The organism is Caballeronia sp. A2-2 (assembly GCF_057612605.2).
This window is the reverse complement of record NZ_JBVFIR010000005.1, coordinates 57,672-172,361: the sequence shown is the minus strand read 5'-3', so window position 1 is coordinate 172,361 and position 114,690 is coordinate 57,672. Positions and strand designations below refer to the sequence as shown.

The window sequence follows — 114,690 nt, the reverse complement described above, 5'->3', positions numbered from 1 at the left end:
TATCGATCGATACAGTTTTCGTAGTTTGATTTTCTTGCAGGTCGCGAAGAAGGGCAGATTGCGCAAGCGTGATAGGACCGGTCTACACGCGGCGAGATCCGCCAAAAGCGTGGCAGCTCAAAGTCTTTCGCGTCACGCGTCGCAACGTCGTGATTGCGCCGACGCGAACATCAAGCGTTGGCCTCCAGCGCCAGCAACTTGAGCACGACCAATATCACCGCATGATTCTCGGGCACGATTTCAATGCCGAGCGCCTCTCTCATCCATTCGCCGAGCCGAGTCCGCGCGAAATCCGCCGGACTCGCTGATTTCTTGAGCCGCACGCCGAGCTTGCGGGCGTGATACTGATAAGACGCCAGCCGATGCCGGTCCGCCAGCGCCTTCAGTCCACCTTCGTCGTCGGCGCGCGCGCCAATGCAGCCCGCGAGAATCAGCCGCTCCGCGTCCGATAGCGCATCCACGAAAACACGCGCTTTCTGCCGCACACGCCGCTCGTTCAGCCCATATTCGACGAGCACCGATTCCACCGGATCATCGAGCGAGCTCGCGTGCGATTCGAGTTCGGTTGAAACGCCGTCCATCTCGATCGACACATTGCGCCGATGCGCCGCGCTGCGCAGGCAGTCGATCAGGTAATGCCGGAAGTACGCGCAGATCGCATAGGCATTCGACGGTGCGGTGTCCGCGCGACCGGCATCGGATGCGCATTCGCGGTCGAGTCGCAGCACGCGCAAATAAATGAACTGCGCGATCAATTCCTCCTTGTCCTCCGCCAACGCGCGCAATTCGGACGGAAAGTTGCCCCGCAGCGCACGCCGCACATGCGCATAGACGCTGCCGATTTCGGCATCCGCGAGATGGGCGCGCCGTCGCCACAGATCGACGAACGCGACGGTTTCATCGGCATCGTTACGAGCGGCGCTCAGCACTTCGGACATGACGTCCTCCGGCGAAATTAAATATCGATCGGGACGCATGCAGGGTAGGGGCGCGCAAGCGCCGCCAATCGGCCAGACGGCCTACATCGAAAGTCGTAGAGATCGGCCGATGCCGTTCGTCAACATCAACGAACAAGGACCGCGCAAATTCAAAATGTCGCGTCGATCCGCGTATTCCAGTCATGTCCCCACCGACGCGAGGAGTTCATCATGCCAACACAAACGCCGCAGGAAGATGCATGGAACTACGCCGGCGCCAACGTTCCGAAACTGATCGAACAATGCGAAAGATTGCTCGATTACGCGTCGAACAAAGGCATCGGCTTCGACAGGAACATCGCGCGGGAAATTGCCGACGCGCGCGCGGCATTCGCACGCGGCCGATGGACGCCGGAGTTCGAAGCCAGCCTGTACGCCGCCAAGGCATCGCTGACCCACGCGATCAGCCCGGTGACGCTCCACACGCTGTGCGACAGCACGATTCAGGAAGCCAGAAAGATCACGCGCTTTTATTTCCGGCTGACGCTCGCGCTCGTCGTGTTGATCGTTCCCGTGTCGATGATCGTCTTCACGGATTCCTCACTATCGGCGAAGGGCAAGGAGCTCATCAAGGAAAACGACCGTCTCTCGCTGAGCCTGCACAACGAATTGCAGGACTATCTCATCGCGATTCAGACGCAGACGCCAGCCTCGCGCAAGACCGACGTGACCCTTCACCCCATCTCCATGCAACCCGCATCGGATCCCACGCTCAGGCTTTCCGTGACGCCGTCCGCGATGGAACTCAAGCAGCAGTTGCAGGACTTCGCGCGCAACAATCGCCAGCTTTACGCGGAAACGAAGTGGCTCATCGACCTGACGCTGCACGCGAACGACAACATCTACGAATCGCCGTGGATGCTGAGCGGCCCGACCTTGCGCCGCAATCTCGAACTCGATCTGCCGATTCTCGCGGAACCGCCAAGCGACAGCACCACGAACGTATCCGCGCCTAAACCCGCGGAAGCAATCGACGACGGCATGCGCAAGCTCGCCGTCTATCAGGACATTCGCGCGATGGCGCAGAACGCGCAGCGCACGAGCGATATTTTCTGGGGCGCGGTGACGACCTATCTGCTGCCGGTGCTGTATGCGGTGCTGGGCGCGCTTGCGTTCATCCTGCGGGAACTGACGGAGCAGAATTCGCGCAAGACGTTCTATCCCGCGTATGCCCGGCTCGCCAATCGCATGCGACTGTTGACGGCGATCATCGTCGGCACGGTGATCGGACTATTCGACAACGTGTTCAAGTCGCCGGGCAGCGTCGCGTCGGCTTCGCCGCTGGCGATTGCGTTTCTCGCGGGTTATGCGTCCGATGCATTTTTCGCTTTCCTGAACAAATCCGGTTTGCAGACGCGTGGCAAGCAAGCGTGATGTCCGATTTACACTAGATTAAGGAGTTGCAGAACGCTGCCCGCGCTTTCTAGCATGATTGCATTGAAAGGTCATCGCGGCGCGGGGCGACATGGATATCCTTTTGACGGGGCCGTCCGGGCTGTTCCGCGAAGGGATCGCGGCGCTGTTGCGCGGCTTCGCGCAGGACGCGCGCGTGCGCACGAGCGACGTGGCTTCTTTCGACGCGACGCGACCCGATTGCATCGTGATCGACGGCGACGCATTAAACCTTTCCGGCGATGCGGAAGCAACGCTGCGCGCCCACGCGCAAGTCATGCCCGTGATCGTGCTGCTGAGCGTGGCCGATCGCGATGTCGTGGCGCGGCTGATCGCGGCGGGCGTGTCGGGTTGCGTGGCGAAGTCGGCATCGTGCGAATTGCTGTTCAGCGCGATGCGTCTGGCTTTCGCGGGCGGCGTTTATTATCCGCGCGCGCAGTGGACGGACGACCGCGCGATCCCTGCCGCCGACGCCAGCGATCTCTGCCTCACGCCCCGGCAAATCGAAGTGCTCGCGCTCCTCGCGCGCGGCCTGTCGAACAAAGCGATCGCACGCCGGCTCGATGTCACCGAGGCCACGGTGAAGACTCATCTCACGACCATCTTCAGGACGCTCAACGTGTCGAGCCGAGGAGAGGCGAGCGCGCTCGCCTCGCGCATGGAGAAGATTCGCGAAGCGCAGGCGCGGCGCGCCATCGACGGACATGCGGTGCTCGGCAAGTTGCTCGCCCACATGCACAGCCGGCATTTTCGCGCGGGCGATGTGCTGTTCCGCCAGGGCGACCCCGGCGGCGAACTGTTCTACGTCGAACGCGGAGCGGTGCGTCTGAAAGAATTGAACGTCGATCTCGGCCCGGGCACGGTGTTCGGCGAGATCGGTCTGTTCTCGCCGGAGCGCCGCCGGACTTCGACGGCCGTATGCGGCACCGATTGCGATCTGCGCACCGTGTCCGCCGCCGACGCCATCCGTCTCTACTATCAGGAGCCGGAGTTCGCGCTCTATCTCATTCAACTCGTTGCGGGACGGCTTCAGGCCGATATGTCGCGGCGTGTCTGAGCATCGTTCTATTTTGTAGCCGAAGAATCGTTCTTCCAATCAGCACGGGCCATCTTAACCGACTCGCGCGACAAGTCCGCGTTACCAGACGCGCATTCTTGAACCTGGGGGACGATGTCATGAACAGTCCAGTCGAAGTAACGTCGAACAACAGTTTCGACGATGCCTTCCGCGCGTTGATCGGCAGCGAAGGAGGGTATTCGTTCAATCCGGCCGATCCGGGCGGCGAGACCATGTGGGGCGTGACGGCCCGCGTCGCGCGCGCCTACGGCTATGCCGGTTCCATGCGCGATTTGCCGCTCGCGCTTGCCAAGAAGATCGCGAAGACGAAGTACTGGGACCCGCTGGAACTCGACACATTCGATCCGCGCGTCGCCTTCCAGATCTTCGATGCCAACTACAACGGCGGCCTGATCGTCGTCTGGATGCAGAAAGCCGCCGGCGTCGATCCCGACGGCAAGTTCGGCCCGGCGACCGTCGCCGCCGTGCAGGCCGCCAATCCCATGCAGTTCATCATGCGCTTCGCCGCGTACCGGCTGCGCTATCTCAAGGGATTGCATACATGGCCGACCTTCAGCCGGGGCTGGACCGACCGCCTCGCCAAGAACCTTCTGATGGGAGCAGCATGATGGACTGGAACAAAGTGGCATCGACGATCGGTTCCACGGCGCCGCTGCTGGCGGCCCTCGTGGGCGGACCCATCGGACTGGGCGTGACGGCGGCATCGACGATACTCTCGCATGTGCTTGGCACGGCGAACGATCCGCAGTCGGTTTCGGCGGCGCTGGAAGACCCTGCCGCGCTCGAAAAGGTCAAACAGGCGGAGAACGCCAACTCCATTCAGCTTCAGCAGCTTTCCGTCACGGCGGCGCAGGCGCAACTCACCCAGAGCCTGGAGATGGCGCGCGTGCAGGCGGGCGATCGCGCCAACGCGCGCTCGATGGGCACCTCGACGCGCGATTGGGTGCCCAAGGTGCTCGCCATGGCGGTCACGGCGGGATTCTTCGGAATCCTGTTGTTGATGACCCTGAGAGAACTGCCGGAAGACAACCGCGATCTCGTCAACGTGATTTTGGGTTCGCTCGGCACGGCGTGGATCAGCATCATCGGCTATTACTTCGGGACGTCGGCGGGCTCGGCGCGCAAGACCGAATTGCTGTCCAAGCCGAGCGTGCCGATTCTTCCCGATTCCTCGCTCACGTTGCGCGAGTCTTCGGCCGGGACGTCGGCGGCGAGACAGGCGGATGCATCGGCGGATCTCTCTCATCACGCGAGTTCGGACATGCCCTTGCCCGGCGCGCAGGGCGGCAGTTATTCGGCGGTCGGAGCGGGCTGACCTGGAGACAAGAGTCGTCGTGCATCGACGAGCAGCGGGCAGTCCTGTCCTTCGTCAAATGGCGCGATGACCGGTTCGAGCAACGCACGCGCTTCGTCATGGCGGCCTTCGTCATGCAATATGTCCGCTAACTCCATGCACGCGCGCAGTTCGAGCAATCGCAGATTCTGCGCGCGAGCCTGAGCAGCGGCCGCGCGCAGCCGCTTCATCGCGATGCGCCGCGAACCGTGCGGGTCCAGCCGTTCCACCACGCCCGCCGCATACGCGAGATCGACCAGACCGATCCGCTGACCGGTATGCAGACAATCCGCACGCGCGGCGGCAATACTGCGCCGCGCCAGTTCGACATGACCGAGACGCGCAAGCGCCTGCGCGCGCCACGAGTGCAGATAGCCCAAATCGTTGCGCCCGCCGTTGTTCTCCAGATGCGCGATGGCATCGTCGAAACGTGCGAGCGCGTGCTCGTATCGCGTTTCGCGCATCCACGCAACGCCTTCGTAGATCATCGCCCAACCTTTCCAGAAGGGCAGATGCTGCGTGTCGCACAGTTCCGTGCAACGGCGGCACAGTTCGCGCCCGGCGACGAGATCGCCCACTTCCACGAAAGGCCGCGCCGCGAGACTCAACGCGCCCGAGAGCACGAACGGCTGCGCGAGGGAATCGGCGTGTTCGATCGCCATGCGCGACAACCGGCGCGCCTGATCGAAGTGCCCGTTCGCCAGATGGCAATAGCTCAGCCAGCAGCAGGCCGTCACCCTCGCGTCGTTGAGCCGGCCATAGCCGGTGTAACGCGCCACATCGTACGTGTCGATGATGAATTCGAGCAGCGCCACGCAACGCGCGAAGTCCGCGCGCTGGTAGAGCACCGGCCCGACCGATGCATACGCGACGATCTTGCTATCAATGTCCTGCGTGTGCGCGGCGAGTTCGATAAGCCGCTCGGTCGTCGCGAACGACTTGCGCGAGTCCGCCGACGCATACGCGCACACATTGATGCCGACCAGCGCCAGCACCAGCAAGCGCTCGTGCGTCACGCCGTCGAGCAGCGTTTCGGCGCGCGCCCAAAGCGTTTCGACTTCCGGGCACGCATAACCCCGGAGCGCCCAGTGACAGGCCGCGCCTGTCACCAGCAGCGCGACTTCGAGTTCGGCGCGTTGCGCGGGCGCGGCCTGCTCGATGAACGCGAGCCCGGATTCCACATGCATCAATCCTTCGAGATGACGGTTGCGCGCAATCGCCGCGCGCGCAGCCGTGGCCCACTGACGCAGCGCGGCATCGATCATTCCGGCCCGGGCCAGATGTTGCGCGAGCAATTCCGGATTGGCCCGCGCGCGCTCGCCGAACGCATCGCCCAGCGCCTTCGCGATGCGCGCATGGATGCGCACGCGCTGGCTTCTGAGCAGGCTGTCGTACGCGACGTCGCCCACCAGCGCATGCTTGAAACGGTACACGGCGTCATCGCCCGAACCGACACGGAACACGAGACCGCTCGCTTCGAGCGCATCGAGCGCGTGGGCAAGCTGCGGCACATCGATGTCCGCGATCGCGGCGAGCAGCGCATGATCGAATTCCCGCCCGATGCACGCGCCGATCTGCGCCACCGCCTTGACCGGCGCGAGGTGGTCGAGCCGCGCCATCAGCGAATCGTGCAGCGTGGAGGGAATGGCGAGCGGCGCGAGCGGGCCGTTGGTTTCCCAGTGATCGCCTGCATCGCGGAGAAAGCCGGATTCGAGCACGGTCTGCGTCAATTCTTCGACGAACAGCGGCACGCCGTCCGCGCGTTCGAGAATCTGCTCCAGCACGTCGGGCGGCAGCGGCTTGACGGCGGTCAGCCGCTCCGCGATCTGCGCGCCATGCCGCCGCGCCAGCCGGTTCAGATACAGCAGCGTGACATTGCCATGCGCGGTCCACTCCGGCGTGAACTCCGGGCGGCACGTCACGAGCAGCAGAATCGGCCAGTGCCGGATACGTTCGATGAAGCGCGCGATGGTGTCGAGCGTGTCGGCATCGGCCCATTGCGCATCTTCGAAAATCATCAGCAGCGGATGCCCGCGCGAGAGGCGCAACGGCTGTTCGACCAGCGCGTCGATGGTGGCTTCGCGCAGCCGTTGCGGCGAATCCATGCGCGGCGAATAGCGCTCGGTCGGCAGCGAGAGCAGGGCGGCGAACAGGGGCGCCACGTCTTCGCGTTCTTCCGGATCGAGATGCAGTGCGGCTTCGAGTTTGTCGAGACGCGTGTGCGCCGTGTCGTGACGGCTGAAGCCGCTCGTCTCCGACAGATGCGCGATCACCGGATGAAACGGCGAATGCGTTTGAAACGGCGAGCACTGATAGAGCAATGTGAGATGTTGTTCCCCGTCTGCGCTCAACCGGTCGCGCAGCACATGGGCAATACGACTTTTGCCGATGCCCGGTTCTCCCGCCAGCACCACCGCCTGCCCCTCGCCGTCCCTCGCCGTCCCTCGCGATACGCCAGCGCGACAGCAGCAGATCCACTTCGTGTTCGCGACCGATGAACGGCGTGCTGCGGTCGGGCCGGTTCGCGCTGAAGCGGCTCTCGCGATGCGCGATGCCCGTGACGCGCGTCAGCCGCAACGGCCCGCCGATGCCCTTGAGCACGTGCTCGCCGAGATCGTCGAACTCGAACGTGCCGCCGAGCAGCCGCCGCGTGGCCGGGGCGATCACGATCTGGTCGGCGCCCGCGAATGCGCACAGACGCGCGGCGAGATTAGGTGTCGCGCCCACGGCGGTTTCGAAGGAGGTTGATTCGCCAACCACCACCGGCCCGGTCGCCACGCCGATATGCACGCGCAGCGGCACGGCGAAGACGACCGTGCCGACCTCCGCGACAATGTCGAGCGCGGCGCGCACGGCACGTTCGGCGGCATCTTCACGCGCCTGCGGATAACCGAAATAGACGACGAGGCCATCGCCGAGATACTGCGCGACGTGACCATCGTAGCGGGCTACGACGCGTCCGCACGCATCCTGATACGCGCGCATGACATCGCGCAGATCTTCGGCGTCCATCGACTGGGCGAGTTCGGTGGACCCGGCGAGATCGCAGAACACCACGGTGAGATGGCGGCGCTCGCCGTGCACGGTGCGCGGTTGTACCGCTGTTTTCACTTTGCCCTTTGACAGCGCATCGAGCAGACGCCGGCGATGCCCGAGCAACACGCCAAGTTCGATGAAGTCGCTATCGGTCAGAAGCGCGAGCGAATCGAGATCGACGCCATTGGCCTGAAACACGGCTGCATAGCGTTCGAGGCCGAGTTCGGCGAGCCAGGACGAAAGCGAGTCCATCGCACGGTTCCTTCTTGCATGGAGGGCGTTTCACGGATGGATTGTGCGCTTCGGGAACTTATCATGCATCTCCGGTGCGCACGGTCGTTTGCTTTTATAAAATAAAAGGAATCCGAATCTAATAAGCGTTCAAAGTGTAGGTGAGACCGTTCCTGCAACGTTTGATGGAGACGAAGATGCCCGGCATTTCCTATGATCCGAGTCGCGACGCCTTGGAAACGCCGCAAATGCGCGCGACCGTGTTTGCAGCAGGCACCGTCTACGACGACCTCGCGCTGGCCGTGGAATGCGCGCGGCTCGCCTATGTGCATTATGAGGCGGGTGGCGCGGAACTCGACCGTCTGAAGGAAGCAGTGGGCCGCGTGGGTCTCGGCGATATCGCCGTGTTCGAAGATGCTCGCACCGGCACGCAGGGCTATGGCGCATCGCGACCCGCGGACGGCCTTTGCGTGCTCGCGTTTCGCGGCACGGAGCCGAACCGGCTGACCGATCTGGGCGTCGATCTGCAAGTCAGCCTGACAGAGTGGAGCGAGAAAGCGGGCCGCGTGCATGAAGGATTCGCGCGCGCGGCGCGCAGTATTCGCGGACCGGTCGACCAGTGGCTGCAAGACACGCGGACCACGAGGAGCCGGATTATCGTGACCGGTCATAGTCTGGGCGCGGCCATCGCCACGCTGTATGCCAGCCTGATCGTGCCGGATAAGCTCATCACCATCGGCTCGCCGCGTGTGGGCGATGCGGCATTCGTCGCCACGCTCGCGGGCATCGACATGACGCGTCTGGTCGATTGCTGCGATGTCGTGACCGAGCTTCCGCCCGCCGTGGGCGGTTACGTGCACGCGTGCGACGCTGCCTATCTGAATCGCGATGGCGTGCTCGATACAACAGCCGCGCCCGACTTCGTGCGCGACGACCGACTCGCCGCGCGCGTGGACTATCTGCGCGACTACGCGTGGAAGACCGGCAATGTCGTGCTGCGCGATCTCGCCGATCATGCGCCCATCAATTATGTGCGGTGCTTTATCGCATGAAGCCGATGTAAGCGTGCCCGACATAAACGTTAGACATGCGAACCGGTCATGGAGCATCGTTGTCGATACGTGGGTTAGCGTACATTGGCGTGGGGGATAACGAGGGAGATTAAGCGGCAATCCGAATGCTGTCCCGGGAGACGTCATGGCCGAAATCAAACATGTGTTCGTGCTCGCGATGGAAAACCGGTCCTTCGATCATGTATTCGGATTGTCCGGTTTAAACGGCGTGCAACCGCCCGACCCGTCGTGGAAATTTCTCGATGGCGCACCGGATCGCATGACCAGCGATCCTCCGCACGAGTTCGAGGACGTTCGTCAACAAATCCTGCCCGCGCCGGGCGACGACCGGCCCATGAGCGGTTTCACGAGCAATCCATCCGCGATGCAAGGCTTCGGGCCCGGCACATTGAGCGTGCTGTCGCAACTGGCGCAAGAGTTCGTTCTCTTCGACAACTGGTATTCGTCCGTGCCCGGCCCGACCTGGCCGAACCGATTCTTCATCCACGCGGCGTCATCCGGTGGGCTCGACAACAGTCCGAGCGGCATCACCAGCGTGGCATCCGAAACGATCGACAGCCTCGGCTTCTCTTTCGAGCACGGCACGCTGTTCGACTCTCTGGAAAAGGTTGGCACGAAATGGCGTGTGTATCACGCCGATGCCTTCCCTCAGGTGCTGGCGATCAAAGGGCTCGTCGAACGCTTCTTTCACGACGAGCGCTTCAGGCGTCTGAAGCCTGACGATCCCGGCGACAGCTTCGCCAGCGATCTGCAGGATGGTTACGACATCGGCTATACGTTCATCGAACCGGATTATGGTCTGCTGAGCGGAAATTTTTCGAAGGGCAACTCGCATCACCCGATAGGCTCCATGTCGGCCGGTGAATCGCTGATCCGATACGTGTACGAAATCATTCGGAGTTCGCCGGTGTGGGCAGAGTCGCTCTTGCTCATCACCTGGGACGAACACGGCGGCTTCTTCGATCATGAAAAGCCACCCGCCGCCGTGCCGCCCGGCGATACCGATTTGAATGGGTCGCGCGCTGCGCACCCGCAAAAGTTTGAATTCGACAGCCTGGGTGTTCGCGTGCCTGCATTGCTCATATCGCCTTACGCGACGCGTGGCGGACTGGGCAGCAGCGTATGTGCCGGAAAGACCTTCGATCATGCATCCATCGTGCGTGCGGTGCGCGAAACCTTCCACATCGAAACGCCGCTGACCGCACGCGATGCCGCATCGCCTTCCTGGGCGGGCGCGCTTCTGGATACTCCCAGAAGCGCAGGCAACGATGGCCCGGCGAAGCTCAATGCGCCTGCCGCGCCACTCGCCGCCGAGATGCAAGGCACACCCGCGGTTGCCGACCCGACGAGCAGTCAATACAACGGCTTCGCGGATATCGCGAAAGCGCTCGATCTGAAAATGGCGGCCGAGAACGCGACGCAGCCGGCCGCTCACGACCCGGCGTTGTTCGGCGCGCGAATCGGCCCGCAGCGCGCATTGCAGACTCCGGGTGGAACGGCCGCCGTGCCCGCGCCGAACGCTCAGACCCTGGCCGAGTATGTGGCTTACGTGGCGCATCAATCGCTTATGCATGAACGGCAGTAGCCGCGCTCTACCCTTCTTGAAGGAGTTGTCGATCATGCATACCTTTCCGATGCGGATGCGCTCAGCACGCGCGACCCTTGCGCTTTTCGTGGCGTTGGCGAGCGCGGCTTGCACGATGCCTTTCCGAAATCCTGTCTATGCCGATCGCACGAACAGAGCATCGGATGACATCAGCTTCACGGGTGTCGTCGGCGAGATCGACAGGCAATATGGCCTCGACGTGATTCTGGTTCACGGCATGTGCACGCATGACGGCGCATGGGCGAACGAGGCGATCGCTTCCATGACCACCAAACTGCACGGAACGTTGCCGACAACGGCGATCTTGCCCCACTCGGTTCCGGATACGGATATGCAGTTATACCAACGAACGATCGACACGAAAAAAGGTCCGGTGCGCGTCAATGCGATTGTCTGGTCACGAGTCACGACGCAGCTGAAACGACAGCTTTGCTATGACCAGACCAAGAAAATTCAAAGCAGCGCCGGTACGAATGCGTACTGCGAAAGGCCCAATGAAGTCGCGACATATCCATATGAGCGCGCCGGAACGCTCAATGTGCTGTTGAAGGATTCCATTCTCGACGATTGCCTCGCGGATGCCGTCATCTACGAGGGCCAGTCCAGAGACGAGATCAATGTACAGATGCAGAAAGCCATCATTCAGGCTTTGGGCACGTCGGGCAGCGACAGCGATGTTTCGACACTCGCTTCCGACCCGCAACAAATGCTGAAGGCAGTCGAAAACAGAAAGGAACCGCGTCTGATCGTGATAACCGACAGCCTGGGCAGCAAGATCGCTTTCGACGCCCTTTTCAAGCTCAAATACAATCCGGCGACGAAAACAGCGGCTCAGGTCACCCTCGATCGCACGGCGTACGTGTTCATGCGTGCCAATCAGTTGCCGATTCTCGGGCTCGGGGACCAGAAGGTGGCTTTGAAACAAACGGGCAAAGACAGCGTGAAAAACATCTTCAATCAGGGTGTGTCGAACGTGCCGCCGCAGGAGTATCCAAGGGATCCGCTGGCCGAGCTGTTCAAGTCGAAATCGACGTTTTCGGAGGGAACAACGATCAAGGGCATCGTCGCGTTCACGGATCCCGACGATCTTCTCTCGTATATTCTCGTGCCCAGCGACGATCCGGCATTGCAAGGGGTTCCGGTCATCGACGGAATCGTGTCGACGGAGCCGACTTATCTGGGTCTCGTTGAACGGCCGGATAGGGCACACCTGCGTTATCCCACCAATCCGCACGTCACGGAGGCGATCGTGTGTGGCAAGCCGAAAAGCGGGGACTGCGATTAGACAAGCCGGATGCAACGCGGCAGGATAAACCGGCTCGTCCGTTTTGCGTAGTAGTCTTATCGAGCGAAATCACTGTATGACGTTCGATGGCGCGCCCGTCTGAAACCACGTCTGCACCAGCTTTCCAATGCCATAACCCGGCGTATAGCCTTTCGGATTGCCATTCCAGCGGCACGCCAACCGGTTGCCCTGAGGATCGACGAACGTGGACACCCGGTCATTCGGGAAGTTATAAATGGCGCTGCCAAAGCCCGCGGAGGCCCAGTCCCAGCTCCCGGCTTCGAGCCCGATATGGCGCTCGTCGAGATACTTGATGAAATCCACCGTCGCTTCGGGCGTGCCCGGATCGCAGTGATAGCCGATCCCCCATTCGCTGATGAGCACGGGCCGCGTCTTCGCGACATCGCCGAACTTCACGTCCCACACCGCGCGGGACTGGTCCTTATGGTTGAGCGAATACGGATGCGCCGCATAGACGACCTGATGCAGCGGATCGTCCAGTTCCGGTGCGCCGCCGAGCTGCTGTGCGTACTGAAGGCCATCCGCGACGATCACGTTGTGCGCGCCGCTCGCGCGGATCGTCGCGATCAGGCGGTTCATCGTGCGTGACCAGCGTGGCCAGTCCGCAGGCGGGAACGGCACGACAGCCTGCCACCCGATATGCGGCTCGTTGAACAGCTCGAACATCACGCCGCGATCGTCGCGGAATGCCGGTGCGAGGACTTGCCAGACACGCTGCGTGGCATCGCCCGGCAGCGCGACGGGGCGCTTGGGGTCGCCGGTCTGCGGCTCATCCTGAACGCTCACGATCACGACGAGACCCGCCGCGCGCGCCGCGCGAATCGCGCCGATGGCCTTCGCGCGGAAGTCGGGCGTGGAGCGCGGGTCCTGCGGGTCCATGCCGGGCTGTGCAAGCTGAATGCGCACGGAGTCTGCGCCGAATTGGCGCATCTGCGTGTATTCGGCGGGACTGTAGTCTTGCGCGGCCGTCGTCCAGAACGGCTGTTGCTTCGGCAGTTCGGATGGCGGCACTTCGAATGCAATCTGATAGAACCCGTGCGGCGTCCACGGCGTGCCGCCGCGCAGGATGCGATTGCCGCTCACGGTGACTGCATCGGGGCGTGGCGTCGCGGTGTCGGGCGCAGATGGAACGCCGCCATGGGCCGTCGCGATCGATATCAAGGAAGCCGCGAGCGCAAAAGAGATTTTATTGAGTTTGCAAGGCATATCGATTGATCCGTTGTAAGTCCGGGGCTGAGTCTCTTGTCGATTGAGCGTCTTTCTAAACGAAACACCTCGCGATGGGCTTTATTCCGCGCAGTCGCGAACGTGCTCGCGTTTTTAATTCGCGATATTCGCAAAAACGATGGAATAGTCCGCGGCGATAGGGTGTTCTGAAAGAGCGACAGGTGTCGCATCCATCCAGCGAATCGACAAGAACAAGGAGCATCGCCATGCCGGGCTTGACTGTGAATACATTCAGGAAGTGCTTTTGGATGGGCGCGGGTGTGTGGCTGGCAGTCAGCGCGGGAATGGCACGCGCGGCGGATTCGATCGACCCGCCCGATGCGCATGCGCATTTCAGCGCACGGGCCACCGGCGTGCAGATCTACGCCTGCGAATACGACGCGAATCACACGCTCGGCTGGGTATTCAGGCAGCCGCGCGCGACCTTGTTCGATGAACATGGCGTCGCCATCATCGAGCATGCGGCGGGGCCGTCGTGGGAAGCGCGCGATGGCAGCCGCATTGAAGGACGCATGATCGCGCAACGCGCAAGCGATGCGTCCGACAGCGTGCCGCAACTTCTGCTGCGCGCGAAATCGACGGCGGCGGAAGGACTGCTTTCGCCGGTGCGATATGTTCAGCGCATCGATACGGTGGGCGGTGTCAAGCCAGCCGCGCCCTGCACGGTGGAGCATGCGGCGGGCAGTTCGCCGTACATCGCTACTTATGTGTTTTATCAGTAAGTGCCGGAGGTCGGCGGGATTATTCCGTCATCCTATGCGATTTGAGCATGGGCGGTCGGCGCGGCATCCGGCCGTGTTTCGCGCATGATGCACCGCGCGATCGGATCGCCGCGTTCGATAACGCGCCGCAAATCAGCATGCCCGCGCAGAACGCCGCCGCGAGCCACCCGGGCGCGATCTTGTTGAGCGCTCGCCGTTTGATAGCCAGCGACGAAGCCCGCGCGATGCCTTCGACCATGCGTTCGAGCGACGTTGGCACCGGCGGCAATCGCTGATGCGCGAAAGCTTGCGCATAGGGCAAACGCGACGCCCCGAGTCTCTCGACGCGCGATGCCGCGTCCGCCGACCGGGCGAGCCTGCGCTCGACCGCCTCGCGTTCACGGGTGGACAGCAAGCCGTCCACATAGGCCAGCAGTTCGATATCGTCCGAAGTCATGAGTCCGTCCGGCGCTGTTGGCGGTGCCAGCGGTTGCGCGATGCATGGCATGTCAGGCCGCTCATGTGACCGTTCAACTGTCCCGATCCGGCGTCACAAACGATACGCCGCCGAACAGTTGCGCCATGTCCGATTCCACGATCTTCTTGCCCAGCGCGCCGAGATCCACGCCCGGCGCGTCGCCGATCAGCGCATAGCTCATTTCGGCTTGCCGCCACGTGGCGACGTTCATCGCATCGACCTGGCGAGAGGAAACCGGTTCGTCCGGGCGCGCGTCCTTCATCACGCACAGCGCGATGGGCGGTCCGTTTTGCGGCAGATAGACGATCTGCACGAGCGGCTTGCCTTGAAAGCGAAGACGCTGCACCGAGCGAAAACTCAGGCCTGCGCTGCTCAGGTCCGGCACGCGCAGCGCGATACGGTCATCGGCGCGAATATCGCTGACCACTTTCGCGGCGAGGGCGGCATCGTCCTGACGGTAGCCGACCGTCTCGCGCGTGTAGAGCCTTTGATAACCGACGGCCGCGGCGACCCACGGCGAGACATCGGCGCTTGCCGTTTGCGCGCTGCCCGCGCCCGGATGCGGCGTGCCGGACAGCGTGCCCACCTTCACGAACTGACCGGCGATGAACGCGCCCACCACGCAGGCCGCCGCGAGCCACACGGGCACGCGCGAGCGCGCCGGTTTGACGTTGGCGGTTTCCGGCACCGCTGCATCGTTCGCGCCCGCGCGATGCGCGCGCACCACCTCGTCGATATTCAGCCGCAGCGTCTCCGGTACATCGGGAAGCGGTTGCTGCGCGAACGCATCCGCGAAATCGACGTTCGACGCACGCAGAAGTGAAAGCTTCTTGCGCGCTTCGGCGGATTCGCGCAATTGCGCTTCGATCGCTTCGCGCTCCTCGGGCGACAGACCGCCGTCGACGTAAGCGAGTAGTTGAGCGTCGTCGGCCATCATGCGAACGAATCCTTGTGGGTCGGAGCGGGACGGGACTTCGGCGCGTCCTCGCTGAACATCGCGCCGATGCATTGTCTTGCACGCGAGAGCCGGCTCATGACCGTGCCTGCGGGAATGTCGAGCACCTCGGCGGTTTGCTGGTACGTCAGCCCTTCGACCGCGACCAGCAGCATGACGACGCGTTGCGCTTCCGGCAAGCGCTCGATGGCATCGACGATCTGGCCGTGCATGACCAGCGTTTCCGGGCTCTTATCGACCGGATCGGGCAGATTTTCGAGGAAGTCGTCGTCCCATTCGAAGCTCGCGCGCTTGCGCACGCTGCGGGCGCGCAACTCGTTGATCCAGGTCGAATGGACGATGGCGTACATCCAGCTGAGCGGCGCGGTGTCGGGCTGAAGCTGATGCGCGCGTTCGAGCCCGCGCAGGCATGCGCGCTGCACGAGGTCTTCGGCATCGTGCTGATCGCCCGAAAGCCGAAGCGCGAAGGCCCATAGTCGCGGCAGCATGTCAGGAAGCATGCCGGGCAGGTCTGCACCGCTCATTTGAACGTATGTCTCCTCGATTACCGTGCGGACTCATGCCGCGCGCTGTGCCGTGGTGCGTCGTGGTGCGTCGTGATGTGCGGCCGTGGTCGATCAAGTCTAGCTCGGGATTCAACACCTTGCCCGGACGCTTTATTCCATGCCGTCCGAGCTTTTTCAACGACCGCTAGCATGAGCCTGTTCGTTCGTACGCCGTGCGAACGATTCGGAATAGGCGGCGGACCGCGCCGCGAGCAGCGGGTCGCCGGATGGCGCGATGCCTGCGGGCAGCACCAGCGGATCGAAGTTGATGTCGCGGCATGCGCCATCGATCTGCGTGTGCGCGTGCGTGATGACGATACGCCCCGCATCCACGCGATGCCGTTCGCGTTCTGCAGGCCATGCGCGCGTGGCGTCGTCGACGGGGTCGTTTTCGGCGGCGGGTGTCAGCATCAGATGCCAGCTTACCGGTGCGCTCTGCAATCGGGCTCTCAAACCGTGGGCCAATAAATCAGGGTCGTGAGGCGCATTTTCCTGCGCGGTCGCTGGCGTGTAAGGTGTGTCGGGCACCACGCTCCATCGCACAAAACGCGCGGCACCCTGCGCATCGGTGAAGCGAAAGGCATTGATGCTGTAATACGTCGCGTCGTAAAACTGCGAGGAAGGCGGGTGACTTGCAAGCCAGTCCCGCAGCGCGTTGGTTTCGGGATGATGCTCGAAGAAAGCATCGAGCTTTGCGGCATCGGGCTGGCCTGTTTCAGGATCGGGCCGCGATGCTTCGAGTTGTTCGAACAGCGCCTGTGGCGTGCGCACCGCGAACACGGGCGCGGAATTCATGCCGGTGCGCCATTGCTCGCCATCGTGCGTCTCGACGCTCAGCGCGAAGCTGCGCACGGCGGTGAGGGCGTCGTCCTCGGCGGGATTGCCGCCGGGCGCGGAGAAACGTCCGATCAGCGTCGCGCGTCCGCGCTGAAAAACGCGTGCGCGCGAAAGCGCCAGACCGTTGCCGTTGCTCTCGAAATATCCGCTCACGCAGATGCCCTTCGCATGATTGCGACGAAAGCCGGGGTGCCTGCCGCCCGCGCTTTCGAATGCGTCGATCAGACGTGCGGCCGACAGCGCGCCGGGACGCGCCCACCATCCCGCGGCCCATGCGAAGGACGCGACGAAGACCGCGAGCACGAGAGCGATCGAAGCATAACGGACAAGAAGTTGCGATCGCCTGAGTGCGGACATGAAGCGCGCATCACCTTTTGTGTCGATCTGAAAAGCAGTGGAGTATAGGATAGCGCTCCTGAACATGCACGACTGCCATTCGTGCCAAAAGGCTCATTGCAGTTGAGCCGGCACCGCCGCGCCGCGATACCAGTTCTGGATCAGCGTGCCGGGCCCCCAGTTATTGCCGCCGCGCACGACGCCGTTCACAAAAGTGGTCGGCGTGCCGTTGTAGTCGCTCACGATACCGCCATACTTCGGCAAGCCGAAATCGTAGGTCACGGCCACGAGTCCGATATTGCGCGCCTGCATGTATTGCAGCAATTGCAGCACGGCGGCGGGGGTGTCGTCGTCGGTATAGTACGTGGTCGCGGAGGTCCATTCGCCGACGATCACCGGCACGGATGCCGCCGCATTGCCGAACTTCGTCGCCCAGGCGTCGGGACGCTGATCGGCCTTGCTGTGAAAGTACGGATGCGTCGAATAGAACACGCGGTTGAGCGGATCGGCGAGCGGGATCATGCCGTCGAGCGTTTCCGCGTAGGCGAGGCCATCGGCGAGCAGCGTGTTGGTGGCGCCGGTCGCGCGGATGGTCGCGATGGTCGTGTTCATCGCCCCTTCCCATTGCTGCCAGTTCGCCGGGTTCGGCGCCGGCTCCGGCTCGTTGTACATTTCGTAGACGATGCCGTCGTCGCCGTTGAGCATCGGCGCGAGGCTTTGCCAGACGCGGTTGGTGGCGTCGTTGGGCAGCGTGGCGGTCGGCAACGTTTCGCCGCTTTGCGGCTCGTCCTGAATCGAAACGATCACGTTCAGGCCGATCGATCGCGCCGTTCGCACCGCGCCGATGTATTGCTGCACGAACGCGGGATCGTAGAGCGGATTGAGCGGATCGGCGGCGGGCTGCGAAAGCTGGAGGCGCACGCTGTCCGCGCCCCACGCCTTGACCGCGGACATCTCGGCGGGGCTGTAATGCGCGTAGGCGGCGGCGAATGCGCCTTGCTGCGCGACAGGCGGAGCGACGAACGCCACGAGTTGCACGGCGTGCGGCACCCACGGCGCGCCATCGCGCAGGATTTGATTGCCCTGAACGCGGACCACGCCTTGTGTACCTTGCGATGATCCGCCGCTGCCGCATGCCGTGAGTGCAACCACGCATGCAAGCGCGGCGATGAGAGGGTGAGTTCTTTTGATTGACATGCTGTCTCCTTTGTTCGAACGATGTGAATCGGCAATAGCGTTGAACAGGCGAGCACGCGGAAGTATTCCATCGGGTCGGGTGGAATAGTTAGTTGGGGTGGCGTGTTCTTTTCGTGGGGATGCTTACGTAGGGCGAGATGTGGAGTCGTCCGAGTGAAGTGGTTTTCTGCGATCTTTTGACTTGCGACCGATATGCGCATGTATAACGATCCTACCGCGCAGGAAAGCACGCTGTTCCCAAAGTAGCATTTCAACTTAAGCGGGACGGCGAAGCCATGGAACGCGGCTAGCCAATGCCGAATACCAATGCGATTGGCGGCCTTCGGTACTGTTACAACGTACCGCTCGAGACGATGATTTTCGATGAGTGGGGAGAAGAGAAAAGTGATACACGGGGTTTGAGTTTTATGTTTGAAGCAGCGCTCAAGCTAGCATTGCTGATGGTCGACAAATCCGGCTGGGCTCCCATCAGCGGAGAATCGAAATGAACGGAAGGACGTCAAAGATCGCGGGTATCATTCCGTTCCAACCGTGTAGCAATTAAGGCGCGCTGCTCCGCTTCGAACCGGGCGGACATTTCAGTTGGTGGGGATATTGGTAACATGCAAAAGCCTTCTTCCAAAACTGCCCCTCATCGTGGCAAGCTCACCGATCAGGCTGCGGAGATTGATGTAAAGAGCTATACCGCCTTCGTGAGCGAGTTAACGCGGAGGATCATCGAGGCGCGTCACAGTGCCAGCCTGGCGGTCAACCGTGAACTGATCCTGCTTTATTGGAGTATCGGTCGAGATATTTTGGCTCGCCAGCAGAGCGAAGGGTGGGGAGCCAAGGTCATCGACCGGCTAGCGAATGATCTACGCCGGGACTTTCCGGAGATGACCGGGCTTTCGGCCCGAAACCTGAAATATATGCGGGCTTTTGCCGCCGCCTGGATCGACGCCGAATTTGTGCAACGGTCGTTGCACAATTGCCTTGGGGGCATAACGTAAGCCTTCTCGACACCGTCAAGGACGCCGAGGAACGAGCGTGGTACGCCGGGCAGGCCATAGAACATGGTTGGAGTCGTGCCGTCCTCGTCCACCAAATCGAGAGCAACTTATTCGGCCGCCAAGGCAGCGCTCTGACGAATTTTTCACGAACGTTACCTGCCGGCCAGTCCGAGCTCGCGCAGCAACTCCTCAAGGACCCCTATACCTTCGACTTCCTGACTCTTGGCCCGGATATGCTGGAGCGCGATCTTGAACGCGGTTTGATCGATCATCTGCGCTCACTGATCCTCGAACTCGGTAAAGGGTTTGCGTTCGTCGGTAGTCAGTACCATCTTGAGGTCGGCGGCCAAGACTATTACATAGATCTGTTGTTCTACCATCTGCGACTACGGTGCTTTGTCGTGATCGAACTGAAGATTGAGGAATTCAAGCCCGAATTCGCCGGCAAGATGAACTTCTACCTTTCCGCCGTTGACGATAAGCTCAAACACGAGGACGATCAGTCGACTATTGGAATCATTCTCTGCAAAGGCCGTAATGAGGTCATCGTCGAATACGCCTTGCGCGATTCCAGTAAGCCGATGGGCGTCGCTCAGTATCAACTCTCACCCGCGCTTCCGACACAGTATCAAACGTCATTGCCGACCGTCGAGGAGCTGGCGCGCGAATTTCCCCTGATCTCTGTTATCAAATTGCGAATCGAGATCGAAAGAGCCTTGCGAGACTTTATGTCCGGGCACGGCCTTTCTACAGAAACACCTATCGGCATTGACGGCATGCTACGCGTGCTCGACGAACATGGTTTAGCACCGGCCAATACAGAACGCCTTCCTGGATTGCTTCGAATCATGAACGAGGCCGCGCATGGCAAGGATGTAGACCCGGAAAGCGCGCGAAAGGCCGTCGAGCTTGGGTCCACGTTTTTAGCTGACTTACTCGATCGTGGCAAGACTGTCTGATGTGCGCCTCGCATCGGCCGGCTCGCCCGTTCGACCGCTTCTAAGTCCGTTGCTAGTAGGCTCGTCGATGACGACAAGCATGGCTAATGCGCACGGGAAGCAGAAGCCCAAACCATGAGCGAGCAGTCGAATGGCGAGCTTCAATCCCGCGCATGTCCCAAAACCTTGCACATCCGACCTTCGAAAGCTCCCGCATCGGATGAAAATGCAGCTTTCAAGGAGTGTGAAACCATGCCCTACCTGCAACTGGACCTATGCGGCCACTATCCGGTGGAAGACAAGCAGCGTCTGGCGCTGAAGATGAGCGAAACCTACGCGCAAATGATGTCGGTGGACATCAGGCGGATCAGCGTCGCGATTCGGGAGTTGGGGGAAGGCGGCGTCTGGCGGATTCCCGAAGCGGGCGAGCAGCCCGTGCCCGTGGCGGTCATGATGCTGGACATCAGAAAAGGCCGGCCGCCCGAGTTGCGCATGGACGTGGCCCGGGCGCTGTGCGCGCATTGCATCGACATTCTCGGCCTTCGTGAAGATCGGCTCAACGTCGAATTCACGCAGCATTCCGGGGACGAGATGTATCACCCGGCGCTGGGTGGCTACAGCCCGGAATGGACGCCCGACGAGCAATAGCGAACAGCAGTCCGCAGATCAATGAGCAAGCGGTGTCACCCCCGACGCCCGCTGAATGGTTTGGGGCGGCTGACCAAACGCGCGCAGGAACGCCTGACGCATGCGCTCCCGGTCACCGAAGCCCGTCTCTCTCGCGACGATTTCGATCGGATGCCGGGTCGTTTCCATCATCAGCCGCGCGGCTTCCACGCGCAGCCGTTCGACAGCCTTGGCGGGCGATTGCCCCGTTTCCTCACGAAACACCCGGCTGAACTGGCGCGGGCTTAGCCGCGCCGCTTCGGCCAGCCGCTCGACCGACAGATCGCTCGCCAGGTTTTCGCTCGCGAAGGTGAGCGCCATCTGCACGCGATCCGAACGCGCCCCCATCTCCAGCAGCGCCGAAAACTGCGACTGGCCGCCGCCACGTCGCTGATAGAGCACGAGCTTGCGCGCGACCATGCGCGCCGTGTCCAGCCCGAAGTCGTTCTCGACGATCGCAAGCGCCAGGTCCACGCCCGCGCTCATTCCGGCCGATGTCCACATCTGCCCGTCCACCACGTAAATGCGGTCTTCTTCGAGTTGTATGTTCGGATACTGCGTCTGGAAAGCACGCGCGTGGAACCAGTGCGTCGTCGCCCGCTTTCCTTCCAGCAAACCCGCCGCAGCGAGAACGAATGCGCCCGTGCAGATCGACGCAATGCGCCGTGAATGGCGCGGTGCTTCGCGAAGGTATTCCACGAGCGCCGCCGAAGGAAGGCGACATTCGTTGTCGCCCGCCACGATGAGCGTGTCGTAGCCCGCTTCGTCGAGCGCTTCGCTGTGAACCGAAAACCCCTGCGACGAAGCAATCGGCCCGCCGTGCTCGGACACGATTTTGAAGTCATACGACGCTTCGCCGCGCAGCAGGTTGGCGTACTCGAAGACGCTCGCCACGGCGAGCGCAAGCGACTGAAAGTTTGGATAAACAAGAAGTCCGACGGTATGCATGATGCCTCGCGTTTCATGGCTCGATTCGTTGAAGGTAGCACAAAGCAGACGTTTAAGCTGGGTTGCATCGATGGCATAAAACATTGCATCTACGACATTGAGGCCAAACGCAGTCACGATCAGAATTCGTTTCATGAACTGACAACCAGTCGGTTCAAACCACTCCAAGGAACGATCATGACTGCTTCTACGAAAGGTTTTGCGCTGATCACGGGTGCATCGGCCGGCATTGGCGCCATCTACGCGGACCGTCTCGCCCGGCGCGGCTTCGACCTCATTCTGGTGGCGCGCAATCAGTCCCGGCTGACCGAACTGGCCGACCGCCTCGCCAAAGAGACGGGCCGCACGGTCGAAACCGTGGCCGCCGATCTCAACGACCGTGCCGCGCTCGCCAAGGTCGAAACCCTGCTTCGCGAAGACTCGCGCATCACGATGCTGGTGAACAACGCGGGCGTCGGCTCGGTGGCGTCCGTGCTGGACGGCAATGTCGATGCGATGGAATCGATGATCGACCTGAACATCACCGCACTGACGCGCCTGACCTATGCAGCCGCACCCGCGTTCGCCGCCAGGGGCGCGGGCACGATCGTCAACATCAGTTCGGTGGTGGGCATCGCGGTCGAATTGCTTAATGGCGTCTATAGCGCCTCGAAGTCCTACGTGCTGAGCTTCGGCCACGCGCTGCAGCGCGATCTCGCCGGCAAGGGCGTGCGTGTGCAGACCGTGCTGCCCGCAGCGACGGCAACCGAGTTCTGGGACGTCGCGGGCTACGCAAAGCAAAAGGAAGCGGCAAGCACCATGACCGCAGCCGATCTGGTCGATGCCGCGCTCGCCGGTCTCGATCAGGGCGAACTCGTGACCATTCCGACGCTGCACGATGGCGACAACTGGACGAAGTGGGAAGCGGACCGTCGCGCGCTGACTCCCCAGTTCGCGAATGCCAAGCCCGCGCCGCGCTACGAAAGCGCCCGTTGATCCGGCCCATCCTTTTACGAAAGAGAACGATCATGAACATCCTTAAATTCGGCGCGGCCGCGCTTGCAATGGCCACTGCCTTCGCCTTGCCGACCGGCGCGTCGGCGCAATCACGCGGCAAAGTGCTCGTCGTCATGTCGAGCGCGCATGAACTCGATCTGCGCGATGGCAAACGCTATGAAACCGGCTACTACCTGAACGAGTTCGTCGTGCCGTACCGGAAGCTCGTCGAAGCGGGCTACGAGCCGGTGATTGCGAACCCGAAGGGCGACATGCCGGTGATGGACGCCAATTCGAACAACAAAATGTTCTTCGGCGGCGATGACGCCGCGCGTGCCGACGCACTCAAGTACGCACAAGGCATCGCTCAGTTGAAGCATCCGAAGACGCTTGCCTCGGTGGTCGCCGAGGGAACGGGCGGCTATGCCGGATTGTTCATTCCCGGCGGCCACGCGCCGATGGTGGACCTGCTGAAGGACCGCGATCTCGGCAAGATTCTGGTGAGCTTCCATGAGAGCGGCCGTCCTACCGGAATCATCTGTCATGGGCCGATCGTGCTGCTGTCCGCGTTGCACGATCCGGACGCCTTCATCGCCTCGATGATCGCCAACGATGGCAAGGCGAACTCGCTGGCGGCGGGCTGGCCATACGCGGGTTATCGGCTGACCGTGTTTTCCACGGGTGAGGAGCAGCAACTCGAAGGTCCGAACGGACTCGGCGGCCATGTTCAGTTCTATCCGGTGAATGCGCTCGCGGAAGCGGGCGCGCATGTCGATACGGTTGCGAACTGGCATAGCAATGTGGTTGTCGATCGCGAACTCATCACGGGTCAGCAGCCGATGTCGGCCCCGGAATTCGGTGACGTTCTGGTGGCGAAACTGAATGCGCACGCGCACTGATATCTGACCTTGCGTTGGCATGTGAAAGGACTGGATGCGTCGTATCCAGTCCTTTTTCATTGATCTTCCGATGACCGAAAAACCCTGTGTATTCGACATGGTTCGGGGCGTCGGCGTCATCTAACGTAACGCCAACGGTCGGAGAGGGATGCAATGTCGAAAGATCAGGATACGTCGCCGAGAAAAAGACCCCGCGTGGCGCGCGTGCTCGCGTTGTTGGCGGCCGTGTTTGTCGTGGGCGTCTGCGGATTCGCGGCCTTCGCCTGGAGACCTGCCATGTCGGAAGTCTCCACGCCCGACGCTTCGAGCTTTTCGCCGGCATTGGTCCAACAAGGCGCGCGGCTTGCCGCCGCGGGTTTCTGTGCGAGCTGTCACACGATCGCGGGCGGAAAGCCCTTCGCGGGCGGCTATGCAATGAAGACAGGCTTCGGCACCATCTACTCCACCAATATCTCACCCGATCGCGAGACGGGAATCGGTTCGTGGTCCGAAGAAGCGTTTTTCCGCGCCATGCGTGAAGGTGTGGCGCGTGACGGAGCGCATCTTTTTCCCGCCTTTCCCTACGACCATTTCGCGCGCCTGTCGGACGAGGACATCCACGCGCTGTATGCGTTCGTCATGACGCGCCCCGCCGTGCGCGCGGAGAACCATCCGAACGAGATGCCGTTTCCGCTCGGAATCCGGTCGCTTCAGGCCGGATGGAAGCTGTTGTTTTTCCATCCCCGGCGATTCGAGCCTCGCACCGATCGCTCGGTCGAATGGAATCGCGGCGCGTATCTCGCCGAAGGGCTGAGTCACTGTTCCGCCTGCCACACGCCGCGCGGACCGCTCGGGGAAGAACTCACGAACCGGCTGTATCAGGGTGCATCGGTCGATGGCTGGTTCGCGCCTGCCTTGACGGCAGCCAATCCCGCGCCCATGCCGTGGACATCGGCGGAACTCCGCGACTATCTGACGACCGGCGCGAGCCGCTATCACGGTACAGCGGCCGGTCCGATGGCGTCCGTCACGCAGGAACTCGGCGTTCTCAGTTCCGAAGATCAGCGGGCGCTGGTGACTTACGTCGAATCGCTCGGCAATGGCGATGCGAGGGCAGCCAGTTCGACTTCGGCCATATCGTCCGCGCTTGCCGTCGATGCGCAGGATCACAGCCGCATGGACGTTGCGGGCGGGCGTCTGTTTGTCGCCGCGTGTGCATCGTGCCATTACAACCGCGCGCCCGATGTCAATCCGAACCGGCCGGAGTTGGGCTTGAACAGCGCGTTGTTTCTGGATGATCCATCCAATCTCATTCGCGTGATCCTCTACGGCATCGACGCGAAGGACGGCGCGCCCGGCATCGTGATGCCCGGCTTCGCACACGGCCTGAGCAACGACGATGTGGTGAGCATTGCCAACTATCTGCGCAGTACCCGAACGGCCAAGGCCGCGTGGCCGGATCTCGGTAAACAGGTGGCAACGATCCGCGCCGCAGGACCAGGAGAAAGTCGATGACAACATTCCGCATCAACGGTCGTCCCGCCACGACAGACACGGACCCGCAGACACCGCTGCTATGGGTGATTCGTGACGAGATCGGGCTGAAGGGCACCAAATTCGGCTGCGGGATCGGCATGTGCGGTGCGTGCACGGTCCATGTCGGCGGTCGACCGACGCGTTCATGCATCACGAGACTCGGCGCGGTGGAGGGCGCCGATATCACGACGATCGAAGGACTCGATGCGCAGGGACAGCATCCCGTTCAGCGCGCGTGGCGAGCGCTTCAGGTTCCGCAGTGCGGCTATTGCCAGTCCGGCCAGATCATGCAGGCCGCCGCGATGCTCAAGGATTTTCCCGAGCCGACCGACGCGGATATCGACGCCGTGATGACCGGCAACCTCTGCCGCTGCATGACGTATTCGCGCATTCGCGAAGCCATCCGGCAGGCGGCGCGGGACATGGCGAAGGGTGAGGCATGAGCCGGGCACAGCACGGCGGCGCGGATTCGGCCATCAATCTGTCGCGCCGCTCCTTTCTGGTGGCGACGGTCGCGACGGGTGCGTTCTTCGGGTTTTCGCAGGCCGCGTTCGCGCTCAATGCGTTTGGAGGGGCGTCGCCGGATCGCGCGTCGGCGTCGTCGTTCGGGCCGAGTGTGTGGTTCGACATCGATCACGAAGGCATCGTGTCCGTGAATGTGCCGAAGGCCGAGATGGGGCAGCATATCGGCACGGCCATCGCCCGGATTCTGGCCGACGAACTGGAAGCGGACTGGAGCATGGTTCGGATCGTGGGCGTCGATAGCGATCCTAAATGGGGATTCATGGTCACCGGGGGAAGTACCTCGGTGTGGGCGACGTTTCCGGTTTTCAGCCGGGCGGGCGCGGCTGGCCGGATTGCGTTGATCGAAGCGGGCGCGAAACTTCTGGGCGTGCCCGCCGCGGGCTGCGTTGCACGCGGCAGTGCCGTTCATGCTGATGATCGCGCGATCGGCTACGGCGAAATCGTGCGCCGTGGAAACCTCGCGCGACGCTTTTCCGCCGACGAGTTAAAGGCGCTGCCGATCAAGAGCGCAGCCAGCCGCACCCTGATCGGCAAGCCGACCCGGGCGCTCGATGTCCCCGGCAAGACCACCGGCGCGGCGGTGTACGGCATCGATGTCGATATTCCCGGCATGGTCCATGGCCGGCCGAAGCTGCCGCCCACGCGCTATGGATCGAAGGTGCTCGCCATCGACGACAGCGCGGCGCGAGGCATCAAAGGCTATCTGCGCAGCGTGGCGCTGGACGATCCGTCGGGCACGGTGCCGGGCTGGGTGATGGTGATCGCGGACACGTTCCATGCGGCGTTGCGCGCGGTCGATCTCGTGAAGGTTCAGTGGCAAGCCGGCGACACGGCGACGGTATCCGAAAAGGATCTGTTCGATCATGCCGCCGCGCTCGCGGCGGACCAGAAGCAAGGCGCGCTGCTCGATACAGGCGAAGGCGACGTGGACGGCGGTCTTGCACAAGCCGCCAGGACGCTCGAAGGCACTTACACCACAGCAGGCGTACTTCATTTCCAGCTCGAACCGGTCAACGCCGTCGCGTTCGAGAAAGATGGGGTATTCGAAATTCACACGGGCAATCAGGCGCAGGGCTTCATTCTTCCTGTCCTTGCGAAAGCGCTTCAGGTTCCGGTGGAACGCATCGTCATGCGGACGTACCTGATAGGCGGCGGCTTCGGCAGACGCCTGAATGGCGACTACGCGGTGCCCGCCGCGCTCACCGCGAAATTGCTCGGACAGCCGTTCAAGATGGTGCTGACGCGCGAAGACGACACGCGGCTCGACTCATTGCGCTCCCCCACGCTGCAACGGCTCAAGCTCGGATGGAACGATGCCGGAAGAATCGGGGCGATGGAACACGTCGCCGTTGCAGGATGGCCGAGCCTGACGGTCTTCCCCGGCAACTTGCAGAAGGGCACCAATGGCGCGTTGTACGATCCGTTCTCGATCTCAGGCGCGGACCACTGGTATGACGTCGGCGCATTGCGGGTTCGCGCGGTCAACAACGATCTCGCGCAAAAGAGCTTTCGTCCGGGCTGGTTGCGAGCGGTCGCGCCGGGCTGGACGAACTGGGCGCTGGAGTCGTTCATGGACGAGGTCGCGCATGCACAGAAGACCGATCCCGTGGCGCTGCGCCTCGCTCATTTGACAGGCGCGGGACGGAACGTTGGCGCGGCGCCAAGTTCGACCGGCGGCGCGCTGCGGCAAGCCAACGTCATCCGCCGTGTGGCGGCGCGTGCGGGCTGGGGACGCGCAATGCCGCCGGACACCGGTCTCGGCCTTGCCAGCTCATTCGGGCAGGAGCGCGCGATGCCGACATGGTGCGCATGCGTGGCGCAGATCGAGGTCGACCGGCAGACCGGACGCGTCACGGTGCAAAAGCTATGGATGGAGATCGACGCGGGTTCGATCATCGATCCGGACGGCGCCATGGCGCAGGCGCAGGGCGCCACCTTGTGGGGCTTGAGCATGGCGCTCCACGAAGGCACCGGATTCGAAAACGGATACGTGAAGGACCTGAATCTGGATACCTACACGCCGCTGCGCATGGCCGACGTGCCGGAGATGGACATCGCGTTCGTGGACAGCGCGGAGGCGCCCGTGGGACTCGGCGAACCGCCGACCACCGTGGTCGCACCGGCGATCGGCAACGCGATCTTTGCCGCTGTAGGCGTGCGGATGCGGCATCTGCCTGTGCGCGCGGCCGACATCAGGCGGGCACTGGATCAGGCGCGACTCAAGACCAACGGCTAACGCGCGTCGAATGGCCCCGTCGTATCGCGCTGAACGAGCTGGATGGGCAGCACATCGTGAACGGGCGCGCCCATTCCCCCGGCTCGAATGCGCTCGACGAGCCTGCGAGCCGCCGTGCGCGCCATGGCTTCGACGGGCTGTCGAATCGAGGTCAGGCCGACGAGCGGCGACCCGGCGAGCGGCATGTCGTCGAAGCCGATGACCGAAAGCTGTTTGGGCACCGCGATGCCCTGCCGTTTGGCCGCTTCCAGCACGCCCAGCGCGATCGTGTCGTTTCCGGCGACGATGCCGGTAACCCGCTCCGCGTCGCTCAACATGGCGATGGCGCTGGAATAGCCCGCCTCGCTGGTGTAGTCGCAATGAATCAGCGGCACCGTGGCCGCCGCGATGCCCGCCGCCTCCAGCCATTGCAGGGCCCCTTTCACGCGGTCCCTGCTCGTCGATGTGTTCTGCGAACCCATGACCAGCCCGATTCTTCGATGACCCAATCGATAGAGATGCTCGACTGCCAGCGCGCCCGCATGAACGTTGTCGATTTCTACCGTGTCGACCCTGACATCGTCCACGGAGCGCACGACGAGCACGAGCGGCATGCCCCGCCGTTGCATCTCCGCCACCACGGGCGAGTCGAGCGTCGCGGTGGCGAAGATCATCCCGTCGAGATAGCCGTCGATCAAAGGGCGAAACGCGAGCAGGTTGTTCGCGTCGTTCATGGAGTCGATCATCAGCGTGATCTGATAATCGAACTCCTGCAACGCGTCATGAAGATGCGTGAGCAGCAAGGTCATGAACCGATTGTGCAGCGCGCCCACCACCACTCCGATCAGCTTCGTCGCCGACTTGCGCGCAGGCCGGCCCTGCGACGGAATGCGATACCCCATTTCGGCCGCGATCGCCTGCACGGCGCTGCGGGTTTCGTCGCTGATGGCGGGGTGTCCCGCGAGCGACCGGGACACGGTGGACACCGCTATGCCGAGACGCTTGGCAACATCTTCGAGCCGGACTTTCGGCGCCTTGGTGCGCAAACTCGAACGCGTTTTCGTTTGCATAAATTTGCATGGGTGATTGAAAAACCGAGCCTTTTTTCTAGGTCTCTAGGGAAAGTATCGAGCATTTGCGCAAAATTTGCAGAAAAAATTGCGCTACATTTGCATCAACGCAGCACGCCGTCCGACACCCGGCAAACGCTGCTTCCCGTTCACTCCCGCAAAAAGGAAATGCAAATGGCAATCCAATATCTGAAGCATGGCCGCAGCGCCGAAGCATCCTCGCAGGACGCCGCCAATGTTCGCGATGTGGTCACGAGCATCCTCGCCGATGTCGCATCGCGCGGCGACAAAGCCGTCGCCGAACTCTCGGCGAAGTTCGACGACTGGTCGCCCGAGCGCTTTCGTTTGTCGGACGACGAGATCGCGAGTTGTATCCGCACGCTGTCGCAAGGCCAGCTCGATGACATCAAGTTCGCGCAGGCTCAGGTGCGCAACTTCGCGCAGGCGCAACGCGAGTCCATCCGCGATGTCGAAATCGAGACCTTGCCGGGCGTGGTGCTGGGCCACAAGAACATGCCGGTCGATAGCGTCGCGTGTTACGTGCCGGGCGGGAAGTTTCCGCTGGTGGCGTCGGCGCACATGGGCGTGGTGACGGCCAAGGTGGCGGGCGTGCCGCGCATCATCACCGCGTCGCCGCCGGTCGGTGGCCGGCCGAATCCGGCAGTGGTCGCCGCCATGCACCTCGGCGGCGCGGACGAAATCTATACGTTCGGCGGCGTTCAGGCCATTGCCGCGATGGCGCTCGGCACGCAGACGATCGATCCGGTTGCGATGGTGGTCGGGCCGGGCAACGCGTATGTCGCGGAAGCGAAGCGTCAGTTGTTCGGGCGCATCGGCATCGATCTGATTGCAGGGCCTTCGGAGACACTGGTGATCGCCGACGACAGCGTCGATGCCGAACTGTGCGCGACCGACCTGCTGGGTCAGGCGGAACACGGCTTCAATACGCCCGCCGTTCTCCTCACGAATTCGATGCAGTTGGCCCGCGACACGCTCTCCGAGATCGCACGCTTGCTCGAGATTCTGCCGACGGCCAACACGGCTGGCGTCTCATGGCGCGATTACGGCGAAGTGATCGTGGCGGACACGGTGGACGAGATGGTGTCGGTGGCCGATCGCATTGCATCCGAGCACGTCCAGGTGATGACGCGCGACCCGGATCATTTCCTGAAGAACATGAAGAACTACGGGGCGCTTTTTCTTGGCGCGCGCACCAACGTGGCCTTCGGCGACAAGGTCATCGGCACGAATCACACGTTGCCCACGGGCAAGGCCGCGCGCTATACCGGCGGTCTTTGGGTCGGCAAGTTCATCAAGACCTGCACGTATCAGAAGGTGCTGACGGATGAAGCCAGTGCGTTGATCGGCTCGTATTGCTCGCGGCTGTGCGCCATCGAAGGGATGATCGCGCACGGCGAGCAAGCCAATATTCGCGTGCGTCGCTTCGGCAATCGCGATGTGCCGTATGGCACGGCCGTGCCCGCGTAATCGTTGGGGAGAAGCGCTCATGACACGCACCAGACCACGGCCTCGAAGCGATTTCCACTGGTTTTGCCGGGTCAATACCCAGTGGAAAGACATCGACATCTATGGGCACGTGAACAACGCCGTTCATTACACGTGGTTCGATACCGCGGTCAATGGATGGCTCATGGAGCGGGGCCTTCTGGACCCGCGTCGCGGTGAGGCGGTGGGTCTGGTCGTGCGCACGAGTTGCGAATACTTCGACGAGGTGGTCTTTCCTGATCTCGTCACGTGTGGGATATGCGTGAGCAGAGTGGGCGCGACCAGCGTCACGTACGAGATCAGCTTGTTCAGAAACGACAGCGAACAGTCGTTCGCGCATGGCACGTTCGTTCATGCTTATGTCGATCGCATCACGCGACGGCCGGTCGCGCTATCCATTGACCTGCGGAACGCGATACAGCAGATCGAGGCGACTCGTTGAAATGGGCCTCATCGATCTCATTGCTCTTATTGAATTTATTGAGCGCCCACGTTTTGCAGCGTCTCCAAGGCTTCCAGAAGCACGTTCTTCGCAGGTCCTTTCAGGAATTTTTTAAGTTCCTTCTCGACCTGAGTCTGCGCTTTGCGCCAGTGCGGCTCGGCTTCCTTCAACACGCGGGCGCCGGCAGGGCTGAGGGTCGCCAGCTTGTAGCGCGCATCGTCATCGCTGGAGACTTCGACCCAGCCTGCGTCGATCAGCAGCTTGATATTGCGCGAAATCGTGGTCTTGTCGAGCGACAGCTCGGCTGCGATCTCGTTATAGGTCGCCGAACCGAGGCGATCGAGGCCGCGCAACAGCGTGAGTTGCGTGATCTTGAGGCCCACCGGACGCAAAGCCTCGTCATAAATGCTTGTCAGCGCGTTCGCCGAGCGGCGGAATTGGGTGCAATAACATTCGGTGAACATCGGCGATCCCTCTCGAAGGATTGATCAGTGTATATGCAACTATCGTAGCACTTCCGCACGAGACACGTCGAGTCGATGAACTGTTCGGGCTTGGAAATGCAGTAGTCAGTACGGGTTCTTACCAGTTGAAGAGGCTTCGAATCGCACTAGACTGTTGCATATACATCGGTTGTAGATGCATCTGAATTCGAATGATTGCATACGTATGCATTTATGTTTCAACCCGTCTAAAAGGAGTAACCGAAAATGCCCATCATCGTTTGTAACACTCGCGCTGGACTGGATGTCGATATCAAGCGGAAGATCGCCAAGGCAATCACGCTTGCCGTGAACGAGACCATCAAGTCGCCGCTCAACATCATCAGCGTGGTCTTCAATGATCTTTCCTCCGAAAGCAGCTACGTGGGCGGCGAACCGGGCGGCGATACGCTCATCATGTGCAATATCCGTGCAGGTCGATCGAACGACGCGAAGCTCACGCTGGTCAAGAAAGTGAGCGCCATTTTCAGCGACTATGCGGGTATTTCCGAAGACCGTATCGAAACCGGTCTGCTCGAATACGATCCGAAATTCATCATTCGCGGCGGCGTGCAGTTGCCCGATCCGCCGTACGCATGATCGGCGCTCGAAGGTCAACGAAAAGCTCGGCATAACTATGTATCAGGAGGCGGGATTGGAAACCAAGCGCTCGGCTGTAGTGGGGCATTCGTCACCGAAGATGGTGACGATTGCTATCGCTAGTTTCATTGGAAGTGCCATCGAGTGGTTCGATTTCTTTCTTTACGGAATCACCTCGGCACTTGTTTTCGGCAAACTGTATTTTCCCAGCGGCGATGCATTGACGGGGACGCTTCTCGCGTTCGGAACGTTCGCGGTGGGTTTCGTCGCGCGTCCATTCGGCGGCATTGTGGCGGGCCATCTGGGCGACCGTGTCGGGCGCAAGTTCGTGCTGGTCAGCACGCTGCTGGCAATGGGATTGTCGACCACGCTGATCGGTCTCGTGCCGTCGTACGGCAGCATCGGGCTTGCTGCGCCGATCTTGTTGATTCTGCTGCGAATCGTGCAGGGTCTAGCGGTCGGAGGCGAGTGGGGCGGCGCGGCGCTGATCGCCGTCGAACATGCTGCCCCGAACCGGCGCGGCCTGTACGGCAGCTTTCCTCAAATGGGTCTTCCTGCTGGTCTGTGCATGGCGGTGGGTGGAATGGAACTGGCCAGCCGCCTGCCTGAAACGGAATTTCTCGCGTGGGGTTGGCGCATTCCCTTTCTGTTCAGCGCGGTACTCGTCGCAGTCGGTCTCGTGATCCGGCTTCGCATTGAAGAACCGCCCGAATTCAAGAAAGTGCTCGATGCCGATACGACCGTGAAGTTGCCGATCGTCGAAGCGGTGCGCCGATTTCCGCGAGCGATTCTGATGTCCGCCGGACTCCGTTTTGCGGACAACATTCTGTACTACGTATTTACGACTTTCGGCCTCACCTATATGACGAGCCATCTCGGCGTGCCACGAAAAACCGTGCTGGTCGCCATCCTGATCGCTGCCGCGCTCGAACTGCTGACGAATCCCTTTTTCGGCGCGTTATCGGACAGGTTCGGTCGAAAGCAGGTGGTGATCTTCGGCGCACTGGTTGCGGTGGTGGCGCCATTCCCGTTCTTCCACATGGTAGGAACCGGCAATCCGACGATGATCCTGCTCGCCGAAATCATCGTGCTCACGATTGCTCACGCGGCGGTGTTCTCGCCGATGGCCGCATGGTTCGCCGAGATGTTCAGCCCCGAGGTTCGGTATAGCGGCGTGACGATCGGGTTTCAATTGGGCGCGCTGCTGGCGGGTGCGCCGACACCGCTGATCGCCACGGCGTTGCTCGCGAAATACGGTGACTACACCCCCGTCGCCGTCTTCGCGATGATCGCCGCAGGCATCACGCTCGTGTGTGCGCTGTTGGCGAGGGTCGCTCACGATCGGAGAGCCCCTTCAGCGGCGACGTTGATACCGGAGAGCCGTTAAAGCCGAGCAAGCGTTTGCACACAGTCTGCAATCAACCGAAATTGAAATTCCAGAGGAACCCATGTCCAGCGAACTTTTGAGTCTTGAAGGCAAGCGCGCCGTGGTGACTGGCGCGGGCCGCGGCCTTGGCGCCGACATCGCCGCCTTGCTCGCACAATCCGGCGCACACGTCTATCTCTTTAGCAAGGATGCGGGGGAGCTCGAAGAAGTTGCCGCTCGCATTCATCGAAATGGGGGTGCCTGCACGCCCGTTGTATGCGACCTTCTGAACGATGCTCAACTTGAGCGGGCTTTCCTTGAACTTCCGGGGCTGGATATCCTCGTCAACAATGCAGGCACCAACATCCCTTCGAGGCTTGCCGATGTCGAAACTTCGGATCTGGACTTCGTGATCGGCCTGAATGTCCGAGCGACGTTTCTGGCGACGCGAGCAGCCGTTCGCAAGATGCTAGAAGGCGGGGCCCGTGATGACCGCGCCATTATCAATATCTCGTCGCAGATGGGTCACGTAGGCGCGCCCGATCGTTCGGTGTACTGCATGACGAAGCACGCGATGGAGGGGTTGACGAAAGCCGCCGCCGTTGAACTTGCGCCTGGCATACGCGTGAATTCGGTGGCGCCGACGTTTGTCGATACACCCATGACGCAGCCGTTCTTCGAGGACAAGGAATTCAAGCGCTGGGTTTTCGATCGTATTCCGATGGGGCGTCTTCTCCAGAGCGACCAGGTTGCCGCGGCGGTGCTGTATCTGGCGTCTCCCGCTGCCGCGATGATTACCGGCACGAGCCTGCGTATCGACGGGGGATGGACGGCGCAGTAGCGCTTGCCGCGCGCGCCGGCCGCCGTCGCTCAGGCATCGTGAAAATAAGCGGCATGGCGATGCGCGATCGTATCGAGTTCGCCCGCGTCGGCAAGTTTGCGCCTTGCATAAGCGCGCGTCGTATCGAGCAGGCGGTAACGTACCGTGTCGCCGCAGACATTTGCGCAGAGCATCGACTTCGCCACCAGACTGGCGAGCGCGTCGATCACGCCGGACGGCGCGAGTGCGTCGTCGGCGAGCACGGCGGCAGCGGCGCTCAACGCAAATGCACCGGGAAAAATCGCGAGCCGTCGCAGCACGACGCGTTCTACTTCGGGCAGCAACGCATGGCTCCAGTCGAGCGTCGCCTGAAAGGTCCTTTGCCGGTCGGGCGCCGTGCGGCGACCCTGTGCGAGCGTGAAAAAGCGATCGTCGAGAAGGTCGAGCAGCTTGTGGACGCCGAAGGCATTGAGGCACGCCGCAGCCAGTTCGATGGCCAGCGCAATGCCATCCAGCCGCCGGCAGATACGCGCGACGACCGGCGCGTCTTCGTCGGACAGGCCGAAGTCACCGCGTGCGGCCATCGCGCGTTCCATGAACAGTTCGACGGCAGGATAGCGGAGCGCTTCGTTCATGGTCAGGGTAGTGTCATCAGCGGGACATTCGAATGGCTCGAGCCGATGAATGTGCTCGCCAATGGCCTGCAAGGGCTCGCGGCTGGTCGCGAGAACATGCATTTGCGGCGCGGTGGATGTCATATGTTCCGCGATCACGGCAGCCGTTTCGATCACATGCTCGCAGCCATCCAGCACCAGGAGTTGTGGGCGGCCGCACTGGCGCACATGGCGCGTGAGCGCCGGGAGGGCGTCGTCCGGGCAGGCGGGCAAGCCCATTGCGTTCGCGACCGCGCGAGGCACGCGGCTTGCATCGGTCAGCGCGGACAGATCCACGAACGTGATCTCGTGCGCGCGGGCCTCGGCCATGGCATGCGCGACGGCGAGCGCGACCGTGGTCTTGCCCACGCCACCCGTTCCCGCGATGGTCAGAAGCCGGATGCGCGCGAGCCGCCCGATCACTTCCCGAACTACCTCCGCGCGCCCGATGGGCTTCACCAGCGCTGCCGGAATAGTGTGCGATGACCGTGCGCGCATGGGCGCCACGGAAATCTGCGCGGGCAGCATCTCGCGCGTGACGGATGCCACGAAACGATACCCGCGGCCGACCACGGTCGTCACGAAGCGCTGGTCCTGCGGGCCTTCGCCCAGCGCCTTGCGCAAAGCCGCGATATGCACCTTGAGATTGCCTTCCTCGACCACGGTTTGCGGCCACGCACGCCCGATGAGTTCGTTTTTGGTGACGAGTTCTCCGCGTCGTTCGACGAGCGCCGTCAGCAGGTCGAGCGCGCGGCTGCCGACGGGCACGCGCGATTCGCCATCGAGCAAGATTTGCTGCGACGGAATGAGCCGAAACGAACCAAAGAGGTAAGCCACCCCTGCGGCATCGATCGGATTCGACACAGCGGCTACGCTATAGAAGTTTGACGAGTTGAGCATGATTCGATGTACTGCCTGGCCTCCGGTCGTTGACATTGCCGGTGCGATGCACGGGCGTTCATTTCATCCATCGCAACTTAGAGTGGACGCGTGGACCCTCTCAGAATCACTTCGCAACGCAGGCTCGTCGTGCCGAACGGCGTTTCGCGCGCCGTGCACAGCCTTCTTTCGAGCACGTCCGCGATCGTCTGCGCCACGCCGTCGATCGGCTGAGCGACCACCGTGATGCCGGGCTCGTAGAGCCCGAACAACGGCGGATCGTCGAAGGACACGAGCGAGACGTTTTCCGGCACGCGCGTCTTCGTGTCCTTGAAACAGCGCAACGCGCCGAGCGCCATGATGTAGTTCGCGCAAAAAACGGCGGTCGGCGGCTTGGGAAGCGCCATCAGACGGTGCGTGGCGTCCATGCCGCCGAGCGTGGTCCAGTGACCGTTCTGCACGTATTGCGCATCGAGTGCGAGGCCGCGTTCGGCGAGCGCATCGCAATAGCCGAGATAGCGTTCGTTCGCGGCCGTATCGACGAGTTCGCCGTTGACGATTCCCACTCGTCGATGGCCGATATCCAGCAGATGCCGCACGGCGTTCGTCGCCGCTTCGCGATTGTTCACGAACACGCGGTCGGCCTTCAGGCCCGCCAGATCGTTGTCGTAGAGCACGAGCGGCACGCCGCTGTCGATCAGCTCATCGAGGCGCTCGAATAGCGGCTCCGCGCCCGCCATCACCAGCGCATCGATACGTTGCGTCGAAAAATAATCGAGTCCGTCTTTCATCAACCGCGCGTCGCTTCCGTGGCAATAGATCAGCAGCGCGCGTCCGTCGCGGCGCAGCGCGCGCGACAAATGTTCGAGCATGACGCCGTGGAACTCGTCGAAGGAAGGCGCAAGCAGGCCGATGACATGCGAGACATCGGTCTTCATTGCGACGGCTGCCGCGTTGCGCTTGAAATGCAGCGCGCGAATGGCTTCTTCGATTGCGTCGCGATTCGCGCGCCGGATCGGGAAGCCGTTCAGATAGCGCGAAACCGTTCCCACCGCCACGTTGGCTCGCCGCGCGACATCGACGATGGTCGCGGCGCGTGGCTTGCCGTTGTCGTTCGAGAAGTCGTCGGTCATGATACGGTGTCCAGATGAATCGTCCGGAAGCGAATGGGCGTCATGATCTTCACTCTGCGCTGCCACGGACCAGCGCGCCGCGCGCGAACTGCCGCTGAAAGACGACAAACACCGCGAGCGGCACGACCGCCGTGATGATCGCCGCCGCCGCTCGCATATTCCAATTCCCGTCGAAGCTGCCGGCGATGCGGGCGAACAGCACCGGCAACGGAACTTGAGTGCGCAAATAAAGCAGCGGAAACAACAGCGCGTTCCACGTCCACAGGAATTGCAGAATGCCCACCGCGCAGACCGGCGCAAGCGTGTTGGGCAGCACGATGTGACGGAACACGGCGAGCGGCCCGCATCCGTCGATGCGCGCGGCCTCGATCAGATCACGCGGAAAGCCTTCGAGATAGTTCTTCAGCACGACGACAGACCAGGCAAACGAGAGGCCGACATACGGGACGAGCACGGCGAGCGCGTTGTCGATCAAGCCCCAGTCGCGCCAGAGCCGAAACAGCGGGATGATGACGATTTGCTGAGGCAGCACGAACGCGTTGACGATCAGCAGCAGCCAAGTTCTGCGCAACGGGAAGCGTAAAAAGTGGAACGCGTAGGCGGCGGCGGGCGTGAGCACCATCGTCGCGATGCTCGCGATGCCGGCGAGTTCGAGCGTCACCCAGAACGCGTTGCCAAGCGGATAGCGGATCCATACCGAGCGCCAGGCATCGAAGGTCAGCGTGAATGGATGAAGCGTCCACCAGCCGAGTATCGCTTCGCCGGCCGGCCGCAGCGACATGATGACGATGCCCGCGATCGGCACGAACCAGATCAGCGAGATCACGCTGACGAGCACGGCCGCGCGGCGGGAGGAAGTGTGTTTCATCGCGCCTCCTTGCTGCGCGCGAGCATGAGCGGAATCGACACGACGAGCACCGCCGCGAGCAGCACGAGCGTGGCGGCCGCGCCATAGCCGAGCTTGAATTGCGTCATCGACTCGCGATACATGAAGAAGCCGAGCGTTTCCGTCGAACGAACCGGGCCGCCGTTTGTCATCACGAAGATCGTGTCGAACGCGCGCAGACTGCCGAGCAGGTTGATGAAGATGGAAACCTTTAGTCCCCCTGATGACAGCGGCATGACGATATGGCGCAGGATCGACAGCCCGTGCGCGCCGTCGAGTGTCGCGGCTTCGAAAATCGAGGCTGGAATGGCTTGCGTGGCCGCGAAACACAGCATCAGCGGCAAGCCGGTTTGCGCCCATGAATACGCCACGACGACCGCGCCCAGCGCGGTGGATTCGTCGCCCAGCCAGGCATGCGCGAACTGCCCGAGCCCGATGGCGGCAAGCCCCGCATTGAGCAGACCGCCCGAGTCCGGCCGCAAGATGCCGAGCCAGATAAAGCCCGTGACCGTTTCGGAGATGGCGTAGGCGCTGAAGATCAGCGCGCGGGGAATCAGCGTCGCGCGCGGCGCAAGCGAGCAGGCCAGCGCGATCATCCAGCCCGCGCCCACGGACAGGACCGTGGTCGAGACGGTCCAGACCAACGTGGTCCATAACGCGCGACGAAAATTGTCGTCGTGAAAGAGCGCGACGTAATTGCCGATGCCGACATAACGCGCCGCCCCCAGTCCGTGGATGTCGAAAAAGCTCAGGCGGACGGTATCGATCAGCGGAAATACGACCGCCAGGCCGAACAAAATGAGCACGGGCGCAATCAATAGATAAGCCGCGCGCGTTTCTCTCGGACGTTGTACGCGCGAACCCGTGCGCGCGCACATGCGTCGTCCTGCACGCTCGTCGATTCTCCATTCACAACGTGCGGGCGAGGTCATTTGTACGACACCCGGGCTTTTGCCTCGATTGCGGCGAGCACCCGGTCGATGTTCGCCTCGCTCGGGTCCTGAAGAAAACGCTGCAATTGAACGCGGTATTCATCCACGAGATCGCCAGGCAGCAGATCGCCAAGCACGAATTGCGTTTGCGACGACTTCACGGCCTTCGACGAAGCGGTCGCCACTGGACTCAACAGCGACGCATCGGTCTTGTTGGACGGCGACACCAGACCGTTTCTCGCCTCGATATCGGCGGCCTGCGCGCCGGTCATCCATGTCAGGAAGACGTTCGCGGCCTGCGCATTGGAGCCGGATTTGAGCGCGAGGAACTCTTTTGTGTCGACGCTTACGGTGTCGTCATGGCCGAGTCCCATCGACGGAAATTGCAAAAGCGCATAGTCGCGTCCTTCGCTCATGCCGTAATCGTTTCTCGCGCGATTATTCACCCACATGCCGATGAGGTCGTAGCCATGCGTGCCGGTCTTGAGCACTTCGTCGGCGGCGTTGTCCCAATCGGTCGCGAGCATGCGCTCGGGCGGATCGCAGCATCCTGCATGGAGCATCTCGGCATATTTTTGCAGCGCTGTCCTGACGATCGGATCGGTCCACGCAATCCGGTGCTCGGCGAGCTTCGACGCCGCATCCGTTCCGCCCACGCGCAGCAACAAGTTTTCGAACCAGTCCGCGTGCGCCCACGTCTTGCCCGGCATGGAAACAGGCGTGACGTTGACCGCGCGCAGCGTGCCGAAGCCTTCGAGGAATTCACGCCATGTACGCGGCGGGGTAGTCATGCCGGCCTTCTTCATGAGATCCGCGCGATAGAACATGCCGCTGCGATCGCCGAAGGTGTAGGTCACGCCGTAAGTGACGTCCTTGTACTGGCCGAGGCGTTTCCATTGATCGTCGAGATTGTCGCTCCAGCGATTCGCGGCCCACGCGGCATCGAGCGGACGGAGCAGACCCGCATCGGCGAGTTCGGCGCGAAAGGCAGGCCACGTATTGACCAGGAGATCGGCTTTCTCGCCGCCGAGAAGCATGGTGCGGATGGCGCCGCGCGCATCGCCCTGAACGGTCAGATTGATCTCACGGATACGAATGCCAGGATGACTTTGCTCGAAGGCCGCCTCGACGGCATGCATGGTGTCGGCTTCCGAGCCGGATAACCAGTCGACGATGACGACTTCACCGCCCGCGCCGAACGCCGTGGAGGGGGATGCGACAGCGAATATCGCCGCTGAAGCGATGCAGCGCTGCAAGGCGGGCGATATCGAACGGACGCATCTCATTGCCCATCTCCGGATTCCGAGAATTGGGACTGACGGGTGGTTGGCGCTTCAACTTAATTGAAACGTTATCAACTAAGTTGGTACGCTTCAAGCGCGGGTTAACCCGAGTTTTTCAACAACGCACGGTTTTTGTGCGGGCACGGTCGGGCGCGCGTGTACTTCGTTCTCCGTATCGTGTCCAGATCGATGCTTACCTCAAAGGACCGCCATGCCACGAACATACGAAACCCTCACGCTGGACGATGCGAAGCGCATGCTTGCCGCAGGGGAAGCACGCGCGAGCGGTATCGGCATTGCCTACAACATTGCCGTTGTGGATGCCGGCGGACATCTGATTGCCTTCGTGCGTCAGGATGGTGCGTTGATCGGAAGTATCGATCTCGCCATCGACAAGGCGGTCACCGCGCGTATTTTCGACAAGACCACGTCGGACCTCGCGGCGCTTTCACAGTCAGGCAGGCCGCTATTTGGCATTCAGGAAAGCAATGCCGGAAAAGTCGTGATTTTCGGCGGCGGTATCCCGGTGATGTCCGCAGGCAAGATCATCGGCGCGGTGGGCGCGAGCGCGGGCAGCGTGGAGCAGGACATCGAAGTAGCGGAAGCGGCAATCGCCGCGCTTGCGCGGTGATGCGACGCCGAATCGCCTTATACGTTTCAGTGCTGCTGACCGTCGCCGCGCACGCGCAGACCCCCGATCAGCCGATGACCCATGCGCAGGCCATGAAAGAACTCGAAGAACTCGAAAGCGTGGGCTATTACCCGACGCGCGCGTCGAGCCTGCGCTTTCCCTACGATATCGAAGATGCACAGGCACGCCTTGCCGCGAAGCATCGCGAACAGTCGCAGATTCAGATCTCACGCGCGCCGGACTCACGATGAAGGCCGCAACCCGTCAGGCATAAAAGGAGAGTCGCATGAAACTCAGCAAACTATCGGTCATCGCGATGTGCGTGGCCATGGCCGCACCGATCGACGTCATGGCCGCACACGTGACCATGGCATCCGCGCTGGAAGCAGCCAGCGCTCGCACGCCCGATCAGAAAAGCGCTGACCGTGCGCTCATGAAAGCGGTACGGCGCGCGCTGGCGAAGACTCAGGGCTTCGATACGTCGGGCGTTTTCGTGCGCGCGCGTGGAGGCGCGGTGACGCTGTCCGGCACGGTCAGAAGCGGAGATCAGATACAGGTAGCCGAGGACGTGGCGCGCGGCGTGCAAGGCGTGACGTCGGTCACGAACAAGCTGGCGCTCTTTCACGGCGGCAATGGTTGATCGTGAGATCGCCTGCGCGGGGAGTCCTCGACTCCCCTTTAGAAACGCAATCAAACATGAATTTTCGGCGACGCGTCCGGATACTTAGGATACCATCCGTTCTTCACGCCGAGCGTACGTACGTCGAATTCAACATCGCCTTCATAAGGCGGCGCGTACTTGCCGAACGCGGCCTCGATTTCGCCCCAGCGCGCTTTGATACGCACCAGATTGAAAGCGTGCGACACGATATAAAACTGGCCCGCCTTGATCTGCTCCATGACGATTCCCGCATATTTGTCGGTATCCATGCCGACCTGCGTTTCCTTCGCCAGTTCGGAGCGCACGAGACCCGGGCAAATGAGCGCCACTTCGATATGCGCGGGCACTTCCTCGCGTAATGCCACGGTCATCGCAAGCACGGCATGCTTGCTTGCGACATAGCCCGCGCCTTCGGGAATCGCGTTGAAAAAGGCGTTCTCCGAGCCGACGTTATAAATCGCGCAAGGCGTTGCCTGTTGGATGAAACGTCGCCCGAATACGGACACGCCGTTCCACACGCCAAATAGATTCACCGCCAGCACACTGTGCACGTCTTCCGGTTTTGCATCGATCACGCTCGACGGCACCGGCCCGACGCCCGCATTGTTGACGATCACATCGACGCGGTCGAACCTCCGCCACGCGAAATCCGCAAGCGCTTCCACCTGCGCGCGCTGCGTGACATCGCATTCGAATATTTCCACGCGCGCGGTTAGTTCGGACAACTGCTTTGCGGCGCGCTGAAGCCGCTCCATGTTCATTCCCGCGATGACCAAAAGCGCGCCGTTCTGCGCAAATTGTTTGGCCAGCGCGAAGCCGATGCCGGTCGCGCCACCCGTGACGACCACGACTTTTCCCTTGAAATCCTGCATGACGTTGACGCTCCTTTGAAGTGAATGGGATCGTGCAGAGCCGACGTTATTCGAATGCAAGGATTCGCGCGGCGTTCAAGGGGCATCCGCAAACCGTGCGATGACGCAAAGCGGTGCAACGGCTTTTTGCCGGATCGCACGGGAGCGCGCGTATTGCGCCGCCTTCATCTAGAGTCGTGCGCACCATGACCCGAACGGTACGCACCCGATGAACGGCGACAACGATTCCGAGAGCCGCATGCCGCGTGCGGAGACGACGCTCGCGTGGGATCTGGCCAGTCAAGCCGAGCCGGATGGCACGACAAGCACGCAGGCAGCCGCGCAGGCCGAAGCCGATGGCACGTTCTCACCGCTTTCCAGCCGCGTCGAACAAATGTTTCCGGTGCTCCCGGAACGCGAGATCGAACGCGTGCGCGGGTTTGGAAAAGTCGTCACATGGCGCAGGGGCGAAACCATGTTCACGATGGGCCGCCCGAGCCCTGGTCTTGTCATCATGCTCAAGGGGCTGGTTCGCGTGATCCGGCGGGATGCAGTCGGGCGCGTGCATCGTATCTTCGAATATCGAACAGGGCAGTTTCTCGGCGAAATCGCGCAGTTGTTCGGTCATCCGGCGCTGGGTGATGGCGTGATCGTGGAGGATACCGAAGCAATCGTCGTGGAGAGCGCGGACTTGCGCCGCCTCCTTGTGATGGAAGCGGAAGTCGGCGAGAAGGTCATGCGCGCGCTGATCTTGCGCCGCGCGGGGTTGATCGAGCGCGGCAGCGGTCCCGTGCTGATCGGCGATTCCGCGGACCCGCGGCTGATGTCGCTGCAGGATTTGCTCAGGCGCAATTCGTACCCGTATTCACTGATCGACGCGAAGGAAGATCCCGACACTCTCGCGCTGCTCGAACGCATATCCGCGACGCGCGCGGATTTTCCCATCATGATTTGTCCGGACGGCACCGTGCTGCGCGCGCCGGACGAAAATCAGGTCGCCTCGCAGCTTGGCTGGCTGCCGAATTTCGACCCGGAACATACCTATGACATGGCCATCGTCGGCGCGGGTCCGGCGGGGCTCGCGGCGGCGGTTTATGCGGCATCGGAAGGCTTGTCGGTGGTCATCTTCGATAGCTGGGGACCGGGCGGTCAAGCCGGCACGAGCGCGCGCATCGAAAATTATCTGGGCTTTCCAGCGGGCATCTCGGGTCAGGCGCTGACCGGAAGGGCATACGTGCAGGCGCAGAAATTCGGCGTGCATATTTCGATACCGACGCGCATCGGCCTGTTGCGTTGCGAGTGCTCGCCGCTGGAAGTCGAACTCGATGACGGCCGCAGCGTGGCCGCGCATACGGTGGTCATTGCGTCCGGTGCGGCCTATCTGAAGCCGCAGATCGAAGGACTCGAACGTTTGACGGGACGGGGCGTGTTCTTCGGCACGTCGCCCGTCGAGGCGAAGTTGTGTCGCGGGCTGGAAGTCGCCGTGGTCGGTGGCGGCAATTCGGCGGGGCAGGGCGTCGTGTATCTGGCATCGCGTGCCCAGCGTGTGCATATGCTGATTCGCGGAAGCAGCCTGCACGCTCATATGTCGCAGTATCTGATCGATCGGATCGCGCGATTGCCCAACGTGATACTTCATACGGAAACCGAAGTAATGTCGCTGGATGACGATGCAGCAGGGCTGACCGGTGTCAATTGCGCCGGTCCAGAAGGACCAGTATCGTTCGATGTAAAACACCTCTTTCTATTTACCGGCGCGGAGCCGAACACGCGCTGGCTGCGAAACTGCAGCGTGCAGACCGATGCGCGCGGCTTCGTCCTGAGCGGGGCGGCGGCGCGCGCGAATTTCGATGAAAAAGGCCGCCCCTTCGAAACCAGCGTGAACGGTGTATTCGCAATCGGTGACGTGCGAAAAGGCTCGATCAAGCGCGTATCGGCAGCGGTGGGCGAGGGCGCGGCGGTTGTCGCGCAGATTCACGAGTTCCTCGGCGAACAACAGATACAGACTTAGTTCCGCGTCAATAAGGAGAGCGAGATGAGTTCGAATATCAAGGTCGTCGCCATTCTTCATGCAAAGGCCGGACGCGCTGACGAACTCGGTGCGTTGCTGCGCGGCATGGCGGCGCCATCGCGTGCCGAGGCCGGCAATCTTCGCTATGACTTATGGCAGGACGTGGACGACCCGAGCCGCTTCGTGCTGGACGAACTTTATCGAAGCCAGGACGCGATCGCCTCGCATCGCGCCACGCCGCATTTTCAGAACTACTTGTCGCGCATTGGCGAGCTGGCTGAACGCACGGCGGTGGTCGTGCAAGCGTTCGATGTTGTCTGAGCGCGAGCATACTTAACGCTGCTGCATGGCCGCGAGCATGCTGTCCACGTCGTGGTTTCCCTCGTACAGATAGCCGTTGATGAACATCGTCGGCGTTCCGTGCACACCGCTGCGCACGCCGCCTTCGAAGTCGCGTTCGATCCGACCATCCTGTGCGCCTTCGAATGCGGCAGCCAGCGTCCGCGTGGGCAGATCGATCCATTGCGCATACCGTTCGAGCGCCACATTGCTCAGGTCTTCCTGATTCTCGAACAAGACATCGTGGGCTTCCCAGAACTTCCCGGCAGTTGCCGCACCTTCCGAAAATTGCGCTGCTCGTAATGCGTGCGCATGCAGTTCGGTGAGCGGAAACTGACGAAACACGAAGCGCAGGCGCGAGCCCATCGTACGCTGCGCTTCCCTGATGATCTTGTGAATCGCGCCGCAATAAGGACACTGGAAGTCGCCGTACTCGACAAGCGTCACGGGTGCATCGCTCGTGCCCTGGACATGATCGTGCTGATCGACAGGAACGGATAGCTGGCTCATGATGTTCTCGCGTGTGAAGATGAAGGTGGTCACTTCGAAGAGGATCGCGCGGCCTGTCGCTCTTTCATGACCAAGCGAAACCAGCGCGGATGGTGCTTGCGCGCCCAGCCCGGCGTTACATAACCGTGCAGCATGGCGCCGAGCGTGCCCTGAATCCAGATGCCCGCGTAGATATGCACGAGAATCGCGGCGATCAGAACGAACGCGGCAGCCGAGTGCGCGAGCGCCGCCAGCCGGATGGTGTCGATGGCAAAGTAAGGCGAGAAATAACGCCGCCAGATGACGAAGCCCGAGCCCAGCAGCACCAGCATGCACGGCAGCAGCGTCCAAAAAAGCATCTTCTGCCCCGCGTTGTAGCGGCTGACTTCCGGAACGCCTTCTTCGCGATTGTTCAGGATATCGAATATATGCAGAAGCCAGAAGATATCGTCGCGCTCGATCAGATTGTGATGCCAGTATCGCAGCGCCAGACACGAAAACGCCGAGAACATCACCAGCCCGATGAACGGATGCAGAATGCGCATCCATTGGCCGCCGCCGAACAACTCGGACAGCCAGAACATGGCAGGATGAAACAGCGCGAGACCGGACAGCGCCAGCAACACGAAACTGATCGCGGTGATCCAGTGCATCGAGCGTTCGTTCGGGTTATAGCGTTCGATAGGGTCGTCGAGCTTCGGTTCATTGGCGCTCATCGCTTTTCTCCATGATCTTCTCGATTTCGGCGCGCGCGGCTGCCTCGTCCTGTGCATGCACTTTGTTCGGGCCGATCCTGATGTAATGGAAAAACGTCCCAATGATGGTCAATAAAAGAATCGCCAATCCAATCGGTTTGGCGAAGCCTTTCCATATGCGCACCATCGGATTGATTTGCGGCCGGTCCGGCAGTCCCTGATAAAGCGACGGCTGATCCGCGTGATGCAGCACATACATCACGTGCGTGCCGCCCACGCCGGCCGGGTCATACAAGCCCGCGTGCTCGAAGCCGCGCTGCTTCAGGTCGACGATTCGCCCCGCTGCCTGCGCCTTCATGTCTTCCTTCGTGCCGAACATGATCGCGCCGGTCGGGCAGGTTTTCGAGCAAGCGGGCTCCTGCCCAACAGACACGCGGTCCGAACACAGCGTGCACTTGTACATCCGATGATCTTCCTTCGACAAACGCGGAATATTGAATGGACAGCCCGCGATGCAATACCCGCATCCGATGCAGTTTTCCTCGTGAAAATCGACGATTCCGTTGGTGTACTGCACGATCGCACCCGGCGACGGACACGCTTTGAGGCAACCCGGATCGGCGCAATGCATGCAGCCATCCTTACGAATCAGCCATTCCAGATCGCCCTTAGGATTGACGTATTCGGTAAAGCGCATGACGGTCCACGAATGCTCGGACAGATCGCGCGGATTGTCATATACGCCGATGTTGTCGCCGATCTCATCGCGCAAGTCGTTCCATTCCATGCAGGCCGTCTGACACGCCTTGCAGCCGATGCACTTCGATACATCGATCAGTTTCGCCACGGTGCCGGTGACCGGCGTGCGGTCGCCGGGCGGCGGTACCGTCGTGGCCGAAAGCCGCTTGATGTCCAGTGATTGAAGCGACATGGCCGTGCCTCACACCTTTTCGACTTTGACGAGAAACGACTTGAATTCCGGCGTCTGCGTGTTGGCATCGCCAACCGAAGGCGTCAGCGTATTGGCGAGATAACCGGGCTTGGCAAGACCCTTGTAGCCCCAATGCAGCGGCACGCCCACGGTCTCGACGCGTTTGCCATCCACCTTGAGCGGCCTGATGCGCTTGGTCACCACGGCAATCGCCTCGATATGACCGCGTTTGGACGACACCTTCACGCGATCGCCTGCGACCACGCCGATGTCAGCGGCAAGTTGCTCGCTGATCTCCACGAACTGCTGCGGCTGGACGATGGCGTTGAGCCGTGAATGCTTGGTCCAGAAGTGGAAGTGTTCGGTGAGACGATAGGTCGTCGCCGTATGCGGGAACTCCGCCGCGCGCCCGAAATTGCGACGATCGGCGGCGAACACACGCGCCGCCGGGTTGCTCGTCACTTCCGGATGATCGGGATGCAGCGGGTTATAGCCGAGCGGCGTTTCGAACGGTTCGTAATGCTCGGGGAACGGGCCTTCGTTCATCTGCGTGCGCGCGAAGAAGCGCGCCACGCCTTCCGGGTTCATGATGAACGGACCCATGCCGAGCGAGGGCGATTCGTCATCCTTATAGTCTGGAACATCTGCGCCGGTCCAGGCATGCCCGTTCCAGTGGATGATCTGACGCGTGGCGTCGAAGGGCTGGCCGTTGATATCGCACGATGCACGGTTGTACAGAATGCGCCTGTTCTCCGGCCACGCCCACGCCCAGCCGAGCGATTGTCCGATGCCGGCCGGGTCGCTGTTGTCGCGGCGCGCCATCTGATTGCCGTCTTCGGTCCACGCGCCGCAAAAGATCCAGCATCCGCTCGCGGTGCTGCCGTCGTCGCGAAGCTGGGAAAAGCTCGACAATTGCTGACCCGCCTTGAGCATCGGGCTTTCGGGTCGTTTGGGATGGGCAAGGTCGGCGAGCGCCGTGCCGTTATATTCCTTCGCCAGTTCTTCGGGCGTCGGACTCTCAGGGTTCACATAAGGCCAACTCAGGTTCAGGATCGGATCGGCGTACGCGCCGCCTTCCTTGCGGTACATCTCCCGCATGCGCAGGAAAAGAGCCGACATGATCTCGGCGTCGGCGAGGGCTTCGCCGGGTGCGTCCGCGCCTTTCCAGTGCCACTGAAGCACGCGTGAGGAACTCACCACGGAACCGTTTTCTTCCGCGAAACAGGTGGTGGGAAGACGGAACACTTCGGTTTGAATCTGCTTCGGATCGGCGTCGTTATGGTCTCCGTAGTTTTTCCAGAACTCCGAAGTCTCAGTGGCCAGCGGGTCCATGATGACGAGCCACTTCAGCTTGCACAGCCCGTCGAAAACTTTCGCCTTGTCGGGCGCAGACGCGATGATATTGAAGCCCTGACACACGTAGCCCGTCATCTTGCCCTGCGTCATCAACTCGACGTTCTGTATCACGTCGTAGGTCTTGTCGGGCTTGGGCAGATAGTCGTACGCCCAGTTGTTCTCCTTCGTCGCGGAATCGCCCCACCACGATTTCATCATGCTGACAAAGAAGGCCGGGTAGTTCTGATAGAAACTCAACTGGTCCGGGCGCAGCGGCTCCAGCGTGTGTTTCGTGATGTAGCTTTGGTAATCCTGATCGGCTTCCGTGGGAAGCGTCATATAGCCGGGAAGCATTTCGCTCAGCAGGCCGAGATCGGTCAGGCCTTGAATATTCGAATGCCCGCGCAAGGCGTTCACACCGCCGCCCGATATACCGATATTGCCGAGCAGGAGCTGCACCATCGCGCCGGCGCGGATGATCTGCGCGCCGATCGAGTGATGCGTCCATCCCAGCGCATACAGCAGTGTGCCGGCACGGCCCGGCACCGCCGTGCTCGCGAGCAGGTCGCATACTTCCAGAAACGTTTCCTTCGGGGTGCCACAGATTTTCTCGACCATCTCGGGCGTATAGCGCGAGAAATGGGTTTTCATCAGCCGATACACGCAGCGCGGATGCGTGAGGCTCGGATCGCTTTTCACGTAGCCGTCCTCGCCGCGCTCGTATTCCCATGTGGTTTTATCGTAGGAACGCGACTGCGCGTCGTAGCCTGAATAAAGGCCGTCGCTGAACGCGAAGTCCTCGCGCACGATAAAGCCGAAGTCCGTGTAATGACGCACGTACTCATGTTGTATCCGGTCCGTGCTGAGCAAATTATTGATGACGCCCCCCAAAAACGCGATGTCCGTGCCGGTGCGGATCGGCGCGTAATAGTCCGCGACCGACGCCGTCCGTGTGTAGCGCGGATCGACCACGATGAGCCGCGCACCGCGATGCGCCTTCGCCTCGGTCACCCATTTGAAGCCGCACGGATGCGCTTCGGCCGCGTTGCCGCCCATGACGAGGATCACATCCGCGTTGCGGATATCGACCCAGTGGTTTGTCATCGAACCGCGGCCGAACGTCGGGGCAAGACCTGCCACCGTCGGGCCGTGTCAGACGCGCGCCTGATTGTCGAACGCGAGCATGCCCAGACTGCGGGCTACCTTGTGCGTGAGATAACCCGCTTCGTTGCTCGCCGCGGATGCTGCGAGAAAGCCGGTCGTCGTCCAGCGGTTGACGGTCTTTCCTTCAGGTGTCCGATGAATGAAGTTGGCATCGCGGTCCGCTTTCATCAGGCGCGCGATGCGCTCGAATGCGTCGTTCCACGAAATCGGCGTCCATTCGTTCGAACCCGGCCCGCGATACTCCGGCACCTGCAAACGCGCTTCGCTGTGGATGATGTCCAGCAGGCTCGCGCCCTTGGGGCAAAGCGTGCCGCGATTGACCGGATGATCCGGATCGCCCTCGATATGGATGATGCTGCCTTTCGCATTCTTGGCGTTGTCGCCGAGCGCATACATGAGAATGCCGCAGCCCACCGAGCAATACGTGCAGGTGTTGCGCACTTCCGTGGTGCGGCCGAGCTTGTATTGCCGCACTTCCGCAAGCGCCGCGTTCGGCGAGAACCCAAGCAGGGTGATGCTCGAACTCGCGAGCGTGGCCGCCGAGAGCTTGAGGAACTGGCGGCGAGTCAGACTATCCATGAAGGCTCCCTTTGGCGGGTATTCCACATGGTCGTTCAAGACAGCGCTCGTGTATTTCGAAAACGCACGGCTGACGCGCGAACCTATACGTTCGTTTAGGGTGTTGATCCTCCCGCTGGGCCGCCCCATACCGCCGTAGACTACCGCGCGCATGGCCAAGAGACTAACGTGATGCGAAGCCATTCCCGGCACGAAGTCATGATGTCCGAGGTCATTACCATGGTCGAATCAGTTTGCATCGAGCGTGCATCGGAAACCGCGGCGTCATTGCACGACGACGGCTTCACGATGTCGCGCTGGACCAGCGACGGTCCGCGCGAGTGGAACACGCAGACTGGCCCGCAGCAGATCCTCACGACCTTGTGCCTGAGGCAGACGCTTGCCACCATCGAAGCGAACGGTGCTGCGTTTCACGAGGGTGTCATCGACCGTGGCGCGGTCATGGTGGTGCCGCCGGGGTTCGCTGTGCGCGCCACGTTCCATGCCGCGAGCGACTTCATGCATATCCTCGTGCCGTGTCACGCGCTGGCTCAATGGCTCGATACAGGCGGTTCGCCGGATTCAGCGACGTTCCCCGGCCACGCGCCGCTGCATGTGCGTGACAGCGTGGTCATCAAGCTCACGGGTACGCTTCTGCGCGCCGTGTACGGCCGCACGCAGGCCGGTTCCATGTATGCGGACGGCATCGTGCTGTCCATGCTCGCGCGGTTGCTGGAGATCATCGCGGCACGTGCGGTGGTGAGGCCGGCGCGGGCTTCGTCGGTCGCGCCGCTGGAGGCGTGGCGCGTGAAGATCGCGGTGGAGTTCATCGATCAGCGTATCGACCGGAGTCTGACGCTCGCGGAACTCGGTGCATCGGTCGGATTGTCGCCCATGCACTTCGCAGCGCGTTTTCGCGCGGCCACGGGCGTATCGCCGCATACATTCATTCTGCAGAGGAAGATCGAGTATGCGCAGACCTTGCTGGCGACCACGCGTTCGACGGTGGCCGATATCGCGTTCAGCGTCGGCTTCAGGACGCAGGCGCACTTCACGACCGTGTTTCGCCGTCATGTCGACGACACGCCGTATCGCTGGCGCGCCAAGCATGGCGCCATCGGCAGCGCGATGGTGCGCGGCAGCTGACCTTCATCGATGCATCGACGCTGCCACAAGCAGATGAAACGGCAACGCGAGCAACATCGTGCCCGCGAAGCCGACCAGCCAGAGCACGACAAACCACAGCACGCGCTTGCCGACCGTGAGTGAAGATGAATCGTCCGTCATGGTTCGGTGCTCCTTCATGGGTCACTCATTCGTAACTGCGGCCCGCTTCCACCTTGCCGCGAAACACCCAATATCCCGCCGTGGTGTACACCAGAATCACCGGAATGATGATGACCGCGCCCACGAGCGCGAAGCGCTGGCTGGAGAGCGGCGCGGCGGCGTCCCACAGCGTCACGCTGTTCGGAATGGCGTACGGCCAGATGCTCACCAATAGCCCGATATACCCGAGCAAGATCAGCACGAGACAGAGCGCGAACGGCGCGGCGTCGCTGCCGCGTTTGCAGGCGCGGTACATCAGCAACACGGTGATCGCGACGAGCGCGGGAATCGGATACAGCCGGTAGCGGAACGATGAATCGAACCATCGCAGCGCGATCTGCGCATCCGTGAGCGGCGTCCATACCGTGACCGCAACAATGAACGCAAGCAACGCCAGCGTCAGCGGCCAGACGAGCGCATGCAGGCGTTGCTGCAATTCGCCGCCGGTGCGCATCACGAGATAAGTAGCGCCCTGCAGCGCGTAGGTCGTCATCAGCCCCATGCCGGTGAAGAAACCGAACGGCGTGACCCAGAAGAACGGATCGCCGGAAAACACGCCTTTCGTGACCGGAATGCCATGCAGATACGCGCCCAGTATCACGCCCTGAAAAAACGCCGCGCCCGCCGACCCGCAAATGAACGCGAGATTCCAAAGATTCTTCGTGCGGTTCGCCTTGCCGCGCAGTTCGAACGACACGCCGCGAAAGATCAGGCATACGAGCATGAAGACGATCGGCAGATACAAGCCCGACAGCGCGACCGCGTACACCATGGGAAACGCGGCAAACAGCGCCGCGCCGCCGAGCACGAGCCACGTCTCGTTGCCGTCCCAGACCGGCGCGATGCTTTGCATCATCACATCTCGTTCGTTTTCCGATGGAAAAAACGGAAAGATCATGCCGACGCCCAGATCGAAGCCATCGAGCGCGATATACATGAAAAGACCCAGCGCGATGATCGCAGCCCAGACCACGGTGATATCCATGCACGACTCCTGTGGGTACTACTCCGTGGCCGCTGCGAGCGGACGCCTGCCGCTCACTTCCACGCCCGGCGCGTTTGGTGGAAGCGCCGCGGGCGTTTGCGCATGACCCGGCCCCGCGAGGATAAGCTTGACGATGTAATAGACGCCCGTGCCGAATACCAGCGCATACACCACGACGAACACCAGCAGCGACACGCCCGCGCTTTGCGCCGTCAGCGGCGAGACGGCATCGCGCGTGCGCATCACGCCGTAGACGACCCACGGCTGACGGCCGGCTTCGGTCGTGATCCATCCCGCGATCAGCGAGACGATGCCCGCCGGTCCCATCAACACGGTGAGCCAGTTGAACCAGCGCGCCTCGAAAAGCGTGCCGCGCCGCCGCAGCACAAAGCCTGCGAGCGCGACGAGAATCATCAGCACGCCCAAACCCGCCATGATGCGAAAGGTCCAGAAAATGAGCGATGAATTCGGCCGGTCGTCCTTCGGAAACTCCTTGAGCCCGCGTATTTCGCCGTTCCAGCTATGCGTGAGAATCAGGCTGCCGAGATGCGGAATGCTGATCGCATGGCGTGTGACCTCTTTGTCCATGTCCGGAAAGCCGATGAGATTGAGCGCGGTGCCGCCCTTCTCCGTTTCCCACAGACCTTCGATAGCCGCGATCTTCGCCGGTTGATGCTCGCGCGTGTTCAGCCCGTGCTGATCGCCGACGAACGCCTGAATGGGTGCGAGAAAAAGCAGCAGGCCGAGCGCCATCGAATACATGGTTTTGACTTCGGGATCGCGCCGGCCACGCAGCAGATGCCAGCCGCCGGTCCCCGCCACCACGAGAGCGGCCACGATGAACGCGGCCATCGTCATATGCGCGAGCCGATACGGAAACGACGGATTGAAGATCACCTTCAGCCAGTCGACCGGCACCACGTGGCCATCGTGAATCTCGAAGCCTTGCGGCGTTTGCATCCAGCTATTCGAGGAGAGAATCCAGAAGGTGGAGATGAGCGTGCCGACGGCGACCAGCAACGTCGCCGCGAAATGCGCCTTCGCGCCGACCTTCTCCCAGCCGAACAGCATGATGCCGAGAAAGCCCGCTTCGAGAAAGAACGCCGTCATCACCTCGTAGGTCAGGAGCGGCCCGGTGATCGGCCCGGCGAAGCTGGAAAAGCCCGACCAGTTGGTGCCGAACTGATAGGCCATGACCACGCCCGACACCACGCCCATGCCGAAGCCCACGGCGAAAATCTTCGCCCAGTACAGGCAAAGCGTCTTGAAGTGCGGTTTGCCGGTGATCAGATAGCGCGCTTCGAGCACGGCCAGAAAGCTCGCCAGTCCAATGCTCAAGGCCGGAAAGATGATATGAACGGAAACGGTAAAGGCAAACTGAAGCCGCGACAGATCGAGCGCGTTGCCGGTCATGGTGGATTCCTCGCTGTGCTTCGCAGCACACTAACGCGCCCGGCTCGCGGCGAACATCGTACGGGGGTATGGAAACACCCCAACACGGCCCCACGACCCTATACCGATGTATGGGTCGGCGCGTCTCACGGCGTGCCGAGCGCCTGCTGCACGAGGCTCAAGAGCACTTTCGAATCGAGCGGTTTTTCCAGGTAAGCGAGCGCGCCGTTCGCGAGCGCAGCGGCCTTGTCCTGCGCGGTGGGATTGCCGGTGATGAAGATCGTCGGCGGCGCGAAACCTTGCGCGATCAGCAGCGCATGCATTTCGACGCCCGAGAGGCCGGGCATGGTGACGTCCGAGATGAGGCATTGCGTGATCGATGCCGCGCCCGCGTCGAGGAACGCTTCGGCGGATTCGAAAGTGAGCACATCCCATCCCATGGACCGCATGAGATTCTCCGTCGCACGCCGAACCGAATCGTCGTCTTCAACTATGGAAATCACAGCGACAGAACTCACGCGATGCCTCGGAAGAACCCAACGGGTCAAGGTGCGACGGCCCTCGGGTCGTTTAAGTTTCCTGTTCAGAATAGGGCGTAGGTCCGGGCGGGATAACCATACGTTGGTATAAAAAATAGTCCCGGAACGGCGCGGGCCGTGGCGCGCCGCTTCCGGGCGATTTGCACGTGCGATGAACACACCTGACGATCCCGCTACAATGAGCAAAGGCGGTGCTTGCATCGCCTGCCCATCGCGCGCGCCGAACATGGCGCATCGCTCACTGCCTGCACCGGTTGAGGAACAAGTCGGATGACGATCACGATGACTTCGGCTTCGGGACAAGACGAGGGCCGCCATCCGGCGTCGATCGTCTATATCATCGACGACGACGAAGACGTGCGGCAGTCGCTCGGCAGCCTGCTGCGCTCGGTCGGGCATCGTGTGCAGGTGTTCGGCTCGCCGCTCGAATTCGTCGATTTCACGCGCGAGAATATCCCGTCGTGCCTCATTCTCGATGTGCGCCTGAGAGGCGAAAGCGGCCTGGCTTTTCAGCAGGCCATCGCCAAGATCGCGCCGCATATTCCCATTTTGTTTATCACTGGATATCCCGACGTGGAGATGTCGGTGAAGGCCATGAAGGCCGGCGCGCTCGATTTCTTCCCCAAGCCCTTTCGCGAGCAGGACATGCTCGATGCCGTCACGCAGGCTCTCACGCGCGACGCGGACCGTTTGCTGCTCGAATCGTCCACGGCGGAACTGCGCGGGCGTTACGCGACGCTCACGCCGCGCGAACGCGAAGTGCTGGAGTTCGTGCTCGGCGGCTTGCTGAACAAGCAGATCGCGGACGAAATGCACGTGAGCGAGATCACCATCAAGCTGCATCGCGGGCAGGTGATGCGCAAGATGGCGGTGCGCTCCGTGGTCGAACTCGTGCGTCAGGCGCAGGTGCTGGGCGTGACGCCGCGCGCGCTGTCGCGCCGTCAGTAAGCCGCGCTTCGTTTCTCCATCGACATCGGACGGCACCCTATACCAAGGTATAGGGTCGCGCAGCGTTTCCTGAACGTTCGCAGCCCATCGTACGGCTGGTTCATCGCGCCCTGCGGCGATATCTTGACTCGGCCGTTTCATCGCTTGTCGGCTTTCCGGCGCGATGAGACGAACCACCGATGCCTTGATGCCGCAAGGAGGCGCAGATGCTGTCAGATGCGAAGTTGCCCGATCCGTGGTCGCGCACGATCACGCTTCTCTCCATGTCCGCCGACGCCGAGCCGCCGCCCGTCGAGCCGCCGTTCGAACGACCACGCCGCAGCGCGCGGACCATGCGCGCAGAGCACGGCCCCGCGCCATGCGAACTGCGCGTGAGCGTGGTGGACCGGCCGACCGCCATCACCGTGACGCTCGACTGGCGAGATCCCACCACATGCTGCTATCGCGATCAGCTCTGGATGGCGGCGCGGGCGCGCATGTCGGGCCGCTGCGCGATGAGCGGCGAGGCGATCGCCCCCGGCGACGAGATCTTCCGGCCGCGTCCGTCGCGCCCGGTGCCACGCAACGTCGCGGCGATGATTCTGGCCTCCGCCGTCAACGCCTGCGCGCCGTTCGTGGTGCCGCCGACCGTGACCACGGTCAAGACGTTCGTCGGCCAGAACACCTTTCATTTGATGCAGGTCTAGCGGTTCCATTCATCGTCCAAAGGAGTCATCCATGAGTATCAGAAGCAGCCTGCTCAACGGGCCGCTGGGCTTCGGCTCGGCGCCGCTCGGCAACATGTTCCGCAACATTCCGGAAGACGAAGCGCTGAATACCGTCGAAGCCGCGTGGAACGACGGCGTGCGTTACTTCGACACCGCGCCTTTCTACGGTGCGGGCCTGGCGGAATTGCGCGTGGGCGAAGTGCTGTCGCGGCATCCGCGCGACGAGTTCATGTTGAGCACGAAGGTTGGCCGCATCATCTCGGACGAAGTGGAAACCGGCAGCCGCGATTTCGGCGAAAAGGGCGGCTTGTTCGAGTTCGGACGGCCGAACAAGATCGTCTACGACTACTCGGCAAGCGGCGCGCTCAAGTCGATCGACGACAGTCTCAAGCGCCTCAAAACAGACCGGCTGGATTTTGTCTGGGTTCACGACATCGCACAGGATTTTCATGGCGATGCATGGCTCGCGCAGTTCGAGATCGCGCGGACCGGTGCATTCCGGGCACTCGCGCGGCTAATGGACGAAGGCACGATCAAGGGCTGGGGCCTCGGCGTGAACCGCGTCGAGCCGATCGAACTCACGCTCGGTCTGTCGGAGGCGAAACCGAACGGCATGCTGTTGGCCGGACGTTATTCGCTGCTGGATCATGAAACCGCACTGCAACGCCTGATGCCCGCCGCCGCAGAGAAGAAGGTCGATATCGTGATCGGCGGTCCGTATAGCAGCGGCGTGCTCGCAGGCGGCAGCCATTTCGAGTATCAGGCGGCGTCGCCTGAGATTCTCGCGAAGGTGGAGAAGATCAAGGCGCTGGCGCAGCGGCACGGCATTCCGATCAAGGCCGCGGCGTTGCAGTTCGTGCTGGCGCATCCGGCGGCCGGCGCGGTCATTCCGGGCGCGAGCAAACCCGAGCGCATCGCCGAAGACGTGGCCGCGCTGAAGGTGAAGGTGCCCGCCGAATTCTGGCGCGAGTTGCGCGAGCAAAAACTCGTGTCGCCGCTCGCGCCGTTGCCCATCGATTCGAAATAAGGAGGACGCCGTGGCCGAAGCATCCGCCAGTATCGATATTCCGTTGCCGCCCGATCAGGTGTGGACACTGATCGGCGGCTTCGGCTCCTTGCCTGACTGGCTGCCGTATATCCCGAAAAGTGAACTGACCGAGGGTGGCCGCGTGCGCCATCTGAGCAATCCCGAGGGCGAGACCATTGTCGAGCGTCTGATTCATTTCGACGAAGCCGCGCGCACCTACAGCTACGCGATCCTGAAGGCGCCGTTTCCCGTGACCGGCTACGTCTCCACGCTGAGCGTGGAAGGCGCGGGCGATTCGAGTCATGTGGAATGGTGCGGCAGCTTCACGCCCGACGGCGTCAGCGACGACGACGCGAGCCGCCTTTTCAAAGGCATTTACGAAGACGGACTGAAAGCGCTCGCCGCCAGTCTCGAACACCGCAAGCGATGAATTGTTCGTACGTAATTTCAACGATTGCAGGCCGTAAAACACATAAGGGCATTGAAATGGCGACAAAAATCATAGGCGGCTATAGTAGAGACGCACCCTTCACAGGACGAAACGGTGGACGCCAATCAGTCTGGACTACACAGGACCGCGGTTCCGACAGTGTTCGTCGTGGACGACGACGAACACGTGCGTGAATCGTTGCGTCAACTGTTGGGTTCAGCGGGTTTGAATGCCAGCATGTTCTCCCACGGCGAAGCGCTGATCGAAGCGCTTCAGAGCGGCAACGCGGCGGGTCCGGCGTGCATCGTTCTCGATGTCCGTCTGCGGGGCTTGAGCGGCCTCATGGTGCAAAAGGAACTCGCGCGCCGGGGCATCTGGCATCCGGTCATATTCATCAGCGGGTATGGCGATATCGTCATGACGGTGAAAGCCATGAAGGCGGGCGCGGTGGACTTTCTCACCAAGCCGCTGCGCGATCAGGATTTGCTCGATGCCGTGGCGGAAGCCGTCAACAAGGACCGCGAACGTCTGGCGGATACCTCCGCGCTGCAGGATCTTCAGGAGCGCTGGCTCGAACTCACGCCGCGCCAGAAACAGGTCATGAACCGTTGCGCCAGCGGCATGGCCGCGCGCCAGATCGCGGACGAACTCGGCGTGAGCGAAATCACCGTGCGCGTATATCGCGGCGAGGGCATGAAGCGGCTGGGCGTCGGTACGGTCGCCGAATGGCGCGGCAAGGCGCGGTTGCTCGGAATGCCGGTCGATGAATCGGTCGGGCCGGTTTAATCGCGTGCGTGTCCCAGATCGAATGAAAATCGCGCGCCGTTCGGGCTGACGTTTTCGGTCCATATGGTGCCGCCGTGCGCCTCCACGATTCGCTTGCAAATCGACAATCCCATGCCCATTCCTTGCGGCTTGGTGGTGAAGAACGGGCGGAACAGTTCGTCGCGGCAGGCGGCCGTCACGCCGGGACCGGAATCCGCGATGGAGATGGTCACGGCGTCGTCGTCGGGACGGGAGGTGATATCGATGATGCGCGCGCGCCCGTTTATATCGTTCATCGCTTCGAGCGCATTGGCGATGAGGTTCTCCACCACCTGTTGAATCTGCGCGCGATTGCCGAGGATCGGATGGCCGTTGGTCATGCCGGCGAAGGTGACCGCCGCACCGAACCGGTCGATGCACGGATGCGAGCGCTGCACGACTTCGCGGATGGCAGCGTGAACATCGAAGTGTTCGAACGGAATATTCGCCTGCCGGTTGAGCGTGCGCAGCCGTTCGATGATCGCCTTCACGCGCACCGCGCAGCTTTGCACGCTTTCCAGACTGACGATGGCTTCGTCGAGATTCGGCCTATCTCGTTCGAGCCATCGCAAGGCTGCGCCCGATGATGCATCGATCGCACTGAGCGGCTGACTCAGTTCATGGATGATGGACGCGACCAGTTCCCCAATGGCCGTGATCCGGTCTGCATGGGCGCGCTGGCATTCCGCGATATCGGGCTGCGGACTATTCAAGTTCGCGTGCGCCAGTAAGTGGGCCATCTGCGGCGCGATCGCGTCGAGCCGTGCGCGCGTGCTGCGCGAAAAAGCCTTGTCCAGCGCGTCGTGCTTCAGATAAAACACGGCAATCGGGCGTTGGTCGTAAAGGAGCGGGAAGCAGTATGCCGAACGCGGCGAATGCAGCGGCATATCGGACGACGCAGGCAGCCGGGCACTATCGCGCGATGCATGGATCGTGACAGGCCGCCCGTGACGCGCGACGGCAAGAACCAGCGCTTCCTGTTCGATGGCCGCACTCGTCGTCACCACGATTTCCCGAACGCCGTATGCGTGCGCGCACGGGACGAGCGCGCCGTCGAGCACACGCGTCAACTGCGCGTGCGTCGCGCCGCTCGTCGCCAGCGTGACGCGCATCACGGCATCGACCTGCGCTGCAAGCGTGCTGTGATCGCCCGGCATATCGCGCCAATCCCCGGTAGCTGAACGAACGGAGCGGCGCACCGGACTTCGCAATGGCATCGGCGCGCCGCGCTTATATCAGACCAGTCATGTTCGAGCGGTCGTGGAACGATGATAAACAAAGTCCACGGCTGCCGCAGAGGAGCGCAATCACGCGCGGTCGAAAAACCGCATCAGTGATGCAGGAAAGTCGAGCGGTCGGACCACGATGACGCGCGATAACCGGACGCCGTATCCGTCGCGCCCACGCCGCCGACATCGCGCGCTTCCGCTTCCCGCCGCTCGGCGCGTTCGACTGCGAGCGCATGCCAGCTCGGCCCGTCCTGCGAGGCTGGCGAACCCGTGTCGGGCCGATAAAAAGGCGCGGGCCCGTAGCCGCTCGCGAAGGCGGGCGAGACGGCGCATACCGCGATGACAGCCATGAAGATTCGTTTCACGATTCGCTCACTCGTATCAATGACCGGCTTCGCGGACACGCAGATTGTTGGCGACATCCGTCACGCCCGAAACCTTGGACGTGGTGGCGGCGGCAAGCTGGATTTGCCCGTCATCGGGGGCATCGCCGTCGAGCGTGACATCGCCGCCGCGCGCGACGATCACGATGCCCGACGAATCCAGATGTTTCACGGACGTCAGCGCGTGGCGTACCTTGATTTCGAGCTGATGGTTCTGCTTTCTCGCCACTTTCCTGGCCGACGGCGCGGTGCTGTCGGTCTGCGCGTAGGACGCTGTCGCCACGCCGGACAACAGGCCAACCACGAACACGGCGACGATACGGTTCTTGCGTGAAATCATTGCGACTCTCCTTGAAGATGGACACGAGAAGGCAGGATGTGCCCGGAGTCTAGGTCCATGAAAAGCGAGGGTCTTTTCGAATCGAACGTTTTTTGAAGACACGCGTTTTCACGCGCGATGCACATCCGCAAGCCGCCGTGCGTTATGAAAAGAAGCTGCATGGGACCCCGAAGTAATATGAGCCGCGACGGCCCGCGATGGCGACGGGTCGAGGCCAACCGGTCGGGGTCCACAGACATGCTCACCTTCCTGCAGGACCTGCGGCAAGAACTGATCGTCTATCGCAACGACGAGCGTCCGCGCGTGCGGCATGCAGCGAAGTCCGCGCTGGCGGTCGTGCTCGCCATGCTGATCTGCATGCGGCTGGAGCTGCGTTCGCCGGGCACGTCGATGGTGTCCGCCGTGATCGTCACCATCGCTCAGCAGAGCGGCATGACCATCGCGCGCGCGTTCTATCGCACCATCGGCATTTGCTGTGGCGCGCTCGCGGGCTTCGCGCTCATCGCTCTGTTCGCGCAGGCGCCGCTGTTCTTTCTCGCGGGACTGGCGCTGTGGGTGGGGTTTTGCGTCGCAGGATCGTCGTACTACAAGAACTTCCAGTCCTACGGATTCGTGCTGTCGGGTTATGCGGCGTGCATCACTGCCGTTCCGGAGTGGGCGAACCCGTACGACATCACCGACAACATCATTTATACCGTCAGCGAAGTGGTGATCGGCGTGGCGGCGGGCAGTCTCGTCAGCGCGCTGGTGTTTCCGCAGAAGGTCGTGCCTGCGCTACAGACGTGGCGCGCGAATGCGCTTGCGTCGTTGCTATCGGCGTATCGCGCGGCGGCGCTCGATACGCCGCCCGACGACAGCACCGACTTCTATCTGAAGCTCGTTCGTGACGATGCGGCGCTCGAAGACCTGCGCACCGCCGCGGTGTTCGAGGAACCGGAGATGCGCCTGCGCAACGATGCGCTAGTCGAACTGGAGCGCACGTATCTGGATTCGATCGCGCGCGTGCATGCAATTTATCGTGCGCGCCGGATCGCCGCGCAAGCCGGTGTCGATGCCGCGACGCGCGCAAGGCTCGAAGCGCTATTTGGCCGGCTCGCCGCCATGGCGCAACAGGAAGCGGACGATGAGCTTTACGACCGTCTGCATGCAGCCGAAGCCGCTTTGCCCGAATTCGTGGAAGCGCAGGTCCGCGCGGAAGAAGACAGCGGCACGCATGCCGAACTGGTGCAGATGACCGGCGCGGAAGTCTATTCCGCCGCGTCTTCCATGCTCGAGTTCTGCGGCGCATGCAGGCTCATGCTCGACCCGCCAGCGGTTCCGTTCACACAACCGATCGTGCAGACCATTCGCTTCATGCGCAGCGTGCCGATCCGTTCGAGCGGCATCACCGCGCTGGTGTCGGGGCTGCGGGCGACGCTGGCGGTCGCGCTCGTCGGTGCATTCTGGATCGCGTCGGGCTGGACGAACGGCTCGGCCGCCGTCGTCGCCGCAGGCATCACGAGCGGCTTTTTCTCGCTGAGTCCAACGCCCGCCATGTCGAGCTGGCAGGCGTTCATCGGCTGTCTGTTCGCGGGGATCGTCGGCTTCTGCGTCAATTTCATGCTGATGCCGGTGCTGGGCGATGTCGCGTTATTCGCGCTCGTCATTGCGGGCGTGATCTTCGCGGGCAGCTATGTGAATTCCTTTGCGCAGTACGTCGGACTGGGCGCGATCTTCAATATCTATTTTTGCTATGTGCTGACGCCGGGGAACGTCGCGGTCTATGACCCGCCGTATCTGCTCGACCGAAGTTTCGCCTTGCTCACGGGCATTGCGGCGTCGGCGTGCGCGTTCTCGCTGCTGTTGCCGCGCGAGGGCGAATGGCTCATCCGCAAATTGAAGGCGCGCATCCGCGATCTTTCGATGGATGCCGCAAGCGGCGAAACCGATGCCGATCTCTCCGTGCAGATCGGCCGCGCCATCCGCGATTCGATCGTGCGAATCGTGACGGTGCCGGGCGTGTCGAAGGAAGAACGCGACCGCACGACGACATGGGCGTTCGGCCAGTTCTGGATTGCCAGCGCGCTGCTTCAGATCAGAAAACTCAGCGCGGAGTACGCAGCCGCGTTGCCGCCCGCATGGCGCGACATCGAACGCGAATGGCTGCATGCGATGGAATCCGTCGCCCGTTCGTCCGAAGCACATTCTGTCGCGCACGCGGCAGGGGCCACCGGCCGCTGTCTGAACGTGCTGAAGGCCGCCAAGCCGGCCGATTCACGCGCACTGTTCCAGCTTCGCGCACAACTCTATTCGCTGCGTGCCGCGTTGAGCGACCGTCTGCCGGCCGCATCCCAAGCCGAAGTGGCGATGTCATGAGCGCGTGTGCATCGCGGCTCGCGACTTGGGCGGCGGCTTTGCTGCTGGCGGGTTGCATCAGCGGAAAGGGGATCGACCCGGAAGCGTCGGCCGTCGATCCCGCGATGCTCGATGCCGGCGCGGCGTTGCGACAGACCGCGCACGATGCCGCGTGGCCCGCAGGCGAATGGTGGCGCGCATGGCGCGATCCGCAACTCGACGGCCTGATCGCGCATGCGCTGGCCGGCAGTCCAACGCTTGCGATCGTGCGCTCGCGCGTGACGGCGGCGATCTGGCGCGCCCGCGCCTTGCACGCCGACGAACTGCCGCAGGTCGACGGCAGCGGCGCATTCGCGCGCAGCCGATTTCCGCGCTACGCGACGCCATCGCCGCCAGGCGGGACCACCGTCTGGGACAACTCGGCGGCGCTCTCGCTTTCCTTCGATCTCGATCTCTGGGGCAAGAACCGCGCGCTGACCGAAGGCGCGCTCGACAACGTGCAGGCCGCCGCCGCCGATGCCCAGTTCGCCCGCGTCGAACTTGCCACCGGGGTTGCGCGCACCTACGCGCAACTGGCGCTGCAAACCATGCTGCTGGATATTTTCACGTCCATCAACGCGGAGGAGCGGCGCAATCTGGAGATCACGACGGCGCGCCGCCGAGCGGGCATCAGCGGGGATATCGACGCGAGCCAGGCGAAGACGCAATACGAAGCGGGACTCACGGACATCTCCCGCGCGCAGTACGAGATAGCGGTGGCGCGCCTGCAGATCGCCACGCTCGTGGGCGAAGGGCCGGGTTTCGGCGATACGTTGAGCCGGCCTTCGCTGCCGGTGGATGTGAGCATTGCGCTGCCATCGTCGTTGCCGGCGGAACTGGTCGGGCATCGCGCGGATGTCGTCGCGCAACGCTGGCGCGCGGCGGCGGCGGCGAAAAAGGTCGGCGCGGCGCATGCCGATTTCTATCCGAACATCAATCTCGTGGCGAGCGCTTCGCTGGCGTCGCTGACACCGTTCGGCGGCTTCTTCAACTTCGTCAATAGCGATGCAGCGGGCCACAGCGTGGGCATCGCCGGATCGTTGCCGATCTTCGACGCAGGACGGCGGCGCGGCAATTACGGCGTCGCCATGGCCGAATACGACGACGCCGTGCTCGGCTACAACGCCGCCGTGCTGACGGCCATGCAGGACGTCGCGCAGGCCGTCACGCTGGCGCAGTCCTTGCAAACGCGCCAGCAGTCCGTGCAGGCGGCGCTGGCATCGGCGCAGCGTGCGTATGAGCTGGCCAATCGCGGCTATCGCGGCGGCATCACCGAATATCTGGATGTGCTGGTGGCGCAGAAGGTCATGTTGCAACAGGAGAGCGAACTCGCCGTCCTTCGTGCGCAGCGTGCCGATACCTGGGTGCTGCTGATGCGCGATCTCGGCGGCGGCGCGGACGTGAACCCGCTGCCCGCGAACCTGACCTCCGGGGATGACCATGCCGCCCGTTGAGATCGACCTGTTCGGATTCTTCGCGCCCGCGCTGCTGCTCGTGCTGGCGGCGAGCGTGGCCGCATTCGTGTTCATCGATCTGTTGCTGGCGCGGATCGATGTGTACCGCTTCGCGTGGCATCCCGGATTGTTCAGGGCGGCGTTGTTCGTCGCGCTGTTCTGCGGCGCATCGCTCGCCGTATATCGCGCGTGAGGCGGGCCTGTGAAAAAGGACTATTTCGAGCCAGCGGGGCGCAGATGAACAAGCAGTTTGTCATTCGGATCACCGTGACGCTGGTGGCGCTGTTGGTGGCCATCGCGCTCATGCATCTCATCTGGTTGCGCTACATGTATTCGCCGTGGACGCGCGATGGCCGCGTGCGCGCGAACGTCATCAATCTCGCGACCGATGTATCGGGGCTCGTCAAGGAGGTGCGCGTGAAGGACAACCAGTGGGTGCGCCGGGGCGACGTGCTCTACGTGCTCGATCCCGACCGTTTTCGCTATGCCGTCGATCAGGCCGATGCCGATGTCGCCCGGGCGCAGGCGCAACTGGCGCAGGCCGATTCGCTGATGCGCGCCAGCCGCTTCGAAGCGAAGATGCGCCGCGATCAGGCATCGCGCCGCGAAAAGCTCTCGGGCGATGTGGTGTCCGAGGAACTGCGTTCGGATTTCGCGTGGCAGGCGCGCCAGTCTCAATCCGCAACCGATGCCGCGCAGGCCGGCTATCTCGCCGCGCAGGCGAGCCTCAAGGCCGCGCTGGTGCGTCAGGAAACGGCGCGTCTGGACAGCACGCGCAGCGAAGTGCGCGCACCGACCGATGGCTGGATCACCAACCTCAATCTCTGGCCGGGCGATTTCGCGAGCGCGGGCATCGCGCGCATGGCGATGATCGATGCGAATTCGTTCTGGGTGTACGGCTATTTCGAGGAGACGAAAGTGCAGGGCGTGCACGTCGGCGACCGCGCGCATGTGCGGCTGCTCGGCGGCGATATCGATCTCGGCGGGCATGTGGACAGCATCGCGAGTGGGATCGTGGATCGCGACAATCCGACCGGCTCCGGCGAACTGCTTGCGAACGTCGATCCTATTTTCACCTGGGTGCGGCTCGCGCAGCGCGTGCCGGTGCGCATTCATCTGGATGGCGTGCCGAAGAACATTCATCTGGCGATGGGCATGACCTGCACGATCACGCTGACGCCACGATAAAGGGCATGCGTGGCTTTCGGATAAATGCAGGCTTTACGAAAAGACGGCGCATGACCGTCCGCTTACGCTTCGATACGCATTTCAGGAGAGAAACCGACATGTTGCAAAAGAGCTATCCCTACTATCTGGCGAACGAGGCCGTTCACGCGAACACGGACCTGGCCGTCACCGATAAATTCAGCGGTGAAATCGCCACGCGCGTGGCATTGGCCGATGCCGCCGCGATCGATCAGGCGATCGGTTTTGCCGTGAAGGCCATGCCCGCCATGACCGCGCTCACGCCGTATCAACGTCAGGACGTGCTCGAACATTGCGTGAAGCGCTTTCGCGAGCGTTTCGACGAACTGGCGATGGCGCTGTGCATCGAGGCAGGCAAGCCGATCAAGGACGCGCGCGGCGAAGTCACGCGCCTGATCGACACGTTCAAGGTGGCGGCGGAGGAGTCGGTGCGCATCGGCGGGGAGATTTTGAATCTGGAGATTTCCCCGCGCGCGAAGGGTTATCACGGCTATGTGAAGCGCGTGCCGATCGGGCCGTGTTCGTTCATCTCGCCGTTCAACTTTCCGCTCAATCTCACCGCGCACAAGGTAGCGCCTGCGCTGGCGGCGGGTGTGCCGTTCGTGCTCAAGCCGGCGAGCCGCACGCCGGTCGGCGCGCTCATCATCGGCGATGTGCTGGCGGAAACGGATCTGCCCAAGGGCGCGTTTTCGGTGCTGCCCGCGCATCGGGACGGCGCGGATCTGTTCACCACGGACGAGCGTTTCAAGCTGTTGTCCTTCACCGGATCACCGGTCGTCGGCTGGGATTTGAAGGCGCGCGCGGGTAAGAAAAAGGTCGTGCTGGAACTCGGCGGCAACGCGGCCGTGATCGTCGATGGCGATCAGGCGGACAAGCTCGACTACGTGACCGAGCGCATCGCGTTCGGCGCGTTCTATCAGTCGGGGCAGAGTTGCATCGGCGTGCAGCGTATTCTGGTGCATGCGTCCGTGTACGACGCGCTTCGTGAAAAGCTCATCGCCAAGACCAGATCGCTGCCGATGGGCGATCCCAAGGACGAGAAGACATTCGTCGGACCGATGATCTCGGAATCCGAATCGAAGCGGCTGTCGGGATGGATGGACAGCGCCGTGCAGGCGGGCGCGAAGATCGTCGCGGGTGGCCGCGTGGACGGCGCGATGTTCGAGGCCACGCTGCTCGAAAACGTCGGGCGCGAAACCGATCTGTATCGCAAGGAGGCGTTCGGGCCTATCGCGATCCTGGAGAAGTTCGACGATTTCACGAAGGCGCTCGCGATCGTCAACGACAGCGATTTCGGCCTGCAGGCGGGCATTTTCACGGATTCGCTCGCGCACGCGCATCAGGCGTGGGACGCGCTCGATGTGGGCGGCGTGGTCATCAACGATGTATCGTCGTTTCGCGTGGACAACATGCCGTATGGCGGCGTGAAGGACTCGGGCATCGGACGCGAAGGTGTGCGCTACGCAATCGAGGACATGACCGAAATGCGGCTCATGGTCATGCGGCTTTCCTGAATTCTTGCGGCTTTCCCTACTCACGCCTCGACACGGGGCACGGAGGCACTATGAGCAAAGGTACGGTTCTGGTGATGGCGTCCGTCGCGGACACGCTGCAATTGCGCGATGGCAAGAGCGCGGCCATCGGCGTGTATCTGAATGAGATGATCGTGCCGTCCATGGCGCTGGTCGATGCGGGCTTCGATCTCGTGCTCGCCACGCCCACGGGCGGGCGCCCGGTGCTCGATCCGCAGTCGCAGGATGCCTCGCACTTCGGCGGCAGCGAGTCGGCGTTCAAAAAGGCCGTCGAATTTTTCGACACTTATCCGGCGATGAAAACCCCCGTCACCTTGCACAGTCTGGTCGAAGGCGGCCTGGACCGGTTCGCCGCGGTCTTCGTTCCGGGCGGCCATGCGCCGGTGGTGGATTTATCCCAGAACGAAGATGCGGGCGCGATTCTTCGTCACTTCCACGAAGCGGGCAAGCCGACGGCGTTGTTGTGTCACGGTCCCATCACGCTAATTTCGGCGGTGCCGGAGATGAAGGCATTCCGCGCCGCGCTGGAAAAGGACGACATGGCGTCGGCGAAATCGTCGAACGGCGGCTGGCCTTATGCGGGCTACGAAATGACGATATTTTCCGACGACGAAGAAAAGTACGCGGAAGAACATCTGCTGCACGGCAAGATGAAGTTCTACCCCGTGGAGGCGCTCAAGGCGGCGGGCGGCGTGCTGACGAGCAACAAGAAGCCGTTCGACCCGCACGTCACGCGCGACCGCGAACTCATCACGGGACAGAATCCGAGTTCGGATCACCCGCTCGCCAAGGCGCTCATCGAGGCGCTGACCAAGTAAGCGATTCAATGCAATCAAGACGAGCGCGGTCCTTGCCTGACGCGCGAGGACCGTCGCCTCGCGGATTTCCCGCCCGCGCTTTACCAAACTTAACCTCAGTTAATCTGGAATCGCTTCCACGGTGTGCATAATTGAGAGAGCGTCTCGGATGGCTTCGCATGAACCGAACCCATGTTCGCGGCACGCGATGCCTCCGCCTGCACTCCCTCCGCTCCCAAAGGAACACGATCATGGTCAGGTTAGCGCCTCCGACACGGGATGATCTGTCAAATCTCGACGGCTTCCGGGTCGAGCACGACGACCACGCATCCCGCGTGGATATCGTGCTCGACCGGCCGGCGTTCAATGCAATCTCGATGCTGCAACGCGAGCAGCTTTCACGCGTGTTCGACGCGCTGGATCACGATCCGGCGGTACGTGTGGTCGTCTTGCGCGCCGAGGGCGAACACTTTTGCAACGGCGATGAGACCGGCGCGCCGGAGGTGTCTGCGCAACAGGCGGCGCGGCTGGCGTGGCATCTGAACGCGCCATCGCGATGCAGCAAGCTGGTCATCGCGGCGAGCCGGGGCTATTGCTTCGGCGCGGGCTTCGAGTTGTCGCTGGCGTGCGACTTTCGCATCGCCACCGAAACCACGCTGTATGCGCTGCCGGCCCAGAAGCTGGGACAGGGCAACGGTGCGGCGCGTCTGCTCAGGACCGTGGGGATCGGCCGGGCGAAGGATATCGTCATGCGCTCGCGCTACATTCGCGGCGCGCAGGCGTATGAGTGGGGCTTGGCGACAGAGTTCGTCGTGGACAGCGATCTGGAAAGCGCAACCGACGCGCTCGTGCAGGAATTGCTCGGCTTCTCGGCGCTCACGCAGCGCACGGCCAAGAAGCTGCTGAACGACATGGATGGCGCGCCGTCCTCGTTCGGCATGGGATTCGAAGGGCATTCTCACGGGCATGCGTGGTGTGCATCCGGCGCGAGGAATGACGCCGCCTGCACCGGGAAATGAGCGGGCGCGCGTGGCCGCGAAATAACTTCTCTCAGGCCTTCGCCCGGGAGGCATTCACATGACGCCGTCGATCTCCCGTGCCGGAGCCACGGTCGTCGAACCCCTTCAGGCTGCATGGGAGGACGGCGCGTACCTCGTTTATCGGGGCCGGCGCCGCATCGGCGACGATGCCGCCGTGCCAGTGCTGATCGTCACGCCCGCGCAGGCGCATCCGCGCGACGATGTCATCGAGCGTCTCGCGCACGAACATTCGCTTGCGCACAAGTTGATCTGCACTTCTACCTTGCGGCCGCTGGATCTCTTGCGCGAACAGGGCCGCACGCTGCTCGTGCTCGAAGACTGGGAAGGCGAGCCGCTCGATTGCTTGCCTACGCCCTTCGATACCGGAGCGTTTCTCAGGCTCGCGGTGAATATCGCGTCCGCGCTGGGGCGGGTGCATGCGCAGGGGCTGGTGCATCGCGACATCAATTCGACGCATATTCTGGTGAACCGGACGAGCGGTGCGGTGCGCATCACCGGATTCGGCATTGCGTCGTCGCTCAGGCAGGAAAGGCAGGCGGCGGACGCGCCGGAATTCATCGCGGGCACGCTGGCTTACATGGCGCCCGAGCAGACGGGGCGCATGAACCGTTCGGTCGATTCACGCAGCGATCTCTACGCCCTCGGCGTGGCGTTCTATCGCATGCTGACGGGCGCGTTGCCGTTCGACGCCACCGACCCGATGGAACTGATGCACAGCCATATCGCACGGCAACCGCCCGCGCCGGCCGAGCGCGTGGCGAAGGTCCCGGCCACGGTCTCGGGAATCGTGATGAAGCTGCTCGCCAAGATGGCGGAGGAGCGTTACCAGACGGCGGGCGGCGTCGCGCACGATCTGCGCCAGTGCCTCGCGCGCTGGGACGCGCATGGGCGCATCGCGGAATTCGCGCTCGGACAGTTCGATCTTCCGGACACGCTGCTGCTGCCGGAAAAGCTCTACGGCCGTCGTGCCGAACTCGGCGCCTTGCTGGAAGCGTTCGATCGCGTGGCGGAAAGCGGGCGCGCGGAACTGGTGCTCGTGTCCGGCTATTCGGGTGTCGGCAAGTCGGCGGTGGTGAACGAACTGCACAAGGCGCTGCTGGCGCGGCGCGGACTGTTTCTCGCGGGCAAGTTCGATCAGATCAACCGTGGCATTCCGTACGCCACGCTCGCGAAGGCGTTTCAGACGGGCGTGCGTCTTTTGCTGGGCAAGAGCGAGAACGAACTGGATGCCTGGCGCGCCGCGTTGCGCGATGCGCTCGGACCGAACGGTTTGCTGATCGTCGATCTCGTGCCCGAACTCGTGACGGTGATCGGCGAACAGCCACCGGTTCCCGTGTTGCCCACGCAGGATGCGCAGCGGCGTTTTCATCGCGTGTTGCGGCGTTTCATCGGGGTGTTCGCGCGCGCGGAGCATCCGCTTGCCTTGTTCATCGACGATCTTCAATGGCTCGATCTCGCCACGCTCGATTTTTTGGAAGATCTGCTCACTCAGGGCGATGTCCCGCATCTGCTCGTGGTGGGCGCTTACCGTGACAACGAGATCGACGACGGGCATCCTTTGAGGCGAACGCTGACGAACGTGCGTGCGTCGGATGTCGCGGTGATGGACATCACGCTCGCGCCGCTCGGCGGCATGCATCTGGAAGAACTCGTCACCGATGCGTTGCATTGCACGGCGGCGAAGGCCGTGCCGCTCGCGCGCATGCTGCATCAGAAGACGGGCGGCAATCCTTTTTTCGTGCATCAGTTTCTGGCTTCGCTGAGCGATGAAGGCCTGCTCGTTTTCGATCATGTCAGCGGGCAATGGATGTGGGATCTCGAACGCATCAACGCGAAAGGCTATACGCAGAACGTAGTCGAACTGATGATCGCGAAGCTGTGCCGGCTGCCCGTTGATAGCCGCGCGGTGCTGGAGCATTTCGCATGCGTCGGCAATACGGCGCGGCTCGCGCTGCTGGAGATGATCTGCGAACAACCGGCGGCGCGCATCCGCGATGCACTCTCGCACGCGCTGCAGGCAGGGTTCATTTTGCGTGCGGGCAACACGTTCCGCTTTTTGCACGACCGTGTGCAGGAAGCGGCCTACGCGCTCATTCCCCAAGACGCGCGCGCCGCCACGCATTTGAAGATTGCGCGGCTCTTGCTGGCGAAAACGCCGCCCGAACAGCGCGAGGAAGTAATCTTCGAGATCGTCGGCCAGTTCAATCGCGCGAACATGCTGATCGTCACGCGCGAGGAGCGCGAACAGGTCGCCGCGTTGAACCTCGCGGCGGCGCGGCGGGCGAAGGAATCGGCGGCGTATGCATCGGCGGTTGCGTATCTTGCGGCGGGCAGGCTGTTGTTGACGGAGGACGACTGGCATCGCCATTACAAGTTGATCTTCGCGATCGAATTTCTTCTGGCCGAATGCGAAATGCTATGCACGCGCATGCAGGAAGCCGAGGCGCGTCTGTCGGAACTGGAACGGCGTGCCGCGACGAATCACCATGTCGCCATCGTCACGCGGCTGCGCATCACGCTTTATACGACGCTCGATCGCAGCGAGCGCAGCGTGGCAATCTGCCTGCGCTATCTCGAACGTGGCGGCACGCAATGGTCCGCGCATCCGGATCGTTCGACGGTCGCCACGGAGTACGAACGAATCGAGAGCCTGCTGAATGGCCGCCCGATCGAAGCGCTCATCGACCTGCCGCTGCTCGCCGACCCCGATGTGCAGGACACGCTCGACGTGCTGACGGAGATCGTCACGCCCGCTTTCTTCACAGACCCGAATCTCTGCGCGCTGGTGCTGTGCCGCATGGTCAATCTGAGTCTGGCGCACGGCAACAGCGATGCCTCGTGCTATGCCTATGTCTGGCTTGCGACCTACACGGGACCGTTCTTCGATCACTATGAAGCGGGTTACCGTTTCGGCTGCTTAGGGCTTGCGCTGGTCGAACAGCGCGGGCTGACGCGTTATCGGGCGCGCACGTTCACATCGTTCGGCAATATCGTGGTGCCGTGGGCCAGACACGTGCGGGAAGGGCGCGAGCCGATTCAACGCGCGTTCAAGCTGGCAAGCGAGAGTGGCGACATTACTTACACGCTGTATACGTGCTGCGATCTGATTCAGAATCACATCTCGGTGGGCGACACGCTCGACGACGTGCGCGCGGAAATCGATATCGCGCTGTCGATTTCGGAGCGCATTCGTTTCGGTCTCGTCAGCGACATGCTGATCACGTATCGCGGGCTGGTTCGCACGCTGTGCGGCATGACCGAACGCTTCGGCGCGTTCGACGACGATCAGTTCGACGAAGTTGCGTTCGTATCGCATTTCTCCGCTTCGCCCACGCTCGCGCTGCCCGCATTCGATTACTGGACGCGCAAGTTGCAGGCGCGCTATATCGCCGATGCCTTCAGCGAAGCGCTCGAAGCGAAGCGGCATGCCGAGCGTTTGTTATGGGTCGGCACGTCGCAGTTCGAAACGGCCGAGTTCCATTTCTACGGCGCGTTGAGTCATGCCGCGTGCTGGAACGATGCCGCGCCGGCCGAAGGCGTGATGCATGCCGAGGCGCTGGCCGTGCATCGGCGTCAACTGGATACATGGGCGCGTCATTGTCCGCAGAACTTCGAGAATCGCGCGGCGCTGGTGGGTGCCGAGATGGCGCGCTTGAATGGCGATATCGCGGAAGCGGAGCGGCTTTACGATCTTGCGATCCGCTCGTCGCGCGCGAACGGTTTCGTGCATAACGAAGCGATTGCCTGTCAGGCCGCCTCGCGTTTTTTCGCGCGGCGCGGTCTCACCGAAATCGCCGACATGTATCTGCGCAACGCCCGCGATGCCTTCATGCGATGGGGTGCGCGCGGCAAGGTCCGGCAGATCGACGAAGCCTCCGTGCAATTCTCGCGGCCCGCGGCAGAGCAGCGCGCCGCGAATGCGATCGAAACGCCGGTCGAGCATCTCGATCTGGTGACGGTGATCCGGCTTTCGCAAACCATTTCGAGCGAGATCATGCTCGACAATCTCATTCATACCGTCATGCGCACGGCCATCTCGCACGCGGGCGCGGAACGCGGTCTGCTGATCCTGCGCGACGATGCCGGCCTGCGAATCGAGGCGGAAGCCGCGACGGTGGCGGGCGTCATCTCGGTCGATCTGGATCGCGCGCCGCTGCGTTCCGCGCGCGTTCCGGTTTCGGTCGTGCAGTACGCGTTCAGGATGCGCGCGAACATCATCATCGACGATGCCTCGCGGCAGCACGACTTCTCCGCCGACCCCTATTTTGCAGGGCGCGGCGTGCGTTCGGTCGCGTGCATGCCGCTGGTGCATCGCGGTAAGCCCATCGCGCTGCTGTATCTGGAAAACAATCTGGTCTCGCACGTGTTCAATGCGAGCCGCGTCGCGGTGCTCAAGCTGCTGGCCTCGCAAGCGGCCACGGCGCTGGAAATATCGCATCTTTATCGCGATCTGGCCGAACGTGAAGCGCGCATTCGCCGGTTGGTCGATGCCAATATCGTCGGCGTGTTCATCTGGGATTTGCGCGGACCCATCTACGAAGCGAACGACGCGTTTTTGCGCATCATCGATTACACGCGCGACGATCTCGACGCCGGGCGTATCGACTGCATGCGGATCACGCCGGATGAGTGGCACGAACAGGACGTGCGCGCCATCGCGGAGTTGCGCAGGAATGGCGCGCTCAAGCCGATCGAGAAAGAGTACATTCGCGCGGACGGCAGCCGCGTGCCGGTGCTGCTCGGCGCGGCGCTGTTCGGCACGGCGAGCGAACAACTGGTGGCGTTCGTGGTCGATCTCACGGATCGCAAACGGGCCGAGGCCGTGGCGCGCGAAAGCGACCGGCGTTTTCACGAGATCGAACGCGAACTCGCGCATGCCAACCGCATTGCCACGCTCGGGCAATTGACTGCATCGATCAGTCATGAGATTCGGCAGCCGGTAGCGTCGGCGGTGTTCAATGCACAGGCCGCCATTCACTGGCTCGATGCGACGCCGCCGAATCGCGCGGAAGTGCAGGCGGCGCTGGAGCGCGTGGTGAACAATGGCACGCGCGCGAACGATGTGATTCGCCGTATCCGCGAACTCGTCAAGAAGACGCCCGCCCGGCACGAACGTCTGCTCGTCAACGATGCGGTGCAGGAAGTCGTCGCGCTGGTCCGTGGCGAGGCGGTGAAGCATCACGTCGAGATTCACGTCGCGCTCGATGCCAGCTTGCCGCAGGTGGAAGGTGATCGCGTGCAGTTGCAGCAGGTCATCATGAATCTGATGATGAACGCCGTCGAAGCGATGACGGAAACATCCGATGGCCCGCGCGCGTTGCGCATCCTGTCGCGCTGCGTCGGCAACGATGTGCTGATCGCGGTGAGCGACACGGGGCGCGGCATCGATCCGGCGAACGTGGAACAGCTTTTCGAGCCGTTCTATACGACCAAGGCGACCGGCATGGGCATGGGATTGTCGATCTGCCGCTCGATCGTCGATGCACACGGCGGCATCCTGCACGTGCGGCCGAATGAGCCGCGCGGCGCCAGCTTCGAGCTTCGATTGAGCGCCGCGACGAACACGCCCGCACGATAACGCTCACGCTTCATTCGCTTTCGAACAGATCCTTGAAGCGGCGCGGCTGCGAGCGCAGATAAGGATTCGGCGCGCGCACCCGTGCGCCGAGTTCCGCTGCCGCATGCCACGGCCAGCGCGGGTCGTAAAGGATAGTGCGCGCCAGCGCGATGCAATCGGCGTCGCCCGTGCCGACGATCGCTTCCGCCTGTTCGTAGCCGGTGATCAATCCGACTGCGACCACGGGTATATCGACCGCCTCTTTCACCGCGCGCGCGAGCGGAACCTGATAGTTCGGCCCGACCGGAATCTGCTGGTCGGGGTGCAGCCCGCCGCTGGTGACGTGAATCGCATCGCATCCGAGTTGTTCGGCAGCGCGCGCGAAGGCCACGGTTTCTTCGATATTCCATCCGCCTTCCACCCAGTCCGTCGCCGAGATGCGGATGGTCACGGCCTTTTGCGAGGGAAACGCTTCACGGACGGCCTGAAACACTTCGAGCGGATAACGCATGCGGTTTTCGAGCGAGCCGCCGTAGTGATCCTCACGCCGATTCGTCAACGGCGAGATGAACTGATGCAGCAGATAACCGTGCCCGACATGCAACTGAATCACATCGATGCCAATCCGATGCGCGCGTCGTGCCGCGTTCACGAAGGCATCGCGCACGCGAATCAGGCCCTCGCGATCCAGCGCGACGGGCGTGCAATAACCGTCCGTGTACGGCACAGCCGATGGCGCTTCGGTCTGCCAGCCGAACGGCGTGCCCGGTGCGAACTGAAAGGGCTGTTTCCACGGCACTTCGGTCGAAGCCTTGCGTCCCGCATGGCTCAATTGAATCCCGATGGGCATGTTCGAACAATGACGCACCGCGCGCAGGACGCGATGCATCGCGGCTTCGGTGGCATCGTCCCAGAGTCCGACATCGGCATGCGTGATGCGGCCTTCGGGCACCACGGCGGTGGCCTCGATCGTCAGCAGCGCCGCGCCCGACACTGCGAGACCGCCGAGATGGACCAGATGCCAGTCGTTCATGCAACCGTCGATGGCGGAGTACTGGCACATCGGCGCAATGATGATGCGATTGGCCAATTCCTGCCGGCCTATCCTGATCGGCGTGAAAAGCGCGGGCTTCGCCAAGATGTTCCCCTTTGCCTCAAAAAACGCAACTACCGGTCGATGACCGGTTCAACTGCCGAAATACGGCACGCAGAAGCCCGCTGGCCCCACGCAGTTTTCAGGCGCTTTCGACGATGAAGCATCGCCGGCGGGTTGGGCAAATGCGAGCGTCGTCGATACGAGCGAAAGAGATAACACCATCAGCCTGAGCGTTTTCATGCCGACCTCCACTTCAAAAAAAGCCCGCCCTTGAGCGGGCACGAAGGACAGAGTCGTGTCTGTCCGAGGAGACACGGCACGCCAAACCGTGAGCCGATAGTGACGCAGCGCTCCCGCGGATACTTCCCGGAACGCCGGGTTTTTCCCGTTTCGCCCTGACGCATGCGAAAAATCTCCGGCATGCGGCGCTGCGGCCATACCCGCGTATAGCGCCGATGAACCGCCGCATCGCGCAGATATGCCATGGCAGGATGGCGATGACCGTATGTGCTTGCCTACGCTTCATGCATGGTTTTTCTCACGGAGGACGCCATCATGAAGCCCGCTCTGCACAACTGGATTTTCGTCGGCAGCAACGCGTATATCGAGTACACGTTCGTATCGTGGCTCGGCAGAAGCGTTTATCGGCGCACGGTCGATTACCGAAGCATCTGTCTTCAGTGAGCGGATGTTTCGCTTTGCCGAATCGCGCGATTTTTCTGTTCGGTTCGCCCGCATCGCGACGCGCGCGACACCGCTAAGGTTGAGCATTCATACTCGACCGGGACCACGCCATGCACGAAAAGGCTTACGAGGCGCAGTGCCACGCCGTGCCCGTGCATTGCTCGAACGACGCGGAAGCGCGCCGGCGCGGACTCACGTTGTTCGCGCTGGCGCTGGGCAGTTTCTGCATCGGCACATCGGAGTTTGCGAGCATGGGCATTCTGCAATTGTTCGCAGCGAGCCTGCACTTGAGCATCGCGCAGGCGACCAATGCGATCACGGCTTACGCGTTCGGCGTGGTGACGGGCGCGCCGGTCGTCACGTTGATGGCGAGCCGGCTCAACCGGCGCACCTTGCTGCTCGCGTTGATCGCGCTGTTCATCGTCGGCAATCTGCTGTCGGCGGCGGCGATGAACCTCGGCATGTTCGCGGCGGCGCGCTTTGTCAGCGGACTGCCGCAGGGTGCGTATTTCGGCGCGGGCGCGGTGGTCGCGTCGTATGTCGTGGGCGAGGGCAAATCCGGTCAGGCCTTCGCAATGGTGATGACCGGCCTGACGGTTGCGACCATCGTCGGTTCGCCGCTCGCGACTGTTCTGGGCCAGCATCTCGGCTGGCGGCAGACTTATGTGGCGGTCGCGGTCATCGCCGCGTTCGCTTTGTTGGCATGCTGGCTCTGGCTTCCCCGCAACAATGCGCTGAACGGCGGCCCGCTCGGTCAGGAACTTGGCGCGTTGAGCCGGCCGCGCGTGTGGGCCACCATGGCGGTCGCCGCGCTCGGCGTGGCAAGTATCTTCGCGGTGTACACGTTTATCGGCCCATTCGTCACGGATGTCGCGTCGCTGGATCGCTCGCGCATTCCATTCGCGTTGGCGCTATTTGGCGTCGGCATGACGGTGGGCAATCTGATCGGCGGCAGGCTCGCGGACCGGTACGAGTCCGCGGGTCTCACGGCGGGTTTCGGCTGCGCGCTGATCGTGCTTGCGTTGCTCGCGGCTTTCGGCATGCACGAATGGCCGCTGATGCTGGCGCTTTTCGGCGTCGGCGCGACCATGATGACCGCCATTCCCACCATTCAGGTCCGTCTCACGCAGTTCGCGCCGGAATCTCCGACGCTGATGGGCGCGATGAATCTGGCCTCGCTGAACGTGGCGAACGCGCTTGGCGCATCGGCGGGCGGCGCGGCCATCGCGGCGGGATGGGGTTTGTTGTCGCCGGTGTGGGCGGGCTTCGCGCTGACCGCGGCCGGGCTCGCCGTGTTTCTGGCGACGGTGGCGCGCGTGCATCGAACCGTCGCGGTATCGTGACTCGACGCTGACATCGATCGGAGCGCGCGTGGACGATCCGCTGATCTTCGGTTTCGCGCTCGTCGCGCTGGATATCGCCGTCTGGTCCTGCGCGTTTCCGCGCAATGAAGTCGTGCGCTTGCTCATACGGCTTTGTCTTTATGGCGCGCTGAGTGCCGTGTTGTTCAGTTCGGGTCTCAGTCCTTTCTCGCAGGCGCCCCACGCAGATTCGCGCACGTTGCATCTGCTTGGCCAGACGCTTGAAATCGTCTGGTGGCTCAACGGCGCACGTCTGCTCAGCATGGTGCTCGATACCTTGCTGTTGCCGAAGACATGGCGCCGTCAACGGCTGTTCGAGGATGTATTCGGCGCGGTCGCGTTTTTGGCGGCGACGGTCGCATCGCTTGCGTTCGTGCTCGAATTGCCAGTGCGTGGACTTGTCGCGACCTCGGGTGCGCTCGCCATCGTGCTCGGTCTTGCCATTCAGAGCACGTTGAGCGATGTGTTCGCGGGCATCGTCATCAACAGCACGGAGCCGTATCAGGTCGGCAACTGGGTGGCGATAGACGGCGTGGAAGGCAAGGTGCTGGAGATGAACTGGCGCGCGACCAACCTGCTCACCGCATTGGGCGATGTCGTGATCGTGCCGAACGCGGTCGCGGCGAAGGCGAAGATCGTCAACAGCAGCAGGCCGGCGTCGCTGCATGGCGTGCGCATCACGCTCGAAGTGACGCCCGAGGCGCGCCCGAAGGTCGTGCTGGAAGCGCTCGACCGCGCGCTCAGGAGCGTGCGCGCCATTCTCGCGGACCCCGCGCCGAGCGCCACGGTCAAGAGCGTCACGCCGCTGTCGTTCCAGTACGAAGCCACGGCCTATGTCGATGACGGCGGCAAGAAGACCGAGGTCATCAACGAACTGTACGATCTGTGCTATCGCCATCTGGCGGCGGCGGGCGTGGATCTGCGCCCGCTCGATGGGCCCTCCGCGAAAAACGCGGCGGCGCTGCATGACGATGAGCGCGCGCGTTTGCTGCGACGTGTCGATCTGTTCGCCGCACTCACGCCGGAAGAACTCGCGCAGCTCGCGCCACGGCTCACGCGTCGCGAATACGAGGCCGATGAAACGCTGATCGCGCCCGGCGTCGTTCCGGATAATCTTTTCATCATCGATTCAGGTGTGTTGAGCGCGGTGGCCGGAGAGGGCGCGCTGGCGGTCGAAGCGGCCCGGCTCGGTCCGTGCGATGCCATCGGCGAGGCGGGGCTGCTTGCCGGCTTGCCCGCGCGCGTGAAGGTGACGGCGCTCACGCGAGCGGTCGTCTATCAACTGAGCAAGGACGATCTGACGCCCGTGCTGAAGGCAAACCCCGAGGTGGCGCGGCTCATGTGCAGGCTGCTGTCGCGTCGCGAGCATACGCTCGACAAGCTCGGCACGGCAACGCCGCCGAGGCAGGCGGATCATTCGGTGTTTCAGTGGTTGCTCGATGGGGTACGCCGATTGCATGACCTGAAGTTCTGACACGGGTTCGTTCTCAACGGTCATGCACTGCCTGAACCAGACAGTGCCATGCGCTCGTCCTGTCGCTTGCCTGTGTCTTCGTGCAATCGCAACGCGCGAGGCGAACCAGATGCCCATGCGCCGCTTCCTCGCCGGGCGCAAGCGCATCGTTGCGGGCGAGCGAACATGCCTGAATGCGACTGGCGCCATCGCCGTGATAGGTCTTGATCGTGTAGGCCCATGCGCTGTGACTCACGCAGACCAACGCCAGCCAGGCGCCCAGAACGCGCAGCGGTTCGTTTGCTGCCATGCTCGCCTCCGTCGATGTCCTCAGGATGCTAATCCAGCAAAGCAGTCACGCCTTTCCGGATCGGTCGATTTCATGAACGCATGTGAACGCGCGGCATCGGGCCGCGTTGGATGAGAATCGATGAACATCGACCTCACGTCGATCCTTTTGTCTACCGGAGAAAATCATGAAGAAGCTCGCTTCTGCCGTGGCGCTGGTGATCGTGTCCTCGCTTCTGCCGTTGTCGTCGTACGCGCAGACATCAAGCGACGATTCGAGCGTCGGCACGACGAAAGCCCAACGCAAGGCCGCGCGCAAGGAAGCGCGCGCGAAGCGCAACGCGGAACTCAAAAAGCTCGAAGCCGCTGGCTACAACCCCGCGCGCAACGACGATACGACCTACCCCGGCGATATTCAGCAAGCCGAACGAAAAGCGGCCGCCTCTAACTGATTTGCACGAGTGGCAGGCAGAACGAAAAGCGCGCGCCGCCGTGAATGGACTGGTTATCCGCCGTTATGCTTCCGCCATGCGCCTCGATGATCGACCGGCAGATCGGCAGACCCATGCCCATGCCGTTCTCCTTGGTCGTGAAGAAGCTCTCGAACAGGCTGTTCAAACTGGCGGCGGCAATGCCCGGCCCGCTGTCCTCCACGGCGCAGCATAGAAAGGCCGCGTCATCCGACGAGACGCGAATGGAAATTTCGCGCCGCGTGCTGGCGGCCTGCTCCATGGCCTGCATGGAGTTGACGGTGAGATTGACGACGACCTGCTGCAACTGCACGCGATCGGCCAGCACGCGCGGATTCCCCGCTGCGAATTCGCGCGCCACGCTCACACGCCTCAATTGCGCTTCGTGCCGCAGAAAAACCAGCGCTTCGTCGATGAGTTCATCGAGCGACACCAGCGTGCGCTCGGGCGCGCGCCGCACCGCCATGTTGCGAACGCGCCCGATGATCTCCACGGCATGACGCGCATCGGCGATGATGCGTTGATTCGTCTCGCGCGCTTCCATCATTTCCGGAATGGGGCGGTTGAGCCAGCCGAGACCCGCCTGCGCGTTCATCGAGATCGACGCCAGCGGCTGTTTCAACTCGTGCGCGATGGATGCGGTGAGTTCCCCAAGCATCGAGATGCGGGCCGCGTGGGCGAAATCCGCCTGCACGCGCTGAAGCATTTCCTGCGCGCGAATACGGTCGGTGAGATCGACCAGACTCATGACCGCCATGCCGACATCGTCGATTCGCCTCGGACGCGCCACCGTGCAAAGAACATCGATCACGCGCCCGTCGAGCGTGGGCAGCTTCGTCGTCTCCTGAAACCAGTCGTCGCCTTTGTAGCGGCTCTCCACGGCGCGCCGGAAGGTCGCCGGGCTCTCGCGCCAGACCCAGGTCATCGGGCCGAGCAGTTCGCGCGGGTCACGTGCGCCGAACATCTGCACGGCGTGGTTGTTGGCATCTTCCACGACGATCATGGCGGCGGCGCGCGCGAGCCATTCGGGATGCGCGTCGATATACGCTGAGAGATCCGTCACGCCTTGTTCGTGCAGTTCCGCCAGCACGGCGATCAGCGGTTGCGAATCGATCTGCCACAGGCCGACAGGCGTTTCGCTGAACAGATGCCGGTAACGCAGTTCGCTGCGCTGAAGATCGGCGTAGAGCCGCGCGTTTTCGAGCGAGATCGCCGCCTGCGACGCAAGCAGCCGCAATACCGCGATACGCGCGGGCGTGAACACGCGCGGCGTGAGCGTGTTCTCCAGATAAAGCAGGCCGATGAGCCGCGCCTGCTTGATGAGCGGCAGGCAGAGAATCGAGCGGCATTCGCTGCGCCAGATGTATTGGTCAGTCGAGAACGGGCTTTGATGCCGGGCATCGTCGAGAAGCAGGCTTTCGCCGGTGCGCGCCACATAACGCAGAATCGATTCGGGCAAGGCCGAAGGCGACACACGCGCATGCGGAATGGTCACGTCCACGCTATCGCGCGAGGTCCGGGCTTCGGCTTCGATCCATAGCTCGTCGCCGCGCGGCGACACCAGCACGCCGCGGTCCGCGCCCGCGTGTTCGAGCGCGAGCACCATGAGTGTGTGAATCAGTTCGTTCAGGCCGATCTCGCTGAACACGGCCTGCGACACTCTCACAACCGTGCCCAGATCCAGTTGTTCCACCGATGTCGCGACGGTGCTTTCCGTGCGCGACGAAAGCTCTTGCCTCAGTTGCGCGTGCGCGTGATCGAGTTGACGCACTTTGCCGTCCGCGCCCCAGCGCAGATAGCAGGCGCGCGCGTTGCGAAGATACGTATCGGCGATCGTGTCGAAGCCGCGCTCGGCGTAGAAGCGGGCGGCCAGTTCGTTGGCGAGCGCCTGATAGTGAACGAAGCCCTGCTCGCGGCACGAGCGTATGGCTTCTTCGTAGAGATGCATCGCATCCGAATGGCGTGCTTCGATGCGTGCGAGTTCCGCCAGCACCAGCGCCTGACGATGCCGAAAGTTGTCGGGGCCGTGGCTCGCCCATAACTCGAATTTCTCCAGCTTGCGGTCGAGCATGTGGCGGTATTGGCGTTGAAGCGCCGCGTCGGCGGCGGGATAAAGCGCTGTCAGCGTCAATGCATGAAAGAAGTGGAAGGTCGCCTCGATCGGCATGCTCATGGCGGCGGGAAGCACCGGTTCGGCCAATGCCGCGTAGTGGAACGCGCGGGCATGCTCGCCATTCAGAAAGGCGAGTATCTGCTTCATGATGTGATAGAAGACGATCCCGCAACCGAAGGTCGCCGTGGTGATGATCGCAAAGCTCGCGGCTTCGTCGAAGCTCTTGTCGCCCAGGCTCAGCGAGTCTTTCGAACGGCCCTGCAAACTGGCGATGAACTGCTGTTCGAGACGAATCGTTTCGTAGACCGCATCGTTGTGACTCTGGCGCGCGAACGCGGCGTATTTGACCGACAGCGCCTGCACGTCTTCGAGTGCATCGCCTTTCTCGATCGCTTGCCAGATGGTTTCGAAAGCGAGGAAACCGCCATACACGAAGTCGCCCACTTCGAGACACGCGACGAACGCGCGTTCGAGAATCGGCAAACCGGTTGCGAAATGATGCCGCCAGAAGTTCACGTGATCGCCATGCAGATGCATCAGGGTGCCGCGCAGGCGCGCATTGTCGAGCTTATCGTTCAGGCGCAAGGAAAGCTCGGAGAACTGAAAGGCCGAGTCGATATCCTGCACCACCGATACCAGCATCAGCGAATACACGCCGTAGGCAAAACTCGACTGGTCGGTGTTGCCATGCTGCATCGACAGATTCACCGCCTTGAGCGTGACGAGCGGATAAAACGCGGGACGGCCGATATACGCACACGGCACGGCATCGACGAGCAGGTTGATGATCGCCTGCATGGTCGCGTCCTGCGCCATGGGCGCATCGAGCAATTCGATGATCGAGCGGCCTTTCAGATTGACCGGTACGGCCTGCAATTCTTCGGCGACCGCCAGCCGAATGTCTTCGTCCGACTCGGGCAAGACGAGCCCAAAGTCACGCAGCGCGCCGAGCGCAACCGAAAAGCCATCGTGATATTTGCTCGCAACCTGATAGAGCTTGATACGCAGACTGTAGACCTTGGCGCGATCGAGCTTGTCGTTCGCGCGTGCGAGGATCATGTCGAACAGTGCGTCGGCGTCGCTGAAGTGGCCGACGAGATATTCGCACTCCGATAGTTCGAGATAGAGATCGAAGGTTGCACCGTAATGCTCCGTCCATGCGTCAGGCGAAAGCAGCGCGGCGGCCTGAACGAAGTGATTGCGCGCGGCGGAATAGGCGGTCGAATGCTTCGCGCGCTTTCCCGCAAGCACGTTCAGTTCCATTGCACGCTGCCGCTCCGCTTGTTCTGTCATGAGACCGATGCCACGATTAAGATGATTGACGATATCGAACACGGTCTCCTCGAGTTGCGCCGCCGGCGTGTGCAAGGCGATCAACCGCCCGATGCGAAGATGCGCGGCGGCGCGCTCGCTTTCGGGAATCGATGCATACGCCGCTTCGTGAACGCGATCGTGAACGAACCGGTAGGCGTTCTCCACGCGAAAGACGAGTCCGGCCTGCACCGCTTCGCGCAGTTGCGCGTGAACCTGTTCCTCGGAACTCGCCTGAACCAGTTCGAGCGTCGCGGTATCGGCGGAATTGCCCAGGCAGGCGAGTTGCCGCAGCGCATCCTGCGTGATGGCGGGCTGCCGTCCGAGCTTGGCGGCCATCAGATCCGCCACGTTCTCCGTGAAACCCTTGGCGCGGATGCGCGGCAGATCCCACGTCCACATGGCGCGGCTGGGATCAAAGAGGAGCAGCTTTTCCTCGGTCAGCGCGGTGAGAAACTGAATGGCGAAAAACGGATTGCCGCCGGTTTTCCGATGCACGAGTTGCGCGAGCGGCCGCGCGGCCTCGGCATCGTGATGAAGCGAATCTGCCACCAGTTCGCCGATGTCACCCGGTTCGAGCGGCGCCAGCTCGGTGTCGCGCACATTCGCGCCTGCTTTGCGGATCAGCTCCAACGTGCGCACGAGTGGATGCGCCGCGCCGACCTCGTTGTTGCGATACGCGCCGACCAGCATGAGATGCCGCACCTCCGCATGCGTCATGAGATGCTCGATGAGGTCGAGCGTCGCGGTATCCAGCCATTGGAGATCGTCGACGAACAAGGCAAGCGGATGCTCGGGCCTCGCAAACACGCTTACGAAGCGGCGAAACACGAGCTGGAAGCGGCTTTGTGCATCGCGCGGCAAGAGCACCGGCGCGGGCGGCTGCTCGCCGACGATCAGCACCAGTTCGGGAATGAGGTTCACGATCAGTTCGCCATTCGCGCCGAGTGCGTCCATCAGCGCGCGCCGCCACTCGGCCACTTCGTCTTCACGCTTGCCGAGCAACTCGCGCACCAGCGACTGAAACGCCTGCGCGAGCGTCATGTAGGGAATGTCGCGCTTGTACTGATCCACCTTGCCCGCTGCGAACAGTCCACGCGGCGGCACCAGCACCTTGTGCAGTTCGTTCACCACCGAAGACTTGCCGATGCCTGCATAACCCGACACCAGCACCATTTCAGCCGTGCCCGTGGCGACCACGCGATCGAACGCTTCGACCAGCGCCGCGATCTGCATATCGCGTCCGTAAAGCCGTTCGGGAATCATGAGGCGATCCGAGGCATCGTGCGTGCCCAGCACGAACGGCTCGATCCGCTGTCGCGCGTTCCACGCGGCAAGACACGTGCGCAGATCGGATTCGACGCCCGCCGCCGTCTGATAGCGGTTTTCAGCCGTCTTCTGAAGCAGCTTGAGCACGATGCTTTCCACCGGCCCCGGTATCGCGCTGATGCGTTCGCCCGGCGGCATCGGCTTGCGCGCGATGTGGCAGTGAATCCATTCCATCGGCTCCGAAGCCACGAACGGCAGCGTGCCGGTGAGCATTTCGTAGAGCATCACGCCAAGCGAATAGAGATCGCTGCGCGGATCGATCGAACGATTCATGCGGCCGGTCTGCTCGGGCGCCATGTAAGCGAACGTACCCGCGATGATTTCCGGCGGCGCGGGCGCCTGACGCTCCTGAAGCAATTGCGATGCAATGCCGAAACCCGTCAGCCACACGCGGTCGTCGGCATCGACCAGCACGTTAGCGGGCTTGATGTCCTTGTGGATGAGCCCGCGCTGATGCACTTGCCCGATGGCCACGGCAAGATTCAGCGCGAGCCGCAGAAAACGCGCGATGCCGAGCGGCCGTCCCAGCATGCGTTCGAGCGGTTCGCAGCCGTTGTCGTCCAGCACGAGCGCGGGCAGCGCGTCATGACGGATGAGCGCGAGCGGCTGAGCGGCCCAGCGCGAATCGAGCACGCTCGCCAGCGCATACTCGTGCTCCAGCCGCGTGATGCTGCGCGCGGCCGGGCGCGACGCGATCAGCGTCAGCAGCGAAACCGGGTTTCCCGGCTGCCGGGCGCGGTACAACGAGAAATCTTCATCGTCGCGAAGCCACTCCAGCTCGTATCCGTCGAGATCCACGTGATCCATGTCGCTTGGGGCATCGTCGTGACTGCTTGAATGGTCTGAATGAGTGAACAAGGAACGCTACGGGCGAGGCGTTCAGGGCGGAAAGACCACCTTCTGAACCCAACTCAGGATCACGTCCGACTCGACCGGCTTTTCCAGATAGGCGAGCGCCCCATTGGCGAGCACCACGGCTTCGTCCTGAGGATTGGGAAACCCCGTGATGAATATCGTGGGGATGGTGCAGCCCCGCGCGATCAAAAGCGCGTGCATCTCGATGCCGGTCATGCCTGCCATCGTGACGTCGGAGATGAGGCATCCGGTGCGGCCAGCCGCGTCCGAGGCAAGAAACGCATCGGCGGATTCGAACGACTCGACAGCCCAGCCAAGCGAGCGCAGGAGGTTTTCGGTCGCCACTCGTACCGAGTCATCGTCCTCAACGATCGAAACGAGAGCGGCAGGCGTCACGGGACCCCCCGGAATCGCTCAGGACGATTGAGCGCGGCCTGTGCGTTGTTTGATGTGCTTCCACGACCACGTTAATACGCGATGTGGCGTTGCGCAAACCATACCTTGGTATAGGTCCTGTCCGATGTTGTCTTGTTGTCTTGTTGTTTTGTCGTGCGAAGCGCCCCTCTTGTTTGTTTGGTTTATTCAGTAGCCGCGGCCACTGCAATAGAAACAAAAACAAACACCACCCGTCAGTTCACGTGCCGCTGTCTACAAGATCAACACTCTTAACCGTTTTTCAAAAACGCACTCCAACACACGGCGATCCTTGCATTCGCCTATCGTGGCTCGACGCAGTGTCGTCATTCACTTACCGATCAAGGAGCACGCATATGAAAGCCGCACGCATGCACGAATATGGCAAGGCGCTCGTACTGGAAGACATTCCAGTTCCCGAGATCAAAGCCGATGAAATCCTCGTCGAGGTAAAGGCCTGCGGCATGTGCCGCTCCGACGTTCAGTTGATCGACGGTTACTTCCGCAAATACGCCGATATCCCGACGCCGATCACGCTCGGTCATGAGATCACCGGCGTGATCAGCAGGATCGGCAGCATCGTGCCCGCGGCGGCGGGGTTTCAGGAGGGCGATCATGTGGTCGTCGCGCCCGGCTGGGGCGATGGCATCTGCCGGCATTGCCAGATCGGCAACACACATATCTGCCCGAACGTGAGATGGCCGGGCTTCGGGCCGGTAGGCGGCTTCGCGGAATTCATTCCGGTGCCGGCGCGTTATCTCATCAAGGTCGATAAGCGGCTGCCGTTCGAAACACTCGCGCCGCTCACCGATGCGGGTCTCACGCCCTATCGCGGCCTCAAGAAACTGCGCGATGCGGGCGCGCTCGCGCCGGATCGTCTGATCGGCGTGTTCGGCGTCGGCGGCCTCGGCGGTTATGCCGTGCAATACGCGAAGATTCTCGGTGCGGGCGCGCCGGTCATCGCGTTTGCGCGCAATCCGGAAAAGCTCGCGATCGCCCGCGAATACGGAGCCGATCACACCGTCGATATCAAGGGCAAGTCCTCGTCCGATATCGCGCATGAACTGCACGGTCTCGTCGGACGAAACGATATCGATGCCGCCATCGATTGCGCGGGCGCGCCCGAGATGGTGCAGTTGGCGATGAGCCTGCTGTCGATCAGCGGCCATTACGCCGATGTCGGGCTGGTGGGCGATCGCATCGACATTCCGCTGTTTCCGCGCGTGTCCCGCGAACAGACGCTGCATGGCTCGTTCTGGGGGAACAATACCGATCTGGGCGAAGTCATGGCGCTGGCCGCCGAGGACAAGATTCGCCATACGGTGAAGACCTTCGCATTCGAGGAACTCAACGACTACATCGACCGGCTGCGTACCGGCGATGTGGTCGGTCGCGCGGTGATGAAGTTCTGAAGTGTGAAATCAACGGGCCGGCGGCATGCCGCCGGCCCGACATCATGACTGAAGAAACGCCAGCAGGTCCGCGTTGACCTGATCGGCGTGCGTCGTGCACATGCCATGCGGCGCGCCCGGATAAACCTTGAGCATCGCATTCCTGATCAATTTGGCCGAAGCGCGCCCCGCGACATCGACCGGCACGAGCTGATCGGCGTCGCCGTGGAGGATCAAGGCCGGGACATCGACTTTTTTGACATCGGCGGTGTAATCGACTTCGAACTGCTTCACGCAGGCGTATTGCGAAAGGATCGAGCCCGCCATGCCTTCACGCCAGAATTCCTCGATCACCGACTGATCCACCTTGGCGTCGGGCCGGTTGAAGCCGTAAAAGGGGAGCGCGAGATTTTTGTAGAAGCCCGTGCGCGTGGCCGCCAGATTGTTGCGTATGCCGTCGAATGCGGATTCGGGCAAGCCTGCGGGGTTGGCGTCGCTCTTGACCATGTTTGGCACGACGGCGCTGATCAGCACGATCTTCGACACGCGCGACAGACCGTGGCGGCTTACGTAACGAACCACTTCGCCGCCGCCCATCGAGTGACCGACGAGCATCGCGCCTTTGAGATCGAGCGTATCGATCACGGCGGCGAGATCGTCTGCGTAGGTGTCGACATCGTTTCCGGTTGCGGGCTGCCCCGACCGGCCGTGTCCGCGTCGATCGTGCGCGATGACGCGATAACCCTTGCTCACGAGAAACAGCATCTGGGCGTCCCAGGCATCCGCGTCGAGCGGCCAGCCGTGCGACAGGAGCACAGGCTTGCCGCTTCCCCAATCCTTGTAATAGATGCGTGTGCCGTCTTTCGTGACGATCCAGTCCGAGGACATCTTCTGGCCGTGCGCCGCCTGTCCGTGCGAGCCGCGTTCCGCGGCAGCGGCAATCGGCGTGGCGGCGATGGTCATCGCGGCGATCGCGGTGCCCGCGCTGGTCGCGAGAAGATTGCGGCGTTCCATCGAAGGGTTTTCGGTCAGCTTGGTCACGGTTTCTTCTCGCATGGATAGATTGATCAGGATGGCGAACGGTGCAGAACTCATTTCTGTCACGACGCGTCGAGTGGGATCGAAAGAAGCCATCGGGCGCATCTTATGCTAACGTGCGCGCATGCCGAATTCTTTCCTCATAGCACGACATTCGCCCGTTGCGCACTGAGAGAAAGATCGTCGATGTGCCTGCCTCGACGATGTCGAAGTCATTCCCGCCGCTCAATCATGCACAAACCGCCCAATGGTCACGAACACAAGGCTCGGCCGGCTCCGACGGATTCGGGCTCGGCGGGCATTGCGTACCTGTTCGGGCCGTTCCGGCTGATTCCGTCTCAGCAAAGGCTGCTCGAAGGCGATGTGCGCGTGTTGATCGGCGGCCGCGCGCTGGACTTGCTGACCGCGCTGGTCGAGCGAGGCGGCGAAGTCGTCAGCAAGACGGAACTCATGGCGCGCGCGTGGCCGCACACCGTGGTGGACGAAGGCAGTCTGAAGGTGCATGTCGCCGCGCTGCGCAAGGCGCTTGGAGAAGGGCCCGCGAAGCAACGCTACGTCGCGACCGTGGTGGGACGGGGCTATCGGTTTGTCGCGCCGGTCGAGCGTGAATGGATTTCGTCAGCGGGTGCGCCTTCTCCTGTGTCGCACAACATTCCCGCTGCGCTGGTTCGGCCGATCGGGCGGGCGGCCGTGATTCAAAACCTGATCGGTAATCTCACGCGCACCCGGCTTTTGACCATCGCCGGTCCCGGCGGAATAGGCAAGACGACGGTCGCGCTGGCTGTCGCTCACGAGATGCTTCGGACCGGCGCGCACGATGTCTGGTTCGTCAATCTGTCCCGTCTGGCCGATGCGCGTTTCGTGCCTCACGCAGTCGCGAATGCAATCGGTCTCACCGTGCATTCGGATGACATCGCGCAGGCGCTCACGCATTATTTTCGCCTGCAGAAGCGCCCGCAACTCGTCGTGCTCGACAGTTGCGAGCATGTCATCGAAGCGGCGGCGGTCATCGCCGAATGCATGACGGCGGCAGCAGCGCACATGCGGGTGCTCGCCACCAGCCGCGAGCCTCTGCATGCACTGGGCGAACACGTCTACCGGCTCGATCCACTTGATACGCCGCCCGAACGCGATCGGCTCACGATGGATGAGGCGCTTGGTTATTCTGCCGTCGAACTCTTTGTGGAACGCGCGCTCGCCGCACGCGGAGGCTTCGCCATGTCGGACGACGAGGCGCCGGTCGTCGCGCAAATTTGCCGGCGGCTGGATGGCATCGCGCTGGCCATCGAGCTTGCCGCCACGCGCTCGGACGCATTCGGCGTGCATGAACTGCTCGACTTGCTCGATGACCGTTTCGCCACGCTCGCAAGCGGCCGCCGCACCGCGCCCGAACGGCACAGAACGCTGCTCGCCACGCTCGAATGGAGTCATCAGTTGTTGCCGGAGAACGAACGGGTCGTGCTTCGCCGGCTCGGCGTTTTTCCGGGCGCGTTTTCGCTTGGCGCCGCCGAGGACATCGTGGGCAATGACGTGCTCACGCATGATTGTCTGATCGAGGCAATCGCGAGTCTCGTGGCGAAGTCGCTGCTGTCGGCGAATCTCGGCCACGACGCGGTGCGCTATCGACTGCTCGACACGATGCGCGACTATGCGCGGCGCAAACTCGCGGAAGCCGGTGAAACGGACTACGTGGCCCGTCGCCACGCCGAACATTTTCACGCACTCTATGCGCGCGTGGAAGGGCAGTGGAACGGACCGCCAGATGCGCGCTGGCTGGACGATCACCTCTCCACCATCGACGACATTCGCGCGGCGCTGAACTGGGCCTTCTCGGAATCGGGCGATAACCTATTAGGCGTGTTGCTCACGGTATCCGCCATTCCTGCGTGGGTCAGGCTTTCATCGCTCGAAGAATGCCGTGGCCGCGTGGCGTTCGCGCTTCAGCACATACCCGCCGAACCGCCTGAGTTAGACCGCGAACGCATGAAACTGAATGCCGCGCTCGCTGCGTCGGCGCTTTATACGCGTGGCATGGTGGCCCAGGTCGAAGCGGCGTGGACCACGGCGCTTGCCATCGCCGAGCGGCTCGACGACACGGAATACCGGTTGCGCGCGTTGTTCGTGGCCTGCTGCGGCTTCGTGTACTCGGGGCAACATCGCGCAGCCGATGAGCTGCTGCGAAAATTCCGTGCCATCGCAGATGCTTCGGGTAACGAAATATGCATTTCGGATGGTAACCGGCTGACTGCGTTTGCCTGGCATCACATGGGAAAACAGCGCAGCGCGCGGCAATTGCTTGAAAGTGCGCTCGAATGGTATGCGTCGGCGTTTTACCGGTCACAGGTGGCCGACAACCACGTCAAGGGACGCGAAGGCACACGCTCGCTGATGGCGAGCGTGCTCTGGTTTCAGGGCTGTTTCGATCAGGCGCGCGCGCAGGCCCGGCAGGCACTGGACGACGCACAGGCATCGGGCCATAGCCTGACGATCGGCTATGTGCTGGTCTTCGCCTTCATCCCGCTGGCCTTGCATGCCGGCGAACTCCACGCCGCTGGGGGAGCGCTGGTCACATTGCAGCAAAACGTGGCGAAACACGGCCTGATTTTGTTCGATGCGATGACCCGCGGCCTCCACGGCGCGTTGCTGCTCGAACGGAATGACCCGGCCGGCCTGCCGCTTCTCGCCGATGCGTTGGCGCAACTCGAACGCGATCACATTGGCATGCGCTATTCCATGTTCGCGGCGATCCATTCGCGCGGCCTGCTGCGTTTCGGACATCTGGCGCAGGCGCGCTCAACGGTCGAAACCGCGCAGGAATGGTCGAAGTCGCGCGATGAACTGTGGTGCATGCCGGAGTTGTTGCGCGTGGAGGGCGAGATCCACGCGGCTTCGGGCGCATACGAAGCTTCGGCCACGTGTTACCTGCAGGCGTTGGACATGGCGCGGGAGCAGGGCGCATTGTTTCTTGAACTGCGCGCGGCAAATAGCCTTGCGCGCCTCAGACTGGCACAAGGCGATAACGGTGCGGCGCAAGCGTTGTTGTCATCGGTCTGCGCGCGTATTACCGAAGGCCGGGACACGGCCGATTACACGCAGGCGCAAGCCCTTTTAATGCACCTGCACGCGAAACCGTGACGCTATTTCGTGCGTCTTCGCAAGGATCATGTGTTCTCGTTATCGCCCCTGAGTCGATGCGCATAAGATGGGCTTCGATCTCAAGTCCTCGCGTAGAGAAGGTGGCGACCATGACCCGGCATACTCTGACTTTCCTTCTAAACAAGAATCTGGATTTTCCGATTTCCGCCGAACCATGGGCGAGCCTGTTCTCCGAAGCCGGCGTCGATACCCGTGAAACGACCGATCTTCCGGCGATGAATCAGTCGATCGAGCAAGGCATACCGGACATGGCGTATGTTCCCGGAGCCGGCTTCTGCGTCATGATGCGAAAAGGCAATCCATACTATCGCGGGCTTGTCATCGCGACGTCGAAGTTTTCTGGCCAACCCGTACAGCGCACGCTCCTTGTCGTTCGCAAGGACGACACGGCCGCCACGCTGGAAGACCTCGAAGGATCGACCTATGGCTATCTGAACCGGTCGTGTTCTTCCAGCTTCTTTCCGCCTTCGATCATGTTGAATGAAAGAGGCAAAAAGATCGACGTCTTCTTCAAGATGCAGCAGGTTTCCGGATGGCAGGACCGGGTCGATGCGGTCATTGCAGGATCGATCCGCGCCACGATGATTCTTGAAGACGTCTGGAAGATGACGCCGGGGAACGCCCAGACAACCAAAGTTATTGGTTCGTATGAGCAGTGCGTGCCGGCGGTTCTGATCGTCCGTCGAGATTTCGCGGTCGACCTCGCGGCGAAGTTCAAGGAACACCTCTTAAGCTACGTGCCTGACTGGAAGAACGTCTACGGAGCATTTCGTCCGTTCTACTTTGCCGATATCCAGACGTTTTACCACCAGCTTTGCCAGCTTCCTGAGGCTGAAGTCTGACCGGCATTGGCCCTTTGATTCCTTGAGAAGCCGAACGGCCGCGCTTGAAAAGTCATTCAAGCAGGCATATCCGTAAACTGCGGCACGTCAGGATGCTTTTGCCATTCCAGACGGCGTTTCGTGAAAATCTCGATCTTCGGGGCGATGCCTTCGGGATTGTCTAGACTTCCTAACTGAACGAAAACCATACCGGGAAACGAGCCGAGTTTGCTCGTGAACAGTCGTGATCCACATTCAGGACAAAAGTTGCGATCCAGTGTATTGCCCGAGTCGGCGGTATAGCGGAAAGCCTTGGGTGCGCCGCGGGTGACAACGAAATCATTTTCGGGAATGCCAAACCACGTGGCCATTCCGCCGCCACTGGCCTTTCTGCAATCCAGGCAATAACAATCGGCGATAAAGTCCGGGTCCGTGTCGAATTCGAATGTGATCGCGCCGCAAGCGCACCGGGCAGTGTGTTTCTTTGCCATGCTCATGATCTCCGTAAGCGAGTCGTCGCGTAAAGACGATGCACGATTCATTTCAAGAACGCGATCTGCGCGTGCGAAAAGGAAAAGCGCTCAAGTCGAATGCAACTCGCGTCATTGCATATTCCTTGGCGTTTTTTGCGAGATCGAACAGCCGCCGCCGCTTGCGCGGCGCGAATGCTATAAACCGGCCATTGGACCGCACGCGCGGTTTCCCTTCGATCTGATGAACGGAGTTCGAGCATGGATCAGCGTGGATTGTTTTCGCCGACCGCCATCGGCGCAATACCCGTCGCCAACCGTATAGCAATGGCGCCCCTGACGCGCGCGCGCGCCGGCATGGATGGCGTGCCTTCGCCCTTCGCCGCCGACTACTACAGACAGCGTGCCTCGGCCGGTCTGATCGTCACCGAGGCGACGAATATCTCGCGTCAGGGACGCGGTTACGCATACACGCCCGGCATCTACACGGATGCGCATGTCGCAGGCTGGCAGAAGATCACCCGGGCCGTTCACGATGCGGGTGGCCGGATCGTCCTTCAACTCTGGCATGTAGGCCGCATGTCTCACACCAGCCTGCAGGAGAATGGCGCCGCACCGGTCGCGCCTTCCGCCATTCGCGCGGGCGATGAAATCTTCACGGAAGCCGGCCCCGCCGCACCATCGATGCCGCGCGCGCTCGAACTCGATGAGATCGCCGCAATCGTGCAGGACTATCGGCACGCGGCGCACAGGGCGCAGGAAGCGGGCTTCGACGGCGTAGAAGTGCATTGCGCCAACTGCTATCTGCTGGAACAGTTCATTCGCGACAGCACCAACCAGCGCGCGGATCGCTACGGCGGTTCAGTGGAAAATCGCACGCGGTTGGCAGTCGAAACGGTCGAAGCCGTCTGCCAGATGTGGGATGCGGATCGCGTGGGCATCCGTCTTTCGCCGATCACGCGCGCGGTCGGCGACACGCCACTGGACAGCGATCCTCAATCGACCTACGGCTTTCTCGCGGAACAGCTCGGCAAGTTCGGCCTTGCGTGGCTTCATTGCGTCGAAGGACAAACGCGCGGCGCCAATGCGGCGGGCGCGTTCGATTTCCGCGCGCTGCATGCGGCTTTCGGCGGAAAGTACATCGCGAATAACAGCTACGACCGCGCCCTCGCGATGGAGGCAATTGCGTCGGGCCATGCCGACATGATCTCTTTCGGCAGACCGTACATTGGGAACCCTGATCTGGTTGAAAGACTGCGTCACGACCTTCCGCTGGCGCATGCGGCGCCAGAAACCTATTACGGCGGCGGTGCGAAGGGTTATACGGACTTCGAACCATTCGAAGTCGCGACAAAGTAACTCGACGTGTTTTGTTGAGAGTGTGTGACTTTGTCGTTTCGCACGTCGTTATATCCCTAAAGATACAAGCAGGTAGCATGGGATTCAATGTGACGTAAAGTTAGATATCCGAATATAAACTCTGGAGAACATAGATGTCTTCATTGTATAGGTCCAAGACGGCCGCCATTTCGAGAAATCCGGCTACCGGTGAACTCATCAAAGAGTATCCGTATCAAAGCGCCGACGAAATCGAGACGCTTCTGACGCATCATGCGGTGGCGGCGAGGCAATGGCATGTGACGCCGATCAAACAGCGGGTCGAATGCTATCGCAGTCTTGCCGCGACGCTGAGAAGCCGGTCGGAACCGCTGGCGCGGCTGGCAACCAGCGAGATGGGAAAGACCCTCGCGTCGTCACGAGGTGAAGTCGAAAAGTGCGCCACTGCGCTCGAATGGTTCGCCTCGCATGGTCCGGCCATTCTGGCCGACGAGCCCGTGGAAGCCGAAGGAGGCGACCGCATCTACGTATCTTTTCTGCCGATCGGTAGCGTGCTGGCGGTCATGCCTTGGAACATTCCGTTCTGGCAAGTGCTGCGTGGAGCGGGGCCCATCATGCTGTCGGGCAACGGCTTCATCCTCAAGCATTCGACCAATGTGATGGGATGCGCCTACGCCTTGCAGGACGCCTACGAAGCGAGCGGCTTTCCCAAGCATCTTTTCGTCAATCTTAATGCGGACGTGGATACGGTCGCGAAAGTCATCGAAGATCCGCGCGTGTCGGCGGTGACGGTGACGGGCAGCACGCGCGCAGGGTCGGCGGTCGCGTCCACGGCCGGTCGCGTCGTCAAGAAAAGCCTGCTCGAACTCGGCGGCGCAGACCCGTTCATCGTGCTTGCGGATGCGAATATCGACAAGGCGGTCGAGATTGGAATCGAGGCACGTTTTCAGAATGCGGGGCAAGTGTGCATCGCTGCCAAGCGCTTCATCCTGGAACGCGCGATTGCCGAGGAATTCACGCATAAGTTCGTGAAAGCGGCGGCGCAGGTCAGGGCAGGCGATCCGCTCGACGACAAGACGACCATCGGACCCATCGCGCGGGACGATCTGCGCGACGGTATTCACGATCAGGTCGAGCGATCGGTCGCCAGCGGCGCGAAACTGCTTCTGGGCGGCAGGAAAATCGACGGTCCCGGCTATTTTTACGAGCCTACCGTGTTGGGCGACGTCACGCCCGGCATGGCTGCCTTCGACGAAGAAATCTTCGGGCCGGTCGCCGCGATGACCGTCGCGAACGACGTCGAAGACGCGATCCGGTTAGCCAATCATAGCCAGTACGGACTGAGCGGAAACCTCTGGACGGACGACCTCGATCGCGCCACGCACATCGCGCGACGGCTTGAAACCGGAGGCGTCTTTATCAACGGATTCAGTGCCTCGAATCCCAAGCTGCCGGTCGGCGGCGTCAAGCAAAGCGGATATGGACGAGAGCTGTCCCACTTCGGCATGCGCGAGTTCGTCAACGCTCAAGGCGTCTGGGTGAAGAAAGTTTAGTCATTCTGAATTGATGAACCGGGAGATCGGCATGATCAGATGCATACGCATATGGACGAACGAAACGGGAAGCTCCAGCTTCGAGGAGGGCGTTCTGTCGCTTCCGGGTGGAAAGGACGGCGACGCGATCGGCGCTGTTTATGCAGCCTCGTTCGTTCATTTTCGCGAGACTCAACCCAGAGACGCACTCGACTGGCATGACGCACCGACGCATCAACTGGTGCTCACGCTCGGGGGCACCCTTCAGTTCGAGACGCGCAACGGCGAGACCTTCATCATTCGGCCGGGCGATGTTCTGTTGGCTGAAGACACGCGCGGCACGGGGCATCGCTGGAAGGTTATCGGCGATGAGCCATGGCGGCGGGCCTACGTGGTCCTTCCGTCGGACGTCAATGCAGGTTTCACGCTCAACCAATAACGCGACACGGGAGAAGTGGCAATGAGTCACACGAGCGCATCAAAATCCGTGGATGTGTTGTTGATCGGCGCGGGAATCATGAGCGCCACCGTTGGCACGTTGCTTAAGGAACTCGATCCATCGATCTCGCTTGCCGTGCTCGAACGACTCGACGATTGCGGGCTGGAAAGCTCGCACGGCTGGAACAATGCCGGCACGGGTCATGCCGCGAACTGCGAACTGAATTACACGCCGCAGTTGCCAGACGGCGCGATCGACCTCTCCAAGGCGCTCGATGTCAACGTGGAGTTCGATCTGTCGAGGCAACTGTGGACGCATCTGGTCCACAACGGCGCTATTCCAGACCCGTCGGTTTTCGTGCGCGCGTGTCCTCACATGAGTTTCGTGATTGGAGAGGATGACGTATCGTTTTTACGAAAACGTTATGAGGTCATGTCGGCGCATCATTGCTGGGCAGGCATGGAGCATAGCGAAGATCGCGAGCAAATCGCCCAATGGGCGCCGATCGTGATCGAGGGGCGCCAACTCGACGAGCCGATCGCGGCCACGCGCATGAAGACCGGGGCGGATGTGGACTACGGCACGCTCACTCACCTTCTGCTGCGCCATTTGATGAAGCAGCCGGATGTTGCGGTGTTCTATCGACACGAGGTGCGTGAGCTCAACCAGGACGACGACGGCAGATGGCGCGTGGAAGCACGCGACGAGTCGACTGGCGATGATGTCGCCTTTCGCGCGCGATTCGTGTTCGTGGGCGCAGGGGGCGCGGCGCTATCGCTCATTCAAAAGTCAGGTATCCGCGAAGCGGATGGATACGCCGGCTTCCCCGTGAGTGGCCGCTGGCTTCGCTGCGATAGCCCGGAGATCGCGCATCGTCATGGCGTCAAAGTCTACGGAAAGGCTGCACACGGGTCGCCGCCGATGTCCGTTCCGCATCTCGACATGCGCGTGGTCGACGGCAAGCGTTCAATCCTATTCGGTCCTTACGCGGGCTTCTCCACCAAGTTTCTCAAGGAAGGCTCGTATCTCGATCTTTTCCAATCCATTCGCGCCGATAACCTCGGCCCGTTGATCGATGTCGCCGCGCATAGTTTTCGTCTGGAAGAATATCTCGTCGGACAGGTCGTGCAGACGCCGCATGAGCAGTTCGAAACGCTTCAGGCCTTCTTTCCGATGGCAAGACGCGAAGACTGGAAAGCAGCGCTCGCCGGGCAACGTGTGCAGATCATCAAACCGGACGGCGAGGGCGGCGGAACGCTGCAATTCGGCACCGAGATACTCGCGGCGGAAGACAGGTCGATAGCGGCGCTGCTCGGCGCGTCGCCCGGTGCTTCCACTGCCGCGTTCATCGCAATCGAGTTATTGAAGCAATGCTTCAAGGACAAGCTGACCGAAGACGGCTGGCTACCGAGGCTCAGGCAAATCATTCCGACTTTCGGCACCGACTTGCGAACGGATGCGCAAGCCTGTCATTCCATACGAGCCAGCACGGCTTCGGCTTTGGGTCTCGCGATGATCTAGCCGCGACCGCGCGAATATAAAGGATAGCCAATCATGCCTTTTGTGAGAATCGATACCATCGCTGGAATATACGACGCCCGAAAGCGCGCTGCGATCAGCGACGTTCTTTACGAGGCGGTCATGAAGATCGGCGCGCTTGAACATGATCGCTTTCAGGTATTCACCGAGCATGCGCCGGAAAGTCTCGTATTCGACCGGGCGTATCTCGGCATCACGCGAGGGGACGGTTTCATCGCCATACAAGTGACGTTGAACGAAGGCCGCTCGGTCGAGCAGAAGAAGTTGCTCATTGCCGAGATCGCTCATGGTCTCCACGAACGTATCGCCGCCAGAAAGGAAGATGTATTCGTGAGTCTGGTGGAAATCAGGAAAGAGAACTGGTCCTTCGGAATGGGAATCGCGCAGTACGCCGAATGAATGCGCACGCATCGAAAATTGAAGAAGCGGTATTCGAACACGGATCGACATCATGGCAGATCAAAGCGGCGAGCAGTTTCATATGCGTGATTTGAGCATCGGCATACAGGCGCAAGGCACGCGCACCGAGTTCGACAGCATGGGCGAGGTGCACGTGCCTGCGGATCGCTATTGGGGTGCGCAGACGCAGCGATCGCTTCAGCATTTCTCCATCGGGCAGGACAGAATGCCGAAGCAGGTCTACCACGCGTATGGCATCGTCAAGAAAGCTGCCGCGCTGGTCAACGCGGCAGCGGGGCGTCTGCCGAAGTGGAAGGCGGACGCCATCGTTCAGGCCGCGGACGAAGCCATTTCCGGTCAACTCGACGATCATTTCCCGCTTTTTGTCTGGCAGACGGGTTCGGGAACACAATCGAACATGAACGTGAACGAGGTGCTCTCCAATCGCGCGATTCAGTTATTGGGCGGCACGTTGGGCACGCAAAAGCCGGTGGGCCCGAACGACGATGTGAACATGGGACAGTCATCGAACGACAGCTTTCCGACGGCGATGCACATCGCGGCATTGACCGTACTCGATGAACGTGTGTTGCCGGAACTTGATAAGCTTGCCGAAGTAATCGAAGAAAAAGCAGAAGGCTGGATGACCGTAATCAAGGTGGGCCGCACGCATCTCGAAGACGCGACACCGTTGTCGGTCGGACAGGAATGGTCGGGTTGGGCGGCGCAGTTGCGGGCGTGCATCGGCGAGATCGCGCATTCGCGGCAAGGTCTCTATGCGTTGGCGCTCGGCGGGACGGCTGTGGGGACCGGACTGAATGCGCCACAAGGATTTTCCGTGAACGTTGCCGCAAAAATCGCGGAACTCACGTCGCGGCCGTTTGTAACCGCGCCGAACAAGTTCATGGCGCAAGGCTCGCTGGACCCGATGGTGCGCGCCTCCGCCGCGCTGCGCGGTGCGGCAGTTGCATTGATGAAGATCACGAACGATATGCGCTGGCTCGCGTCCGGTCCTCGCTGCGGGCTGGGAGAACTCAGGCTGCCCGCCAACGAGCCCGGATCGTCGATCATGCCGGGCAAGGTGAATCCCACGCAATGCGAGGCGATGGTCATGATCGCCATTCAGATTCTCGGTGACGATACCGCGATTGCCTTCGCCGGAAGTCAGGGAAATTTCGAATTGAACGCCATGCGTCCGATCATCATCAACAACTTCCTGCATTCAGCGGCGATTCTGGCGGATGGCTGCGAAAAGTTCCGGACATTCTCGGTCGAAGGCACCGAGATCAATGAAGGGAGGATCAGCGCTTACCTGGATAACACGTTGATGCTCGTGACCGCGCTTTCACCGGTGATCGGTTATCAGCATGCGGCGCATATCGCCGAGGATGCCGACGCGACCGGCTCCACGCTCAGAGAGGCGGCGCTGCGGTCGGGAAAGATCAGCGCGGATCAATACGACCGAATCATTGTTCCTGCGCGAATGATTGGCGACGGACTGGCCGGCGCATGAGGCGGCAATTCGTGCGGGAAGTTCATCCTAACTCGTGGAGCAGTTGCCGCTTAACCGCGGCGACGTTTCTTGGCTGCTTCAGGCTTTCATAGATTCCGATCACGCGGCCCGAAGTCGAACCAATGAGTGGCAATACCGTCAGCGATTTCTCGCGGTCCCAGGCGACATGTTTAAGCTGCGGAATAACCGAAACGCCGACATTTTGCCGAACGAGATCCATGATGGTGCCGACCGCGTTGACCTCAAGAATCTCCGTTGGCCGGATACGCATTTTCTGCAAAACGCGCTCGATTTCACGACCGACCGTGGTCGATCGGTCATACCGGATAAACGGCTGAGATGCGAGCAAGCTTTCCGCATTCGCGTTGCGCGATGCAGCCTGGCTGTTGGCGAGCAAGATCAAAGGTTCCACATAAAGCGGAGTCCACACGCCGGGTCGATCCTCGCTATTTTCTCTATGCTCGACCACAGCCGCGTCTACTTCACCGGCTCCGACTCGTTCGCAAAGGTCGAGATCGTGCCCGAGCAGGAGTTTCAATTCGAGGGCTGGATGCCGCTCTTTCAAAGTCAATGCCGCCTTGCATAGAAAGCCGGTGGCGGAAACGATTGCTCCTACCGTCACTGTGCCCGTTAGTTCGGACTGCTCAGGCTGAGTCTGAAGCATCTCCTCGTAGATCGACACCTTTTTCGCGCGTACGGCACAAGCGCCCGGCCTGCCGCGGTCATTCGACTGCCTCGAACCGACCGGTCGAAAAGGGGGCGTCGAAGCTCGGCTTCGAGCGCGCGCATTTGCTGCCCGACGGCCGCTTGCGTGAGCCGTACATGGTCCGCCGCAGCCGACATGGAACCGTACTTCTCGACGGCGAGAAAGGTACGAAGAAAACGAATTGTGCTCATGGAAACCTTGTCAGAAGGAGGCAAGGCGTTGTCACCGAAACATGGGCAATGCTAAACGTTTTGTTTAGGCTAGGCAAAACAAAAAAAGGCTTGTTTTTTGCGACGTATATGCGAAATTCAGGATTAGGCGAGAGCCGTTGCGTGGCCGCGCGCGCTTGGTTTCCAGTCGCGGGAAGCAACCGAATGGTTATGGCAAAAGGAGCGATGTGGTTACCGAGAGGTCCCGATGACAACCCGGCGAGAAGTACCTCGACATGCTGACTTAACGGATGAAATTCCGGGTAGCGTCGTGCGCGCGCGCCCAATCGTCGTATCGGTCGTCGGAAGTAGTCTGGAATGGTTCGACTTTCTATCCTACGTATTTCTTTCCCGGACCATTGCCAGCGTTTTCTTTCCGGTACACAACGAGGCTGCGGGGTTATCGCTCACTTTTGGAACCTTCGCGATCGGCGTGATTGCAAGGCCGCTGGGCGGAGTCATCTTCGCGTTGTACGCGGATCGACTGGGCCGCTTCCGGATCCTCCTGATCTTGATGATCGTCATGGGAGTCGGGACCGGGCTGTTAGGCGTTTGCCCGACGTACGACCAGATCGGGGTTGCCGCTCCCATCATCATGATCTTCGCGCGGATCATTCAGGGCGTGGCAGTCGGCGCGCAGTTCGGCGTTTCATCACAACTCATTTTCGATAATGCGCCCGCTGAAAACAGAATGTTTTATGGAAGTTTGAATATGTCGGCACAGGCGCTGTCCGCTGTGCTCGCCGCCACCTGCGCCTTCGTTCTCCTGACACAGCTTTCGGATGACGCCTTGCGAAGCTGGGGATGGCGATTGCCGTTTCTGGCGGGGTCCATCATCGGGCCGCTGGGCGTAGTGCTCAAAACCAGATCATCGAACATGGGCCGGTTCGAGCGACCATACCGTAAGCGGGCGCTGGCAGGGAGGTCGCTGTGGAAGCAGTGGCGCAGCTTCGTCCGGTCGAATACCGACAGTGTTGTTTGCGCCATAGGCGTCATTGCCGTAGCCACCGCCTCGAATTATCTGTGGGCTATTTATCTACCCACCTATGTCGAGTCGCACCTGAACCTGCCGATCACAGCGGCGATGCTCGGCGTCATCCTTTCTCAGGCACTGAATGCGCTGCTTTTTCCCGTGGCGGGATGGCTCGCGGATCGATACGGTGCTTATCGAATTTTCTTTCCCGTCGTCACCGCATGGGCGCTGTGTGTATATCCAATGTTCATGTTCATCGTGGACGCGCCTTCCGTTTATAGGCTTCTTGTCATGCAACTCGTCGCCGGGCTTTTCCAGACGGCGCTCGCGGGTCCGCATGCCGGCATGCTGTCCGCGCTCTTTCCCTATAAGGCGGGCGCCACGGGTATTTCTCTGTCCTATAACATCGCGGTCACACTGTTCGGAGGCATGACGCCGTTCACGATCAATCTGCTCACCGAATGGACAAAGAGCAGCGTTGTTCCGCCCATCTATTTGATTGTCACCGCTGTCTTTTCCGGTGTTCTCGTGTATTCGACTCGGGCCGGGAGACGGCAACTGGCAATGGAACGCGAACGCTTTGGCCGATGCGGGCCGAACACGTGCGCCACTCGTATCCCATCTACCGCCGGACAGGTGGAACCATGAACGTATCTGTACGACATCATCAGTCGGCGCGAGAAGGGCACGACGGTTTCCGTGTCGAGATCGACGAACAACGTTCCCGTGCCGATGTCGTGATTGCCCATCCGCCCTCGAATAGCCTGACTTCCAGACACTTCGAGCAGTTGCGCCTTGCGTTCGAGCGCCTGGACGCCGACTCAAGCGTGCGGGTGATCGTTCTGAGAGCAGAAGGGGAACACTTCGCTAACACCGGAAACGCGCCTCTCGAGAGCGAGCAGGCGAATGTCGCACCCGCGCGCCTTGCGTGGAATATCAACGCGCCGCTTCGATGCAGCAAGCCCGTGGTTGCTGCCAATCGCGGTCATTGTTTTGGGACGGGCTTTGCGCTTTCGTTGGCGTGCGATTTGCGGATCGTGACCGAAACCACACAATACGGATTCCCAACTAAAGAAGGCGGTTCGCCAGGCGGAACGTTTGGATGGTCACAGGCTTTGAAAATCATCGGTAGTGCGCGAATGCGGGAAGTGCTTTTGCGTTCGCGTCCCATCGCAGGTGTGCAAGCGTTCGAATGGGGCATCGCAACTGATTTCGTCGCGGACAATCACCTTGAAGAAATGACGGACGCGACGGTTCGGGAATTACTCGGTTCCTCCTCGTTTGTTCATAGCACGGTCAAAAATGCGTTGATGGATCTGAACGATCGGCATCTGAATCTCGCCATAAACGAACGAATCGACCAAAGCGAGCAATGAGTTTTATTGCGCGCGCCGCCCTCAATCGCTAGCGCGCGGCGGAACCTTCGCGAGCAGGATATTAAGCCCCTCAGAGATCAGCGGATGGGAAATGATCGCGTCGCGCACAGCCGTATAGGGCAGGTTGCCGAGCATGGCCATTTGCACGGCCGTCACGACATCGCCCGCGTTCGTGCCCAGCATCGTGAAACCGAGAATGTGGTCCGAGTGGGCATCGATCAGCATCTTCATGAAGCCGCCGGTCGCGCCGTTGGTACGGGCGCGCGGTACGGCTGCCATGGGCAGCTTGGCGACGCGTACGGCGATGCCTTGTGCCTTCGCCTCGGCCTCGTTGAGTCCGATCCTGCCCAGTTCCGGTTCGATGAAAAGCGCGTACGGAATGACCCGGTCGTTCGTCGTCCGGGAGCCGCCCGCAAGCTGTGACTTCAGCACGCGATAGTCATCGAACGATGCGTGCGTGAACATGGGCGTACCCGCCACTTCACCGATTGCCCAGGTGTTCGGTGCGGTCGTGGCGAGCCGCTCGTCGACTTTGATAAAACCGCGCGCATCGACTTCCACACCGGCCGCATCCAGCCCGAGCGTGCGGGTAACGGGCGTTCGTCCGGCCGCGACAAGCAGGTGGCTGCCCGAGAGCGTGTCACCGTTATCGAGTTCGACCTCCACGCGCTGACCCGATGTGCCGGTCACCTTGACAGGCTTCACGCCCACGCGCAGGTCGATGCCTTCTTCCTTCAACGATGCTTCGATGAGCGAAGTAACGTCCTCGTCCTCACGCATCGCGACACGCGGCGCCGCCTAAATCAGCGTGACTGGCGCGCCGAGCCGATGAAACGCCTGTGCCATTTCCAGTCCGATATAACCGCCGCCAATCACGATCAAATGCGCGGGCGTCGCATCGAGTTGCAACGCTTCGACATGTGTCATCGGCGCTGCCGCGCGAAGACCGGGAATATCCGGAATGGCGGCAGTCGTGCCGGTGTTGATGAACACGTGTTCGCCTTCCAGCTCCTTTGCCGAACCATCGTTCATTTCTACGTGAATGCGTCGCGGACCGACGAAGTGTCCGGTTCCCAGCAGCAAGTCGAAACCCGACGCGACAAAGGCTTTCATGTTGACGTCGATCATGCCATCGACGACTGCCTGCACCCGGCGCCTGACCTGCGCCATGTCGGCTTGCACTGTTTTGCTGACGTGCGCGATACGCGCCTGCTGAATCAAGGTCTTGGTCGGAATACAGGCGACGTTGATACAGGAGCCGCCAATCATCCCGCGCTCGATCAACGCAACCCGGCGACCCGCATTGGCGAGCTCCATGGCAAGCGTCTTGCCGCCTTTACCGCCACCGAGGAAAACATATTCGTATTGCTCGACGTTCGACATTTGAGCCTCCTGTTTGCGATCGACTTTGTACGCCGAGTGAAGTCTATGCGCGTCGGGCGCGCACTCGTAGACTCGGAAGGCTCACAAACATGCTCAGGCGGCTCAATTTTTTCGTCGAGCCGAACTCGACAATTGGGCATGAACCTTTCATTTGCCTTTTGTGGCAGACGTGTCGAAGCCCGCTGCAGGTTCAGACAGCGTACGGCACAGTGTGTAATTCACACTAGGGTTATCGCCAACTCTATCGATCCATCGGCGGCGGGGTTGAGGGTTTATAAAAGCGCGCTTGGTGCACGTGGTAAATCCTCCAATCCGCAGCCCCCAAGGATCTGAAACGAGATCGCTTCGACAGGCGGGGAAAGGCACTGGCCGGCGAAGCCGCTGTTGGCATCGTCCTTGCGTTACTAGCAAAATCCATCAACCAAAGCGAACGCGAGCCGAACCATGCAAATTCTGGTGTTAGACGACGACCGTGATTTTGCGGCAGGCATCGCCGCGCTGATCGACAAGATGGGGCATCAAGTTCAGGTTGCCCATGATTGCGCCATCGCGCGGCAGTTGGCACGTGAGCATCCGTTCGATGTCATTCTGGCGGACGTCGAGTTGCCTGACGGCGACGGCCGCCACCTTTGCGACGGCCTGCGCCTCGACGGTGCATCTCAAGACGCCTATATGATCGCAATGACCGGGCGCACCGAATTGGGAGATAACGACTTCCCATCCTTTGACGGCTATATGCATAAACCCGTGAGTTACACCGGTCTTGAGCAAGCGCTCGAGGAGTGGCAACTCGCTGCGGGCCTGGAATAGCGGTTCATGAAAGCAACGCAGTGCAAGAGAAATGAGTCAGTACCGGCAAAGTGCGCCCATGAGCCGGTATGCAATCACGGCTTGCGCATACCCAAAACCATAACGAACGTGCGACATTAACTCTCGTTTGTAAGGACAGGGAAAGCATTTTCATCGCCACCCAAACCGTCCTTATCACATTTGAAACAGGCCTTGAAAGCGCCGCCTGTTATGACATCGCGGCGATATTTAGTGGTTTTAAGTGTTTTTGTATCGTTCAGTTGTGCAACACATTCCCGCATTCACCCAAATCAACGATAGCCGTTCAAAGGCAACGCTCATCCCTTCAATTCGACGATCATTCACTCGAAACTTGAGGCATAAAGAAAACGGGGCGTATCAAAACCGAAAGGTTCCTGCCATCTGTCGTCGCCTGATGAGCTATTGAAAAACGGTACGCGCCCGAATGTCCGGGCCGCTGGTCGATTATCGGCGTTTGGCATGCTCTGCGCTAACTCCGGAACTCGCGGTTTATATGCGAATAACGTGAGTGTTTGAGGAGCAACAATCAATCAAACGTTCGATTCATTCGTATCGACCGATCTTGAGTTCAGTGTCCCGCGCGAACGGATGACGAACCTCCTCGCCATCGCATAGCTCCGTTATCGCGCTTTCGCCGCTGTACTTCCACTCAAGCGGGCCGGCCACCATTACGGGGGCGGCCCCTTCGTCACGTCACGTTTTCTCCATCGACCGGAGTCCAAGATGAGCACGTTGACCGTTGAATATCCGCAATACAAAGCTCGTTCGCAAACGCGTTCGCAAGTCATCAAAAGATGCGTCAGGGTTGCGCTTCTGACGGCGTCGCTCGTCGCTGCCTTGCCGGGCAATGCGGCGGATGACATCGCAAGCCGAAAACCATCGCCATCGCCCGAGTTCCTTTATGTCGGCGATATCGGGGGCGACGGTAGCTTCATCAGGCGGGTGAACCTCACAAATGGCGAAACCATCGTCATCGCGTACGACAATGCCGCCCTGCCGAATGGCTTGCATGGACCGATGGGCCTGCTTGTCATGAAGAACCGTCTCATCGTCAGCAATCAAAACATGGATGAAACCGGCACCACGAACGGCGATCTGATGCAGTTCTCGTTTCCACAGGGCGACTTCGACCGCTATGTGGTCAGCTACCAGGACAAAGGCGCACCATTTGCGCCACAAGGAATCGTCTTCGGCGGAGGAAGCAATGGATGGCCCCACCGATATCAGCCGGACTCCTACTACGTGGCCGACGCGGGCACTCGCAACAACTCTTGCGAACCTGAGAACGCAGGGTCTGTGCGAGTGTATAACGAGCAGGGCGCCTTCCTGTACAAGCTCGAACTTGAGCGCAGGAAATTTCCTTTCAGCTTCTACCCCCGTGGCGTCGTTTTTGGCCCAGATGGAATGCTCTATGTCGCGGCACGCGGATGTCCCGCCTCGGACACGCCCGACCAACTGAGCGCGTACCTGCTCAAGTTCGACCCGTACAGTCGTAGGCTCGTCGAGGTCATCGCGACTGACCGGGATGTGCCGCGCGGCGTGAGCTTCCATCGGCCCGAGGGGTTGGTGTTTGACAAACAAGGATATCTGTGGGTGACCAGTTTCCGAAATGCGGCGGACCCGAACGATGTCGACCGCATTCTGAAGTTCAACGTTCGCACGGGGAAGGTCATAGACCAGATCTTGCTCTGGGAACCCGGCCATCCGCGTGCGTACTCACAGGCGATAATTTTTGGACCGGGAGGTCGCCTGTTCGTGCCGATCACCGGAAATGACCCAACGACGACCGGACAAATTCGGAGCTACGACATCCGATCGAAAACGTACGGGATAGTTGCGCAGTCGGTCCGCGATGGTGGCGCGCTGGAAAGCCCATGGTTTCCAATTTTCGAAAAGTCCGACCCGGCGACGCTTTCCTATCACGGCAAATAAGGCCTTCCTGCAATCATAGGCTTCGGTCAATTCTGTGAGAGCATGAAATACCGGAAACGCCGAAAAGAACGGCTGCCACCAGCGGGTGGCAGCCGATGATTACCAAAGGCGTTCAACTCCCGCTTCTGGGCGATCAATGGCGCGTTTGCACGGCGAATATTGCGGGCGTCGCGCATCGGGTTGGCTGTCGTCGCCGGCGCTCTATTGGTGAGCAAGAATTTGCAAAGACGGTAGCGCGAACGGAATCTTCAGAGAGCCCCGTTCGCGCCATGCATCCAGTCAAACCGTGATTTCGATTCGCGTACCGTCGGGCGTCGCAATGACGGCCTCGTAGAACCCGTCGCCCGTCGACCTCGGACCGGATAGCAAGCACCCATCGGCTTTGCATCTTGCGGCCAGGGCATCTACCGCATCACGATTGCTTAATGAAATCGCAATGTGATCCCAACCGAAATGCTCTTGTTCCTGCGCAGGTGACAGCCACGGTCCTGTCATCAGCTCGATCTTGGTCGGGCAATCGGGAAGGGTGATAAAGCATGAGGTAAAGCCAGGCCGGCGCTTGCTGCGGTATATGTCTCCGACATCAGCGGAGAAGTAGCGCTGCCAGAACAGAGCGCTGGCCAACAGGTCTTCGGTCCACAACGCCACATGAGCGATAGACATTGCATTCATCCGTTTAAGCTCGACGTTGAGTGACGAGTTGAGCGCAACACGGGACAAGACACAGTAAAGCCGCGAGTAGCCAAAAAGCGCTTTCTAGATTGAGTTCTTTTGCGATGAAGCCAATTCCTGCCGGCCCGGTGAGGTATCCCGCATAACCAACAATCGATATTGACGAGACTGCAAGCGATGCGGGCATTGCTTTTTGCACGCCGGCTTGACGGAACAGCACAGGGACAATGTTCGATGCCCCGAGTCCAATCAGCACAAAGCCGCTCAATGCGATGACCGCGACGGGACTCGTCAAGAGAACGGCGAAGCCGCCAATCGCCAATATCCCTCCCCAGAACATCGTGAGTCTGTCGCCGAACCGCGCGGTAATTGCGTCACCGGAGAGCCGTCCGGCCGTCATCGCGACCGCGAACAGCATATATCCCCAGCCGCCTTGCGCGGTGGAAACAAGCTCCTTGTTCGTGATGAGCAGGGCGCTCCAGTCCAGCAGTGCACCTTCCGCAAGAAACGAGACCGCTGCAAGCGCGGCGACCACAATGACGATGCCTCGCGGAGCAACAAACAAGGGAGGCTTCTCGCTTATGGTCGGTGGCAGGAATCCGGGCCGTGCGACGACCACCGCCAATAACACGATTAGCGAACCTAACAACGTACACAGAAGCGGATTGACCTTCAGAGACAGGAGCAGTGTTACGAACCCGGCTCCTGCGAATCCTCCAACGCTGAATAGCGCATGAAAACCCGACATGAGCGGGCGAGCAGATGCCGCTTCCACTTCGACCGCATGCACATTCATTGCCACTTCGAGCAATCCGAGGGACGCGCCGAAAAGGAACAGAGCAAACCCTAATTCGAACTCAGTCCTCGCCAGCGTCAGGAGGGGAAGGAGCAACGCGAGTCCGGTGCCTCCGAAGAGGATGACCGGCTTGCTGCCGAATCTCGCGATGAGACCGCCAGAGAGGGCCATTGCGACGACAGACCCAATTCCGAGGCATAAAAGGAGAAGGCCTAGCACACCATCGTCGACCGCCAATCGTTGTTTGGCAAAAGGAACGAGCGGGGCCCAGCACGATAAGCTGAATCCTGCCGCAAGGAAGGCGAGTCGTGTTGCAAGGCGACTCGCAGGCGAATTCACGGACATGGTTCTTCTCTCAGACGGATTTGCTTGGATTGCGCGGCGGTCAACGCTTTGCCGCAACCAGCACGGCCGGTCCCGCTTCCGCGATGCGCTTTTGCTCTGGCGTCGAGATGCCGGACTCCACTATCAAAGTCGCGAAAGCCTGTAGCGGCTGGACTCTGTAGGGTGCTCGCGCATTGAGTTTCTCTGAAGTCACAAGGGCCAACGAGACTCTGCTGGATGCCATGACCGCGCGCTTGAACGATGCATCTGCCGACGAAAACACGCTGAGGCCATGTTCGACCGATACGGAGCAAGCACCGATGAAGCTCCGGTCGAAATTCAGCATGGAGACTTTCTCGATTGCGTTCGCGTCCACCGCGCCTCCGATCGCAATGTCGACCTCACCGCCAAGCAAAACGAGCTTGAGATCTGCACGTCGGAGCACGGCCATCGCAATGTCAATCGAGTTCGTTGCGACCGTTAATTCGTGGTCCTCGGGAAGAAGGTCGATGAGCGCCAAGTTAGTGCTGCCGCAGTCGATAAAGACAAACTCGCCCTTGCGAATCAAGGGAACGGCGCGCCGCGCCAACGTCGCTTTGCGTTCGCGGGCTTTGTCGATGCGGGCGGCAATCGGGACGTCATCTACCGGGATAGGTAATGCGCCGCCGTACACCCGCCGGCACAGTCCTTCTGCCGCGAGCGCTCGAAGGTCTCTTCGTATCGCATCCTCGGACACCTCGAACTCGAGCGCGAGCGTCGCTGCAACGACAGCGTCTCCATTGGCGAGGCGGCTTGCGATAGTTTCTCGTCTTCCAAGAGGGATTTCATCGTTCATGCCTCGATCATATCGTGCATAAACAAGAAAGTAAACGTGCAAAATCGTGCGGGAAGTGGTTTGCTCTGGCGGGCCTCTCGGCGAGCGCTTGCTTGTCAGCCGAAGCCTCTCCCATTCCAAAGCAGAGCTTACTAAACCGGTTTCAAAGACAGGCGTACGTTCGACTGAGACGAACAAAAAATAAACATGGACAGCGAAATTCTTCGGATTACAAAGTTTGTCTATCTTGTTTATGAATATCGCTGGTCTATATTCTTTGTCAGGAGCCAGGCACCGCTGAGGCGATTTAGTCGAACGAATAATATCGCCCGCTCGCGACGCGTGATAGGGAGTGCGACGTGATTAAATTACTCGCGATATTTTTGGTTTGCTTCGCCTCGGTCATCGCAGGGTGCGGTGGAGACGACAACAATACGGGGGACACGCATCTCCGGATCTTGCATGCATCTCCGGATGCGCCCAATGTTGATGTGTACATCGACAACACATTGGTTCTTGCCAATGTCCCTTATCCCAATGCATCGAATTATCTGACGCTTTCCGCGGGCGCTCATAACCTCAAGATCAATGCGGCAGGCACAACGACAACGGTAATCAGCGTCTCACCGGCTTTTGCCAGAGACGGCTTCTACACAGCGATCGCTGCGAACTTCGTGGCAAGTATTCAACCGCTTCTCGCGACCGATGATGCGTCGACTCCTGCGACCGGACAGGCACGACTGCGGGTAATTCATGCGGCTCCCGATGCGGGACCGGTGGACATACTCGTCAATAATCAAGCGGTGCTGTCGAACGTGCCATTTGCCGCGATCAGCAACTATCTGACTATTCCCGCTGGCACTTACGATATCAAAGTCAATGCGGCAGGAACGGCAGTCACCGCTATTGAAGTGAGCATCGTTGCAGCAGCGGGCAACAACTATACGGCAGTGGCACTAGGGTCTAAGAAGACTGCTGCGACCAATCCGCTCATGCTGAAGTTGTTGACAGACGGAAAGTGATTGGCGGCCGACGTATTGCGCGATAACGACGAGTCAGGTGGCTTAATCATCCGAAGCGCCGTGGGTGTCGAACGCATGATTGAACATAGGATGATTTTAGATTTTACATAAGGTTATTTAACGGATAATTTTGCCCGTCCGCACAAGTCCGCTTCGCGGGCAAACGATTTGTTCGACCTCCCGCTCAGCTAAAGACTCCTTCACTCAGCACAGCGATCGATTTTTTCCTGAAGCGCGCCCAAAAAGACATTCACCCTGTTTGGACATATTGCCTGCTCGGCATCACCGCCCAGACCGACAAGTCCTCCATCCTCGCATCTGTCAAATCGATCTGCACGAGTGACTTGTCGGCCAGTTGCCGGAAGACATCCCGATACGTCAGTTGCGCAAGTCCAAGTCCTCAACGACCGGCTGCAAACGTCCGCGCGCGTTGTCTGGGCAATCGGCGAAGAGTCGATGACTTTCGAATCGTGCGCGACAACACGCCGCTCGTGCGCGTGGGCCTGCGCGAAACCGATGCGCTGCGCGACGGCATCCCCGGGCGCATCGCGACACTACCGATGAGCAATGTGCTGCGAACCGAAGCGACGGACGAAACGCAAGGCTTCACGATGATCGGCTCCGAAGCTCAGGGATGCCGTGATCTCTCATCTGACGATCGTCGAGGGTCTTGGACCACTGCTGGCGAAGTTGCCCGCACGCGAGTGACAAAGCGCATCCGCATCGCGGCAGGAGACCGAGCAAGTCCATATGAGCCGAATGAGTGTTTTGTTGAGACGGTCGAGCGTTCCCGTCGCGGACCATTGACATTACATTGAACTCAGGCAACGCAACCCGATTCTCTTGGACGCAGCCGCCAATCATTTCACCGAGCACGGCAGCGCATTATTATGGAGATGCATCATGATCACGCTTTCTACTGATGTCGCTGTGATTGGCGCCGGCACGGCCGGGCTCTCTGCATACCGGGCAGCGAAAGCCGCCGGTGCGCGTGCAGTACTCATCGAAGGCGGAGCATACGGGACGACCTGTGCGCGCGTGGGCTGTATGCCGTCCAAGCTGCTGATCGCGGCAGCCGAAGCGGCCCACGCAGCGCGCCGCACTGCACCGTTCGGCGTTCACATAGACGGTCAGGTTCGCATCGACGGCCGTGAGGTGATGGCGCGTGTTCGTAGTGAGCGTGATCGATTCGTGGGCTTCGTCGTCGATTCAACCGAAAAGATCGCAGCAGAAGACCGTCTCATTGGTTACGCGCGTTTTCTCGACGATAACCTGCTTCAGGTAGGCGATCACACTCGCGTGAAAGCGCGAAGCGTCGTGATCGCGACGGGGTCATCGCCTGTGTTGCCTGCGCTTTATCGCGCCCTCGGCGATCGCGCCATCGTTAATGACGATGTCTTCGCATGGACGGACTTGCCCCGGAAAATTGCCGTGATCGGTGCAGGCGTGGTGGGACTGGAACTCAGCCAGGCGCTGGCATGGCTCGGCGTCGATGTCACCTTGCTTGGCGCGCGGGGCCGAGTGGGTCCTCTCACTGACGGCGTGATACGTGACTACGCGCACCGCGTTTTCAGTGACTCGTTTCGCTTCGAGCCGAACGCGGAGGTGGAGGCGGCCACCCGCGAGGGCGAAGTCGTTCACCTGCGTTATCGTGACGGCGCGAACAATCTGGTCGACGACAGCTTCGACTATGTTCTTGTGACGGCGGGGCGTGCGCCCAACGTCGGCGGTCTGTCGCTCGAGAACACGACGCTCGGCGTGGATGCGCGTGGCGTGCCTGTCTTCGATCCTCGGACTCTGCAGGTCGGCACGCATCCTGTGTTCATGGCGGGCGATGCCAACGGCGTGTTGCCACTGTTGCACGAGGCCGCTGACGAAGGTCGGACGGCAGGTGCAAACGCCGCTCATTTTCCGGTGCTTGAACCACTCGTGCGCCGCGCACCGATTTCGGTCGTGTTCACCGAGCCTGGTATTGCGATGGTAGGCGCCAGGCACGTCGATCTTCCTGCCGATAGCTTCGTGACGGGCGAAGCAGACTTCGAGGATCAAGGACGCAGCCGCGTCATGCTGCGTAATCGTGGGCTCATGCACGTCTATGTCGATCGTGCGACGCGTCGTTTCGTTGGAGCAGAATGGATCGGACCGGATGCCGAACATATCGCGCATCTGCTCGCGTGGTCGCTACAGGCGAACCTGACGATCGATGCAATGCTGGCGATGCCTTTTTATCATCCTGTGGTCGAAGAAGGATTGCGGACAGCACTTCGCGATGCGGAAGCACGGTTGGTAAGGTGAGCGACGTTGTATGTGTTGGCGGCGCGATGTAGGCGCCTGGCGTCTTTCCTTCCCTCCCCGCCTTGCCGGACCTATAGTGAAGCAGCGCCCTCTCCCCTGCACGTTCACCAGGACCGACGACCATGCCCAACGCGTTTAGATATGCATCGCTGTGCGGCTGTTCCGCGCGCCGCCGCTTCCTGCAACGCGCCGGCGCCGCCGCGCTCGGATTCGCCAGCGCGCCTGCCTTCATCTCGCCCGCTCACGCCGATGCGCTGACCAAAGCGCAGCGCGATCGCATGACACCGGAGGCGATCATCGACGAGATGAAGCAAGGCAACGCGCGCTTTCAGCGAGGCGAACGCAAGGCACGAAACTATTTGCGCGAGCAGAAAGCAAGCGCGTCCGGCCAGTATCCGGCGGCGGTCCTGCTCAGTTGCATCGATTCGCGCGCACCGGCCGAAGTCATCATGGACCTGGGGCTGGGCGACATTTTTAACTGCCGCGTGGCGGGCAACATCGAAAACAACGACATTCTCGGAAGCATGGAGTTCGCGTGCAAGCTGGCCGGGGCGAAGGTGGTCGTCGTGATGGGACATACCAAGTGCGGTGCAATAAAAGGCGCCATTGCCCATGTCGAACTCGGCAATCTGACCGCTTTGCTGGATCGCATCAAACCGGCCGTCGATCAGACAAAGTACGACGGCGAACGCACGGCGTCCAATTACGCATTCGTGGACGCCGTTGCACGTACGAACGTGGCGCTGACGGTGCAAAACATTCGTCGCGACAGCCCTGTTCTCGCCGGACTCGATCAGCAAGGTGAGATCAAGATCGTCGGCGCCATGTACAACCTCGAGACGGGCGCCTTGAAGTTCTTTGACGCGTGACCGGCGGCGTCGGGCGCTTTACCGATTGCCATGCGCGCCGATCAAGGCAAATGGGCTTCAGGTAACAGTAATGCTCGATGCCGCGTGCAGTGATTTCCCTAATTTCTCATAACTTGTCTATACAAGATGATGTAAGGAGGAGTTTCCCCCAATCAATTTTCATCTCTCATCAGGCGTCGGAGGCTCACCGCATGAAGGAGCGCGATATCGTCACCAAACAGGACCATGAAGGCCCACAAGTCTTCGAGACCCGGTCCATCGATCACATCCCCGACGCCGAACGTCACGGCAGCTTGTATAGCCAGTTCACGCTGTGGCTTTCCGCCAATCTTCAGGTGACGGCGATCATCACGGGCGCGCTGGCCGTCGTGCTCGGCGGCGACGTGTTCTGGTCGCTGATCGCGCTGCTGCTGGGTCAGCTCATCGGCGGAACGGTGATGGCGCTGCACGGCGCGCAAGGCCCGCAACTCGGGCTGCCGCAAATGATCTCGAGCCGCGTGCAGTTCGGCGTCTACGGCGCGGCCATTCCGATCGTGCTCGTCTGCATCATGTATGTCGGCTTCTCCGCGAGCGGCACGCTGCTGGCCGGACAGGCGACCGCGCAATTGCTCGGTGTGCCGGACACCACCGGCATCTGCCTGTTCGCCGTGCTGATCGTGCTGCTGACGCTGCTCGGCTATCGCGCGATCCATCTGGTGGGACGCGTGGCGAGCGTGATCGGCGTGCTCGCCTTCGTGTTCATGTTCACGCGGCTGTTTGCGCAACACGACATCGGCGCGCTGCTGGACAACCGGCACTTCTCCGTCGCCAGCTTTCTGCTTGCGATGTCGCTGTCCGCTTCGTGGCAGATCGCGTTCGGCCCCTATGTCGCGGACTATTCGCGTTATCTGCCGCGCTCCACGTCGTCCGTTCGGACGTTTCTCGCGGTGGGCCTCGGTTCGGTGATCGGCGCGCAAGCCTCGATGGTGTTCGGCGTCTTTGCCGCCGCACTCGCCGGCAAGGCGTTCGCGCATCATGAAGTCACGTGGATCGTCGGTCTCGGCGCAAGCGGCGGCATCGCCGCGCTGCTGTACTTCAGCATCGCGTTCGGCAAGCTGACGGTCACGACACTCAACGCCTACGGCAGCTTCATGTCGATGGCCACGATCGTCAGCGCGTTCCGCGAGAAGCAGGCTATTTCGACGCGGCATCGCCTTATGTACATCATCGGCATGGTGGGCGTTTCCACGCTCGTCGCGCTGGCCGGACGTCATGCGTTCCTCAAGGAGTTCACCACGTTCATCCTGTTCCTGCTGGCGTTCTTCACGCCGTGGAGCGCGATCAATCTGGTCGATTACTACTGCTTCACGCGTTCGCGCTACGACGTGCCCGCGCTCTCCGATCCTGACGGCCGCTATGGGCGCTGGAACGTCACCGCGATCGTCATTTACACGCTCGGCGTGCTCGTGCAGATGCCGTTCATCTCGACGGGCTTCTACACCGGTCCGCTCGTCGATGCGCTGGGCGGCACGGATATCTCGTGGATCATCGGACTCGTCGTGCCGGGCCTCATCTATTACGGCATGATGCGGCGTGCGAATCGAAGCTATCCCGCGCGGCTGGTTCTACCGGCGGGACAGGCTCATGGATTGGTTCACGAGTCGGCGAGCAGGCGCGACAGCACCGCGCGATAGTCCGCGTAAAGACGTGCCTCGTCGCGATGACAGCCTTGCTC

General features: G+C 61.5%; 102 protein-coding genes and 4 pseudogenes (1 of these 106 cut by a window edge). 63 read left to right on the top strand and 43 right to left on the bottom strand.

Annotated elements, in window-relative coordinates:
• Positions 1 to 170: 170 nt before the first annotated feature.
• Positions 171 to 938, bottom strand: coding sequence for a hypothetical protein (locus ACZCWR_RS34940; RefSeq protein ID WP_487306841.1), 768 nt, complete (start codon positions 936 to 938; stop codon positions 171 to 173).
• A gap of 210 nt (positions 939 to 1,148) precedes the next feature.
• Here ACZCWR_RS34940 and ACZCWR_RS34935 point away from each other — a divergent pair, with 210 nt between their 5' ends.
• The 4 genes from ACZCWR_RS34935 to ACZCWR_RS34920 all read left to right on the top strand — a co-directional run bounded on the left by ACZCWR_RS34935 (position 1,149) and on the right by ACZCWR_RS34920 (position 4,762).
• Positions 1,149 to 2,351 (top strand): hypothetical protein, encoded by a 1,203-nt coding sequence (locus tag ACZCWR_RS34935; protein ID WP_487306840.1) that lies wholly within the window; start codon positions 1,149 to 1,151, stop codon positions 2,349 to 2,351.
• Between the two features lie 91 nt (positions 2,352 to 2,442).
• The gene (locus ACZCWR_RS34930) at positions 2,443 to 3,426 is read left to right on the top strand and encodes a LuxR C-terminal-related transcriptional regulator (protein ID WP_487306839.1); all 984 of its coding nucleotides are present in this window, start codon (positions 2,443 to 2,445) and stop codon (positions 3,424 to 3,426) included.
• Positions 3,427 to 3,545: 119 nt separating this feature from the next.
• Positions 3,546 to 4,055, top strand: a complete 510-nt coding sequence (locus tag ACZCWR_RS34925; protein WP_487306838.1) for a glycoside hydrolase family 108 protein — start codon at positions 3,546 to 3,548, stop codon at positions 4,053 to 4,055.
• Positions 4,055 to 4,762: a hypothetical protein gene (locus ACZCWR_RS34920; protein ID WP_487307101.1), complete on the top strand. Its 708-nt coding sequence runs from the start codon at positions 4,055 to 4,057 to the stop codon at positions 4,760 to 4,762. The genes ACZCWR_RS34925 and ACZCWR_RS34920 overlap by 1 nt, the downstream gene beginning before the upstream one ends.
• Here ACZCWR_RS34920 and ACZCWR_RS34915 read toward each other — a convergent pair.
• Complete coding sequence (locus tag ACZCWR_RS34915; protein WP_487306837.1) at positions 4,738 to 7,194, bottom strand: AAA family ATPase; 2,457 nt, start codon at positions 7,192 to 7,194, stop codon at positions 4,738 to 4,740. The two genes, ACZCWR_RS34920 and ACZCWR_RS34915, sit on opposite strands and share 25 nt — an antisense overlap.
• 67 nt (positions 7,195 to 7,261) lie before the next feature.
• Here ACZCWR_RS34915 and ACZCWR_RS34910 point away from each other — a divergent pair, with 67 nt between their 5' ends.
• A complete protein-coding gene (locus ACZCWR_RS34910) occupies positions 7,262 to 7,528 on the top strand; it encodes a hypothetical protein (RefSeq protein ID WP_487306836.1) in 267 nt (88 codons plus the stop codon).
• On the opposite strand, the pseudogene ACZCWR_RS34905 reads toward ACZCWR_RS34910, so the two are convergent.
• Positions 7,430 to 8,068: pseudogene (locus ACZCWR_RS34905) on the bottom strand (adenylate/guanylate cyclase domain-containing protein); the annotation flags it as partial. The gene ACZCWR_RS34910 and the pseudogene ACZCWR_RS34905 overlap by 99 nt on opposite strands.
• Positions 8,069 to 8,244: 176 nt before the next feature.
• Here ACZCWR_RS34905 and ACZCWR_RS34900 point away from each other — a divergent pair.
• The 3 genes from ACZCWR_RS34900 to ACZCWR_RS34890 all read left to right on the top strand — a co-directional run bounded on the left by ACZCWR_RS34900 (position 8,245) and on the right by ACZCWR_RS34890 (position 12,011).
• Positions 8,245 to 9,099, top strand: coding sequence for a lipase family protein (locus tag ACZCWR_RS34900; RefSeq protein ID WP_487306835.1), 855 nt, complete (start codon positions 8,245 to 8,247; stop codon positions 9,097 to 9,099).
• 145 nt (positions 9,100 to 9,244) lie between these two features.
• Positions 9,245 to 10,705, top strand: coding sequence for an alkaline phosphatase family protein (locus ACZCWR_RS34895; protein WP_487306834.1), 1,461 nt, complete (start codon positions 9,245 to 9,247; stop codon positions 10,703 to 10,705).
• Between the two features lie 34 nt (positions 10,706 to 10,739).
• Positions 10,740 to 12,011, top strand: coding sequence for a hypothetical protein (locus ACZCWR_RS34890; RefSeq protein ID WP_487306833.1), 1,272 nt, complete (start codon positions 10,740 to 10,742; stop codon positions 12,009 to 12,011).
• Between the two features lie 69 nt (positions 12,012 to 12,080).
• Here the strand turns inward: ACZCWR_RS34890 and ACZCWR_RS34885 are convergent, their stop codons facing one another.
• On the bottom strand, positions 12,081 to 13,115 hold the full coding sequence (locus ACZCWR_RS34885) for a glycoside hydrolase family 5 protein (RefSeq protein ID WP_487306832.1): 1,035 nt from the start codon (positions 13,113 to 13,115) through the stop codon (positions 12,081 to 12,083).
• Positions 13,116 to 13,465: 350 nt separating this feature from the next.
• On the opposite strand from ACZCWR_RS34885, the gene ACZCWR_RS34880 reads away from it, so the two are divergent.
• A complete protein-coding gene (locus ACZCWR_RS34880) occupies positions 13,466 to 13,981 on the top strand; it encodes a DUF3455 domain-containing protein (protein ID WP_487306831.1) in 516 nt (171 codons plus the stop codon).
• 19 nt (positions 13,982 to 14,000) lie between these two features.
• Here the strand turns inward: ACZCWR_RS34880 and ACZCWR_RS34875 are convergent, their stop codons facing one another.
• The 5 genes from ACZCWR_RS34875 to ACZCWR_RS34855 form a co-directional block, all read right to left on the bottom strand.
• Positions 14,001 to 14,417, bottom strand: coding sequence for an anti-sigma factor family protein (locus tag ACZCWR_RS34875; protein ID WP_487306830.1), 417 nt, complete (start codon positions 14,415 to 14,417; stop codon positions 14,001 to 14,003).
• A gap of 73 nt (positions 14,418 to 14,490) precedes the next feature.
• Positions 14,491 to 15,375 carry an anti-sigma factor family protein gene (locus ACZCWR_RS34870; RefSeq protein WP_487307093.1) on the bottom strand — a complete coding sequence of 295 codons (885 nt, stop codon included), beginning with the start codon at positions 15,373 to 15,375 and terminating at the stop codon, positions 14,491 to 14,493.
• Positions 15,372 to 15,917, bottom strand: a complete 546-nt coding sequence (locus ACZCWR_RS34865; RefSeq protein ID WP_487307092.1) for an RNA polymerase sigma factor — start codon at positions 15,915 to 15,917, stop codon at positions 15,372 to 15,374. The genes ACZCWR_RS34870 and ACZCWR_RS34865 overlap by 4 nt, the downstream gene beginning before the upstream one ends.
• Before the next feature lie 156 nt (positions 15,918 to 16,073).
• Entirely contained in the window at positions 16,074 to 17,132 is a 1,059-nt protein-coding gene (locus tag ACZCWR_RS34860) for a catalase family peroxidase (protein ID WP_487307091.1), read from the bottom strand.
• Between the two features lie 93 nt (positions 17,133 to 17,225).
• On the bottom strand, positions 17,226 to 18,308 hold the full coding sequence (locus ACZCWR_RS34855; protein WP_487307090.1) for a glycoside hydrolase family 5 protein: 1,083 nt from the start codon (positions 18,306 to 18,308) through the stop codon (positions 17,226 to 17,228).
• 293 nt (positions 18,309 to 18,601) lie between these two features.
• On the opposite strand from ACZCWR_RS34855, the gene ACZCWR_RS34850 reads away from it, so the two are divergent.
• The 3 genes and pseudogenes from ACZCWR_RS34850 (at position 18,602) to ACZCWR_RS34840 (ending at position 20,883) form a co-directional block, all read left to right on the top strand.
• Positions 18,602 to 18,796 (top strand): hypothetical protein, encoded by a 195-nt coding sequence (locus tag ACZCWR_RS34850; protein ID WP_487307089.1) that lies wholly within the window; start codon positions 18,602 to 18,604, stop codon positions 18,794 to 18,796.
• Positions 18,797 to 18,910: 114 nt separating this feature from the next.
• Positions 18,911 to 20,256 (top strand): annotated as a pseudogene (locus ACZCWR_RS34845) (PDDEXK nuclease domain-containing protein).
• Between the two features lie 231 nt (positions 20,257 to 20,487).
• Complete coding sequence (locus ACZCWR_RS34840) at positions 20,488 to 20,883, top strand: tautomerase (protein WP_487307088.1); 396 nt, start codon at positions 20,488 to 20,490, stop codon at positions 20,881 to 20,883.
• An 18-nt stretch (positions 20,884 to 20,901) separates the two neighbouring features.
• Here ACZCWR_RS34840 and ACZCWR_RS34835 read toward each other — a convergent pair whose 3' ends face one another.
• Complete coding sequence (locus ACZCWR_RS34835; RefSeq protein WP_487307100.1) at positions 20,902 to 21,849, bottom strand: GlxA family transcriptional regulator; 948 nt, start codon at positions 21,847 to 21,849, stop codon at positions 20,902 to 20,904.
• 177 nt (positions 21,850 to 22,026) lie between these two features.
• Here ACZCWR_RS34835 and ACZCWR_RS34830 point away from each other — a divergent pair, with 177 nt between their 5' ends.
• The 5 genes from ACZCWR_RS34830 to ACZCWR_RS34810 all read left to right on the top strand — a co-directional run bounded on the left by ACZCWR_RS34830 (position 22,027) and on the right by ACZCWR_RS34810 (position 27,999).
• Positions 22,027 to 22,824, top strand: a complete 798-nt coding sequence (locus ACZCWR_RS34830) for an SDR family NAD(P)-dependent oxidoreductase (protein ID WP_487307087.1) — start codon at positions 22,027 to 22,029, stop codon at positions 22,822 to 22,824.
• Between the two features lie 32 nt (positions 22,825 to 22,856).
• Positions 22,857 to 23,723 carry a type 1 glutamine amidotransferase domain-containing protein gene (locus ACZCWR_RS34825; RefSeq protein WP_487307086.1) on the top strand — a complete coding sequence of 289 codons (867 nt, stop codon included), beginning with the start codon at positions 22,857 to 22,859 and terminating at the stop codon, positions 23,721 to 23,723.
• 276 nt (positions 23,724 to 23,999) lie between these two features.
• A complete protein-coding gene (locus ACZCWR_RS34820) occupies positions 24,000 to 25,217 on the top strand; it encodes a c-type cytochrome (RefSeq protein ID WP_487307085.1) in 1,218 nt (405 codons plus the stop codon).
• Positions 25,214 to 25,681 carry a (2Fe-2S)-binding protein gene (locus tag ACZCWR_RS34815; protein WP_487307084.1) on the top strand — a complete coding sequence of 156 codons (468 nt, stop codon included), beginning with the start codon at positions 25,214 to 25,216 and terminating at the stop codon, positions 25,679 to 25,681. Before ACZCWR_RS34820 ends, ACZCWR_RS34815 begins: the two co-directional genes overlap by 4 nt.
• On the top strand, positions 25,678 to 27,999 hold the full coding sequence (locus tag ACZCWR_RS34810; RefSeq protein WP_487307083.1) for a xanthine dehydrogenase family protein molybdopterin-binding subunit: 2,322 nt from the start codon (positions 25,678 to 25,680) through the stop codon (positions 27,997 to 27,999). Before ACZCWR_RS34815 ends, ACZCWR_RS34810 begins: the two co-directional genes overlap by 4 nt.
• Here ACZCWR_RS34810 and ACZCWR_RS34805 read toward each other — a convergent pair.
• The gene (locus tag ACZCWR_RS34805) at positions 27,996 to 29,048 is read right to left on the bottom strand and encodes a LacI family DNA-binding transcriptional regulator (RefSeq protein WP_487307082.1); all 1,053 of its coding nucleotides are present in this window, start codon (positions 29,046 to 29,048) and stop codon (positions 27,996 to 27,998) included. The genes ACZCWR_RS34810 and ACZCWR_RS34805 overlap by 4 nt on opposite strands.
• 174 nt (positions 29,049 to 29,222) lie before the next feature.
• On the opposite strand from ACZCWR_RS34805, the gene hisD reads away from it, so the two are divergent.
• Together hisD and ACZCWR_RS34795 are read left to right on the top strand one after the other, a co-directional pair.
• Complete coding sequence (gene hisD / locus ACZCWR_RS34800) at positions 29,223 to 30,536, top strand: histidinol dehydrogenase (RefSeq protein WP_487307081.1); 1,314 nt, start codon at positions 29,223 to 29,225, stop codon at positions 30,534 to 30,536.
• 19 nt (positions 30,537 to 30,555) lie between these two features.
• Positions 30,556 to 30,996 carry an acyl-CoA thioesterase gene (locus ACZCWR_RS34795; protein ID WP_487307080.1) on the top strand — a complete coding sequence of 147 codons (441 nt, stop codon included), beginning with the start codon at positions 30,556 to 30,558 and terminating at the stop codon, positions 30,994 to 30,996.
• Between the two features lie 35 nt (positions 30,997 to 31,031).
• Here the strand turns inward: ACZCWR_RS34795 and ACZCWR_RS34790 are convergent, their stop codons facing one another.
• Positions 31,032 to 31,460, bottom strand: a complete 429-nt coding sequence (locus ACZCWR_RS34790; RefSeq protein WP_487307079.1) for a MarR family winged helix-turn-helix transcriptional regulator — start codon at positions 31,458 to 31,460, stop codon at positions 31,032 to 31,034.
• Between the two features lie 246 nt (positions 31,461 to 31,706).
• Here ACZCWR_RS34790 and ACZCWR_RS34785 point away from each other — a divergent pair, with 246 nt between their 5' ends.
• From ACZCWR_RS34785 to ACZCWR_RS34775, 3 genes are all read left to right on the top strand, one after another.
• Positions 31,707 to 32,078: a tautomerase family protein gene (locus tag ACZCWR_RS34785; RefSeq protein WP_487307078.1), complete on the top strand. Its 372-nt coding sequence runs from the start codon at positions 31,707 to 31,709 to the stop codon at positions 32,076 to 32,078.
• A 55-nt stretch (positions 32,079 to 32,133) separates the two neighbouring features.
• A complete protein-coding gene (locus ACZCWR_RS34780) occupies positions 32,134 to 33,465 on the top strand; it encodes an MFS transporter (RefSeq protein WP_487307077.1) in 1,332 nt (443 codons plus the stop codon).
• A 61-nt stretch (positions 33,466 to 33,526) separates the two neighbouring features.
• Positions 33,527 to 34,285: an SDR family NAD(P)-dependent oxidoreductase gene (locus ACZCWR_RS34775; protein ID WP_487307076.1), complete on the top strand. Its 759-nt coding sequence runs from the start codon at positions 33,527 to 33,529 to the stop codon at positions 34,283 to 34,285.
• 29 nt (positions 34,286 to 34,314) lie between these two features.
• Here ACZCWR_RS34775 and ACZCWR_RS34770 read toward each other — a convergent pair whose 3' ends face one another.
• From ACZCWR_RS34770 to ACZCWR_RS34750, 5 genes are all read right to left on the bottom strand, one after another.
• On the bottom strand, positions 34,315 to 35,817 hold the full coding sequence (locus tag ACZCWR_RS34770) for an ATP-binding protein (protein WP_487307075.1): 1,503 nt from the start codon (positions 35,815 to 35,817) through the stop codon (positions 34,315 to 34,317).
• Positions 35,818 to 35,894: 77 nt separating this feature from the next.
• Positions 35,895 to 36,929 carry a LacI family DNA-binding transcriptional regulator gene (locus tag ACZCWR_RS34765; protein WP_487307074.1) on the bottom strand — a complete coding sequence of 345 codons (1,035 nt, stop codon included), beginning with the start codon at positions 36,927 to 36,929 and terminating at the stop codon, positions 35,895 to 35,897.
• A 49-nt stretch (positions 36,930 to 36,978) separates the two neighbouring features.
• On the bottom strand, positions 36,979 to 37,797 hold the full coding sequence (locus tag ACZCWR_RS34760; protein ID WP_487307073.1) for a carbohydrate ABC transporter permease: 819 nt from the start codon (positions 37,795 to 37,797) through the stop codon (positions 36,979 to 36,981).
• The gene (locus ACZCWR_RS34755; RefSeq protein WP_487307072.1) at positions 37,794 to 38,747 is read right to left on the bottom strand and encodes a carbohydrate ABC transporter permease; all 954 of its coding nucleotides are present in this window, start codon (positions 38,745 to 38,747) and stop codon (positions 37,794 to 37,796) included. Before ACZCWR_RS34755 ends, ACZCWR_RS34760 begins: the two co-directional genes overlap by 4 nt.
• Positions 38,744 to 40,033: an ABC transporter substrate-binding protein gene (locus ACZCWR_RS34750; RefSeq protein WP_487307071.1), complete on the bottom strand. Its 1,290-nt coding sequence runs from the start codon at positions 40,031 to 40,033 to the stop codon at positions 38,744 to 38,746. Before ACZCWR_RS34750 ends, ACZCWR_RS34755 begins: the two co-directional genes overlap by 4 nt.
• A 208-nt stretch (positions 40,034 to 40,241) precedes the next feature.
• On the opposite strand from ACZCWR_RS34750, the gene ACZCWR_RS34745 reads away from it, so the two are divergent.
• The 3 genes from ACZCWR_RS34745 to ACZCWR_RS34735 are packed head-to-tail and all read left to right on the top strand — an operon-like array spanning position 40,242 to position 41,301.
• On the top strand, positions 40,242 to 40,661 hold the full coding sequence (locus ACZCWR_RS34745; protein WP_487307070.1) for a GlcG/HbpS family heme-binding protein: 420 nt from the start codon (positions 40,242 to 40,244) through the stop codon (positions 40,659 to 40,661).
• Positions 40,661 to 40,912 carry a DUF4148 domain-containing protein gene (locus ACZCWR_RS34740; protein ID WP_487307069.1) on the top strand — a complete coding sequence of 84 codons (252 nt, stop codon included), beginning with the start codon at positions 40,661 to 40,663 and terminating at the stop codon, positions 40,910 to 40,912. Before ACZCWR_RS34745 ends, ACZCWR_RS34740 begins: the two co-directional genes overlap by 1 nt.
• A gap of 35 nt (positions 40,913 to 40,947) precedes the next feature.
• Positions 40,948 to 41,301, top strand: coding sequence for a BON domain-containing protein (locus ACZCWR_RS34735; RefSeq protein WP_487307068.1), 354 nt, complete (start codon positions 40,948 to 40,950; stop codon positions 41,299 to 41,301).
• Positions 41,302 to 41,351: 50 nt separating this feature from the next.
• On the opposite strand, the gene ACZCWR_RS34730 is transcribed toward ACZCWR_RS34735, so the two are convergent.
• Positions 41,352 to 42,194, bottom strand: a complete 843-nt coding sequence (locus tag ACZCWR_RS34730; RefSeq protein WP_487307067.1) for an SDR family NAD(P)-dependent oxidoreductase — start codon at positions 42,192 to 42,194, stop codon at positions 41,352 to 41,354.
• Positions 42,195 to 42,402: 208 nt separating this feature from the next.
• Here ACZCWR_RS34730 and ACZCWR_RS34725 point away from each other — a divergent pair, with 208 nt between their 5' ends.
• Entirely contained in the window at positions 42,403 to 44,184 is a 1,782-nt protein-coding gene (locus ACZCWR_RS34725; protein ID WP_487307066.1) for an FAD-dependent oxidoreductase, read from the top strand.
• A gap of 24 nt (positions 44,185 to 44,208) precedes the next feature.
• Positions 44,209 to 44,505 carry a putative quinol monooxygenase gene (locus ACZCWR_RS34720; protein WP_487307065.1) on the top strand — a complete coding sequence of 99 codons (297 nt, stop codon included), beginning with the start codon at positions 44,209 to 44,211 and terminating at the stop codon, positions 44,503 to 44,505.
• 12 nt (positions 44,506 to 44,517) lie between these two features.
• Here ACZCWR_RS34720 and ACZCWR_RS34715 read toward each other — a convergent pair whose 3' ends face one another.
• The 4 genes from ACZCWR_RS34715 to fdnG are packed head-to-tail and all read right to left on the bottom strand — an operon-like array spanning position 44,518 to position 49,716.
• A complete protein-coding gene (locus ACZCWR_RS34715; protein WP_487307064.1) occupies positions 44,518 to 45,033 on the bottom strand; it encodes a DsbA family protein in 516 nt (171 codons plus the stop codon).
• Positions 45,034 to 45,062: 29 nt separating this feature from the next.
• Positions 45,063 to 45,728, bottom strand: coding sequence for a formate dehydrogenase subunit gamma (locus ACZCWR_RS34710; protein ID WP_487307063.1), 666 nt, complete (start codon positions 45,726 to 45,728; stop codon positions 45,063 to 45,065).
• The gene (fdxH, locus tag ACZCWR_RS34705; RefSeq protein ID WP_487307062.1) at positions 45,715 to 46,638 is read right to left on the bottom strand and encodes a formate dehydrogenase subunit beta; all 924 of its coding nucleotides are present in this window, start codon (positions 46,636 to 46,638) and stop codon (positions 45,715 to 45,717) included. The genes ACZCWR_RS34710 and fdxH overlap by 14 nt, the downstream gene beginning before the upstream one ends.
• A gap of 9 nt (positions 46,639 to 46,647) precedes the next feature.
• Complete coding sequence (fdnG, locus tag ACZCWR_RS34700) at positions 46,648 to 49,716, bottom strand: formate dehydrogenase-N subunit alpha (RefSeq protein ID WP_487307061.1); 3,069 nt, start codon at positions 49,714 to 49,716, stop codon at positions 46,648 to 46,650.
• A 219-nt stretch (positions 49,717 to 49,935) separates the two neighbouring features.
• Between fdnG and ACZCWR_RS34695 the strand changes: the two genes are divergently transcribed.
• Entirely contained in the window at positions 49,936 to 50,841 is a 906-nt protein-coding gene (locus tag ACZCWR_RS34695) for a helix-turn-helix domain-containing protein (RefSeq protein WP_487307060.1), read from the top strand.
• Between the two features lie 3 nt (positions 50,842 to 50,844).
• On the opposite strand, the gene ACZCWR_RS34690 is transcribed toward ACZCWR_RS34695, so the two are convergent.
• From ACZCWR_RS34690 to ACZCWR_RS34675, 4 genes are all read right to left on the bottom strand, one after another.
• Complete coding sequence (locus tag ACZCWR_RS34690) at positions 50,845 to 50,982, bottom strand: hypothetical protein (protein ID WP_487307059.1); 138 nt, start codon at positions 50,980 to 50,982, stop codon at positions 50,845 to 50,847.
• A 25-nt stretch (positions 50,983 to 51,007) separates the two neighbouring features.
• Entirely contained in the window at positions 51,008 to 52,006 is a 999-nt protein-coding gene (cydB, locus tag ACZCWR_RS34685) for a cytochrome d ubiquinol oxidase subunit II (RefSeq protein ID WP_487307058.1), read from the bottom strand.
• An 18-nt stretch (positions 52,007 to 52,024) separates the two neighbouring features.
• Entirely contained in the window at positions 52,025 to 53,419 is a 1,395-nt protein-coding gene (locus tag ACZCWR_RS34680) for a cytochrome ubiquinol oxidase subunit I (RefSeq protein WP_487307057.1), read from the bottom strand.
• Between the two features lie 125 nt (positions 53,420 to 53,544).
• Positions 53,545 to 53,901 (bottom strand): response regulator transcription factor, encoded by a 357-nt coding sequence (locus ACZCWR_RS34675; RefSeq protein WP_487307099.1) that lies wholly within the window; start codon positions 53,899 to 53,901, stop codon positions 53,545 to 53,547.
• A 306-nt stretch (positions 53,902 to 54,207) separates the two neighbouring features.
• On the opposite strand from ACZCWR_RS34675, the gene ACZCWR_RS34670 reads away from it, so the two are divergent.
• The 5 genes from ACZCWR_RS34670 (at position 54,208) to ACZCWR_RS34650 (ending at position 57,835) form a co-directional block, all read left to right on the top strand.
• Positions 54,208 to 54,885, top strand: coding sequence for a response regulator transcription factor (locus ACZCWR_RS34670; RefSeq protein ID WP_487307056.1), 678 nt, complete (start codon positions 54,208 to 54,210; stop codon positions 54,883 to 54,885).
• Positions 54,886 to 55,091: 206 nt separating this feature from the next.
• Positions 55,092 to 55,571 (top strand): DUF3331 domain-containing protein, encoded by a 480-nt coding sequence (locus tag ACZCWR_RS34665; RefSeq protein ID WP_487307055.1) that lies wholly within the window; start codon positions 55,092 to 55,094, stop codon positions 55,569 to 55,571.
• A 31-nt stretch (positions 55,572 to 55,602) separates the two neighbouring features.
• Positions 55,603 to 56,619, top strand: coding sequence for an aldo/keto reductase (locus ACZCWR_RS34660; protein WP_487307054.1), 1,017 nt, complete (start codon positions 55,603 to 55,605; stop codon positions 56,617 to 56,619).
• Between the two features lie 10 nt (positions 56,620 to 56,629).
• The gene (locus ACZCWR_RS34655) at positions 56,630 to 57,049 is read left to right on the top strand and encodes an SRPBCC family protein (RefSeq protein ID WP_487307053.1); all 420 of its coding nucleotides are present in this window, start codon (positions 56,630 to 56,632) and stop codon (positions 57,047 to 57,049) included.
• A gap of 168 nt (positions 57,050 to 57,217) precedes the next feature.
• Positions 57,218 to 57,835, top strand: a complete 618-nt coding sequence (locus ACZCWR_RS34650) for a response regulator transcription factor (RefSeq protein WP_487307052.1) — start codon at positions 57,218 to 57,220, stop codon at positions 57,833 to 57,835.
• On the opposite strand, the gene ACZCWR_RS34645 is transcribed toward ACZCWR_RS34650, so the two are convergent.
• From ACZCWR_RS34645 to ACZCWR_RS34635, 3 genes are all read right to left on the bottom strand, one after another.
• Positions 57,832 to 59,010, bottom strand: a complete 1,179-nt coding sequence (locus ACZCWR_RS34645) for an ATP-binding protein (RefSeq protein WP_487307051.1) — start codon at positions 59,008 to 59,010, stop codon at positions 57,832 to 57,834. The genes ACZCWR_RS34650 and ACZCWR_RS34645 overlap by 4 nt on opposite strands.
• A gap of 173 nt (positions 59,011 to 59,183) precedes the next feature.
• A complete protein-coding gene (locus ACZCWR_RS34640) occupies positions 59,184 to 59,447 on the bottom strand; it encodes a hypothetical protein (protein ID WP_487307050.1) in 264 nt (87 codons plus the stop codon).
• A gap of 16 nt (positions 59,448 to 59,463) precedes the next feature.
• Entirely contained in the window at positions 59,464 to 59,805 is a 342-nt protein-coding gene (locus tag ACZCWR_RS34635) for a BON domain-containing protein (protein WP_487307049.1), read from the bottom strand.
• A 237-nt stretch (positions 59,806 to 60,042) separates the two neighbouring features.
• Between ACZCWR_RS34635 and ACZCWR_RS34630 the strand changes: the two genes are divergently transcribed.
• The 8 genes from ACZCWR_RS34630 (at position 60,043) to ACZCWR_RS34595 (ending at position 73,785) form a co-directional block, all read left to right on the top strand.
• Positions 60,043 to 62,160 carry an FUSC family protein gene (locus ACZCWR_RS34630; RefSeq protein ID WP_487307048.1) on the top strand — a complete coding sequence of 706 codons (2,118 nt, stop codon included), beginning with the start codon at positions 60,043 to 60,045 and terminating at the stop codon, positions 62,158 to 62,160.
• Positions 62,157 to 63,632, top strand: coding sequence for an efflux transporter outer membrane subunit (locus ACZCWR_RS34625; protein ID WP_487307047.1), 1,476 nt, complete (start codon positions 62,157 to 62,159; stop codon positions 63,630 to 63,632). Before ACZCWR_RS34630 ends, ACZCWR_RS34625 begins: the two co-directional genes overlap by 4 nt.
• A complete protein-coding gene (locus ACZCWR_RS34620) occupies positions 63,619 to 63,825 on the top strand; it encodes a DUF1656 domain-containing protein (RefSeq protein ID WP_487307046.1) in 207 nt (68 codons plus the stop codon). Before ACZCWR_RS34625 ends, ACZCWR_RS34620 begins: the two co-directional genes overlap by 14 nt.
• A gap of 44 nt (positions 63,826 to 63,869) precedes the next feature.
• Positions 63,870 to 64,820 carry an HlyD family secretion protein gene (locus tag ACZCWR_RS34615; RefSeq protein WP_487307045.1) on the top strand — a complete coding sequence of 317 codons (951 nt, stop codon included), beginning with the start codon at positions 63,870 to 63,872 and terminating at the stop codon, positions 64,818 to 64,820.
• A 98-nt stretch (positions 64,821 to 64,918) separates the two neighbouring features.
• Positions 64,919 to 66,352, top strand: coding sequence for an aldehyde dehydrogenase family protein (locus ACZCWR_RS34610; RefSeq protein ID WP_487307098.1), 1,434 nt, complete (start codon positions 64,919 to 64,921; stop codon positions 66,350 to 66,352).
• 50 nt (positions 66,353 to 66,402) lie between these two features.
• Positions 66,403 to 67,188, top strand: a complete 786-nt coding sequence (locus tag ACZCWR_RS34605; protein ID WP_487307044.1) for a type 1 glutamine amidotransferase domain-containing protein — start codon at positions 66,403 to 66,405, stop codon at positions 67,186 to 67,188.
• Between the two features lie 230 nt (positions 67,189 to 67,418).
• The gene (locus ACZCWR_RS34600; protein ID WP_487307043.1) at positions 67,419 to 68,186 is read left to right on the top strand and encodes an enoyl-CoA hydratase/isomerase family protein; all 768 of its coding nucleotides are present in this window, start codon (positions 67,419 to 67,421) and stop codon (positions 68,184 to 68,186) included.
• Positions 68,187 to 68,244: 58 nt separating this feature from the next.
• Positions 68,245 to 73,785, top strand: a complete 5,541-nt coding sequence (locus ACZCWR_RS34595; protein WP_487307042.1) for a trifunctional serine/threonine-protein kinase/ATP-binding protein/sensor histidine kinase — start codon at positions 68,245 to 68,247, stop codon at positions 73,783 to 73,785.
• 10 nt (positions 73,786 to 73,795) lie between these two features.
• On the opposite strand, the gene ACZCWR_RS34590 is transcribed toward ACZCWR_RS34595, so the two are convergent.
• A complete protein-coding gene (locus ACZCWR_RS34590) occupies positions 73,796 to 74,902 on the bottom strand; it encodes an NADH:flavin oxidoreductase/NADH oxidase (RefSeq protein ID WP_487307041.1) in 1,107 nt (368 codons plus the stop codon).
• 48 nt (positions 74,903 to 74,950) lie between these two features.
• Complete coding sequence (locus ACZCWR_RS34585) at positions 74,951 to 75,100, bottom strand: hypothetical protein (protein WP_487307040.1); 150 nt, start codon at positions 75,098 to 75,100, stop codon at positions 74,951 to 74,953.
• A gap of 315 nt (positions 75,101 to 75,415) precedes the next feature.
• On the opposite strand from ACZCWR_RS34585, the gene ACZCWR_RS34580 reads away from it, so the two are divergent.
• The 3 genes from ACZCWR_RS34580 to ACZCWR_RS34570 all read left to right on the top strand — a co-directional run bounded on the left by ACZCWR_RS34580 (position 75,416) and on the right by ACZCWR_RS34570 (position 78,379).
• Positions 75,416 to 75,544 carry a hypothetical protein gene (locus ACZCWR_RS34580; RefSeq protein WP_487307039.1) on the top strand — a complete coding sequence of 43 codons (129 nt, stop codon included), beginning with the start codon at positions 75,416 to 75,418 and terminating at the stop codon, positions 75,542 to 75,544.
• Between the two features lie 110 nt (positions 75,545 to 75,654).
• The gene (locus ACZCWR_RS34575; protein ID WP_487307038.1) at positions 75,655 to 76,887 is read left to right on the top strand and encodes an MFS transporter; all 1,233 of its coding nucleotides are present in this window, start codon (positions 75,655 to 75,657) and stop codon (positions 76,885 to 76,887) included.
• A 28-nt stretch (positions 76,888 to 76,915) separates the two neighbouring features.
• Complete coding sequence (locus ACZCWR_RS34570) at positions 76,916 to 78,379, top strand: mechanosensitive ion channel domain-containing protein (protein ID WP_487307037.1); 1,464 nt, start codon at positions 76,916 to 76,918, stop codon at positions 78,377 to 78,379.
• 13 nt (positions 78,380 to 78,392) lie between these two features.
• Here the strand turns inward: ACZCWR_RS34570 and ACZCWR_RS34565 are convergent, their stop codons facing one another.
• Positions 78,393 to 78,668, bottom strand: a complete 276-nt coding sequence (locus tag ACZCWR_RS34565; protein ID WP_487307036.1) for a hypothetical protein — start codon at positions 78,666 to 78,668, stop codon at positions 78,393 to 78,395.
• Positions 78,669 to 78,834: 166 nt separating this feature from the next.
• On the opposite strand from ACZCWR_RS34565, the gene ACZCWR_RS34560 reads away from it, so the two are divergent.
• Positions 78,835 to 79,098, top strand: a complete 264-nt coding sequence (locus ACZCWR_RS34560; RefSeq protein ID WP_487307035.1) for a hypothetical protein — start codon at positions 78,835 to 78,837, stop codon at positions 79,096 to 79,098.
• Here the strand turns inward: ACZCWR_RS34560 and ACZCWR_RS34555 are convergent.
• Together ACZCWR_RS34555 and ACZCWR_RS34550 are read right to left on the bottom strand one after the other, a co-directional pair.
• Positions 79,091 to 84,676 (bottom strand): trifunctional serine/threonine-protein kinase/ATP-binding protein/sensor histidine kinase, encoded by a 5,586-nt coding sequence (locus ACZCWR_RS34555; protein WP_487307034.1) that lies wholly within the window; start codon positions 84,674 to 84,676, stop codon positions 79,091 to 79,093. The genes ACZCWR_RS34560 and ACZCWR_RS34555 overlap by 8 nt on opposite strands.
• A gap of 72 nt (positions 84,677 to 84,748) precedes the next feature.
• Positions 84,749 to 85,120: a response regulator transcription factor gene (locus ACZCWR_RS34550; RefSeq protein WP_487307033.1), complete on the bottom strand. Its 372-nt coding sequence runs from the start codon at positions 85,118 to 85,120 to the stop codon at positions 84,749 to 84,751.
• 374 nt (positions 85,121 to 85,494) lie between these two features.
• On the opposite strand from ACZCWR_RS34550, the gene ACZCWR_RS34545 reads away from it, so the two are divergent.
• Positions 85,495 to 86,550, top strand: a complete 1,056-nt coding sequence (locus tag ACZCWR_RS34545; protein WP_487307032.1) for an NAD(P)-dependent alcohol dehydrogenase — start codon at positions 85,495 to 85,497, stop codon at positions 86,548 to 86,550.
• Between the two features lie 42 nt (positions 86,551 to 86,592).
• Here ACZCWR_RS34545 and ACZCWR_RS34540 read toward each other — a convergent pair whose 3' ends face one another.
• Positions 86,593 to 87,417, bottom strand: coding sequence for an alpha/beta fold hydrolase (locus tag ACZCWR_RS34540; protein WP_487307097.1), 825 nt, complete (start codon positions 87,415 to 87,417; stop codon positions 86,593 to 86,595).
• Positions 87,418 to 87,798: 381 nt separating this feature from the next.
• On the opposite strand from ACZCWR_RS34540, the gene ACZCWR_RS34535 reads away from it, so the two are divergent.
• A complete protein-coding gene (locus ACZCWR_RS34535; protein WP_487307031.1) occupies positions 87,799 to 90,702 on the top strand; it encodes an ATP-binding protein in 2,904 nt (967 codons plus the stop codon).
• A 110-nt stretch (positions 90,703 to 90,812) separates the two neighbouring features.
• Positions 90,813 to 91,565, top strand: a complete 753-nt coding sequence (locus ACZCWR_RS34530; RefSeq protein ID WP_487307030.1) for a phosphate/phosphite/phosphonate ABC transporter substrate-binding protein — start codon at positions 90,813 to 90,815, stop codon at positions 91,563 to 91,565.
• Positions 91,566 to 91,621: 56 nt separating this feature from the next.
• Here ACZCWR_RS34530 and ACZCWR_RS34525 read toward each other — a convergent pair whose 3' ends face one another.
• The gene (locus ACZCWR_RS34525) at positions 91,622 to 92,035 is read right to left on the bottom strand and encodes a GFA family protein (RefSeq protein ID WP_487307029.1); all 414 of its coding nucleotides are present in this window, start codon (positions 92,033 to 92,035) and stop codon (positions 91,622 to 91,624) included.
• 240 nt (positions 92,036 to 92,275) lie between these two features.
• Between ACZCWR_RS34525 and ACZCWR_RS34520 the strand changes: the two genes are divergently transcribed.
• The 6 genes from ACZCWR_RS34520 to fumC all read left to right on the top strand — a co-directional run bounded on the left by ACZCWR_RS34520 (position 92,276) and on the right by fumC (position 98,774).
• Positions 92,276 to 93,373 carry an alkene reductase gene (locus ACZCWR_RS34520; protein WP_487307028.1) on the top strand — a complete coding sequence of 366 codons (1,098 nt, stop codon included), beginning with the start codon at positions 92,276 to 92,278 and terminating at the stop codon, positions 93,371 to 93,373.
• Positions 93,374 to 93,507: 134 nt separating this feature from the next.
• Complete coding sequence (locus ACZCWR_RS34515) at positions 93,508 to 94,905, top strand: NAD-dependent succinate-semialdehyde dehydrogenase (RefSeq protein WP_487307027.1); 1,398 nt, start codon at positions 93,508 to 93,510, stop codon at positions 94,903 to 94,905.
• Between the two features lie 13 nt (positions 94,906 to 94,918).
• Entirely contained in the window at positions 94,919 to 95,323 is a 405-nt protein-coding gene (locus ACZCWR_RS34510; protein ID WP_487307026.1) for an AraC family ligand binding domain-containing protein, read from the top strand.
• A gap of 21 nt (positions 95,324 to 95,344) precedes the next feature.
• The gene (gene mqo / locus ACZCWR_RS34505) at positions 95,345 to 96,844 is read left to right on the top strand and encodes a malate dehydrogenase (quinone) (RefSeq protein WP_487307025.1); all 1,500 of its coding nucleotides are present in this window, start codon (positions 95,345 to 95,347) and stop codon (positions 96,842 to 96,844) included.
• A 33-nt stretch (positions 96,845 to 96,877) separates the two neighbouring features.
• The gene (locus ACZCWR_RS34500; RefSeq protein ID WP_487307024.1) at positions 96,878 to 97,261 is read left to right on the top strand and encodes a tautomerase family protein; all 384 of its coding nucleotides are present in this window, start codon (positions 96,878 to 96,880) and stop codon (positions 97,259 to 97,261) included.
• 52 nt (positions 97,262 to 97,313) lie between these two features.
• Complete coding sequence (gene fumC, locus ACZCWR_RS34495; RefSeq protein ID WP_487307023.1) at positions 97,314 to 98,774, top strand: class II fumarate hydratase; 1,461 nt, start codon at positions 97,314 to 97,316, stop codon at positions 98,772 to 98,774.
• A 22-nt stretch (positions 98,775 to 98,796) separates the two neighbouring features.
• Here fumC and ACZCWR_RS34490 read toward each other — a convergent pair whose 3' ends face one another.
• Positions 98,797 to 99,456 (bottom strand): LysR substrate-binding domain-containing protein, encoded by a 660-nt coding sequence (locus ACZCWR_RS34490; RefSeq protein ID WP_487307022.1) that lies wholly within the window; start codon positions 99,454 to 99,456, stop codon positions 98,797 to 98,799.
• Positions 99,405 to 99,671: a LysR family transcriptional regulator gene (locus ACZCWR_RS34485; RefSeq protein ID WP_487307021.1), complete on the bottom strand. Its 267-nt coding sequence runs from the start codon at positions 99,669 to 99,671 to the stop codon at positions 99,405 to 99,407. Before ACZCWR_RS34485 ends, ACZCWR_RS34490 begins: the two co-directional genes overlap by 52 nt.
• A gap of 226 nt (positions 99,672 to 99,897) precedes the next feature.
• Between ACZCWR_RS34485 and ACZCWR_RS34480 the strand changes: the two genes are divergently transcribed.
• Positions 99,898 to 101,310, top strand: coding sequence for an MFS transporter (locus tag ACZCWR_RS34480; protein WP_487307020.1), 1,413 nt, complete (start codon positions 99,898 to 99,900; stop codon positions 101,308 to 101,310).
• Positions 101,307 to 102,038, top strand: coding sequence for an enoyl-CoA hydratase/isomerase family protein (locus ACZCWR_RS34475; RefSeq protein WP_487307019.1), 732 nt, complete (start codon positions 101,307 to 101,309; stop codon positions 102,036 to 102,038). Before ACZCWR_RS34480 ends, ACZCWR_RS34475 begins: the two co-directional genes overlap by 4 nt.
• A 21-nt stretch (positions 102,039 to 102,059) precedes the next feature.
• Here ACZCWR_RS34475 and ACZCWR_RS34470 read toward each other — a convergent pair.
• Positions 102,060 to 103,421 (bottom strand): annotated as a pseudogene (locus ACZCWR_RS34470) (FAD-dependent oxidoreductase).
• Positions 103,422 to 103,865: 444 nt separating this feature from the next.
• Here ACZCWR_RS34470 and ACZCWR_RS34465 point away from each other — a divergent pair.
• Positions 103,866 to 104,231: a response regulator gene (locus ACZCWR_RS34465; RefSeq protein WP_487307018.1), complete on the top strand. Its 366-nt coding sequence runs from the start codon at positions 103,866 to 103,868 to the stop codon at positions 104,229 to 104,231.
• A gap of 744 nt (positions 104,232 to 104,975) precedes the next feature.
• On the top strand, positions 104,976 to 106,184 hold the full coding sequence (locus tag ACZCWR_RS34460; RefSeq protein ID WP_487307017.1) for a hypothetical protein: 1,209 nt from the start codon (positions 104,976 to 104,978) through the stop codon (positions 106,182 to 106,184).
• 279 nt (positions 106,185 to 106,463) lie between these two features.
• Here ACZCWR_RS34460 and ACZCWR_RS34455 read toward each other — a convergent pair whose 3' ends face one another.
• From ACZCWR_RS34455 to ACZCWR_RS34445, 3 genes are read right to left on the bottom strand one after another with little or no spacing between them, the layout of a single operon-like run.
• On the bottom strand, positions 106,464 to 106,847 hold the full coding sequence (locus tag ACZCWR_RS34455) for a VOC family protein (RefSeq protein WP_487307016.1): 384 nt from the start codon (positions 106,845 to 106,847) through the stop codon (positions 106,464 to 106,466).
• A 13-nt stretch (positions 106,848 to 106,860) separates the two neighbouring features.
• Entirely contained in the window at positions 106,861 to 107,997 is a 1,137-nt protein-coding gene (locus tag ACZCWR_RS34450) for an MFS transporter (RefSeq protein WP_487307015.1), read from the bottom strand.
• Between the two features lie 40 nt (positions 107,998 to 108,037).
• On the bottom strand, positions 108,038 to 108,811 hold the full coding sequence (locus ACZCWR_RS34445) for a DeoR/GlpR family DNA-binding transcription regulator (RefSeq protein WP_487307014.1): 774 nt from the start codon (positions 108,809 to 108,811) through the stop codon (positions 108,038 to 108,040).
• A 338-nt stretch (positions 108,812 to 109,149) separates the two neighbouring features.
• On the opposite strand from ACZCWR_RS34445, the gene ACZCWR_RS34440 reads away from it, so the two are divergent.
• From ACZCWR_RS34440 to ACZCWR_RS34420, 5 genes and pseudogenes are all read left to right on the top strand, one after another.
• Positions 109,150 to 109,812: a DUF4397 domain-containing protein gene (locus tag ACZCWR_RS34440; RefSeq protein ID WP_487307013.1), complete on the top strand. Its 663-nt coding sequence runs from the start codon at positions 109,150 to 109,152 to the stop codon at positions 109,810 to 109,812.
• 399 nt (positions 109,813 to 110,211) lie between these two features.
• A pseudogene (locus tag ACZCWR_RS34435) lies at positions 110,212 to 110,520 on the top strand (mercuric reductase); the annotation flags it as partial.
• Positions 110,521 to 110,715: 195 nt separating this feature from the next.
• Complete coding sequence (locus ACZCWR_RS34430; RefSeq protein WP_487307012.1) at positions 110,716 to 112,107, top strand: dihydrolipoyl dehydrogenase; 1,392 nt, start codon at positions 110,716 to 110,718, stop codon at positions 112,105 to 112,107.
• 122 nt (positions 112,108 to 112,229) lie between these two features.
• Positions 112,230 to 112,976 (top strand): carbonic anhydrase family protein, encoded by a 747-nt coding sequence (locus tag ACZCWR_RS34425; protein ID WP_487307011.1) that lies wholly within the window; start codon positions 112,230 to 112,232, stop codon positions 112,974 to 112,976.
• A 191-nt stretch (positions 112,977 to 113,167) separates the two neighbouring features.
• A complete protein-coding gene (locus tag ACZCWR_RS34420) occupies positions 113,168 to 114,649 on the top strand; it encodes a purine-cytosine permease family protein (protein WP_487307010.1) in 1,482 nt (493 codons plus the stop codon).
• Here ACZCWR_RS34420 and ACZCWR_RS34415 read toward each other — a convergent pair.
• On the bottom strand, positions 114,610 to 114,690 hold the 3' end of the coding sequence (locus ACZCWR_RS34415; RefSeq protein WP_487307009.1) for a formimidoylglutamate deiminase. It continues 1,317 nt past the right edge of the window; 81 of the gene's 1,398 nt are visible here — the last part of the coding sequence; its start codon lies off the right edge, out of view; its stop codon occupies positions 114,610 to 114,612. The two genes, ACZCWR_RS34420 and ACZCWR_RS34415, sit on opposite strands and share 40 nt — an antisense overlap.

Coding starts and splice junctions, on each gene's coding strand:
- ACZCWR_RS34485 (WP_487307021.1), bottom strand. CDS start 99,671: ATGAGCACAATTCGTTTTCTTCGTACCTTTCTCGCCGTCGAGAAGTAC.
- hisD (WP_487307081.1), top strand. CDS start 29,223: ATGGCAATCCAATATCTGAAGCATGGCCGCAGCGCCGAAGCATCCTCG.
- ACZCWR_RS34475 (WP_487307019.1), top strand. CDS start 101,307: ATGAACGTATCTGTACGACATCATCAGTCGGCGCGAGAAGGGCACGAC.
- ACZCWR_RS34500 (WP_487307024.1), top strand. CDS start 96,878: ATGCCTTTTGTGAGAATCGATACCATCGCTGGAATATACGACGCCCGA.
- ACZCWR_RS34870 (WP_487307093.1), bottom strand. CDS start 15,375: ATGATGGCCGACGACGCTCAACTACTCGCTTACGTCGACGGCGGTCTG.
- ACZCWR_RS34625 (WP_487307047.1), top strand. CDS start 62,157: ATGAGCGCGTGTGCATCGCGGCTCGCGACTTGGGCGGCGGCTTTGCTG.
- ACZCWR_RS34460 (WP_487307017.1), top strand. CDS start 104,976: ATGAGCACGTTGACCGTTGAATATCCGCAATACAAAGCTCGTTCGCAA.
- ACZCWR_RS34820 (WP_487307085.1), top strand. CDS start 24,000: ATGTCGGAAGTCTCCACGCCCGACGCTTCGAGCTTTTCGCCGGCATTG.
- fdxH (WP_487307062.1), bottom strand. CDS start 46,638: ATGTCGCTTCAATCACTGGACATCAAGCGGCTTTCGGCCACGACGGTA.
- ACZCWR_RS34825 (WP_487307086.1), top strand. CDS start 22,857: ATGAACATCCTTAAATTCGGCGCGGCCGCGCTTGCAATGGCCACTGCC.
- ACZCWR_RS34425 (WP_487307011.1), top strand. CDS start 112,230: ATGCCCAACGCGTTTAGATATGCATCGCTGTGCGGCTGTTCCGCGCGC.
- ACZCWR_RS34860 (WP_487307091.1), bottom strand. CDS start 17,132: ATGTCCGCACTCAGGCGATCGCAACTTCTTGTCCGTTATGCTTCGATC.
- ACZCWR_RS34710 (WP_487307063.1), bottom strand. CDS start 45,728: ATGAGCGCCAATGAACCGAAGCTCGACGACCCTATCGAACGCTATAAC.
- ACZCWR_RS34925 (WP_487306838.1), top strand. CDS start 3,546: ATGAACAGTCCAGTCGAAGTAACGTCGAACAACAGTTTCGACGATGCC.
- ACZCWR_RS34600 (WP_487307043.1), top strand. CDS start 67,419: ATGGTCAGGTTAGCGCCTCCGACACGGGATGATCTGTCAAATCTCGAC.
- ACZCWR_RS34930 (WP_487306839.1), top strand. CDS start 2,443: ATGGATATCCTTTTGACGGGGCCGTCCGGGCTGTTCCGCGAAGGGATC.
- ACZCWR_RS34515 (WP_487307027.1), top strand. CDS start 93,508: ATGTCTTCATTGTATAGGTCCAAGACGGCCGCCATTTCGAGAAATCCG.
- ACZCWR_RS34605 (WP_487307044.1), top strand. CDS start 66,403: ATGAGCAAAGGTACGGTTCTGGTGATGGCGTCCGTCGCGGACACGCTG.
- ACZCWR_RS34450 (WP_487307015.1), bottom strand. CDS start 107,997: ATGTCCGTGAATTCGCCTGCGAGTCGCCTTGCAACACGACTCGCCTTC.
- ACZCWR_RS34535 (WP_487307031.1), top strand. CDS start 87,799: ATGCACAAACCGCCCAATGGTCACGAACACAAGGCTCGGCCGGCTCCG.
- ACZCWR_RS34940 (WP_487306841.1), bottom strand. CDS start 938: ATGTCCGAAGTGCTGAGCGCCGCTCGTAACGATGCCGATGAAACCGTC.
- ACZCWR_RS34635 (WP_487307049.1), bottom strand. CDS start 59,805: ATGATTTCACGCAAGAACCGTATCGTCGCCGTGTTCGTGGTTGGCCTG.
- ACZCWR_RS34595 (WP_487307042.1), top strand. CDS start 68,245: ATGACGCCGTCGATCTCCCGTGCCGGAGCCACGGTCGTCGAACCCCTT.
- ACZCWR_RS34665 (WP_487307055.1), top strand. CDS start 55,092: ATGCTGTCAGATGCGAAGTTGCCCGATCCGTGGTCGCGCACGATCACG.
- ACZCWR_RS34835 (WP_487307100.1), bottom strand. CDS start 21,849: ATGCATACCGTCGGACTTCTTGTTTATCCAAACTTTCAGTCGCTTGCG.
- ACZCWR_RS34840 (WP_487307088.1), top strand. CDS start 20,488: ATGCCCTACCTGCAACTGGACCTATGCGGCCACTATCCGGTGGAAGAC.
- ACZCWR_RS34430 (WP_487307012.1), top strand. CDS start 110,716: ATGATCACGCTTTCTACTGATGTCGCTGTGATTGGCGCCGGCACGGCC.
- ACZCWR_RS34795 (WP_487307080.1), top strand. CDS start 30,556: ATGACACGCACCAGACCACGGCCTCGAAGCGATTTCCACTGGTTTTGC.
- ACZCWR_RS34745 (WP_487307070.1), top strand. CDS start 40,242: ATGCCACGAACATACGAAACCCTCACGCTGGACGATGCGAAGCGCATG.
- ACZCWR_RS34510 (WP_487307026.1), top strand. CDS start 94,919: ATGAACCGGGAGATCGGCATGATCAGATGCATACGCATATGGACGAAC.
- ACZCWR_RS34790 (WP_487307079.1), bottom strand. CDS start 31,460: ATGTTCACCGAATGTTATTGCACCCAATTCCGCCGCTCGGCGAACGCG.
- ACZCWR_RS34690 (WP_487307059.1), bottom strand. CDS start 50,982: ATGACGGACGATTCATCTTCACTCACGGTCGGCAAGCGCGTGCTGTGG.
- ACZCWR_RS34715 (WP_487307064.1), bottom strand. CDS start 45,033: ATGAGCCAGCTATCCGTTCCTGTCGATCAGCACGATCATGTCCAGGGC.
- ACZCWR_RS34875 (WP_487306830.1), bottom strand. CDS start 14,417: ATGACTTCGGACGATATCGAACTGCTGGCCTATGTGGACGGCTTGCTG.
- ACZCWR_RS34680 (WP_487307057.1), bottom strand. CDS start 53,419: ATGACCGGCAACGCGCTCGATCTGTCGCGGCTTCAGTTTGCCTTTACC.
- ACZCWR_RS34810 (WP_487307083.1), top strand. CDS start 25,678: ATGAGCCGGGCACAGCACGGCGGCGCGGATTCGGCCATCAATCTGTCG.
- ACZCWR_RS34695 (WP_487307060.1), top strand. CDS start 49,936: ATGGTCGAATCAGTTTGCATCGAGCGTGCATCGGAAACCGCGGCGTCA.
- ACZCWR_RS34525 (WP_487307029.1), bottom strand. CDS start 92,035: ATGGCAAAGAAACACACTGCCCGGTGCGCTTGCGGCGCGATCACATTC.
- fumC (WP_487307023.1), top strand. CDS start 97,314: ATGGCAGATCAAAGCGGCGAGCAGTTTCATATGCGTGATTTGAGCATC.
- ACZCWR_RS34615 (WP_487307045.1), top strand. CDS start 63,870: ATGAACAAGCAGTTTGTCATTCGGATCACCGTGACGCTGGTGGCGCTG.
- ACZCWR_RS34895 (WP_487306834.1), top strand. CDS start 9,245: ATGGCCGAAATCAAACATGTGTTCGTGCTCGCGATGGAAAACCGGTCC.
- ACZCWR_RS34585 (WP_487307040.1), bottom strand. CDS start 75,100: ATGAAAACGCTCAGGCTGATGGTGTTATCTCTTTCGCTCGTATCGACG.
- ACZCWR_RS34720 (WP_487307065.1), top strand. CDS start 44,209: ATGAGTTCGAATATCAAGGTCGTCGCCATTCTTCATGCAAAGGCCGGA.
- ACZCWR_RS34740 (WP_487307069.1), top strand. CDS start 40,661: ATGCGACGCCGAATCGCCTTATACGTTTCAGTGCTGCTGACCGTCGCC.
- ACZCWR_RS34560 (WP_487307035.1), top strand. CDS start 78,835: ATGAAGAAGCTCGCTTCTGCCGTGGCGCTGGTGATCGTGTCCTCGCTT.
- ACZCWR_RS34660 (WP_487307054.1), top strand. CDS start 55,603: ATGAGTATCAGAAGCAGCCTGCTCAACGGGCCGCTGGGCTTCGGCTCG.
- ACZCWR_RS34575 (WP_487307038.1), top strand. CDS start 75,655: ATGCACGAAAAGGCTTACGAGGCGCAGTGCCACGCCGTGCCCGTGCAT.
- ACZCWR_RS34445 (WP_487307014.1), bottom strand. CDS start 108,811: ATGAACGATGAAATCCCTCTTGGAAGACGAGAAACTATCGCAAGCCGC.
- ACZCWR_RS34850 (WP_487307089.1), top strand. CDS start 18,602: ATGCCGAATACCAATGCGATTGGCGGCCTTCGGTACTGTTACAACGTA.
- ACZCWR_RS34580 (WP_487307039.1), top strand. CDS start 75,416: ATGAAGCCCGCTCTGCACAACTGGATTTTCGTCGGCAGCAACGCGTAT.
- ACZCWR_RS34770 (WP_487307075.1), bottom strand. CDS start 35,817: ATGCTCAACTCGTCAAACTTCTATAGCGTAGCCGCTGTGTCGAATCCG.
- ACZCWR_RS34920 (WP_487307101.1), top strand. CDS start 4,055: ATGGACTGGAACAAAGTGGCATCGACGATCGGTTCCACGGCGCCGCTG.
- ACZCWR_RS34750 (WP_487307071.1), bottom strand. CDS start 40,033: ATGAGATGCGTCCGTTCGATATCGCCCGCCTTGCAGCGCTGCATCGCT.
- ACZCWR_RS34620 (WP_487307046.1), top strand. CDS start 63,619: ATGCCGCCCGTTGAGATCGACCTGTTCGGATTCTTCGCGCCCGCGCTG.
- ACZCWR_RS34725 (WP_487307066.1), top strand. CDS start 42,403: ATGAACGGCGACAACGATTCCGAGAGCCGCATGCCGCGTGCGGAGACG.
- ACZCWR_RS34765 (WP_487307074.1), bottom strand. CDS start 36,929: ATGACCGACGACTTCTCGAACGACAACGGCAAGCCACGCGCCGCGACC.
- ACZCWR_RS34755 (WP_487307072.1), bottom strand. CDS start 38,747: ATGACCTCGCCCGCACGTTGTGAATGGAGAATCGACGAGCGTGCAGGA.
- ACZCWR_RS34935 (WP_487306840.1), top strand. CDS start 1,149: ATGCCAACACAAACGCCGCAGGAAGATGCATGGAACTACGCCGGCGCC.
- ACZCWR_RS34540 (WP_487307097.1), bottom strand. CDS start 87,417: ATGTCCTCGGACTGGATCGTCACGAAAGACGGCACACGCATCTATTAC.
- ACZCWR_RS34730 (WP_487307067.1), bottom strand. CDS start 42,194: ATGCAGGATTTCAAGGGAAAAGTCGTGGTCGTCACGGGTGGCGCGACC.
- ACZCWR_RS34555 (WP_487307034.1), bottom strand. CDS start 84,676: ATGGATCACGTGGATCTCGACGGATACGAGCTGGAGTGGCTTCGCGAC.
- ACZCWR_RS34865 (WP_487307092.1), bottom strand. CDS start 15,917: ATGAGCGGTGCAGACCTGCCCGGCATGCTTCCTGACATGCTGCCGCGA.
- ACZCWR_RS34830 (WP_487307087.1), top strand. CDS start 22,027: ATGACTGCTTCTACGAAAGGTTTTGCGCTGATCACGGGTGCATCGGCC.
- mqo (WP_487307025.1), top strand. CDS start 95,345: ATGAGTCACACGAGCGCATCAAAATCCGTGGATGTGTTGTTGATCGGC.
- ACZCWR_RS34565 (WP_487307036.1), bottom strand. CDS start 78,668: ATGGCAGCAAACGAACCGCTGCGCGTTCTGGGCGCCTGGCTGGCGTTG.
- ACZCWR_RS34805 (WP_487307082.1), bottom strand. CDS start 29,048: ATGCAAACGAAAACGCGTTCGAGTTTGCGCACCAAGGCGCCGAAAGTC.
- ACZCWR_RS34420 (WP_487307010.1), top strand. CDS start 113,168: ATGAAGGAGCGCGATATCGTCACCAAACAGGACCATGAAGGCCCACAA.
- ACZCWR_RS34545 (WP_487307032.1), top strand. CDS start 85,495: ATGAAAGCCGCACGCATGCACGAATATGGCAAGGCGCTCGTACTGGAA.
- ACZCWR_RS34890 (WP_487306833.1), top strand. CDS start 10,740: ATGCATACCTTTCCGATGCGGATGCGCTCAGCACGCGCGACCCTTGCG.
- ACZCWR_RS34480 (WP_487307020.1), top strand. CDS start 99,898: ATGACAACCCGGCGAGAAGTACCTCGACATGCTGACTTAACGGATGAA.
- ACZCWR_RS34630 (WP_487307048.1), top strand. CDS start 60,043: ATGCTCACCTTCCTGCAGGACCTGCGGCAAGAACTGATCGTCTATCGC.
- ACZCWR_RS34520 (WP_487307028.1), top strand. CDS start 92,276: ATGGATCAGCGTGGATTGTTTTCGCCGACCGCCATCGGCGCAATACCC.
- ACZCWR_RS34645 (WP_487307051.1), bottom strand. CDS start 59,010: ATGCCGGGCGATCACAGCACGCTTGCAGCGCAGGTCGATGCCGTGATG.
- ACZCWR_RS34760 (WP_487307073.1), bottom strand. CDS start 37,797: ATGAAACACACTTCCTCCCGCCGCGCGGCCGTGCTCGTCAGCGTGATC.
- ACZCWR_RS34610 (WP_487307098.1), top strand. CDS start 64,919: ATGTTGCAAAAGAGCTATCCCTACTATCTGGCGAACGAGGCCGTTCAC.
- ACZCWR_RS34455 (WP_487307016.1), bottom strand. CDS start 106,847: ATGTCTATCGCTCATGTGGCGTTGTGGACCGAAGACCTGTTGGCCAGC.
- ACZCWR_RS34530 (WP_487307030.1), top strand. CDS start 90,813: ATGACCCGGCATACTCTGACTTTCCTTCTAAACAAGAATCTGGATTTT.
- ACZCWR_RS34735 (WP_487307068.1), top strand. CDS start 40,948: ATGAAACTCAGCAAACTATCGGTCATCGCGATGTGCGTGGCCATGGCC.
- ACZCWR_RS34775 (WP_487307076.1), top strand. CDS start 33,527: ATGTCCAGCGAACTTTTGAGTCTTGAAGGCAAGCGCGCCGTGGTGACT.
- ACZCWR_RS34815 (WP_487307084.1), top strand. CDS start 25,214: ATGACAACATTCCGCATCAACGGTCGTCCCGCCACGACAGACACGGAC.
- cydB (WP_487307058.1), bottom strand. CDS start 52,006: ATGGATATCACCGTGGTCTGGGCTGCGATCATCGCGCTGGGTCTTTTC.
- ACZCWR_RS34785 (WP_487307078.1), top strand. CDS start 31,707: ATGCCCATCATCGTTTGTAACACTCGCGCTGGACTGGATGTCGATATC.
- ACZCWR_RS34855 (WP_487307090.1), bottom strand. CDS start 18,308: ATGTCAATCAAAAGAACTCACCCTCTCATCGCCGCGCTTGCATGCGTG.
- ACZCWR_RS34880 (WP_487306831.1), top strand. CDS start 13,466: ATGCCGGGCTTGACTGTGAATACATTCAGGAAGTGCTTTTGGATGGGC.
- ACZCWR_RS34670 (WP_487307056.1), top strand. CDS start 54,208: ATGACGATCACGATGACTTCGGCTTCGGGACAAGACGAGGGCCGCCAT.
- ACZCWR_RS34900 (WP_487306835.1), top strand. CDS start 8,245: ATGCCCGGCATTTCCTATGATCCGAGTCGCGACGCCTTGGAAACGCCG.
- ACZCWR_RS34465 (WP_487307018.1), top strand. CDS start 103,866: ATGCAAATTCTGGTGTTAGACGACGACCGTGATTTTGCGGCAGGCATC.